Origin of the sequence: Yoonia maritima (assembly GCF_043641945.1) — a bacterium.
Taxonomy (GTDB): Bacteria; Pseudomonadota; Alphaproteobacteria; order Rhodobacterales; family Rhodobacteraceae; genus Yoonia; species Yoonia maritima_B.
Window position 1 is genome coordinate 280,735 of record NZ_JBHZRX010000001.1, and the last position, 113,236, is coordinate 393,970.

Annotated in this window: 115 protein-coding genes, 1 tRNA gene and 1 pseudogene (2 of these 117 running past the window's edge); 39 read left to right on the forward strand and 78 right to left on the reverse strand. The window is 54.3% G+C overall.

What is annotated here, in order from left to right; translation table 11 throughout:
* The 7 genes from ACHUEV_RS01515 to ACHUEV_RS01545 form a co-directional block, all read right to left on the reverse strand.
* Window positions 1-262 carry the 5' portion of a superoxide dismutase gene (locus tag ACHUEV_RS01515; RefSeq protein WP_394177300.1) on the reverse strand. It extends 338 nt beyond the left edge of the window, so only the first 262 of its 600 coding nucleotides appear in the window; its start codon is at window positions 260-262; the stop codon falls past the left edge of the window.
* A 285-nt stretch (window positions 263-547) separates the two neighbouring features.
* Window positions 548-1,348 (reverse strand): CPBP family glutamic-type intramembrane protease, encoded by an 801-nt coding sequence (locus ACHUEV_RS01520; RefSeq protein WP_394177301.1) that lies wholly within the window; start codon window positions 1,346-1,348, stop codon window positions 548-550.
* A 78-nt stretch (window positions 1,349-1,426) separates the two neighbouring features.
* Entirely contained in the window at window positions 1,427-1,993 is a 567-nt protein-coding gene (locus tag ACHUEV_RS01525; RefSeq protein WP_394177302.1) for a sarcosine oxidase subunit gamma, read from the reverse strand.
* Window positions 1,986-5,000 carry a sarcosine oxidase subunit alpha family protein gene (locus tag ACHUEV_RS01530; protein WP_394177303.1) on the reverse strand — a complete coding sequence of 1,005 codons (3,015 nt, stop codon included), beginning with the start codon at window positions 4,998-5,000 and terminating at the stop codon, window positions 1,986-1,988. Before ACHUEV_RS01530 ends, ACHUEV_RS01525 begins: the two co-directional genes overlap by 8 nt.
* Window positions 4,997-5,326, reverse strand: coding sequence for a sarcosine oxidase subunit delta (locus tag ACHUEV_RS01535; protein ID WP_394177304.1), 330 nt, complete (start codon window positions 5,324-5,326; stop codon window positions 4,997-4,999). The genes ACHUEV_RS01530 and ACHUEV_RS01535 overlap by 4 nt, the downstream gene beginning before the upstream one ends.
* Before the next feature lie 102 nt (window positions 5,327-5,428).
* Window positions 5,429-5,641: a hypothetical protein gene (locus ACHUEV_RS01540; RefSeq protein ID WP_394177305.1), complete on the reverse strand. Its 213-nt coding sequence runs from the start codon at window positions 5,639-5,641 to the stop codon at window positions 5,429-5,431.
* A 187-nt stretch (window positions 5,642-5,828) separates the two neighbouring features.
* The gene (locus ACHUEV_RS01545; RefSeq protein WP_394177306.1) at window positions 5,829-7,073 is read right to left on the reverse strand and encodes a sarcosine oxidase subunit beta family protein; all 1,245 of its coding nucleotides are present in this window, start codon (window positions 7,071-7,073) and stop codon (window positions 5,829-5,831) included.
* Window positions 7,074-7,277: 204 nt separating this feature from the next.
* Here ACHUEV_RS01545 and ccmI point away from each other — a divergent pair, with 204 nt between their 5' ends.
* From ccmI to ACHUEV_RS01560, 3 genes are read left to right on the forward strand one after another with little or no spacing between them, the layout of a single operon-like run.
* Window positions 7,278-8,474 carry a c-type cytochrome biogenesis protein CcmI gene (gene ccmI, locus ACHUEV_RS01550; protein WP_394177307.1) on the forward strand — a complete coding sequence of 399 codons (1,197 nt, stop codon included), beginning with the start codon at window positions 7,278-7,280 and terminating at the stop codon, window positions 8,472-8,474.
* Entirely contained in the window at window positions 8,471-8,947 is a 477-nt protein-coding gene (ruvX, locus tag ACHUEV_RS01555; protein WP_394177309.1) for a Holliday junction resolvase RuvX, read from the forward strand. The genes ccmI and ruvX overlap by 4 nt, the downstream gene beginning before the upstream one ends.
* Window positions 8,944-9,192 carry a DUF1289 domain-containing protein gene (locus ACHUEV_RS01560; RefSeq protein ID WP_394177311.1) on the forward strand — a complete coding sequence of 83 codons (249 nt, stop codon included), beginning with the start codon at window positions 8,944-8,946 and terminating at the stop codon, window positions 9,190-9,192. The genes ruvX and ACHUEV_RS01560 overlap by 4 nt, the downstream gene beginning before the upstream one ends.
* A 5-nt stretch (window positions 9,193-9,197) precedes the next feature.
* Here the strand turns inward: ACHUEV_RS01560 and ACHUEV_RS01565 are convergent, their stop codons facing one another.
* The 3 genes from ACHUEV_RS01565 to ACHUEV_RS01575 form a co-directional block, all read right to left on the reverse strand.
* Complete coding sequence (locus tag ACHUEV_RS01565) at window positions 9,198-10,271, reverse strand: ABC transporter ATP-binding protein (protein WP_394177312.1); 1,074 nt, start codon at window positions 10,269-10,271, stop codon at window positions 9,198-9,200.
* A 72-nt stretch (window positions 10,272-10,343) separates the two neighbouring features.
* Window positions 10,344-11,462: a hypothetical protein gene (locus ACHUEV_RS01570; protein WP_394177313.1), complete on the reverse strand. Its 1,119-nt coding sequence runs from the start codon at window positions 11,460-11,462 to the stop codon at window positions 10,344-10,346.
* Window positions 11,462-12,241 (reverse strand): SDR family oxidoreductase, encoded by a 780-nt coding sequence (locus ACHUEV_RS01575; protein ID WP_394177314.1) that lies wholly within the window; start codon window positions 12,239-12,241, stop codon window positions 11,462-11,464. Before ACHUEV_RS01575 ends, ACHUEV_RS01570 begins: the two co-directional genes overlap by 1 nt.
* A 93-nt stretch (window positions 12,242-12,334) precedes the next feature.
* Between ACHUEV_RS01575 and ACHUEV_RS01580 the strand changes: the two genes are divergently transcribed.
* Window positions 12,335-13,297: a Hint domain-containing protein gene (locus ACHUEV_RS01580; protein ID WP_394177315.1), complete on the forward strand. Its 963-nt coding sequence runs from the start codon at window positions 12,335-12,337 to the stop codon at window positions 13,295-13,297.
* Between the two features lie 58 nt (window positions 13,298-13,355).
* Here the strand turns inward: ACHUEV_RS01580 and ACHUEV_RS01585 are convergent, their stop codons facing one another.
* Window positions 13,356-13,952 (reverse strand): hypothetical protein, encoded by a 597-nt coding sequence (locus ACHUEV_RS01585; RefSeq protein WP_394177316.1) that lies wholly within the window; start codon window positions 13,950-13,952, stop codon window positions 13,356-13,358.
* Between the two features lie 87 nt (window positions 13,953-14,039).
* On the opposite strand from ACHUEV_RS01585, the gene ACHUEV_RS01590 reads away from it, so the two are divergent.
* From ACHUEV_RS01590 to ACHUEV_RS01600, 3 genes are all read left to right on the forward strand, one after another.
* Window positions 14,040-15,635 (forward strand): peptide chain release factor 3, encoded by a 1,596-nt coding sequence (locus ACHUEV_RS01590; protein WP_394177317.1) that lies wholly within the window; start codon window positions 14,040-14,042, stop codon window positions 15,633-15,635.
* Between the two features lie 137 nt (window positions 15,636-15,772).
* Window positions 15,773-16,204, forward strand: coding sequence for a hypothetical protein (locus tag ACHUEV_RS01595; protein WP_394177318.1), 432 nt, complete (start codon window positions 15,773-15,775; stop codon window positions 16,202-16,204).
* Window positions 16,205-16,369: 165 nt separating this feature from the next.
* Window positions 16,370-17,818 (forward strand): DEAD/DEAH box helicase, encoded by a 1,449-nt coding sequence (locus ACHUEV_RS01600; RefSeq protein ID WP_394177319.1) that lies wholly within the window; start codon window positions 16,370-16,372, stop codon window positions 17,816-17,818.
* A 371-nt stretch (window positions 17,819-18,189) separates the two neighbouring features.
* On the opposite strand, the gene ACHUEV_RS01605 is transcribed toward ACHUEV_RS01600, so the two are convergent.
* The 30 genes from ACHUEV_RS01605 to ACHUEV_RS01750 form a co-directional block, all read right to left on the reverse strand.
* Window positions 18,190-19,854, reverse strand: a complete 1,665-nt coding sequence (locus ACHUEV_RS01605; protein ID WP_394177320.1) for a ribonuclease J — start codon at window positions 19,852-19,854, stop codon at window positions 18,190-18,192.
* Window positions 19,851-20,624, reverse strand: a complete 774-nt coding sequence (locus ACHUEV_RS01610) for a type III pantothenate kinase (protein ID WP_394177321.1) — start codon at window positions 20,622-20,624, stop codon at window positions 19,851-19,853. Before ACHUEV_RS01610 ends, ACHUEV_RS01605 begins: the two co-directional genes overlap by 4 nt.
* Window positions 20,625-20,638: 14 nt before the next feature.
* On the reverse strand, window positions 20,639-21,397 hold the full coding sequence (locus ACHUEV_RS01615; RefSeq protein WP_394177322.1) for a biotin--[acetyl-CoA-carboxylase] ligase: 759 nt from the start codon (window positions 21,395-21,397) through the stop codon (window positions 20,639-20,641).
* A complete protein-coding gene (gene nuoN / locus ACHUEV_RS01620; RefSeq protein ID WP_394177323.1) occupies window positions 21,387-22,823 on the reverse strand; it encodes an NADH-quinone oxidoreductase subunit NuoN in 1,437 nt (478 codons plus the stop codon). The genes ACHUEV_RS01615 and nuoN overlap by 11 nt, the downstream gene beginning before the upstream one ends.
* A gap of 12 nt (window positions 22,824-22,835) precedes the next feature.
* The gene (locus ACHUEV_RS01625) at window positions 22,836-24,377 is read right to left on the reverse strand and encodes an NADH-quinone oxidoreductase subunit M (RefSeq protein ID WP_394177324.1); all 1,542 of its coding nucleotides are present in this window, start codon (window positions 24,375-24,377) and stop codon (window positions 22,836-22,838) included.
* A complete protein-coding gene (gene nuoL, locus ACHUEV_RS01630; RefSeq protein WP_394177325.1) occupies window positions 24,377-26,491 on the reverse strand; it encodes an NADH-quinone oxidoreductase subunit L in 2,115 nt (704 codons plus the stop codon). The genes ACHUEV_RS01625 and nuoL overlap by 1 nt, the downstream gene beginning before the upstream one ends.
* 5 nt (window positions 26,492-26,496) lie before the next feature.
* Window positions 26,497-26,802, reverse strand: a complete 306-nt coding sequence (gene nuoK, locus ACHUEV_RS01635; RefSeq protein ID WP_106353662.1) for an NADH-quinone oxidoreductase subunit NuoK — start codon at window positions 26,800-26,802, stop codon at window positions 26,497-26,499.
* Window positions 26,799-27,404 carry an NADH-quinone oxidoreductase subunit J gene (locus tag ACHUEV_RS01640; RefSeq protein ID WP_394177326.1) on the reverse strand — a complete coding sequence of 202 codons (606 nt, stop codon included), beginning with the start codon at window positions 27,402-27,404 and terminating at the stop codon, window positions 26,799-26,801. Before ACHUEV_RS01640 ends, nuoK begins: the two co-directional genes overlap by 4 nt.
* The gene (locus tag ACHUEV_RS01645; protein ID WP_394177327.1) at window positions 27,401-27,799 is read right to left on the reverse strand and encodes a carboxymuconolactone decarboxylase family protein; all 399 of its coding nucleotides are present in this window, start codon (window positions 27,797-27,799) and stop codon (window positions 27,401-27,403) included. The genes ACHUEV_RS01640 and ACHUEV_RS01645 overlap by 4 nt, the downstream gene beginning before the upstream one ends.
* Complete coding sequence (locus ACHUEV_RS01650) at window positions 27,796-28,215, reverse strand: DUF4259 domain-containing protein (protein WP_394177328.1); 420 nt, start codon at window positions 28,213-28,215, stop codon at window positions 27,796-27,798. The genes ACHUEV_RS01645 and ACHUEV_RS01650 overlap by 4 nt, the downstream gene beginning before the upstream one ends.
* Before the next feature lie 12 nt (window positions 28,216-28,227).
* Window positions 28,228-28,722, reverse strand: a complete 495-nt coding sequence (nuoI, locus tag ACHUEV_RS01655; protein ID WP_394177329.1) for an NADH-quinone oxidoreductase subunit NuoI — start codon at window positions 28,720-28,722, stop codon at window positions 28,228-28,230.
* A gap of 1 nt (window position 28,723) precedes the next feature.
* Window positions 28,724-29,764 carry an NADH-quinone oxidoreductase subunit NuoH gene (gene nuoH, locus ACHUEV_RS01660; RefSeq protein WP_394177330.1) on the reverse strand — a complete coding sequence of 347 codons (1,041 nt, stop codon included), beginning with the start codon at window positions 29,762-29,764 and terminating at the stop codon, window positions 28,724-28,726.
* 110 nt (window positions 29,765-29,874) lie between these two features.
* A complete protein-coding gene (gene nuoG / locus ACHUEV_RS01665; protein ID WP_394177331.1) occupies window positions 29,875-31,890 on the reverse strand; it encodes an NADH-quinone oxidoreductase subunit NuoG in 2,016 nt (671 codons plus the stop codon).
* A gap of 140 nt (window positions 31,891-32,030) precedes the next feature.
* On the reverse strand, window positions 32,031-32,438 hold the full coding sequence (locus tag ACHUEV_RS01670; RefSeq protein ID WP_394177332.1) for a DUF5333 domain-containing protein: 408 nt from the start codon (window positions 32,436-32,438) through the stop codon (window positions 32,031-32,033).
* A 145-nt stretch (window positions 32,439-32,583) separates the two neighbouring features.
* Window positions 32,584-32,817, reverse strand: a complete 234-nt coding sequence (locus tag ACHUEV_RS01675; protein ID WP_394177333.1) for a hypothetical protein — start codon at window positions 32,815-32,817, stop codon at window positions 32,584-32,586.
* A gap of 6 nt (window positions 32,818-32,823) precedes the next feature.
* Window positions 32,824-33,216 carry a hypothetical protein gene (locus ACHUEV_RS01680; protein ID WP_394177334.1) on the reverse strand — a complete coding sequence of 131 codons (393 nt, stop codon included), beginning with the start codon at window positions 33,214-33,216 and terminating at the stop codon, window positions 32,824-32,826.
* 14 nt (window positions 33,217-33,230) lie between these two features.
* Entirely contained in the window at window positions 33,231-34,517 is a 1,287-nt protein-coding gene (gene nuoF, locus ACHUEV_RS01685) for an NADH-quinone oxidoreductase subunit NuoF (protein ID WP_394177335.1), read from the reverse strand.
* The gene (locus tag ACHUEV_RS01690) at window positions 34,517-34,747 is read right to left on the reverse strand and encodes a DUF5337 domain-containing protein (RefSeq protein WP_394177336.1); all 231 of its coding nucleotides are present in this window, start codon (window positions 34,745-34,747) and stop codon (window positions 34,517-34,519) included. Before ACHUEV_RS01690 ends, nuoF begins: the two co-directional genes overlap by 1 nt.
* Window positions 34,748-34,798: 51 nt before the next feature.
* A complete protein-coding gene (locus tag ACHUEV_RS01695) occupies window positions 34,799-35,485 on the reverse strand; it encodes an NADH:ubiquinone oxidoreductase (RefSeq protein WP_394177337.1) in 687 nt (228 codons plus the stop codon).
* Window positions 35,486-35,674: 189 nt separating this feature from the next.
* Window positions 35,675-36,814, reverse strand: a complete 1,140-nt coding sequence (locus ACHUEV_RS01700; RefSeq protein WP_394177338.1) for an NADH-quinone oxidoreductase subunit E — start codon at window positions 36,812-36,814, stop codon at window positions 35,675-35,677.
* A 139-nt stretch (window positions 36,815-36,953) separates the two neighbouring features.
* A complete protein-coding gene (locus tag ACHUEV_RS01705) occupies window positions 36,954-37,289 on the reverse strand; it encodes a hypothetical protein (RefSeq protein WP_394177339.1) in 336 nt (111 codons plus the stop codon).
* Window positions 37,290-37,322: 33 nt separating this feature from the next.
* Window positions 37,323-37,481: a hypothetical protein gene (locus tag ACHUEV_RS01710; RefSeq protein ID WP_394177340.1), complete on the reverse strand. Its 159-nt coding sequence runs from the start codon at window positions 37,479-37,481 to the stop codon at window positions 37,323-37,325.
* Complete coding sequence (locus ACHUEV_RS01715) at window positions 37,481-38,719, reverse strand: NADH-quinone oxidoreductase subunit D (RefSeq protein ID WP_394177341.1); 1,239 nt, start codon at window positions 38,717-38,719, stop codon at window positions 37,481-37,483. The genes ACHUEV_RS01710 and ACHUEV_RS01715 overlap by 1 nt, the downstream gene beginning before the upstream one ends.
* A complete protein-coding gene (locus tag ACHUEV_RS01720) occupies window positions 38,716-39,612 on the reverse strand; it encodes a sulfotransferase (protein ID WP_394177342.1) in 897 nt (298 codons plus the stop codon). Before ACHUEV_RS01720 ends, ACHUEV_RS01715 begins: the two co-directional genes overlap by 4 nt.
* A gap of 52 nt (window positions 39,613-39,664) precedes the next feature.
* Complete coding sequence (locus tag ACHUEV_RS01725; RefSeq protein WP_394177343.1) at window positions 39,665-40,267, reverse strand: NADH-quinone oxidoreductase subunit C; 603 nt, start codon at window positions 40,265-40,267, stop codon at window positions 39,665-39,667.
* 23 nt (window positions 40,268-40,290) lie between these two features.
* Window positions 40,291-40,824 carry a NuoB/complex I 20 kDa subunit family protein gene (locus ACHUEV_RS01730; RefSeq protein WP_106353629.1) on the reverse strand — a complete coding sequence of 178 codons (534 nt, stop codon included), beginning with the start codon at window positions 40,822-40,824 and terminating at the stop codon, window positions 40,291-40,293.
* 250 nt (window positions 40,825-41,074) lie between these two features.
* On the reverse strand, window positions 41,075-41,440 hold the full coding sequence (locus ACHUEV_RS01735; protein ID WP_394177344.1) for an NADH-quinone oxidoreductase subunit A: 366 nt from the start codon (window positions 41,438-41,440) through the stop codon (window positions 41,075-41,077).
* Between the two features lie 119 nt (window positions 41,441-41,559).
* Window positions 41,560-42,498 carry a hypothetical protein gene (locus tag ACHUEV_RS01740; RefSeq protein WP_394177345.1) on the reverse strand — a complete coding sequence of 313 codons (939 nt, stop codon included), beginning with the start codon at window positions 42,496-42,498 and terminating at the stop codon, window positions 41,560-41,562.
* A gap of 91 nt (window positions 42,499-42,589) precedes the next feature.
* Window positions 42,590-43,795 (reverse strand): DegT/DnrJ/EryC1/StrS family aminotransferase, encoded by a 1,206-nt coding sequence (locus ACHUEV_RS01745; protein WP_394177346.1) that lies wholly within the window; start codon window positions 43,793-43,795, stop codon window positions 42,590-42,592.
* A 38-nt stretch (window positions 43,796-43,833) separates the two neighbouring features.
* Window positions 43,834-44,496, reverse strand: a complete 663-nt coding sequence (locus ACHUEV_RS01750) for an HAD-IA family hydrolase (protein WP_394177347.1) — start codon at window positions 44,494-44,496, stop codon at window positions 43,834-43,836.
* A 127-nt stretch (window positions 44,497-44,623) separates the two neighbouring features.
* Between ACHUEV_RS01750 and glmU the strand changes: the two genes are divergently transcribed.
* From glmU to ACHUEV_RS01770, 4 genes are read left to right on the forward strand one after another with little or no spacing between them, the layout of a single operon-like run.
* Window positions 44,624-45,967: a bifunctional UDP-N-acetylglucosamine diphosphorylase/glucosamine-1-phosphate N-acetyltransferase GlmU gene (glmU, locus tag ACHUEV_RS01755; protein ID WP_394177348.1), complete on the forward strand. Its 1,344-nt coding sequence runs from the start codon at window positions 44,624-44,626 to the stop codon at window positions 45,965-45,967.
* 2 nt (window positions 45,968-45,969) lie between these two features.
* Complete coding sequence (gene glmS / locus ACHUEV_RS01760) at window positions 45,970-47,793, forward strand: glutamine--fructose-6-phosphate transaminase (isomerizing) (RefSeq protein ID WP_394177349.1); 1,824 nt, start codon at window positions 45,970-45,972, stop codon at window positions 47,791-47,793.
* Window positions 47,790-48,380, forward strand: a complete 591-nt coding sequence (locus tag ACHUEV_RS01765) for a GNAT family N-acetyltransferase (RefSeq protein WP_394177350.1) — start codon at window positions 47,790-47,792, stop codon at window positions 48,378-48,380. The genes glmS and ACHUEV_RS01765 overlap by 4 nt, the downstream gene beginning before the upstream one ends.
* Window positions 48,377-49,063, forward strand: coding sequence for a DNA alkylation repair protein (locus ACHUEV_RS01770; RefSeq protein ID WP_394177352.1), 687 nt, complete (start codon window positions 48,377-48,379; stop codon window positions 49,061-49,063). The genes ACHUEV_RS01765 and ACHUEV_RS01770 overlap by 4 nt, the downstream gene beginning before the upstream one ends.
* Before the next feature lie 17 nt (window positions 49,064-49,080).
* Here ACHUEV_RS01770 and ACHUEV_RS01775 read toward each other — a convergent pair whose 3' ends face one another.
* Entirely contained in the window at window positions 49,081-49,560 is a 480-nt protein-coding gene (locus tag ACHUEV_RS01775) for a D-galactarate dehydratase (protein WP_394177353.1), read from the reverse strand.
* 85 nt (window positions 49,561-49,645) lie between these two features.
* Here ACHUEV_RS01775 and moaA point away from each other — a divergent pair, with 85 nt between their 5' ends.
* Window positions 49,646-50,650, forward strand: a complete 1,005-nt coding sequence (gene moaA, locus ACHUEV_RS01780) for a GTP 3',8-cyclase MoaA (protein ID WP_394177354.1) — start codon at window positions 49,646-49,648, stop codon at window positions 50,648-50,650.
* Between the two features lie 73 nt (window positions 50,651-50,723).
* Here the strand turns inward: moaA and ACHUEV_RS01785 are convergent, their stop codons facing one another.
* The 4 genes from ACHUEV_RS01785 to argE all read right to left on the reverse strand — a co-directional run bounded on the left by ACHUEV_RS01785 (window position 50,724) and on the right by argE (window position 55,138).
* Window positions 50,724-51,323 carry a hypothetical protein gene (locus ACHUEV_RS01785; RefSeq protein WP_394177355.1) on the reverse strand — a complete coding sequence of 200 codons (600 nt, stop codon included), beginning with the start codon at window positions 51,321-51,323 and terminating at the stop codon, window positions 50,724-50,726.
* 87 nt (window positions 51,324-51,410) lie between these two features.
* On the reverse strand, window positions 51,411-52,574 hold the full coding sequence (locus ACHUEV_RS01790; RefSeq protein ID WP_394177356.1) for a M20 aminoacylase family protein: 1,164 nt from the start codon (window positions 52,572-52,574) through the stop codon (window positions 51,411-51,413).
* Window positions 52,575-52,634: 60 nt separating this feature from the next.
* Window positions 52,635-53,981, reverse strand: a complete 1,347-nt coding sequence (locus ACHUEV_RS01795; protein WP_394177357.1) for an NAD(P)/FAD-dependent oxidoreductase — start codon at window positions 53,979-53,981, stop codon at window positions 52,635-52,637.
* The gene (gene argE, locus ACHUEV_RS01800) at window positions 53,978-55,138 is read right to left on the reverse strand and encodes an acetylornithine deacetylase (protein WP_394177358.1); all 1,161 of its coding nucleotides are present in this window, start codon (window positions 55,136-55,138) and stop codon (window positions 53,978-53,980) included. The genes ACHUEV_RS01795 and argE overlap by 4 nt, the downstream gene beginning before the upstream one ends.
* Before the next feature lie 211 nt (window positions 55,139-55,349).
* Between argE and ACHUEV_RS01805 the strand changes: the two genes are divergently transcribed.
* The 6 genes from ACHUEV_RS01805 (at window position 55,350) to ACHUEV_RS01830 (ending at window position 62,467) form a co-directional block, all read left to right on the forward strand.
* Window positions 55,350-56,354 carry an ABC transporter ATP-binding protein gene (locus tag ACHUEV_RS01805; RefSeq protein WP_394177359.1) on the forward strand — a complete coding sequence of 335 codons (1,005 nt, stop codon included), beginning with the start codon at window positions 55,350-55,352 and terminating at the stop codon, window positions 56,352-56,354.
* Window positions 56,347-57,354, forward strand: coding sequence for an ABC transporter ATP-binding protein (locus ACHUEV_RS01810; RefSeq protein ID WP_394177360.1), 1,008 nt, complete (start codon window positions 56,347-56,349; stop codon window positions 57,352-57,354). The genes ACHUEV_RS01805 and ACHUEV_RS01810 overlap by 8 nt, the downstream gene beginning before the upstream one ends.
* 48 nt (window positions 57,355-57,402) lie before the next feature.
* The gene (locus ACHUEV_RS01815; RefSeq protein ID WP_394177361.1) at window positions 57,403-59,133 is read left to right on the forward strand and encodes a peptide ABC transporter substrate-binding protein; all 1,731 of its coding nucleotides are present in this window, start codon (window positions 57,403-57,405) and stop codon (window positions 59,131-59,133) included.
* Window positions 59,134-59,236: 103 nt separating this feature from the next.
* Entirely contained in the window at window positions 59,237-60,244 is a 1,008-nt protein-coding gene (locus ACHUEV_RS01820) for an ABC transporter permease (protein ID WP_394177362.1), read from the forward strand.
* Window positions 60,237-61,181, forward strand: a complete 945-nt coding sequence (locus ACHUEV_RS01825) for an ABC transporter permease (protein ID WP_394177363.1) — start codon at window positions 60,237-60,239, stop codon at window positions 61,179-61,181. The genes ACHUEV_RS01820 and ACHUEV_RS01825 overlap by 8 nt, the downstream gene beginning before the upstream one ends.
* Before the next feature lie 215 nt (window positions 61,182-61,396).
* Entirely contained in the window at window positions 61,397-62,467 is a 1,071-nt protein-coding gene (locus ACHUEV_RS01830; protein WP_394177684.1) for a YeeE/YedE family protein, read from the forward strand.
* A gap of 73 nt (window positions 62,468-62,540) precedes the next feature.
* Here the strand turns inward: ACHUEV_RS01830 and ACHUEV_RS01835 are convergent, their stop codons facing one another.
* The 4 genes from ACHUEV_RS01835 to ACHUEV_RS01850 all read right to left on the reverse strand — a co-directional run bounded on the left by ACHUEV_RS01835 (window position 62,541) and on the right by ACHUEV_RS01850 (window position 67,358).
* The gene (locus tag ACHUEV_RS01835) at window positions 62,541-63,599 is read right to left on the reverse strand and encodes a phospholipase D-like domain-containing protein (protein ID WP_394177364.1); all 1,059 of its coding nucleotides are present in this window, start codon (window positions 63,597-63,599) and stop codon (window positions 62,541-62,543) included.
* A 113-nt stretch (window positions 63,600-63,712) separates the two neighbouring features.
* Window positions 63,713-64,138, reverse strand: coding sequence for a GFA family protein (locus ACHUEV_RS01840; RefSeq protein WP_394177365.1), 426 nt, complete (start codon window positions 64,136-64,138; stop codon window positions 63,713-63,715).
* 202 nt (window positions 64,139-64,340) lie between these two features.
* Window positions 64,341-65,768 carry an NAD(P)(+) transhydrogenase (Re/Si-specific) subunit beta gene (locus tag ACHUEV_RS01845; protein WP_394177366.1) on the reverse strand — a complete coding sequence of 476 codons (1,428 nt, stop codon included), beginning with the start codon at window positions 65,766-65,768 and terminating at the stop codon, window positions 64,341-64,343.
* 15 nt (window positions 65,769-65,783) lie between these two features.
* Complete coding sequence (locus ACHUEV_RS01850; protein WP_394177367.1) at window positions 65,784-67,358, reverse strand: Re/Si-specific NAD(P)(+) transhydrogenase subunit alpha; 1,575 nt, start codon at window positions 67,356-67,358, stop codon at window positions 65,784-65,786.
* 359 nt (window positions 67,359-67,717) lie between these two features.
* Here ACHUEV_RS01850 and ACHUEV_RS01855 point away from each other — a divergent pair, with 359 nt between their 5' ends.
* The 3 genes from ACHUEV_RS01855 to kynU are packed head-to-tail and all read left to right on the forward strand — an operon-like array spanning window position 67,718 to window position 70,033.
* The gene (locus tag ACHUEV_RS01855) at window positions 67,718-68,482 is read left to right on the forward strand and encodes an SDR family NAD(P)-dependent oxidoreductase (RefSeq protein ID WP_394177368.1); all 765 of its coding nucleotides are present in this window, start codon (window positions 67,718-67,720) and stop codon (window positions 68,480-68,482) included.
* Window positions 68,483-68,495: 13 nt separating this feature from the next.
* On the forward strand, window positions 68,496-68,843 hold the full coding sequence (locus ACHUEV_RS01860) for a DUF1304 domain-containing protein (protein ID WP_394177369.1): 348 nt from the start codon (window positions 68,496-68,498) through the stop codon (window positions 68,841-68,843).
* Window positions 68,840-70,033 (forward strand): kynureninase, encoded by a 1,194-nt coding sequence (kynU, locus tag ACHUEV_RS01865; RefSeq protein WP_394177370.1) that lies wholly within the window; start codon window positions 68,840-68,842, stop codon window positions 70,031-70,033. The genes ACHUEV_RS01860 and kynU overlap by 4 nt, the downstream gene beginning before the upstream one ends.
* Here kynU and ACHUEV_RS01870 read toward each other — a convergent pair.
* Window positions 70,030-70,923, reverse strand: a complete 894-nt coding sequence (locus tag ACHUEV_RS01870) for a YihY/virulence factor BrkB family protein (RefSeq protein ID WP_394177371.1) — start codon at window positions 70,921-70,923, stop codon at window positions 70,030-70,032. The genes kynU and ACHUEV_RS01870 overlap by 4 nt on opposite strands.
* A gap of 171 nt (window positions 70,924-71,094) precedes the next feature.
* On the opposite strand from ACHUEV_RS01870, the gene ACHUEV_RS01875 reads away from it, so the two are divergent.
* Both ACHUEV_RS01875 and ACHUEV_RS01880 read left to right on the forward strand, forming a co-directional pair.
* Window positions 71,095-71,733, forward strand: a complete 639-nt coding sequence (locus ACHUEV_RS01875) for a nucleoside/nucleotide kinase family protein (RefSeq protein WP_394177372.1) — start codon at window positions 71,095-71,097, stop codon at window positions 71,731-71,733.
* Window positions 71,734-71,750: 17 nt separating this feature from the next.
* Window positions 71,751-73,382 (forward strand): alpha-D-glucose phosphate-specific phosphoglucomutase, encoded by a 1,632-nt coding sequence (locus tag ACHUEV_RS01880; RefSeq protein WP_394177373.1) that lies wholly within the window; start codon window positions 71,751-71,753, stop codon window positions 73,380-73,382.
* Here ACHUEV_RS01880 and ACHUEV_RS01885 read toward each other — a convergent pair.
* The 3 genes from ACHUEV_RS01885 to ACHUEV_RS01895 are packed head-to-tail and all read right to left on the reverse strand — an operon-like array spanning window position 73,375 to window position 75,931.
* Window positions 73,375-74,691, reverse strand: a complete 1,317-nt coding sequence (locus tag ACHUEV_RS01885) for a TRAP transporter large permease (RefSeq protein WP_394177374.1) — start codon at window positions 74,689-74,691, stop codon at window positions 73,375-73,377. The two genes, ACHUEV_RS01880 and ACHUEV_RS01885, sit on opposite strands and share 8 nt — an antisense overlap.
* Window positions 74,681-75,235, reverse strand: a complete 555-nt coding sequence (locus ACHUEV_RS01890; protein WP_394177375.1) for a TRAP transporter small permease — start codon at window positions 75,233-75,235, stop codon at window positions 74,681-74,683. Before ACHUEV_RS01890 ends, ACHUEV_RS01885 begins: the two co-directional genes overlap by 11 nt.
* 9 nt (window positions 75,236-75,244) lie before the next feature.
* Window positions 75,245-75,931, reverse strand: coding sequence for a fumarylacetoacetate hydrolase family protein (locus tag ACHUEV_RS01895; protein ID WP_106353569.1), 687 nt, complete (start codon window positions 75,929-75,931; stop codon window positions 75,245-75,247).
* A gap of 240 nt (window positions 75,932-76,171) precedes the next feature.
* On the opposite strand from ACHUEV_RS01895, the gene ACHUEV_RS01900 reads away from it, so the two are divergent.
* The 4 genes from ACHUEV_RS01900 to ACHUEV_RS01915 are packed head-to-tail and all read left to right on the forward strand — an operon-like array spanning window position 76,172 to window position 79,932.
* Window positions 76,172-76,681 carry a paraquat-inducible protein A gene (locus tag ACHUEV_RS01900; RefSeq protein ID WP_394177376.1) on the forward strand — a complete coding sequence of 170 codons (510 nt, stop codon included), beginning with the start codon at window positions 76,172-76,174 and terminating at the stop codon, window positions 76,679-76,681.
* Window positions 76,651-77,286: a paraquat-inducible protein A gene (locus ACHUEV_RS01905; RefSeq protein WP_394177377.1), complete on the forward strand. Its 636-nt coding sequence runs from the start codon at window positions 76,651-76,653 to the stop codon at window positions 77,284-77,286. Before ACHUEV_RS01900 ends, ACHUEV_RS01905 begins: the two co-directional genes overlap by 31 nt.
* Window positions 77,279-79,372, forward strand: a complete 2,094-nt coding sequence (locus ACHUEV_RS01910) for a PqiB family protein (RefSeq protein WP_394177378.1) — start codon at window positions 77,279-77,281, stop codon at window positions 79,370-79,372. The genes ACHUEV_RS01905 and ACHUEV_RS01910 overlap by 8 nt, the downstream gene beginning before the upstream one ends.
* A 2-nt stretch (window positions 79,373-79,374) precedes the next feature.
* Window positions 79,375-79,932, forward strand: coding sequence for a PqiC family protein (locus ACHUEV_RS01915; RefSeq protein WP_394177379.1), 558 nt, complete (start codon window positions 79,375-79,377; stop codon window positions 79,930-79,932).
* Here the strand turns inward: ACHUEV_RS01915 and ACHUEV_RS01920 are convergent.
* The 10 genes and pseudogenes from ACHUEV_RS01920 to ACHUEV_RS01965 all read right to left on the reverse strand — a co-directional run bounded on the left by ACHUEV_RS01920 (window position 79,921) and on the right by ACHUEV_RS01965 (window position 89,117).
* Window positions 79,921-81,063: a Gfo/Idh/MocA family protein gene (locus ACHUEV_RS01920; RefSeq protein ID WP_394177380.1), complete on the reverse strand. Its 1,143-nt coding sequence runs from the start codon at window positions 81,061-81,063 to the stop codon at window positions 79,921-79,923. The genes ACHUEV_RS01915 and ACHUEV_RS01920 overlap by 12 nt on opposite strands.
* A gap of 1 nt (window position 81,064) precedes the next feature.
* Window positions 81,065-82,117, reverse strand: coding sequence for a sugar phosphate isomerase/epimerase family protein (locus tag ACHUEV_RS01925; protein WP_394177381.1), 1,053 nt, complete (start codon window positions 82,115-82,117; stop codon window positions 81,065-81,067).
* Between the two features lie 93 nt (window positions 82,118-82,210).
* Window positions 82,211-82,339, reverse strand: coding sequence for a hypothetical protein (locus ACHUEV_RS01930; protein WP_394177382.1), 129 nt, complete (start codon window positions 82,337-82,339; stop codon window positions 82,211-82,213).
* A gap of 15 nt (window positions 82,340-82,354) precedes the next feature.
* Window positions 82,355-83,548, reverse strand: coding sequence for a formate dehydrogenase subunit gamma (locus tag ACHUEV_RS01935; protein WP_394177383.1), 1,194 nt, complete (start codon window positions 83,546-83,548; stop codon window positions 82,355-82,357).
* A 30-nt stretch (window positions 83,549-83,578) separates the two neighbouring features.
* Entirely contained in the window at window positions 83,579-84,172 is a 594-nt protein-coding gene (gene fdh3B / locus ACHUEV_RS01940; RefSeq protein ID WP_106353556.1) for a formate dehydrogenase FDH3 subunit beta, read from the reverse strand.
* A gap of 11 nt (window positions 84,173-84,183) precedes the next feature.
* Entirely contained in the window at window positions 84,184-87,150 is a 2,967-nt protein-coding gene (locus ACHUEV_RS01945) for a formate dehydrogenase subunit alpha (protein ID WP_394177384.1), read from the reverse strand.
* 62 nt (window positions 87,151-87,212) lie between these two features.
* Window positions 87,213-87,398 carry a twin-arginine translocation signal domain-containing protein gene (locus tag ACHUEV_RS01950; protein WP_394177385.1) on the reverse strand — a complete coding sequence of 62 codons (186 nt, stop codon included), beginning with the start codon at window positions 87,396-87,398 and terminating at the stop codon, window positions 87,213-87,215.
* A gap of 50 nt (window positions 87,399-87,448) precedes the next feature.
* Complete coding sequence (locus ACHUEV_RS01955) at window positions 87,449-88,051, reverse strand: TorD/DmsD family molecular chaperone (protein ID WP_394177685.1); 603 nt, start codon at window positions 88,049-88,051, stop codon at window positions 87,449-87,451.
* A 5-nt stretch (window positions 88,052-88,056) separates the two neighbouring features.
* Window positions 88,057-88,605, reverse strand: a pseudogene (locus ACHUEV_RS01960) (DUF3306 domain-containing protein); the annotation flags it as partial.
* On the reverse strand, window positions 88,584-89,117 hold the full coding sequence (locus tag ACHUEV_RS01965; protein ID WP_394177686.1) for a DUF3305 domain-containing protein: 534 nt from the start codon (window positions 89,115-89,117) through the stop codon (window positions 88,584-88,586). The gene ACHUEV_RS01965 and the pseudogene ACHUEV_RS01960, both read right to left, overlap by 22 nt.
* A gap of 211 nt (window positions 89,118-89,328) precedes the next feature.
* Here ACHUEV_RS01965 and ACHUEV_RS01970 point away from each other — a divergent pair, with 211 nt between their 5' ends.
* From ACHUEV_RS01970 to ACHUEV_RS01990, 5 genes are read left to right on the forward strand one after another with little or no spacing between them, the layout of a single operon-like run.
* A complete protein-coding gene (locus tag ACHUEV_RS01970; protein WP_394177386.1) occupies window positions 89,329-91,296 on the forward strand; it encodes a 4Fe-4S binding protein in 1,968 nt (655 codons plus the stop codon).
* Between the two features lie 12 nt (window positions 91,297-91,308).
* Window positions 91,309-91,503, forward strand: a complete 195-nt coding sequence (locus ACHUEV_RS01975) for a DUF6494 family protein (RefSeq protein WP_394177387.1) — start codon at window positions 91,309-91,311, stop codon at window positions 91,501-91,503.
* Window position 91,504: 1 nt separating this feature from the next.
* Window positions 91,505-92,572 (forward strand): Mrp/NBP35 family ATP-binding protein, encoded by a 1,068-nt coding sequence (locus ACHUEV_RS01980; protein ID WP_394177388.1) that lies wholly within the window; start codon window positions 91,505-91,507, stop codon window positions 92,570-92,572.
* Window positions 92,569-93,237 carry a biotin/lipoate--protein ligase family protein gene (locus tag ACHUEV_RS01985; RefSeq protein WP_394177389.1) on the forward strand — a complete coding sequence of 223 codons (669 nt, stop codon included), beginning with the start codon at window positions 92,569-92,571 and terminating at the stop codon, window positions 93,235-93,237. The genes ACHUEV_RS01980 and ACHUEV_RS01985 overlap by 4 nt, the downstream gene beginning before the upstream one ends.
* Window positions 93,234-93,734, forward strand: a complete 501-nt coding sequence (locus ACHUEV_RS01990; RefSeq protein WP_394177390.1) for a DUF6505 family protein — start codon at window positions 93,234-93,236, stop codon at window positions 93,732-93,734. The genes ACHUEV_RS01985 and ACHUEV_RS01990 overlap by 4 nt, the downstream gene beginning before the upstream one ends.
* 19 nt (window positions 93,735-93,753) lie before the next feature.
* Here ACHUEV_RS01990 and ACHUEV_RS01995 read toward each other — a convergent pair whose 3' ends face one another.
* The 7 genes from ACHUEV_RS01995 to ACHUEV_RS02025 all read right to left on the reverse strand — a co-directional run bounded on the left by ACHUEV_RS01995 (window position 93,754) and on the right by ACHUEV_RS02025 (window position 99,451).
* A complete protein-coding gene (locus tag ACHUEV_RS01995; RefSeq protein ID WP_394177391.1) occupies window positions 93,754-94,551 on the reverse strand; it encodes an ABC transporter substrate-binding protein in 798 nt (265 codons plus the stop codon).
* Window positions 94,548-95,264: an ATP-binding cassette domain-containing protein gene (locus tag ACHUEV_RS02000; protein WP_394177392.1), complete on the reverse strand. Its 717-nt coding sequence runs from the start codon at window positions 95,262-95,264 to the stop codon at window positions 94,548-94,550. The genes ACHUEV_RS01995 and ACHUEV_RS02000 overlap by 4 nt, the downstream gene beginning before the upstream one ends.
* Complete coding sequence (locus ACHUEV_RS02005) at window positions 95,258-95,962, reverse strand: ABC transporter permease (protein WP_106353530.1); 705 nt, start codon at window positions 95,960-95,962, stop codon at window positions 95,258-95,260. Before ACHUEV_RS02005 ends, ACHUEV_RS02000 begins: the two co-directional genes overlap by 7 nt.
* 66 nt (window positions 95,963-96,028) lie before the next feature.
* Window positions 96,029-96,859 carry a metal ABC transporter permease gene (locus ACHUEV_RS02010; RefSeq protein WP_394177393.1) on the reverse strand — a complete coding sequence of 277 codons (831 nt, stop codon included), beginning with the start codon at window positions 96,857-96,859 and terminating at the stop codon, window positions 96,029-96,031.
* Window positions 96,860-96,861: 2 nt separating this feature from the next.
* Window positions 96,862-97,716, reverse strand: a complete 855-nt coding sequence (locus ACHUEV_RS02015) for a metal ABC transporter permease (RefSeq protein ID WP_394177394.1) — start codon at window positions 97,714-97,716, stop codon at window positions 96,862-96,864.
* Complete coding sequence (locus tag ACHUEV_RS02020) at window positions 97,713-98,561, reverse strand: manganese/iron ABC transporter ATP-binding protein (protein ID WP_394177395.1); 849 nt, start codon at window positions 98,559-98,561, stop codon at window positions 97,713-97,715. Before ACHUEV_RS02020 ends, ACHUEV_RS02015 begins: the two co-directional genes overlap by 4 nt.
* Complete coding sequence (locus ACHUEV_RS02025; RefSeq protein WP_394177396.1) at window positions 98,558-99,451, reverse strand: metal ABC transporter substrate-binding protein; 894 nt, start codon at window positions 99,449-99,451, stop codon at window positions 98,558-98,560. Before ACHUEV_RS02025 ends, ACHUEV_RS02020 begins: the two co-directional genes overlap by 4 nt.
* Window positions 99,452-99,783: 332 nt before the next feature.
* Between ACHUEV_RS02025 and ACHUEV_RS02030 the strand changes: the two genes are divergently transcribed.
* The 5 genes from ACHUEV_RS02030 to ACHUEV_RS02050 all read left to right on the forward strand — a co-directional run bounded on the left by ACHUEV_RS02030 (window position 99,784) and on the right by ACHUEV_RS02050 (window position 104,949).
* Window positions 99,784-100,908 carry an ABC transporter ATP-binding protein gene (locus ACHUEV_RS02030; RefSeq protein ID WP_394177397.1) on the forward strand — a complete coding sequence of 375 codons (1,125 nt, stop codon included), beginning with the start codon at window positions 99,784-99,786 and terminating at the stop codon, window positions 100,906-100,908.
* Window positions 100,909-100,985: 77 nt separating this feature from the next.
* Entirely contained in the window at window positions 100,986-102,092 is a 1,107-nt protein-coding gene (locus ACHUEV_RS02035; RefSeq protein ID WP_394177398.1) for an extracellular solute-binding protein, read from the forward strand.
* A 63-nt stretch (window positions 102,093-102,155) separates the two neighbouring features.
* Window positions 102,156-102,443 (forward strand): DUF1330 domain-containing protein, encoded by a 288-nt coding sequence (locus tag ACHUEV_RS02040; RefSeq protein ID WP_106353520.1) that lies wholly within the window; start codon window positions 102,156-102,158, stop codon window positions 102,441-102,443.
* Between the two features lie 3 nt (window positions 102,444-102,446).
* A complete protein-coding gene (locus ACHUEV_RS02045) occupies window positions 102,447-104,060 on the forward strand; it encodes an ABC transporter permease (protein ID WP_394177399.1) in 1,614 nt (537 codons plus the stop codon).
* Window positions 104,061-104,064: 4 nt separating this feature from the next.
* Window positions 104,065-104,949, forward strand: coding sequence for an ABC transporter permease (locus tag ACHUEV_RS02050; protein ID WP_243394326.1), 885 nt, complete (start codon window positions 104,065-104,067; stop codon window positions 104,947-104,949).
* 69 nt (window positions 104,950-105,018) lie between these two features.
* Here ACHUEV_RS02050 and ACHUEV_RS02055 read toward each other — a convergent pair whose 3' ends face one another.
* The 7 genes from ACHUEV_RS02055 to ACHUEV_RS02085 all read right to left on the reverse strand — a co-directional run bounded on the left by ACHUEV_RS02055 (window position 105,019) and on the right by ACHUEV_RS02085 (window position 111,482).
* On the reverse strand, window positions 105,019-105,948 hold the full coding sequence (locus ACHUEV_RS02055; protein ID WP_394177400.1) for an AEC family transporter: 930 nt from the start codon (window positions 105,946-105,948) through the stop codon (window positions 105,019-105,021).
* 64 nt (window positions 105,949-106,012) lie between these two features.
* On the reverse strand, window positions 106,013-106,816 hold the full coding sequence (locus ACHUEV_RS02060; protein WP_394177402.1) for an MBL fold metallo-hydrolase: 804 nt from the start codon (window positions 106,814-106,816) through the stop codon (window positions 106,013-106,015).
* The gene (locus ACHUEV_RS02065) at window positions 106,813-107,601 is read right to left on the reverse strand and encodes a TatD family hydrolase (protein WP_394177403.1); all 789 of its coding nucleotides are present in this window, start codon (window positions 107,599-107,601) and stop codon (window positions 106,813-106,815) included. The genes ACHUEV_RS02060 and ACHUEV_RS02065 overlap by 4 nt, the downstream gene beginning before the upstream one ends.
* 10 nt (window positions 107,602-107,611) lie before the next feature.
* On the reverse strand, window positions 107,612-108,718 hold the full coding sequence (locus tag ACHUEV_RS02070) for a DNA polymerase III subunit delta' (protein ID WP_394177404.1): 1,107 nt from the start codon (window positions 108,716-108,718) through the stop codon (window positions 107,612-107,614).
* On the reverse strand, window positions 108,715-109,323 hold the full coding sequence (gene tmk, locus ACHUEV_RS02075) for a dTMP kinase (protein ID WP_394177405.1): 609 nt from the start codon (window positions 109,321-109,323) through the stop codon (window positions 108,715-108,717). The genes ACHUEV_RS02070 and tmk overlap by 4 nt, the downstream gene beginning before the upstream one ends.
* Window positions 109,320-110,498 carry a D-alanyl-D-alanine carboxypeptidase family protein gene (locus ACHUEV_RS02080; protein WP_394177406.1) on the reverse strand — a complete coding sequence of 393 codons (1,179 nt, stop codon included), beginning with the start codon at window positions 110,496-110,498 and terminating at the stop codon, window positions 109,320-109,322. Before ACHUEV_RS02080 ends, tmk begins: the two co-directional genes overlap by 4 nt.
* 27 nt (window positions 110,499-110,525) lie before the next feature.
* The gene (locus ACHUEV_RS02085; RefSeq protein WP_394177407.1) at window positions 110,526-111,482 is read right to left on the reverse strand and encodes an SPOR domain-containing protein; all 957 of its coding nucleotides are present in this window, start codon (window positions 111,480-111,482) and stop codon (window positions 110,526-110,528) included.
* Between the two features lie 247 nt (window positions 111,483-111,729).
* Between ACHUEV_RS02085 and ACHUEV_RS02090 the strand changes: the two genes are divergently transcribed.
* Both ACHUEV_RS02090 and ACHUEV_RS02095 read left to right on the forward strand, forming a co-directional pair.
* A tRNA-Ser gene (locus ACHUEV_RS02090) sits at window positions 111,730-111,819 on the forward strand.
* A 242-nt stretch (window positions 111,820-112,061) separates the two neighbouring features.
* On the forward strand, window positions 112,062-113,236 hold the 5' portion of the coding sequence (locus tag ACHUEV_RS02095) for a type I restriction-modification system subunit M (RefSeq protein ID WP_394177408.1). 1,129 nt of this gene lie beyond the right edge of the window; 1,175 of the gene's 2,304 nt are visible here — the first part of the coding sequence; the start codon lies at window positions 112,062-112,064; its stop codon lies beyond the right edge, outside the window.

The following is a 113,236-nucleotide window of genomic DNA, read 5'->3' on the forward strand; positions in this document are numbered from 1 at the left end:
TTTCCCAGAACTGGTTGTGGTTCCAAAGCTGTGAAATGTTGTTGAAGATACCGTTTTGCGCCACAGCCGTTGGGTTGTAGGTGCCTTTGATGATCTCTTCGAGAGACTTGCCTTCCCATTCGGTGCCAGCAATCGCAGCGTTACCGTTGGTGACATAGGCGTTGTGGTGCAGATCGTGGTGATACTCGAGCGTTTCAGCTGACATGCCTTTGGCAGCAAGCGCATCGTGAGCATATGGAAGATCAGGGAGTGTAAATGCCATTGTCTTAACTTTCTGTGTTGAGGACAGGATACAATGATACATGTCACATGGCGGCGCAACGTCAAGGGCTAGTACGCGTAGGGATACCAAATCCACATACCGCTGTTCAAAGGTGCACATAAACTGCACTGCCCCGCATCTTCGCCCGCTCAGTCCAACGTATCGTGAATGCCCTTGATTATATACACCAAGAGCGAAATATTGATCTGCTATTTTGCGTTCACGACAGGGGCATACCCGCGAATCCAGCTGCGGATGACGCCAAATCTGGTCGCTAAAAATTTCTCAATGTGTCGGCGCAACGACTGGCTGCGTCAACCATTTACGCGCGGTTAAAATCGCGAAAATCGCCAGCACTGCAAGCACTATCAGCCCCTCTGGCCGAGGCGCAAACACTAGACTATCTGCCTCGCTGATCACCGTGCCACCTATCAATGGCCACGCTAGGATGTTCGCAATGCCATGCGCGATTGCGGCCGGCCAGAAACTACTGCTGGCCGCGCGCAGCGCCGCGTAGATCGTCGTCATGCACAGCATCGCCAGAACATTAAGCGGAACAAAAATGTGGAGCGGCACATGCATATATTCGTCCTGCGCCGAAATATAGCCGATGTGCCAAAGGCCCCAAACGACTGTCGTAATCAGTATACGCAGCAAGGGACCAACGCCAAGCGCAGCAAGACGCGGATCGAGATATCCGCGCCAGCCAATCTCTTCGCATATTGCGTAAAACAATATTCCAAGGCTTGCCGCAGTGAACACAACCTGCATCTCACTCCACGCGTTTGGCAGGACAGTTACTTGCCCCGCCAAGGAACCAAGAGCAATCGCAGCAACCATCGCCAGTGGAAAGATTACAGCAGCGATCAAATAGGGCATCACCCCGCCACGCGGCACAAAACCTGCATCACCCCAACCGTCGCCAGCAAACGTGCGCAAACCAAGGGCGATGACAACCGGGGACAAAATGAAGATCAGCCCACCTAGGCCATCCCAGTTATGAAAGTTTGCACCGCCAAAGTTGCCTACTGCCAGAACCAGCAAGATATATAGGATCAGATTTCGCCAAGCGTGCCGGTGTGCCATCTGTGTCTCCACCTCTTCATGAAGACACAGTAACGCAGAGTTATATTTGCGCAAAGAATGCCTTGCGCAAGCTCTAGCCTAGCTAAAATATCGGACGGGCCCCGCTTTGGCCGATGCCTCGAGCAAACCAAATGCGTATTCGGCAACAGAGCGAAAACAGATCACCTCGAACGTATCATCGTCTCGCATCCAAAAGGCAGCCGCGACCTGCCCCAAATGCGTACGGCGGAAATCTCCGGGGGCAAAGCTATCAGGATGCAAATCGACTGGTGCGAGCTTTGCGATCACATCGCGCGCATATGCCCCTTCGACAAGGATCAGCGCTCGTGCGTCGGACACGTTTTCTGCCAGATGGTGTTTCTTTTTCAGGTTCTTTTCAATCAATTCCAATGCAGCGTCGACCTCGGCATATGGTACGAGGATCAGCATTTCATCCGGCGACATCCAGCACAGCCCTTTGTCGTCAACGCAATTCGCCTGACCGGGCATTGGGAAATCCGCGCCGGAAAGTCCGGTGCAAACGGACTTTAGTTTGCTATCGGACAGATCGCCGCGCAGCGTGATCATGCCACGCAGGCCTGCCTCCCGGATTGTGACTTCTCCTGGGGCAACTTTGCCATTCAATGCGCTGACTGCATTAGACATTCTGCTTTTCCCCTTCTTTATCGTAGAACACCGGATCGACGATTTTTGCGGCTATGGTTGTGCCGTCAACCTTGTTGAATTCAATCACCTCGCCCATGCGATCGGGGCCGTTATGGACAAGCCCCATAGCGATCCCCTTATCTAGGGTTGGTGAATAATAGGTCGATGTTACGCGGCCTTGTGTATTGCGTTGGCCGTTTTCGTTGTCGCCTTCGGCAATCGCATAAGCGCCATCAGGCAAGACAGACCCATCGACAGTTTCCAAGCCTACTAGTTTCCACCGATTTGGATCAGCCATATGGCTGCGTGTGTGTGCACGCTTGCCAATGTAGTCTTCTTTCTTTTTGGATAGCGCCCAGTTCAGGTTCAAATCCTGCGGGATCACAGTCCCGTCAGTCTCATCCCCGATCATGATAAAGCCCTTTTCAGCGCGCATGATGTGCAGCGCCTCGGTGCCGTAAGGCATCACGCCGAACTCTTCTCCGGCCTCAAGCAGTGCGTCCCAGAACGCCGCACCCTGCCCGGCAGGCACAGCGACCTCGTAAGATAATTCACCCGAGAAACTGATCCGGAAAACGCGCGCGTCAAATGCGCCGATTTTTCCGGCCTTCCACTGCATGAATGGCAGCGCCTCAGCCGACAGATCCATATCGCCACCCAGTTTACGCAAGAGCTTGCGCGCCTTGGGACCGACGACCGCGATCTGTGCGTATTGTTCGGTCACATTGGCCACATGGACCTGCATGTCCCACCATTCGCACTGCAGCCAGTCTTCCATATGGGCGTGAATGCGCTCAGCGCCGCCGGTCGTCGTGTGACATAGCCATGTGTTGTCATCCATCCGAACAACGACACCGTCATCCATCAAGAACCCGTTTTCAGAACACATCAGACCATACCGGCATTTACCGACAGGCAACGTGGACATCATGTTCGTGTACATCAGATCAAGGAATTTACCCGCATCTGGGCCTTTGACGATCAGCTTACCCAGCGTTGTTGCATCCAATAACCCGACGTTTTCACGGGCATTACGGACCTCACGGTTCACGGCGTCATGCACCGCTTCATCGCCACGCAGATAGGTATAGGGCCTGCGCCATTGGCCGACGGGTTCATTATCTGCGCCGTTTGCATTGGCCCAGTCAGAAACAGGGGTTTTCCGGATTGGCTGAAACAGCTCGTCGCGCGCAGCACCTGTAATCGCCCCCATAGAGATCGGCGTGTAAGGTGGACGGAACGTCGTCGTCCCCACATTGGGGATATCCGCATTCAACGACTTTGACAGGATCGCCAGACCGTTGATGTTGCTTAGCTTGCCCTGATCCGTCGCCATGCCCAGCGTGGTATAACGCTTTGCATGCTCGACGCTTTCAAAACCTTCTTGGGCAGCAAGCTGCACATCAGAAACCTTAACGTCGTTCTGGAAATCCAACCACGCCTTAGATCGTAGCGCGTGTTTAGCACCCTGCGGCATCAGCCAAACCGCGGAAATCGGACCTTCCTCGATGTCCTCGCCCATCGGGGCCTGACCACCGCGCTTTGCGTGACCTGCCGCCTTGGCCGCCGCGCGACCAGCGGCCCAGCCATCGGCAACCGCCTCGGCCGTGAATAGGTGGCCGTTCGCGATACCGGCAGTGTTCACAAATGGCTGCCCATCAGCACCTGTTGGCGGCTTTTCATGGTCGGGGCGGAACATCACCTGATCTGCATCCCACACGAGTTTACCGCCGCAATGTGACCACAGGTGCACGACGGGCGACCAACCACCAGACATCGCAACGCAATCACATTCAATTTCTTCAAGGATCGCGCCTTCACCAGCTTGTGCACAAAGACCAACCGATTTCACGCGCTTGCCGCCTTTGACTTTGGCAATGCCTTTGCCAAGCTCAACGCGGATACCTAGGTTGCGCGCCTCATCAATCAACGGGCCTTCCGCCTCAGCGCGGGCGTCGATGATCGCTGGGATATCTAGCCCCGCTCGCTTCAGTACAATCGCCGTACGGTAGGCGTCGTCGTTATTTGTCACAACGACGGTACGGTCGCCTAGTGACACGCCATAGTTCACAACATAGTCGCGCACGGCAGCAGCCAAGGTCACGCCGGGAATGTCATTACCCGCGAACGATAGTGGACGTTCAATCGCGCCAGTTGCTGTCACGATTTGCTTGGCGCGAATGCGCCACAAACGGTGGCGTGGACCTTCGACCTCTGGCGTGTGATCTGTAAGACGTTCATAGGCCAAGGCATAGCCATGATCATATACACCCGCCCCCATGCAGCGCAAACGTAAGTCAACATTTGACATATTTTCAAGGGTTTGAATGGCGTTATTAATCCACTCCTCTGCAGGTAAATCGTCGATCTTTGGCGTATCAACTACCGCACGGCCGCCCCAATATGCACCCTGTTCAACCAACAGAACACGAGCGCCACGCTCGCCCGCAGCAAGCGCCGCAGCAAGCCCAGCGATACCACCGCCAACGACCAATACATCGATATGCGCATGGAAATGTTCATAGGTGCTGCTATCGCGATCCTTAGGGGCTTTGCCCAAACCAGCGGACTGGCGGATGATCGGTTCATAGACATGTTTCCAAAATGCACGCGGATACATGAACATTTTGTAGTAAAACCCAGCCGGCAAAAACCGAGAGAAAGCAGTGTTGATCGCGCCGACGTCAAACTCAAGACTTGGCCAGTGGTTTTGTGAGGTCGCGGTTAGGCCGTCGAACAGCTCTGTCGTGGTGACGCGCTGGTTCGGTTCAAACTGCCCGCCTTCACCAAGGTTCACCAAGGCGTTTGGTTCTTCGGCACCAGAGGCCACAACGCCACGCGGACGGTGGTATTTAAACGAACGGCCCATCAGCATCTGGTCATTCGCCAGCAGTGCAGAGGCAAGCGTATCGCCCTCAAATCCGCGCAAGTGCTTTCCATTAAAGGTAAACGATACGGCTTTGTTATTATTAATCAAACGGCCCATTCCGGCCAGACGGGTGCTCATCTAAAAATCCCCCATGACCAGCCGGGTCGCGTCCCAGAGATCTTGTCTTTGATGTCTTGTGGTGGCTCTAGGGTTTGGGCCGGATAGGTTCCGAACACCTCTAGCGTTGATGTGCAGCGTGCTGCGTGAAACCACTTGCCGCAGCCATAGACATGACGCCAACGTTCGAAATGGACGCCCTTTGGGTTCTCGCGCATGAACAGGTAATCTTCGAATGCCTCGTCCGACGATCCCGGCCCTTCACGTTTCAGGTGCGCTTGGCCGCCTGCGTGTAGATCAGTTTCATCGGCATCAACGCCGCAATAGGGACAATGCAAGATCAGCATAGCGAAGCCTCGGTATTTAGGGTCGGACGCAGAACCCACGAGCAAAAGGCGAACGCATCGCTGCGCCCGCCTTTCACGACTTGGGAAGAAGTATGAGAGTAGTTAAAAGGTGCCTGCTCCTGAAGAGACAGGCGTGCCGTCAAGCGTAGACACAGTGATGGGGTAGATCGGCGCAGGACCGTGGGGAGCGGCCTGAGCAGAGGCTTGGCCCATCGCAAAAATGACGGCAAGCATCGCAGCAAATGCGACACCAACCCCGAAGAAGAATGAGAACCCACCCCGGTTACGTTGAGGCTTTTTCGTGAAATCAAGCATGTCGCATCTCCTTGCTGTGATGCGTTCACTTTGCCGATCCCTGACAGCAATGGAAGATAAGCGAAATTCCCCGCAAGGATTTGGCTATTCACAGCCGAATACGCAACCTCAGGTAGGCCAAAACCCGCCGCGTGGTTTTTGAATGCCATACGAATGCCGTGTTTGGAATTAGCCAGAACATGTTGCATTAGTGCGCAACCCCGGCTGCAACACTTTCATCAATGAACTTGCCTTCGCGGAAGCGGAACATGCTGAATTCGTCGGTGAGCGGAGATTGCCCTTTGGCCATCAGCTCGGCCATGGCCCATCCTGAACCGGGGATTGCTTTGAACCCGCCCGTACCCCAACCGCAGTTCACGAAGATGCCGTCGACCGGGGTTTTGGATAGGATCGGCGAACGGTCACCCGTAACATCCACTATCCCACCCCACTGGCGCAGCATCTTAAGCCGCGAGATCATTGGGAACGTCTCGACCAAAGCGCGCACGGTTTCTTCGATATGGTGGAACGACCCGCGCTGGGTGTAGTTGTTATAACCGTCAGTACCGCCGCCAATGACCATCTCACCTTTGTCGGACTGGGACATATAGCCGTGGACGGTGTTCGCCATCACAACGACATCCATGCAGGGTTTGATCGGCTCTGACACCAGCGCCTGAAGCGCGACAGATTCGATCGGCAGTCTGAAACCGGCTTTTTGCGCAAGCACGCTGGCGTGTCCGGCGACAACCATACCCAGTTTATCGCAATCAATCGGTCCCTTGCTGGTATCGACACCAACAACTTTGCCGTTTTCTTGGCGAACGCCGGTTACTTCGCATTGCTGGATGACATCCATGCCCATGTCTGAACAGGCTCGTGCATATCCCCATGCAACAGCATCATGGCGGGCCGTGCCGCCCCGTTCCTGATAGAGGCCGCCCAGAACGGGGTAACGTGGGCCATCGATATTCATGATCGGGCATAGTTCTTTGACACGCTGGGGACCGATCCACTCGGTCTTAACGCCCTGCAACGCATTCGCCTGCGCTGTGCGCTGATAGCCACGAATTTCATGCTGGGTTTGCGCCAGCATGATCACACCACGCGGGCTGAACATGACATTATAGTTCAAGTCCTGCGACATCGTCTCATACAGGCTGCGCGCCTTTTCATAGATCGCAGCAGATGGGTCTTGAAGGTAGTTCGACCGAATAATCGTTGTATTCCGACCGGTATTCCCTCCACCAAGCCAGCCCTTTTCCAAGATTGCAACATTCGTGATGCCAAAGTTCTTACCAAGGTAATAGGCCGTCGCCAGACCGTGGCCGCCAGCCCCAACGATAATTACATCGTATTTCTTCTTGGGTTCACGCTTGGCCCAGGCCCGGTCCCAACCGGTGTGCTGGCGCATAGCTTCGCGGGCGATGGCAAAGGCGGAATAACGTTTCATGCGATCATCGATTCCCTAGTTTGGTCGGATCTTTGGCTTGCATCCTATCTGGACGCTTCGCGGTGCCAAGAGGATACTGTGTGCGGCGTCTGGCTGACATTTTACGACATAGGACATTTACACAAGAATGCCACGACGTCGCAGCCCCCTTTCCAGCACGGGACGCGACAGGTATGTCATCATGACTCTGAAGGGTGGATACGAATGTTATTTTGGCTAATTTGTGCGATTTTGACCTTGGGCGTGGCAGGTATATTGGCCGCGCCAATGATGCGTACGCCATCGGCAAATGTCGAAAATCCCGATGTCGCAGTTTACAAAGCGCAACTTAGCGAAATCGCCCGCGACCTTGAACGCGGTGTTTTACCTGCGGATGAGGCCGAGCGCGCCCGCGCCGAAGTCGCGCGCCGCTTGCTGGCCGCAAGCAAGGCCGAACCCCCGGCGTATAAGACGAACAAAACGAATCCACTTCTGACTTACGGCATCGTGGCATTGATGGGGTTGATGGCGTTTGGTGTGTACTGGAACCTTGGCGCGCCGGGCTATGACGATCTACCGCTAGATGCACGCCTTGCCGCAAGCAAGGAAATGCGGGCCAACCGGCCCTCGCAGGCAGAGCTAGAAGCCGGGGCACCAGTGGCTCCGCCCGTTGACGCCCCCCAAGAATACCTTGATGCCATTGCCAAACTGCGGGTCATCGCCCCTGCCCGCCCCGATGATCCAGAGGCATGGTCACGTCTTGCATTTCACGAGGCCGAGTTGCGCAACTTTGCCGCCGCCGCACGTGCCCAAGAACACCTGATCGGCATCCTTGCTGACGCTGCAACAACCGAAGACCAACAGCGCCTTGTCGACCTGCAGGTCGCAGCGGCCAATGGCCTGATCTCGCCCGAGGCGGAGAAAACGATCCGCCAGATTTTGGGTAAGGACGAACAGAACATCGCGGCGCGATACTATCTTGGTGCACTGTACAACCAAACAGACCGCCCCGATTTCGCATATCGACTATGGCGCGACATTGCTGAAAACGGCGACCCGCAGAATTTCCACGTCGCATCGGCACGATCACAAATCGAAGATGCGGCATTCCGCGCAGGCATCGACTATACGCTACCAGAAGTTCGCGGCCCATCAGCAGCCGATATTGAAAACGCCCAAGACATGTCACAAGCCGACCGTGACGCAATGATCGGCGGCATGGTCGCCGGCCTGTCCGAGCGTTTGGCAAACGAAGGCGGACCACCGTCAGATTGGGCGCGCCTGATCACGGCTTATGGTGTATTGGGCGACCAAGACGCTGCGCGCGGCATCTGGGTCGAGGCGCAAGAGGTCTTTGGCGCAAACGCGGCAGCGATGGAAGTGCTGCGCAATGCAGCCGAACAAGCAGGAATACTTGAATGATTTGCGAAACCCCACAAGAATTCGCCGCCGCTATCCCCGATTTCGGGGCCATCGCGGGGCTCGACTTGGGGACCGTCACGATTGGCGTCGCCGTGTCAGACCTGATGCGCGGCGTCGCCACCCCGCTTGAAACGATCAAGCGTAAAAAATTTGGCGTCGACGCGGCAAAACTACTTGAGATCACAACAGCACGCGAGATCAACGGGCTCGTACTAGGGCTTCCGATGAACATGGACGGGTCCGAAGGGCCACGCTGTCAGGCGACACGCGCATTTGCCCGCAACCTTGAACGGCTAACCGATTTGCCCATCACATTCTGGGATGAGCGCCTATCCACCGTAGCCGCCGAACGCGCCCTGCTAGAGGCTGACACATCACGCAAACGTCGCGGCGAAGTCATTGATCACGTGGCCGCAGGTTATATCTTGCAAGGTATGCTTGACCGACTTGGCCACCTAAGGACCGCATCGTGACCAAACCAGACAACACAGACCACATCTGGGCACGCGATGAAATCGAAAGCCCTTGCATCAAGATATGCGTCATTCACCCCGAAAGCAGACTGTGCACCGGATGCTTGCGCAGCATGGATGAGATCGGTGCATGGTCAAGCATGACAGATGATGCACGGCGCACAGTGATGAGCGAGCTACCGGATCGGGCGGGTAGAGTTACCAAGCGGCGCGGCGGACGCGCGGCAAGGATCAATCAGTCCTAACGAAATTAAGTCTGTGGAAACACAAAGCACCGATCGCGCCGGATCATCAGCCACAGTGGCGTTCCGGGTTTCGGCAAGAAAACCGACGGGACTGTCGCCTTCAAAATCGACCCATCATAATCCATCCGGAATTCAACTAAGCTTGACGCACCAACGAACCGCGCGCGTTCAACAACACCGCGTGCAGCAGTGCCATCTACAGATGTCGGATTGGGTCCGACACCCCCACGGTCAAAGTCGATTTTTAAATGCTGTGGGCGGATCACGATATCAACGACCGTGCCGTCCGGCACGCCGGGCGCAAGGAATTCGCCGAAGGGAGTATCGGTCAATGCCCCCTGAACTTCGCCTTTGATCACATTGATATCACTAAAAAAAGCTGCCGCCTTTAAATCTACAGGAGAGTTGTAGATGTTGTAAGGCGCACCTTGCTGCACGATCTGACCATCACGCATCAAGGCGATTTCATCCGCCATGCGCATCGCTTCTCCCGGCTCATGCGTGACCAGCAGGACTGCGGTGCCTTCGTCCTTGAGAACTTCCAAAGTTTCATCACGGATATCATCACGTAGACGATCATCGAGGCCCGAAAATGGCTCATCCATTAGCATGATCCGCGGTCGCGGGGCCAACGCGCGCGCAAGCGCAACACGTTGCTGTTCACCACCCGAAAGCTGGTGCGGATAGTCGTCGATATAGCGCGCCATCCCGACTTTGGACAAAAGCTCTTGAACGCGCTGCCCTGCTTCGCGTCCCTTTTTCAGACCGAAGGCGACGTTCTGACCAACCGTGAGGTGTGGGAACAGCGCGAAGTCTTGGAACATCAATCCAATCGAACGGCCTTCGGGCGGAACCCGATATACGGTGTCGCACACGAGCTGACCATCGACATGGATCGTGCCGCTGTCTTGCATTTCGACACCCGCGATGATGCGAAGCGTCGTTGATTTGCCGCAACCAGATGGCCCCAATAGGCAGGTCACCTGCCCCGGCATGACCGTAAGGCTCACATCATCCACAACCTGACGACCACCAAAACGTTTGACGATATTCTTAATCTCTAGACGGGGGACTGACATAAAGGGGGATTTATCCCTGACTGAAACATTTTGGTTTCCAGCACCTAGCAAGCAACGCGTGCCAGAGCAAGCTTAGCGCAAATCAAAATCAAGGCTTTGCAGTATACGCCCGTTCACTTGGCAATGGATGCGGTGTGCGCCCGGATACAACCGAAACGTGGTCGCATCGCCTTTGAACTTGTGCTTCTTGCTGATCGCAACGGCCTTACCGGCCTTGGCATTTAGCTGCTTGAGCTTAAACACCTTTGGTGCCGTCTTGCCGTTCGATTTCACAAAGTCGATCACATAATCAATGATTAACGGGGCATCCTCGGCTGCCGTGAGTTCCAGTGATATTTCGACGGTGTCATCAATCTGAACGTTCTCAGGCAGGATACCAAACGCGGTAACATTCATTGGCGCATCAGGTCGATACCCCAAATGCAGCATAGCATCTGGATCACCGGCCTTAATTAGCCCACGTAACGCATGTTTGCGCATCCAATCCAGCTCTGCCTCGGCCTGTCCGCCAGCATCTTGCCACGCAGCAAGCCGTTCGATGACAGCCCCACCGTCCTTTTTCGTGATGTCGTTCAGATGATTAGCAACTGACCGCGTCACAAACCGGGTTTGGTCTGAATATAACTGATCCAATAACGGCAAGGTTTGATCCTGCGTCAGCCCAATCCCCTTCCCCCATGGCAGCTTGGGCCGGGTGCCTTCGGACACTAAGCGCCGCACGTGGTAGCTATCGTGCCTTAACCAGTCCTGCATTCGCTCTAGAGTCGCACCCTCGTGGTTGTTCAAAAACGCGCGAATTGAGAATTCCATCGAAAATCGCTGGGTGAGCTGCTCTAGCAAGTCGAGGCTGAGACTGTGGTGAGCTGCAATCCCATACGTTTCAACGTACACACCCAATGGCGCGTAAATGAAATGCCCAAAGTCACCGTCAGTTTTCGTTGGGTCCAATGCGGGCGGCAATGCCGAAATAATCGCATCAGCCGCAGCCTCAAAATCATTGGGAAGATATCCTGCCAGAACGTCGGCAATGAGGTTGATCCGCTCTTTTAGCTCAAGCGGCCCCATCTGCGCCAACACATCGGCCACAAAGGGGGCGGCATCAAAGACGCCCGCCTTTTGAAAGTGATCGCCTAACAGTCCAACAGTGTCCGCATTGAACAGCTGGTCTTTTAGGCTGAACCCCTGTGCCATCAGATCGTCGCGTTAATCGCGCCGCCATCAACAACAAGGTTCTGACCCACAATAAAGCCAGAATGCTGCGAACACAGGAACGCACAGGCTGCGCCGAATTCTGCAGCAGTGCCATAACGGCGGGCTGGGATCGTTGCTTCGCGCTGCGCCTTGGCAGATGCCATGTCGATGCCTTGCGCCTTAGCCACGCCTGAGTCGAGGCTGGCGGCACGATCCGTGGCGTGAATGCCGGGTAACAAGTTGTTGATATTCACACCATGTTGCGCGACCTGACGCGATGTACCTGCGACATAACCGGTCAAACCGGCACGGGCCGAATTTGAAAGACCCAATTGTGGGATTGGTGCTTTGACGGATCCAGATGTGATGTTCACAACACGTCCCCAGCCACGATTAATCATGCCGGGCATCAGCGCTTTCATCAGGGCAATCGGCGCAAGCATATTCGCGTCCAATGCCGCAATGAAATCATCGCGATCCCAGTCAGACCACACGCCCGGAGGCGGACCACCAGCGTTATTTACCAAAATATCGACTTCACCTGCGGCAGCGAGCAATGCAGAACGCCCCTCTTCGGTGGAAACATCGGCAGCGACAGTCGTGACGGAGACGCCGTATTTGCTGCGGATATCAGCCGCTGTCGCCTCAAGCGCTTCTGCGCCGCGTGCGTTCAGTACCAGATCAACGCCTGCTTCTGCGAGCGCCTCGGCACAGCCGCGCCCCAGTCCTTTTGACGAAGCGCAGACAAGCGCGCGTTTACCTTTGATGCCAAGATCCATGTGTTCCCTCCGAGTAAGATATCCTAACGTACTACCACCGCTCCCCAATAGGGTCTATTCCATTCGCGCCCCACAGGGTGTAGCTAGGAAAACATGAGCGACCATATACTTAGTGTTGATGTTTACATGGCCGAAGATTTCACGGCCACTGATGGTGTGCGCATCGGTGACACACTTTCGTTTGCTGATGATTTGGTCATGGACGATCTTTACCAACTGCACGCTTCAGCCCGCAGCCGTGACCTTGAACTAAGCGATGACGGCGAAGCACTGCGACGGACTAATGGCGCGCATAACTTAGTCCACATCGATAGCTGCCTTACTCTAATCGCCCCTGATGGCGGCACGCATGAGGCGCTGATTCTTGTTGAGGTCGCGAACGACATTGCAGAGGCGATCTATGTCCTGCCTCTTGGTGATTTTGCACCAGCCACAGATTACCGATTGATCGGCATTGAACGCCACGCGGCGACAACGCAATTCGCCCAAGCCGCAGGCGGATCATTCGCGCGAGGTACTTTGATCACGATGGGCAACGGCACCATGCGCCCAATCGAGGAACTGGTTGCAGGCGATCAAGTACTCACCCGTGATAGCGGCAAGCAACCTATCAAGATGATCGGCCAGTGTACGCTGCGTGCGACGGGCCGATTTGCCCCTGTCGTGATCACCAAAGGCGCACTGCACAACGAAAACGATCTTGTCTTGCGACCAGACCACCGCCTATTGGTCTATCAGCGTCAAGACTATCTTGGTGCGGGTCGTGCCGAAGTTTTGATCAAAGCCCGCCATCTGATCGACAATGCCACAGTGGCACGCCGCAAAGGCGGGTTCGTGGACTACTTTCAGCTGGTTTTTGATGAGCATTACATCATCTTCGCAGAAGGTATCGCAGCCGAATCCCATCTGGTGGATCAGCGCAGCCGCGGCGCGTTCGCGCAAGGTGGTGGGCTGCAAAACCATGCGCCGCGCAATCACCAAAACTACGAAATTCAGGGAAATCTGGTTCCAAAAGCAAATGCCGCAAACCTGCTGCGCCGTGCATCGACGGGATAATGCCCTTTGGTTTTCGGCACCGAAACAGGCCATCACGACATCTACTCAATGACAGAGGTTAGGTTCCGACCTCCCCTACGATGATCACCGTCGCGTCGATGACTTCGCCATTGTAGACGACCGCAGATTCTAAATCCGCAGCGGAAATCGCGGCCAATGGGTTCCCCAAGAAGCCCCCCATCATTGTTCCGTCAAAAACTAGTTCATCTGCGCCATGGGCCAGCACACCAGCGTACCCGAGCCATAGCCCTTCGTTGAATGCCCCACTATCGATGGCAATCACCCCGCTATAGTCGACCACACTGCCCGTTGCGTCCGTGCCAAAAAAGCGATCCATCGTACCGTCGACAGAATTATCACTAAAATCAATCGACACCGTTGTATCGCCGTACAACACCAGATCCTGGCCCGGACGTTCAACGCGGATCGTGGCGAACCCGCCGAACACTGCAGTTCCGGTGTCTGGTACTGCCGCAACTGGCGTTGGCGTCATCCCGTCCGGATCACCCAGCACACGCAAGTTCAGCACCGCATAATCGTCAAGACGCGCAAGGCGCTCATCAACGGGGCTAACGGGGTCTTCGCCTCCTCCACCGCCGCCGCAGGCGGAGAGCAGGACCAAAGCGCAGATTATCAAAAGCTTAGAGGCACTCATGGCTGCACTTCTAAAATGCAATCCCAAAGCAATCGTTAAGCGCTGTGTGGATTGCCCTTTGTTCTGCAAACGCATAAAGCATCTGCCATGACAAATCGCCCTGAACTGCCCGCAGAAATTGCCCGCCGCCGCACCTTTGCGATCATCTCGCACCCGGATGCTGGTAAGACGACCTTGACCGAAAAATTCCTTTTGTATGGTGGCGCCATTCAAATGGCGGGTCAGGTGCGCGCAAAAGGCGAAGCACGACGGACCCGGTCCGACTTTATGCAGATGGAAAAGGACCGCGGGATTTCGGTTTCGGCATCAGCGATGTCGTTTGATTTCGGCAAGTACCGGTTCAACCTTGTTGACACGCCCGGTCACTCTGACTTCTCAGAAGATACCTATCGGACACTGACGGCGGTCGATGCTGCGGTCATGGTGATCGATGGCGCCAAAGGTGTTGAGAGCCAAACGCAAAAACTGTTCGAAGTTTGCCGTTTGCGCGACCTGCCGATCTTGACCTTTTGTAACAAAATGGACCGCGAAAGCCGCGATACATTCGAGATTATTGACGAAATCCAAGAAAACCTTGCGATTGATGTCACACCTGCGTCTTGGCCAATTGGTGTCGGTCGTGAATTCATCGGATGCTATGATATTTTGCGTGACAAGCTCGAACTGATGGACCGCGCGGATCGGAACAAGATTGCCGAAAGCATCCAGATCAGCGGATTGGACGACCCCAAATTGGCGGAACACGTCCCTGCGCACCTGCTTGAAAAGTTCCTCGAAGAAATCGAGATGGCCAAGGAATTACTGCCAACACTTGATCCAGAGGCGTTGCTGAACGGTTCAATGACACCTATCTGGTTTGGGTCTGCGATGAACTCTTTCGGAGTTAAGGAATTGATGGACGGCTTGGCCACCTACGGCCCAGAACCGCAAATTCAATCCGCGCAGCCGCGCAACATCGCCCCCGAAGAAACCAAAGTCACAGGATTCGTGTTCAAAGTTCAAGCGAACATGGACCCAAAACACCGGGACCGCGTTGCTTTTGTTCGTCTCGCATCTGGCCACTTTGAACGCGGCATGAAGCTGACGCATGTGCGCACCAAAAAGCAGATGGCGATCAGCAACCCTGTCCTGTTCCTTGCCGCTGACCGTGAATTGGCCGAGGAAGCGTGGGCTGGTGATATTATCGGTATTCCGAACCACGGACAGCTACGCATTGGTGACACATTGACCGAAGGTGAAGAAATTCGCGTATCGGGCATTCCTTCATTCGCGCCTGAACTTCTTCAGTCGTGCCGTGCTGGCGACCCGATGAAAGCCAAGCACCTAGAAAAGGCGCTGATGCAATTTGCAGAAGAAGGCGCGGCAAAAGTGTTCAAACCAACCTTTGGGTCTGGTTTCATCGTTGGGGTTGTTGGTGCGCTTCAGTTCGAAGTCCTCGCTAGCCGGATCGAGATGGAATACGGGCTACCAGTTCGCTTTGAGCAATCGCAATTCACCTCCGCGCGTTGGGTGTCGGGCAAGAAAGATGCCGTCGATAAATTCGCCAACGCAAACAAGCAGCACATCGCGACAGACAACGACGGGGACACAGTGTTCCTCACACGTCTGCAATGGGACATCGACCGCGTTGGGCGCGACTACCCCGATGTTGAACTGACCGCGACCAAAGAGATGATGGTATAAATTCTGTGCGCGCCAAATACGGCGCGCACAGAATAGTGACTTGGCGAAAGATTGCCCCACTGCCATAGTCGCATTCAGTTATTCCATTTTCATAGTAACGCGTTAAGCTAATCCAACGTATTCAGCATGAGCCTAATATGAAAAACGTAAGCACCACTGCCCTCACCGTTGCACTTTCTACGGTAACAACTGCCGTTTGGGCCGATGACTGGGATCTATTGCGCGGCATCACGGTTGATGAGGTCGTCACTGACACATCCTATACCGTGACTAAGACATTCCCGTCAGAGATCAAAGATGGCCGGGAAGGCATGGTTTTGACCGGCTACGTCATGCCGATCACGCCGGGTTCTGAGATAAGCGAGCTTATTCTTGTATCTGACATGGGTTTCTGCCCGTTCTGCGGTGACCCAAGCCATGGTGCGAGCGTGCAAGTTTCTTTAGAAACACCGATCCCAGCGCTTGAGGAAGGCACACGCATTACCCTGCGCGGGGATATGAAGCCCGTGCTTGATCCTCAAACATGGAACGCCGCTGTTCTAGAAAACGCAGTCATCGTAAAATCCTGAAACCGAGCGACCGCGCCCCTTAGGCCCGCAATCTGGGCCATCGCTTGACCCTTAGCCTTATTTTAGGTATCCGCCTCCTTGACGATATTGATCGTCGACGCCGGGGCGCTCGGAAAATCGCGTCCTCTCACATATGCGGATCGAACCCGCACACTTAGGACGCACATGACGAAATTCTCAGACTTGAACCTTGACGCCAAGGTTCTGAAAGCTGTCGCCGAAACTGGCTACGAAACACCGACCCCTATTCAGGCGGGTGCTATTCCTCCTGCTCTTGAAGGGCGCGATGTTCTGGGGATCGCGCAAACCGGCACCGGGAAAACCGCAAGCTTCACACTTCCGATGATCACCCTTCTGGGCCGTGGGCGCGCACGAGCACGTATGCCCCGCTCGCTGGTGTTGGCACCCACACGGGAACTGGCAGCGCAAGTTGCAGAAAACTTTGACGCCTACGCGAAATACACCAAACTGACCAAGGCCCTGCTGATCGGCGGCACGTCATTCAAAGACCAAGACAAGCTGATCGACAAAGGTGTGGACGTCCTAATCGCGACCCCCGGTCGCCTGCTTGACCATCTAGAGCGCGGCAAATTGATCCTGACTGATGTAAAAATCATGGTCGTGGACGAGGCTGACCGTATGCTCGACATGGGTTTCATCCCTGATATCGAAGAAATCTTTAAACGCACGCCGTTTACCCGCCAGACACTGTTCTTCTCGGCCACCATGGCGCCTGAAATCGAACGGATCACCAACACGTTCCTGTCGAACCCTGCTAAGGTCGAAGTGGCCCGCGCCGCGACGACAAATACGAACATCAAACAGGGTGTTGTGGTGTTCAAAGGGTCTGACAAACGTAAAGGGCCGTCCGAAAAACGCGCCCTTCTGCGTGCCCTGATCGACGAAGAAGGCGATAGCTGCACCAACGCGATTATCTTCTGCAACCGCAAGTCGGACGTCGATATCGTTGCAAAATCACTGAACAAATACGGTTATGAGGCCGCGCCGATCCACGGTGACTTGGATCAGGCCCACCGGACACGCACGCTCGAAGCGTTCCGTGACAACAAGCTGCGGTTCCTTGTGGCATCAGATGTTGCGGCGCGAGGCCTCGATATTCCTGCCGTGACGCATGTATTCAACTTTGATGTGCCTAGCCACGCCGAAGACTATGTTCACCGCATTGGCCGTACGGGCCGTGCTGGGCGTACTGGCACCGCGATCATGATTTGCGTGTCACGCGATGAAAAGAACCTCGCGGCTGTCGAAGACCTCGTCAAAGAAGAAATTCCACGTCTGAATATCCCGACAAAGGCGGCCCCTGCCCCTGCAACTGCCCCAGAGGCAGGCGAAGACGGCGAAAAGCCAAAACGCGTACGCCGATCACGCAGCCGCAAATCGGATACAAAGAGCGAAGACGCAAAGCCCGAAGTAAAAGCCGACGCACCGAAACCCGAAGAAAAGCCTCAGCGCGAACAAAAGCCACGCGAAGAGCGCCCTCGCAGTAACCGCGGCCGCAACCAACCGCGTGACAATGGTCCCGCGATCGTAGGTATGGGCGACGATACACCAGCGTTTATCGCACTCAGCTTTGAGGAACGAGCGAAGGGTTGATACCCCTCCCCGAGCGCCTTCTACTCAATATTCCAGATGCGTCGGATTGGTCGAGTGTCGACACCGATCTGTCGACGCTTCTGACCAATCAACTTAGAAATGAAGTTGGGTAGCCTCAATTACTAGCGCAGCATCTAGACCAACTAGTTGTTGTCGCAAAAATGGATTGCACTGACGAAGTGATCGTTGCCCGTGAAAGCTTAGAGGGTCTATTCTTCCGAGTACAATTAACTTGGCCTGAACATAACCATCAAAATTCCGCTTGGCCCATTACGACTAAGATAGAATCTGCATTATTGCATGAACTATTTACGACCACGCGCTGACCGATGATCGCAGGGTGGGCTCTAGAACCCACCCATTTCACGAACTCAGCCCAACCGCGATACAATCACCGTCACTTCTGGCTTTTTGCCGATCTCGCCTTGGGCGGAGCGACGTGCGATTGTTCTTAGCTCTTTTTCCAGCTTCACTTCGTCACGCAGGGTTTTGGCGTTTGCACGGTTGATAAATTGGCTCAGGTCTTCTTCGACGACTTCGACCAAGGCGGCGTTGTTGCGGCCTGTTTCGGCAAGGCCCGAGATTTCGACCCATGGATCGCCCAGTGGCTCGTCGTTTTCGTCGATGATGAGCGTCACAATCATGTGGCCGTTCAACGCCATGCGGATGCGGTCGCGCACGATGCCATCCATTGCGCCTATCTGCACTGTGCCATCGAGATATGTCCGACCTGTATCGATATATTCAGCGACCTTAGGTGCGTTGCCTGACAGGTCGATCATCATACCGTTGACGGCGACAATGCCTGTTAGCCCAGCTGCATTACCAACCTTCACATGTTCACGCAGATGGCGGTGTTCGCCATGCATTGGGATCAGGATTTGAGGCTTAACGATCTGGTGCATGGTTTCCAGATCAGGGCGGTTCGCGTGGCCCGACACGTGGTATTTGCCACCCGCATCGTCGATCACATCAACGCCCAGTTCAGACAGCTGGTTCATGATACGGATTACACCGCGTTCATTCCCGGGAATAGTCTTGGATGAGAACAGGAAGGTATCCCCTTCCTTTAGCTTCAAGCCCAGATATGACCCTTGGGCAAGCTGCGCGGATGCGGCACGGCGTTCGCCTTGGGATCCGGTCACCAACAGCATCACGTTCTCACGCGGCATGTTCAGCGCGTCTTCGGGAGATACGACTGGCGGGAAGCCTTTCAGGATGCCCACTTCGGTGGCAGCTTCTACCATGCGGCGCATCGCACGGCCAAGCAGCACGACAGAGCGGCCGCCTTTTTGCGCGGCGATTGCCAGCGTTTTCAAACGTGCGATATTCGAAGCGAAGGTTGTCGCAACGACCATCCCTGTCGCCTCTTTCATCATGTCAGCGATTGCATCACCGATTGTGGCCTCGGACCGCCCGGGTGCATTAGAAAAGATGTTCGTACTATCGCAGACAAGTGCCTTAACGCCATCCTTGGATACTTCCTCCCAAAGTGCTGCGTTCCACGGGTCGCCTACCACTGGGGTTTCGTCGATTTTAAAATCACCCGAATGCAGCACGCGGCCATCTGGCGTATCAATCAACAAACCAGCGCTTTCTGGAATAGAGTGGCTGATTGGCAGGTAAGACACTTTGAACGGCCCGCAATTGATCACCTGCGGGTAAATATCCACGACGTTCACAACGCTATCTGGCAGACCGTGTTCGCCCAACTTGCGGCGGGCAATATTCGCGGTGAATGGGCGTGCATAGACTGGTGCGCCCAGATCTTCCCAATAATGACCGATCGCACCGACGTGGTCTTCGTGTGCGTGTGTGATGAAGATACCTTCGATCTGTGCCTTACGCTCTTTGAGCCACGCAATGTCGGGCAGGATGAGGTCTACGCCCGGTGTCCCGTCCATGTCAGGGAATGTAACGCCCAAGTCGACCACGATCAGCCGTTCCTTACCCGGTGCGCCATATCCGTAGACATAAGCGTTCATGCCGATCTCGCCGGCGCCCCCAAGAGGCAGGTAAATCAGGCGGTCGGTCATGTGTTATCCTTGTTGTATTTGTGGATGACGGTCAGGCCGTGCATCGTCAGGTCGTCTTCGAACGCGTCGAACAGGTTTTCGGCCTGTTGGAACAAGGGCGCAAGCCCCCCGGTCGAGATGACCTGCATCGGGACGCCACGTTCTGCTTTGATCCGCGCACATATCTCGCGGACTAGGCCGATGTAACCCCAAAAGACCCCAGATTGCATACAGGCAACAGTATTTGTACCCACAACGCTTTGAGGTTTCGAAATGTCGACATGTGGCAAGGCAGCCGCCGCATTGTGCAGTGCCTCAAGGCTCAGGTTCACGCCCGGTGCGATGACACCGCCAACATAGGCCCCGTCAGTGTCGACGACATCAAAGGTGGTCGCGGTGCCGAAATCGACGACGATCAGGTTGCCACCGTGGCGATCAAATGCGCCAGCGGCGTTAACAACGCGGTCGGGTCCAACTTGCGTGCCTTCATCAACGCGTGGTGGTTGGGGCAGCAGGCAATCAGGTTTGCCGACGACAAGCGGTCTGCAATTGAAATAGCGATCCGACAACACGCGCAAGTTAAACACCACGCGCGGCACAGTCGAGCTGATGATCACCTCGTTGATGGCCACGTCGATCTTTTGGAATTCCATCAGCGTGGACAGCCAGACATAGTATTGATCCGCAGTACGCTGCCACTCGGTGCTGGTACGCCAAGTCGCAATAAACGATTTGCCGTCCCAGATCGAAAACACGGTATTGGTGTTGCCGCAATCAATTGCCAAAAGCATGAGGCGTCCCCTTATCAGAAATAGACATCGGCGGCGGGAATAACCCGCGGCCCTTGCGCTGTTTGCAAAACAAGATTGCCATCCAGATCAACCGTCTCAAACAAGCCGGTGATCTCTTCCCTGCCCGTGCGAGCGGTGATGACTTCTCCTAGGCGGGCGGCCTTGGATAACCAGTCGTCGCGGATGCGTGCAAAGCCGATCGTCCGCAGTTTCTCTTCTTGCGTGGCGTAGGCATCAGCAAGAACAGATAGAAAATTTTTTGGGTCTACATCCCAGCCACCAGCGGCACGTAGGCTCGTTGGGGCAAAGGCCGCGTCTGTCACGCCGTCCGGTGTATGGGCCAGATTCACGCCGATCCCAATCGACAGCCAGTCAACAACTCCACCCTGCCCGCTACTTTCGAGCAAAATGCCAGCGACTTTTCCGCCCGAAAGCAGCACATCATTAGGCCACTTCAGCGCAAGTTTTTCTGGTTGGACATAAATCGCGAGCGCCGCTTGAAGTGCGTTCGCGGCAAGGAAAGACCGCTTTGCCGCGTCGGCCGGGCTACAGTCCGGTTTAAAAACCAAAGTCGCGTTTAAGTTTCCGGTGGGAACGATCCACGGACGCCCGCGCCGACCGCGTGCAGCGGTTTGGGTGCGGGCCATAATCCAAGTGGGTTGTTCTAAAGTTGGCGCGAGGCGCGCAGCCTCGGCCATTGTGCTATCCACACTATCGTGGATCACACGCCCATAGCCCGCGGGCCAATGCGCGTGCGTTCCGTCAGTGGACAAGCGCTGCTGCCGCGCTTGCGGCCATTGGTTCGATTCCGAAAAGGTTCACGACGCCAACCAGCATGATCAGTGCAGAGGCCATCAGGAATGTCCAAAGAACTGGGTTCATCTTACCGTCAAGCGCGTCAGTCTCTTCGCCGAAGTACATGTAGTAAACGATGCGCAGATAGTAGAACGCACCGATCACGGATGCGATCACGCCAGCCACAGCCAACCAGCCAAGGCCCGCGTCATATGCTGCACGCAACACATAGAACTTACCGAAGAAGCCAACCATTGGCGGCACGCCAGCAAGGCTGAACATCAGCACCAACATTGCAAGCGCGCGTAACGGCTGACGCTTTGAATACATCTTAAGGCTTTCAATCGACGTAACCGGGCGACCATCACGTTCCATCCCAAGGATAAACGCGAATGTACCAACGTTCATGGTGACGTAGATCGCCATGTAGATCAGCATCGCCTGCACACCCAGCGCAGTACCAGCAGCCAGGCCCATCAAAGCAAAGCCCATATGCGCAATAGAAGAATAAGCCATCAGACGTTTGATGTCTTTTTGACCGATCGCTGCAATCGCGCCAAGGAACATGGACACAACAGCCAAGAACGCCACGATCTGCTGCCATTCGCTAACGATATCGCCGAACGCGTCATGCACAACGCGCGCAAACAATGCCATCGCAGCAACCTTTGGGGCCGTCGCGAAGAACGCAGTTACAGGCGTTGGCGAGCCTTCGTAAACATCTGGGGTCCACATGTGAAATGGTGCTGCAGATACTTTGAACGCGAAACCAGCCAGCAAGAAGACGATCCCGAACAACAGACCTAGTGATGGGTGATGTGCAGTTGCTTCGATGATGCCGCTGAATAGTGTGGTACCTGCGAAACCGTAGGTCAGCGATGCGCCGTATAGCAGTAGACCAGATGAAAGCGCACCCAGAACAAAGTACTTCAGCCCTGCTTCGGTTGATTTCACGCTATCACGGCGTAGCGATGCCACGACGTAGAGTGAAAGCGATTGCAGCTCTAGCCCCATGTAAAGCGCCATCAGGTCACCAGCTGACACCATGACCATCATCCCGACCACAGCAAGTGCAACCAGAATTGGGTACTCAAAACGCAGCAGACCACGGCGTTTCATATAGGCTTCGGACATCACGAGTACCGCTGCAGCGGACAGCAGGATTGTGACCTTCGCGAAACGCGCAAAAGCGTCGTCGTTGAACATGCCGTCAAAGGCTGTTTGAGTGCCCTGCCCGTTCATGCCGATCCAAAGGGCCAGCAAAACGAACAAACCAGAGGTCGTCCAAGTCAGCAGTGACGCCATCTTGTCTTTGGTTGTGTATACAGCGCCAAGAAGGGCCAGCATGGCATAAACTGCCAGCAGGATTTCAGGCATGACGATTTGGATATCTGCGGAAATCATGTCATCCGTTCCTTAATGCGACGCAACTTGGCCGACGGTTTCAAACCCCGCCACAGCCGTTTCGTAATTTTCAACCAGCGCAGCAACGCTTGGCCCGATGATGTCCAGAACCAGAGCAGGGTAAACACCCAGCAGCAGGGTCATGACAACCAGTGGGACAAAGATCACCTTTTCACGCTTGGTCATGTCAGAGATTGTCTTCAGGCTTTCCTTGATCAGGTCACCCATCACAACGCGGCGGTACAGCCACAGCGCATAAGCCGCCGAGAAGATAACACCAGTTGTCGCGATAGCAGCAACCCAAGTGTTCACTTGGAAGATACCAACCAGAACCAAGAATTCGCCGATAAAGCCAGATGTGCCGGGCAGACCAACGTTTGCCATCGTGAAGAACATAAAGATCAGCGCGTATGCAGGCATCCGGTTAACCAGACCACCGTAAGCGTCGATTTCACGTGTATGCATACGGTCATAGATCACACCAACACAAAGGAACAACGCGCCAGAGATAAAGCCGTGGCTGATCATCTGGAAAATCGCACCGTCGATACCCTGTTGGTTCACAGCAAAGATGCCCATCGTTACGTAACCCATGTGGGCTACCGATGAATAGGCGATCAGCTTTTTCATGTCTTCTTGGACAAGTGCGACCAGCGACGTGTAGACGATCGCGATTGCGGACAGCCATAGAACCAGCGGCCCCATCACCTCGGACCCGATTGGGAACATTGGCAGACTGAAGCGTAAGAAGCCGTAACCACCCATCTTCAAAAGGATTGCCGCCAGCACGACCGAACCAGCAGTCGGCGCCTGAACGTGCGCATCTGGCAACCATGTGTGCACAGGCCACATTGGCATTTTCACAGCAAAGCTTGCAAAGAACGCGAGCCATAGCAGAGTCTGCATACCACCAACGATCTGCACGCCAAGGATGCTGAAGTTTTCAGACCCGAACGTGAATGTCATCAGTGTCGGAATATCTGTGGTGCCCGCTTGCGAGAACATCGCAACCATCGCAACCAGCATCAGCACTGAGCCAAGGAAGGTATATAGGAAGAACTTGAAAGATGCATAGATCCGGTTCTTGCCCCCCCAGATGCCGATGATCAGGAACATCGGGATCAGGCCGGCCTCGAAGAACAGGTAGAACAGTACCAGATCAAGCGCCATGAACACGCCCAACATCAAAGTTTCCAAGATCAAGAAAGCGATCATGTATTCTTTGACGCGCGTTGTGACGTTCCAGCAGGACGCAATAACAAGAGGCATTAGGAATGTGGTCAACATCACGAACAGAATGCTGATACCATCAACACCCATCTTGTACTGCAAGCCAGCAAGCCAAGACCGTGTCTCGACCATTTGGAAGCCGGTGTCGTCAGGGTTGAAGTTCGACAAGATGAACAGCGACGTCAGGAACGTAACCAATGTGGTCACCATGGCGACCCATTTGGCGTTCCGCTGGGCGGCAGCGTCATCACCGCGCAGGAAAAGCGCAAGGATGACAGCACCCAATAGCGGGATAAACGTGGTCAGCGATAGAATGTTGCCCATTAGTTTGCCCCCCCGGTCATCGTGACCCAGGTCAGCAGCACCGCAATCCCTATGACCATTGCCAGCGCATAAGTGAACACATAGCCAGACTGCGCACGTCCTGCGAGCTTTGTGAAGAATGGAATGATGCCCATTGCCAAACCGTTAATCCCACCGTCGATTAGTTTCGTATCGCCCTGCTTCCACAGGAACCGCCCGATCGCCATTGCTGGACGAACGAAGATAAAGTCGTACAGCTCATCAAAGTACCATTTGTTGAGCAAGAAGTTGTAAAGCGGCGCCTGCTGCTTGGCCAATTTAGCCGGCAGATCGGGGCGACGAATGTACATCAGATAAGCCAAAGCCAAGCCAAGGATCATCGCAACGAATGGCGATACCTTCACCCATTTCGGTGCGTGGTGTGCATCATCCATGACGTGATTGTCAGGCGCCATATGGATCGCGCCCTGCCCCGGTACAGCCGCAGTGGCGTGGCCTTCGTCGGCAGCATGATCATCCTCTGCTGCATCATGTGACGCGGTTTCAGCATATGCAGGTGCAATCAGGCTAAAGCCTGTTGCGTGATCCTCTTCGTGGGTTTCTTCGTGAGCGATCCCAAAGAAGACTTCGACTTTGTGGTGATCCCCAAAGAACGAATTGTACCAAAGCATCCCCGAGAAGATCGCACCAAGGCTAAGCACGCCAAGCGGGATCAACATAACAGTTGGGCTTTCATGCGCGTGGTCATGCGTATGCTTGTCACCACGCGGTTCGCCGTAGAACGTCATGAACATCAGGCGCCAGCTGTAGAAGCTTGTCATGAATGCAGCGATCACCAACATCCAGAAAGCATAACCACCAGAAGTACCTGCGTATGCGCTTTCGATCACGGCGTCTTTGGACAAGAAACCTGCGAAACCGAAATGCGTCAGCGGAATACCGACACCCGTGATCGCCAGCGTTCCGATCATCATCGCCCAGAACGTATAGGGCAGCTTTTTGCGTAGCCCGCCATAGTTTCGCATATCTTGTTCGTGATGCATGCCGTGGATCACGGAACCAGCACCAAGGAACAACATTGCCTTAAAAAACGCGTGTGTCAGCAGGTGGAACATCGCGACCGAATAAACACCAACGCCAGCTGCCACAAACATATAGCCAAGCTGCGAACAGGTTGAATATGCAATGACGCGTTTGATGTCGTTCTGCACCAGACCAACAGTCGCAGCAAAGAATGCTGTCGTCGCACCAAGGAACACGATGAAGTTCGTCGTTTCCGGCGCATATTCCATCAGCGGTGACATACGGCAAACAAGGAAGACACCCGCAGTAACCATGGTCGCTGCGTGGATCAGCGCCGACACTGGTGTCGGACCTTCCATCGCGTCGGGCAACCAAGTGTGCAAGATCAGTTGCGCAGACTTACCCATCGCACCGATGAACAGAAGCATCGCAATCAGGTTCGTTGCGGACCAGTCTCTCCAAAGGAAATGCAGGTTTTGTTCCGCTAGGTGCGGCACAGCAGCAAAGATGTCATCAAAGCGGATGCTATCCGTCATCATATACAGTGCAAAGATACCCAGCGCGAAACCAAAGTCACCGACACGGTTCACAACAAACGCTTTGATCGCAGCAGCACCAGCAGATGGTTTTTTGTAGTAGAAACCGATCAGCAAGTATGACGCAACGCCCACACCTTCCCAGCCAAAGAACATCTGAACAAGGTTGTCAGAAGTCACCAGCATCAACATCGCAAAGGTAAAGAACGACAGATACGCAAAGAAGCGGGCCTTGTAGTGCTGGCCTTCGCTGAAATGCTCATCATGCGCCATGTAGCCGAATGAATAGAGGTGCACCAACGCAGAAACAGTCGTGATCACGATCAACATGATCGCGGTCAGACGGTCCATACGGATCGACCAATCAGTCGACAGCGTGCCGCTTTCGATCCAACGCAGGATGTGGATTGTCTCGGTCGTGCCATCAAACGACAGGAATACGATCCACGACAGGAACGCCGCAAGGAATAGCAAGCCTGTGGTAATCCACTGCGCGGCGGTTTCGCCGATCAGCTTCCAACCAAAGCCGCCAATAATCGCGCCCACTAACGGGGCAAAGAGGATGGTGGTTTCCATTTGCGTTAGCCCTTCATCACGTTGACGTCTTCAACGTCGATGGTTCCGCGGTTACGGAAGAAACATACAAGAATTGCCAGACCAATCGCGGCCTCGGCGGCGGCAACAGTCAGAACGAAAAGCGTAAAGACCTGACCAACCAGATCATTCAGATAGCTAGAGAACGCGACAAAGTTGATGTTCACCGCCAGCAGCATCAATTCAATGCTCATCAGCAGGATGATCACGTTCTTTCGGTTCAGGAAAAGACCAAAGATGCCGATGACAAACAGGGCCGCAGCCACCGCGAGATAATGTTCAAGTCCAATCATAGCCCCTGCCCCGGTTTTACGTCTTTGAGTTCCATTGCCTTCGCTGGATCACGGTGCATTTGCGCGATCACGTTTTGGCGCTTGATGTCCACGCGGTGACGAAGTGTCAGGACAATCGCCCCGATCATCGCAACCAGCAGGATCAAACCAGCCAATTGGAAGAGCATGATGTATTTGTCGTAAATCAGCATCCCGAGGGCCGCAGTGTTATTCGCGTCACCCTGCGGTGCCGCAACGCGCTCGGTAACACCGTCAGAAAAGCCCCAGACGCCGAATGCCAGCGCCAGCTGCATGATGATCACGATCCCAATCAACAAAGCGAGCGGCATGTATTTCGCCATCTCTGCCTTTAGTTCGGCAAAGTCGACGTCCAACATCATGACAACAAACAAGAAAAGAACAGCGACCGCGCCGACGTAAACGATGATCAACAGCATCGCCACGAACTCTGCACCAAGCGTGACGAACAGCCCCGCAGATGACAGGAATGCAAGGATCAACCAAAGCACAGAGTGCACTGGGTTCCGGCTAATGACTGTAAACAACCCACCCACGACCGTGGTGATCGCAAACAGATAGAATGTGAACGCGAAAACACTCATGCGGTTTCGTCCTTTTCCAACACTTCGTTGGCCAATTGCATGGCCTTATTCATTGCAGGTACACCGCCAAACATACCCATCTGGGCGATCGTTTCAGCGATTTCCTGTTTCGTGGCGCCCGCTTCGGTCAGATGCCTAACGGTCAACCGGATTTGTGCCTCGGCCTGCGCGCCCAGTACGGTCAACCCAGCAAGGGTCAACAACAAACGCGTTTTGGCATCAAGCCCATCAGGGTTGACGCCTTTGCCAAAGAACATCTCCATCGTTTCTTTGGGCATCGTCGGCCAAAGGTTTTCAAAGCCCTTGGGCGTGAACGCTTCCAAGTCGACATTCATCGACTTGGCCCAGTCCTGGCCCATCTTCATCATGGCTTCAAAGGGGTTTTGATCACTCATGCGGCGTCTAACCTCGCGCGCAATGCGTTAACTTGGCTAAGCCATTCATCCAATTCGCCAGCTTCTTGCCACAAGTCAAAAAGTTCAGAGGCTTCTGCATCAGATGTCACGGCTTCGACTGCTTCGCTTGTGCGGGCTTGTACATTGTCCACGTCCAGCAAAGCGTCTTTGTGATTTTCGACAGGCTCTTCGAGCTGATCAGACAGATCCTCATCCATCGCACCAAGTGCGGCAGCAACGACTTCGGCCAAGGCAATGATCCCAGAGCCGATATCACCGTCGATATAACCGCTCGCGATGGCATCAGAGCATGCATCAAGAATATCTGTCGCAGCAGACGCGCCAAATTCACTAAAGTCGGTCAGCCAATCTTGGCTGCCGTCATTGTCCAGTGATCCTACGCCCCAAGCGCCCATCGTTCTGTCCCCTTACCGATACGGCGCGTCGAGTTCGAGATTGCGCGCAATCTCGGCTTCCCAACGGTCACCGTTTTCCAGCAGCTTTGCTTTATCATAATAAAGCTCTTCGCGGGTTTCGGTGCTGAATTCAAAATTCGGACCTTCGACAATCGCATCAACTGGGCAAGCTTCTTGGCAGAAACCGCAGTAGATGCATTTGGTCATGTCGATGTCATAACGTGTCGTACGGCGTGAACCGTCATCACGAGGTTCCGCATCAATGGTGATCGCCTGCGCAGGGCAAACCGCCTCGCAGAGTTTACAAGCGATACAACGCTCTTCACCGTTTGGATAACGACGCAAAGCGTGCTCACCACGAAAACGAGGGCTCAATGGCCCCTTTTCATGCGGGTAGTTCAACGTCGCCTTGGGCGAGAAGAAATACTTCAAACCCAGTTTAAAACCGACATAGAAATCCTGAAGCAGGAAATATTTCGCAGCGCGGGTGTAATCCATTTGGCTCATATCAGCCTCCCATTGTCCAGCGGGCCCAGAAGCCGCCGAGCACTTCGTATTTTGCAAGGAATGACACCAGAACCACCCAAGCGAGTGACATTGGCAGGAATACTTTCCAGCCGATCCGCATCAGTTGGTCATAGCGGTAGCGCGGTGTGATCGCCTTTACCATCGAGAACATAAAGAAGCAGAGCGCCATTTTGAGGACCATCCAAAGGATGCCATCGGGCAGGAACGGCAGTGGTGACAGCCAACCGCCAAAGAACAGCAATGAAATCAGCGCACACATCAGCACCACAGCCATCAGTTCACCGATCATGAACAAGAGGAATGGTGTGGATGAATACTCAACCTGATAACCCGCAACCAATTCTGATTCCGCTTCGGGAAGGTCAAATGGCGGGCGGTTGGTTTCGGCCAAGGCCGAGATGAAGAAGAGGAACAGCATTGGGAAGTGCGCAACCCAGTACCAGCTGAACAATCCGCCCTTCCCGTCTTGGGCCGCAACGATGTCGCCAAAGTTCATAGAACCGGTCGAGATAATCACACCGATGATGATCAGGCCAAGTGAGACTTCGTAAGAAATCATCTGCGCGGCAGACCGCAATGAGCCAAGGAATGGGTATTTCGAGTTGGACGCCCAACCACCCATAATCACGCCGTAAACCTCGAGCGAGGAGACAGCGAAGACGAACAGGATCGCAACGTTAATATCAGACAGAACCCAACCGTCGTTAAACGGAATGACCGACCAAGCAACCACGGCGAGGACAAATGAAATCATCGGCGCGAGGAAAAAGACGAACTTGTCTGCACCCGCAGGCACGACGATTTCTTTGACGATATACTTCAAGAAATCGGCAAATGATTGCAGCAAACCGAATGCACCAACGACGTTTGGCCCTTTGCGCATCTGAACCGCAGCCCAGATCTTGCGGTCGCCGTACATCAAAAACGCCAGCGCCAGCAGCAGGGGGATCAGAACCAGCAAACACTGCGCCAAGATCACAAGAACGATCCCAAGGTTGGTATTGGTGAAGAACTCGACCATCTTTATTCCCTCACACCGTTTTGGGCGGTGCTCATTTTGATGCAGCGCGTATTTATGTCACGCCGCAGGTGCCAGCCCAAGGGGCCGAAATTCATGGGGCAAGCCCCGTCTTACTCCGCCGCCATCGCAGGATTATTCCGTGTTTTGGCATTCGCACTCAGTTCAGCCATCAGGCTAGACGCGCGTGCGATTGGGTTTGTCAGGTAGAAATCCGTGATTGCGTACTTGAAATCCGCCTTGCCCGGTTTTTTGACCGGGATCGGTTTCCATTCATTTTCCGTGACTTCGTCAATCTGACCCAAATGCGGATGCGCCGCGACGATCGCCTGACGCAACTGCGCCAAACTATCAAACGGCAGGGTCGCCCCTAATTCTGCGGACAGCGCCCGCAAGATTGCCCAGTTTTCTTTTGCCTCACCCGGAGGGAAGCTGGCGCGCAGCGCAAGCTGCGGACGGCCTTCGGTGTTTACAAACAATCCGTTTTCTTCGGTGTATGCAGCGCCCGGCAGAATGATGTCGGCGCGGTGCGCACCACGATCACCATGCGAGCCCTGATAGATCACGAATGCACCGGGGGCGATATCAACCTCGTCCGCGCCAAGGTTATAAACAACTTCTGCGTCTGAAACGGCGTCCATGCCACCTTCGGCAACGGCACCAACATCAAGCGCTCCAACACGTGACGCTGCTGTGTGCAGCACCATGAATTTTGCGCCCGCTTTGCCGGCTGCTTTCATGGCTTGACCAAGAACGGCCTCGCCATCGACTTCGTTCAATGCGCCCTGCCCGATGATGACAACACCGCGAACGCCTTGCTTGTCCGAATGGTCCATCGCTGCCAATTTTTCCAACGCAGCGCGATCAGTTCCCAATTCTTCGACATCATAAGTAAGGTCAGTGGCTTCGCCGATACGGGCAACTTTTGCGCCTTTTGACCAAGCCTTGCGAATACGTGCGTTCAGCACTGGTGCCTCAAGACGAGGATCAGTGCCAATCAGCAGAATCATTTCTGCATCATCAATGTCTTCGATTGCCGCAGTACCAACATAGGCAGAGCGGTTATCAGCAGGCAGTTTCACACCATTAATACGGCTTTCAACAACACCACCCTGCCCTTCGATCAATTGTTTCAAAGCAAAGGTCGCTTCGACAGGTGCTAGGTCGCCAACAAGACCAGCTAGCTTCTTGCCCTTCATCGCCGCGGCGACAGCAGTTAATGCCTCACTCCAACCTGCTTTGCGCAGTTTGCCGTTTTCACGAATATAAGGTGTGTCCAAACGCTGGCGACGCAGGCCATCCCAAACGAAACGGGTTTTATCGGAAATCCACTCTTCATTCACGCCATCATGGTTACGCGGCATGATACGCATCACTTCGCGGCCTTTGGTGTCAACGCGGATGTTAGAACCAAGCGCGTCCATGACGTCGATCGATTCGGTTTTTGTCAGTTCCCATGGGCGCGCCGTAAATGCGTATGGTTTCGACACCAGTGCACCAACTGGACACAAATCGATGATGTTGCCCTGCAAATTCGAATCAAGCGTTTCACCAAGATAGCTTGTGATTTCAGCATCTTCGCCACGGCCCGTCTGGCCCATCTGAGAAATGCCAGCAACCTCTGTCGTGAAACGTACGCAGCGCGTGCATGAAATGCAGCGCGTCATGTGTGTTTCAACTAGCGGACCAAGATCCAGATCGTCAGTCGCACGCTTTGGCTCGCGGAATCGGCTAAAGTCTACGCCGTATGCCATGGCCTGATCCTGCAGATCACATTCACCGCCTTGGTCACAGATCGGACAATCAAGTGGGTGGTTGATCAGCAAAAACTCCATCACGCCTTCGCGGGCCTTTTTGACCATGGGCGAGTTGGTTTTCACAACTGGCGGCTGGCCTTCTGGGCCGGGGCGCAAATCGCGCACCTGCATTGCACAAGACGCAGCAGGCTTTGGTGGGCCGCCGACGACCTCAACCAAACACATGCGGCAGTTACCCGCGATCGATAGACGTTCGTGATAACAAAAACGCGGGATCTCGATCCCGACTTGTTCACAGGCCTGAATCAGGGTCATCGCCCCGTCAACTTCGACCTCAGTTCCATCAATGACGACTTTGCGTAGATCAGACATGGCGTGCCTTTATATTCCCGTTCGCGCCTTCCTCAACGACATGAGGTGGGACCGCGTTGGACGCGTTCTAGCGCGACCGGGAACATGATGCCAGTCAGTTTGGCAAAAAAGACGCCAAATTTCACGTCAAATTCGGCGTGTTAGCGTAACAACCAACCAACGCGCGTATTTGCAGCGATTTGCGCATGCCCAACAGCGCAATAAGTTGTAGGATCACCATCTACGACGCCAAGATGAGCAAGTTGTTGCCGCGCGATACCTTCAAGACGGTTTTTTTCTGCACGATCATCGACGTAGGCGTCGATCTGAGCGTCCGAATACCCCAATTCATTCGCACGACGCTTGAGCGATTGAAGGTAATTGATCCCGCGCCAAGTTCGTGCACCGATCTCATCGCACTTACGAGAAATCTCATACGCCATCCCGACGTAAATAATGCCGTCACGCACTTCGGCGACATCTTTCAACGGCGGCTGCGCAGAGGCAGGCACCGCGACACCCGCAGCAGCAAGGATAATTGCGGCAAGCAGCGGTAAAGTATTTTTCATGTCGTCTCTCCTTCGAAGTACCGACAATACGCGTGTATTGCTGCACATCAAATTGCGTTTGCGATGACGTTATTCAATATCACGGCGTTGATATCGGTGACTTTCGGCCGAACAATCCCCGTTGCAGTGGCTATATAGTAGTACGTTAGCGTCGCCGATGTCGCGTAGGCGCCACGCCTGCAAACGCTTTGCGTAGAAAGGCGATTGTTAAGATCACGCCAACGAAAGCCAGCCCAGCGGCGGCGGCATATGCCCAGATCGGCGCGACTTCGGCGCGTACAGCGACAACCGTAAACCATGTGGGCAAACCGCAAACTGCGGATGTGACAAGGGCCGCGCAAAAGCTGGCGGCCCCATCAAGAAAATTACGAAAAGCCATTGTCGCTTAGACCGGCACCAAAAGCGCGCTTAGCGCTGTGCCTTCTAGTGTTTCAGCATCCGCAGCCGCGCATAAATCCGCGCCAGTCAGTTCAACACCGTGTTTTGCAACAAAGCTCCGTTCGCTGACGCCTGTTTCAGTTTCAATCGCTACGCGCATTGGAATGGCCGACAGCGAACCGCGCCCAACTTCGTTGCGCTTTTCGTTTAGCTCGGCATCCAAGATCGCATCATAACGATAGCGGCCGCAGTTACGTGCAACATCATTAGCGACCTTGAGTGTCGCGTAATACAAAGGCGTTGGTAGATTATACAGTTTTTGTACAGCCGCATCTTCGAACGAACGCGCAGCGCCCGATCCAGTTGCACAAGCAGCTAGTGATAAAGCTGCTCCAAACATTACTCCGCGCATGATCATTCTGCAGCAATCCCCGCAATACGTTTATGTTTGATCCGGTCCTCAATTTCGTCCCGGAAGTTCCGGATAAGAGCCTGAATTGGCCATGCAGCCGCATCACCAAGCGCACAAATTGTGTGGCCCTCAACCTGTTTGGTCACATCAAAAAGCATATCGATTTCTTCAACCGACGCATCACCTTTTACCAAACGCTCCATAACGCGCATCATCCAGCCGGTGCCTTCGCGACACGGCGTGCACTGACCACAGCTTTCGTGCTTGTAGAATTTTGACAAACGCCAGATCGCTTTGATCATGTCAGTCGACTGATCCATCACAATCACGGCTGCAGTCCCCAATGAGGACCCCTTTTCTTTCAAACCATCAAAGTCCATAATCGCGTCACGCATATTTTCGCCGCGTACGTTTGGAACTGATGAACCGCCAGGAATAACTGCTTTCAGGTTATCCCAGCCGCCTTTGATACCACCGCAGTGCTTTTCGATCAGTTCTTCGAACGAAATACCCATTTCTTCTTCGACAACACATGGGTTGTTCACGTGACCTGAGATCGCGAAAAGCTTTGTGCCTGCGTTATTCGCGCGGCCAATGCCAGAGAACCAGCTACCACCACGACGCAGAATCGTTGGAACCACAGCGATTGATTCGACGTTGTTCACAGTCGTTGGGCAGCCATAAAGACCAGCACCCGCTGGGAATGGCGGCTTCATCCGCGGCATACCCTTTTTGCCTTCAAGGCTTTCAAGCAGCGCAGTTTCTTCACCACAGATATAGGCGCCTGCCCCGTGGGTCAGGTAAATGTCGAAATCCCAACCGGATTTCGCAGCGTTCTTACCAACCAGACCAGCAGCATATGCTTCGTCAATGGCGGCTTGCAGCGCTTCGCGTTCGCGAATGTATTCGCCACGGATATAGATATAGCAGGCATGCGCGTTCATCGCGAAAGATGCGATCAAGCAACCTTCGACCAGCGTGTGCGGATCGTGGCGCATGATTTCGCGGTCTTTACATGTACCTGGCTCAGATTCGTCGGCGTTGACGACAAGATAAGACGGGCGACCGTCGCTTTCTTTGGGCATGAACGACCATTTCAAACCAGTCGGGAAGCCAGCTCCGCCACGACCACGCAGACCTGAGGCCTTCATCTCGTCAACGATCCAGTCGCGACCTTTTTTGATAATGGCGGCTGTACCATCCCAATGACCACGTGCTTGTGCGCCTGCCAAGGTACGGTCATGCATACCATAAAGGTTGGTGAAAATACGGTCTTCGTCTTTGAGCATCAGCTTTCGCCCTTGTCGTTCTGGCGAGCCCGCCAGAGTTGAAATGTCTGCCACAGCGCAAAGCCGAAACCAGCGAGCGCTGCAAGGTCAAATAACGCGCGTGTCCGATTGGACCAACCGAAATGTGACCCCGCCCATGTAGCCAAAATCCATAAAGCACCAGTTCCGGCAAGAATCAACGCTGTGCGTTGTCCGGCCTTCGCCTGTTTTACATCTTGTTTTTGGCTCATGTGTGAAACGGCGCCTTGCGACGCCGCCTTTCGTTTTCTTTACCTGACTGCTTACCCAGCCGCCAGTGTCTTGGCTTGTTCTACCCATTTGTCACGGGTTGCACGACCCTTAAAGCCCTGCAAATTTTCATCGACCCATTTTTGTTCGGCCGGACCCCATGATGCGACCTGATCAAAATGGTAGATTCCCATGCCGTTCAGCATTGTTTCGAGCTTTGGACCAACGCCCTTAATCAGCTTAAGATCATCGGCCCCACCTTCGCGTGCCGTAGTCAATGCAGCGGGTTTTCCAGCGTCGACCGCTTCAGCCGCAACCGGAGCTGGCTCTTCGGCGGGCTTAACCGCAGCAGGCTTTGGTTTCGCCACTGGCTCTGGCGCGGGGGCTGGCTCAACAACTGGCTCTGGCGCGACTGGCGGTTCTGGAGCAGCTGGTGGCTTTGGCGCGGCAACGGGTTCAACTTCTGCGACTGGTTCAGCAACAGGCGCTGGTTCGCTTGCCGCAGCAGAAGAAGGTTTCGGGGAAGTAACAGCAGACGCTGGCGGCTCAGCTGGTTTCAAATATGCATCGGCCCAGCCGAACATCAGAACCAATAGAACAATCGCCGCAACGATCAGACCAATCAAAAGTGCACCAAAAAAGCCAAGCTTGCTAATAATAAGCAACAGCAGAGCCAAGACGCCGCCAAAACAGGCCGCAATCGCAATCATACGCGTGGTAATAGGTTTTGCTTCGTTCATCTTTTCAGTCTCCCTAGGACGGCAGTCTGCCGACATTGTCCCGTTTTCGTCAAAGCACGGCCAATTCGGCTGTCCCGAACCGCGCTTCCCAGAACAATTACCTGTCGGGCTGAAAAAACCTAAACATTTTCTCGCAAATGCCAGAAAATCAAACGATTAGGCCGCATATGCGACCCAATCGCCGCGTTCTTATCCTTTTGCAGCCAGTTCCGTGGCTTGCGCGATCCAACCGTCCCGGACGATACGACCTTTGAATTTGAGACGGTTATCGACCCATGCGATCTCGGAATCGGTCCATTTGGAGATCTGATCAAAGTGCCAGAACCCGAGTTCGTTCAACACGCCCTCAAGCTTTGGACCAACACCTTTGATCAGCTTCAGATCATCAGCGCCCGCTTTGCGGGGGGCTGACATGGTGCGTGGCTTCTTTTCGGCAACTTCAGTTGTCGCGGCTTGTACCTCTGGCTTGGCTTTCGACGTCGCGACAGCCTCTTGCTTGGTGATGCCTGTTTTATCGACAGGCTTCTTAGCTGCAGGTTTTGGAGCCTTAGCTTTCGCAGGAGCTTCTGCCTTCGCAGGCGCCGCAGGTTTTGCGGGTGCTTTTGCTGGCGTTGCTTTTTCGTCTTTTACCCACGGCGTAAGAAGCGGCACTTCAGTTCCGTCGATACGCTTTACGGTATCGCCGATATCAACTGCGGCCTGAACGCTGGCGTTGTACTTAGTTTTGCCACTGTCATAACCGCGCAGCGATGTCAGGCCTTTCAAAGGCTCTGCTGCGAAACGACCATTTTGCGGACCGGGTACTGGCACCTGCCCTGCTGCAAGCTCGTCGATGATCTCGCTCAGGCGTGCTGCGGTCAGGTCTTCGTAATAATCTTTGCCGATCTGAGCCATCGGCGCGTTTGCACAGGAACCAAGGCATTCGACCTCTTCCCACGAGAACTTACCGTCGGCTGAAAGCGTATGCGCCTTATCCGCGATCTTATCTTTACAGACGCCGATCAGATCCTCGGCGCCACAGATCATGCATGACAATGTGCCACAAACCTGAATGTGCGCGATTGAGCCCACGGGCTGCAATTGGAACATGAAGTAGAACGACGCAACCTCAAGCACACGGATATATGCCATATCCAGCATCTCGGCGATGTATTCGATTGCCGGACGTGTCAGCCAGCCTTCTTGCTCTTGAGCGCGCCACAAAAGCGGGATCACAGCCGAGGCCTGACGACCTTCGGGGAATTTCTTCGTCTGCGCTTCAGCCCATTTTTGGTTATCAGGCGTAAATGCAAACGTGGCAGGTTGGTCGTGGTAAAGGCGGCGTAGCATTAGTTTATCCCAGTCATTACGGCGGCTGAAGTGATCAGCGCAAACAAGGTGGTGGAAGCGATCCCACCAAGATTAAGACCACCTAACAGAAGCAGCAGGCCCGGCAAGCCGAAATAATTCGGCTTTGGGCCAGCATCCATCAGGGGCAGTTGGCGGAAATGATCTCAAACGACCGCTGATCAGCAGCCACTTGCCCACGTCCTTCGTCTTTCAGTTCTTTCATAATACGACCCAAGTCTTCGACCGACAGTGTCGCATCAGCAAGAATAATCGCAGAGTTGCTTTCGTCGACAACACACCCGTTCTGCTCAACCGTCGTCACAAAGCGTTCCTTTGCAGACAGCGGGTTCACGATAACAGGAGCAGCGACGGGCGCGGGCTCTGGAGTAGGTGCAGGTGTAGGGCGGAAATCGGGCATCGGGCCGGCACAGGCCGAGAGTACAACAAACGAAAGACCGATCAGTTTACGCTTCATGTCTTCAATTCCTTCCAATATCCGCCGAGCGGTTCAAAGTAGGCCACGCAGAAACGTCGCCAAAAGCACAGCGACTGCACCAGCAATCGCAGATTTCGCAAAACGACCACGACCACGCGCGACAAGCCCACCAGCGATGCCGGCAACGGCACCAAGAACCAGCAACCAAATGTCAAGCGTAATCGAACCCATTAGCGGTCGATCTCACCGAACACGACGTCCATCGTACCGATAATCGCAGCAACGTCGGCAAGCTGGTGACCACCAGCAACGTGGTCCATCGCCTGCAAGTGCAAGAAGCCGGGCGCGCGCAGTTTTGCGCGGTATGGTTTATTTGATCCATCAGCTACCAGATAGACGCCAAACTCACCTTTAGGTGCCTCGACCGCGGCGTAAACTTCGCCTGCTGGTACGTGGAAACCTTCGGTATACAGCTTGAAGTGATGGATCAGTGATTCCATTGATGTCTTCATCTCGCCACGTGTAGGCGGTGTCATCTTACCACGCGCCATCACGTCACCCTTTTCGTGGCGCAGCTTTTCACAGGCCTGACGAATGATTGATGTCGACTGACGCATTTCTTCCATGCGGCACAGGTAACGGTCATAGCAGTCACCGTTTTTGCCAACAGGAATTTGGAATTCGAATTCGTCATAGCATTCATATGGCTGCGCACGGCGCAAATCCCACGCAAGGCCGGAACCACGCACCATTACACCAGAGAAGCCCCACTCTTGGATGTCTTCCTCAGTGACGATGCCTATGTCAGCGTTACGCTGTTTGAAAATCCGATTTTCAGTCAGCAGGCCGTCAATGTCAGCCAGAACCTTCGGGAACTCAACTGCCCAAGTATCAATATCCTCGATCAGTTGATCAGGCAGATCCTGGTGAACACCGCCCGGACGGAAGTATGCAGCGTGCAAACGGGCACCACAGGCGCGCTCGTAAAACACCATCAGCTTTTCACGCTCTTCAAAGCCCCAGAGAGGTGGGGTCAGCGCGCCAACGTCCATCGCTTGGGTCGTAACGTTCAGCAGGTGGTTCAATACCCGGCCAATTTCAGAATAAAGCACGCGGATCAGCGACGCGCGACGCGGTACTTCGGTACCTGTCAGCTTTTCAATCGCAAGACACCAAGCATGTTCCTGGTTCATTGGGGCCACATAATCCAACCGGTCGAAATACGGCAGGTTCTGTAAGTAAGTGCGGCTTTCCATCAGCTTTTCGGTACCACGGTGCAGCAGACCGATGTGTGGGTCACAACGTTCAACAATCTCGCCGTCTAGTTCAAGAACCAAACGCAAAACACCGTGAGCCGCAGGGTGTTGCGGACCAAAGTTAATGTTGAAATTACGAATCTGCTGCTCGTCAGTTGCAGCGTCTGTTGATCCGTCGTCGTAGGTATTCACACGGATATCACCATCCATCATGATACAGCCCTCGCTAAATTGTCTTGCCACCTTTGTGGCAGTGGACCCAAGTTTTGGGCCACCCATTCGTATTGTTCTTTTAAGAACTGCACAGCACGCGCTGCCAGCCCTTCATCCATAGCGGCCGCAGGGCCTGCATGGACTTTGGTTTTTGTATTCGCCGCTTTGTGGTCAATGCCGATAAACGCGCAAAGGGACTTAACACCTTCATCGCTGATCAGCTGCTCACTAAACGTCGTTAGCAGTTTTGCCGATGGCACCGCTGTTTGCAGTTTTGTCACTGCATCGCGGTAATCGCTACGTGCAACCATGCCTTTGTCGCTATCCCCCGCAATCACGGATGCCAGTCTGTCATTCGCTTTCGCCCGCAGATCTTTCTGACCGCTTTCGCGAGATACGATCATGCGAACGTTGCTCCAAAGGCGATCCAGCGGATCACGCATAATATAGATAAAGCGTGTCTCAGGACGCAAATCGGTCATCCGCTTTAGCATTGGTACGTCAAGCAAACCGTAAGCCGGGGTCACATCAGCCACTACGGGTACAGGACCCGCATTGCGCGAAAGCCACTCCCAATAGGCTGCATCCCCTGCCCGGTCACCCGCAAGAACGCTGATCAGATCATTCATCTCATCGCGCTGACGCAGCAGGTTCTGCGCGCGATCAAAATCGCCGTCGACTTCACACTTGGCTGCTTTCATCTCCAGTCCGGCTGCCCGCAATTTGAATGCAGCAATCTGGCTTTTGCGGCGCTTGTCGGGAAAAGTATCCCAGTAATGCGCCTCTTTCACAGCAGTGACGTGACAGGATTGGTGGTCATGAAGATAGCGGTACAACCAAGACGTCCCCGCCTTTGTCGCACCAGCGCAATAAACAAGCGAAGCAGAGGTCACGCGTGGCACCTCGCTTCAACTTGAAATATGTGAGCCAAAAGTGGCATCCGCGTTACGCTTCTTTCTTTTCGTCGCCGGGCAGGATGTACTGCGCACCTTCCCAAGGAGACATGAAGTCAAACTGACGGTATTCTTGGACCAGCTTCACTGGCTCATAAACAACCCGCTTTTGAACTTCATCATAGCGTACTTCGGTATAACCCGTTGTCGGGAAATCCTTGCGCAGCGGATATCCGCGGAAACCATAGTCTGTCAGGATGCGACGCAAATCTGGGTGCCCTGAAAACAAAATGCCGAACATGTCAAAGATTTCACGTTCAAACCAGTTAGCACTGGGGTGAACCGACAAAATTGACGGCATCATTTCATCTTCGCGAATCTGAACCCGCAAACGAATGCGCTGGTTCTGATACATGCTGAGGAAATGGTAGACGACATCAAACCGTTTATCGCGGCTTGGATAATCGACAGCCGTGATATCGACCAATGATGAAAACTTGCAAGCCTGATCGGTTTTTAGGAACTCGACCAATGTCACAAGAGACGTTGGCGCGACAGTGACGGTCAGCTCATCATGGGTAACTTCCCACGATTGGACGCAGTCATTACGCTTGGCTTCCAAAAGAGCGCCGAGTTCATTGAGTGCTTCGGTCATTTTATATCCTTTCAGCACGCGCCTTAGCGCACGATCGTCCCGGTCCGGCGAATTTTGCGTTGCAGCTGCAAAATACCATAAAGCAGTGCCTCGGCGGTTGGCGGGCAACCCGGCACATAGACATCAACAGGCACAATGCGATCACAACCACGTACGACTGAATAGCTATAGTGATAATAGCCGCCGCCATTTGCGCATGACCCCATTGAGATCACATAACGTGGCTCGGGCATCTGGTCGTAAACCTTGCGCAGCGCAGGCGCCATTTTATTGGTCAGCGTACCAGCAACAATCATCAGGTCAGATTGACGTGGAGAAGCACGAGGTGCAGTGCCAAACCGCTCAAGATCGTAGCGTGGCATAGATGTGTGCATCATCTCAACGGCACAACAGGCAAGACCAAAGGTCATCCAGTGCAGTGATCCGGTGCGCGCCCAATTAATCATATCTGCGGTGCTGGTCACAAGGAAACCCTTGTCCTGCAGTTCGCGATTAAGGGTCTGGGTGGCAGCTTCCTTGTCGGCGCCCGCATCGTTCGGGCCGGTGGCGATCCCCATAAGTGCGTCTTTCCTTATCAGTTCCCATGCAGACCAAGGGCCTACCTTTTGCAACTCAGGAACTACGCTTGGTCCCCCCTAAGGTCAAGACTGCACAGCCCTCCGTAGGCGATCAATAAGTCCGGTTTTCAATGAATGGCGCTGAATCTAGCGGATAATGGGTTTTGGGGCGCGATTGATCCGGTCCTGCAACGAAAAATGCCGGTTGCGTTTGCAACCGGCATTTCAAAATTTCATCGTGTCCGGCGGGTTATTCCCACTCAAGCGCGCCTTTTTTCCACTCATAGGCAAATCCGGCGGTCAAAACGCCCAAGAAGACCATCATCGACCAGAAGCCCACCATGCTGATATCTTTAAAAGCAACGGCCCATGGAAACAGGAACGCGACCTCAAGATCGAAGATGATGAATAGGATCGAAACGAGGTAGAAGCGTACATCGAATTTCATACGCGCATCGTCAAAAGCGTTAAACCCACATTCATAAGCAGAAACTTTTTCAGGATCTGGATTGCGCACAGCGACAATCGCAGCGGCAAGAATCAGGATCAGACCAAGGGCAATCGCCAGCCCCAGAAAAATCATGATCGGCAGATATTCAACAAGCATTTCCTGCATGACGGGTCCCTTTTGGCACGGCACACGGAACTGCGCACCTTAATATAGCTGTCTGCTGCATACCCCTGCCCCCACAAAGGGTCAACAAGCGGCAACACGAAATCAAAGGCACGTAATGCCTAGAATTTGTCGAGCGCTGGCTGACGCGGATGCAAAATGATCCCAGCAAGTGAAAGCAGCGACACAGCATGGGCCAACCCGTTTGCACAGCTTGGTGTGCTTTGCATTAGTTCGGCCACTTCGACCAAATTATCTGTCTGCTGATCCATGAGCCAAAACATTGCATGCATTCCCAAGGTGAAATCACCGGGCATTTCAGTGATCTCGACCCGGCAGCCGTCGCCTTCGGGGATGTACTTGTATGATGTGACCGTGACGTCACCGCCAGCAAGCACAAGCATGACTTCGTGGTTTTCAGAATCGGACTGAAGCACTTTAGCGTCGATTTTCACGACCATCGGGCGCGTTGGATCATCTGGATCAGCTTCATGTTGCGATACCACTGCAACATCAAAGAATCCCTTATCATCCACCGGACCAGCCATCACCCGGCCACGGCGCGTATCAGGTCGTAGACCAAATTGCCGGCTCGCCACCGATGGGGCGAAAGGCACGTGGATGTCTGTCGTCAGACGCATGTGAACAGATGGCCCGATATAAACCAACGTTTCGATCAAAAAATGAGTGATCAAGGTCAAAACGACGATCAATAAAACGGCCAAAAAGATCAGCAAGACCAATGCCGCCCCACGGTAGGGAATCGGAGCGATATCTGACAATACCTCTAGCAGTGGAAGCACGACCATGAAGCAGGCCGTGGACACCGCCAAGCTAAGCGTTTCGACGGGAACATTTGGAAACAACACGACATGCGTCGTCACGACAAATCCTATAATTGCCAAAATGCGCAGCGCCCGCATTGGCGGTAAGATAGTTGGATCGATCACTGAAACGACCGCAAGCAGCAGTCCAGACATGACAATTGCGGCAACGATCAAGCGTCGTAGCCGCGAAATCCGATAGATCGCTTGTGCAAATGTCGGCCAGCTGAAAGGCATTTTGCTCCCCTTTCGCTCCCAGTAATTCGCAATTCGGTCAGAACTGCGACAGAATTCCGGCTTTTCAAGCTAAGGCGGCGGAATCACGCCATTAACTCGGTGCAGACTGCGCCTGAAAAACCGCACCTACTTCGGCGCGAATGATCCGCGTGATTAACGCGCAATCATCAAGGCTAAAGGTTAAGGGCAGCCGCATATCGACGATACCCGCCAGAATACGATCTGACGCGGGCATTGGATTGCTTGGCGCATATTTCCAGCTGTCATAGCGCGATGTGAAACCAGCCGGCTCCGCAGCGCCGAACCACTTAAGTTCGACCCCGCGTTGTGCGCATCGACTGATGACTTCCTTCACAGCCTCCGCCGTCCAATCCAGCAAAAGAAACTGAAATGAAGACGCGACAAACTGTTCATTCACCGGGCGCTTGATCAGTCGCAAGCCGGGTGTTTCCATTAAACCCGCCTCAACTGCGTCATACCGCGCATTCCATTTTTTTGCCTGCTCAGAGAGGTTTCGAAGTTGCGGGCGCAAAATGGCCGCTCTCAAATTATCCATACGCCCCGAAATATTCGGCGTGTCATATTTGATTTGCGCGAATACCTCAGGCGCTGGTGCGGCGCGATGGCGATCAAAAAGCATATAGCTCCCTGATAGCATAATCGCCCGCGCCATGCTGTCCGCGTCGTTAGAGATAAGCAGCCCACCTTCGCCCGAATTAATGTGTTTATAGGTTTGGGTCGAATAGCAGCCAAAGCGCCCCCATCGGCCGCTTGGTACACCATTCCAAGACGCCCCCATCGTATGAGCGCAATCTTCAATCACAACAACACCAGCTGCGTCACATAGCGCCATTAAGCGCTCCATATCGCAAATGTGGCCGCGCATGTGGCTCAGCAACAGGACCTTGGCCTGAGAAAGCTTCTCTGCCAGATCATCTAAATCGATCACAAGGTCATCAGTTACGCCGACGAACACCGGCACCCCGCCCACCGCGGCGATGGCGCCGGGAACCGGGGCAAGGGTGAAGGTATTCGTTAGAACATTGTCACCATGACCAACACCGCAAGCACGCAGTGCAGTCGCCAGTGCATAACCGCCCGATGCCACCGCAAGGCAGTATCTCGCGCTGACGCAGTCAGCGAATTCTTCCTCCAACAGCGCGACCTCTGCGACTTCGCCAGCCACAGTATTATAGCGGTGCAAACGACCGTGTTGCATAACGGCATTTGCCGCAGCGATCCCTTCGTCTGGGATCGGCTCTTGCTGGGTAAAACTACCATTAAAAACTTCAGTCATAACGCGACCTTGTGGGGCAAAACCCGTTCCGTCAATAGCTAGCCGATCAAACGCGCAACGACCCCGTGCAATTCGTCGAAATGATCAATAGTCGCCTCAGGCTCTAGCGCACGCACATCGTCTGAACCCGGTCCAAATGTCACCAGCACCGACGGCACCCCCGCATTCCGGGAGGTATCACGATCGGTTGCCGTATCTCCAACCAGCAACGACTGACGCGGGTCCCCGCCTGCACGGCGTACCGCCTCAAGGTGATGCTCTGGGTCTGGCTTGCGAACCGGCAAAGTATCCGCGCCGATCAGCGAGGCAAACGCATCGCGTACGCCAAGGCTTTGCATCAAGGTTTCAGCAAGCCCTTCGGGTTTGTTTGTCGCGATACCGACGGCATAACCCGCTGATTTAAGCTGCTCTACAGAATCCATCGCCCCGGGATACAGTACAGTATGACTGTTAATGTCCTGCGCATAGGCCTCTAACAAGTTTGGATACTGACGATCAATTTCATCATGACCAAACCCATCAACGCGCGAAAACCCAAGGGTCAGCATCGCGCGCCCACCGCGCAACGCTGTACCGGCGTCCTGCTTTGCATCTAATAGATCACCCAACCCCAAACTGCGAAAGCAACTATTGGCGGCAGAAATCAAATCACCGCTGGTATCCGCCAACGTGCCATCAAGATCAAAAATAACAGTGCGCATGCTGGGGTCCTTTGCAATTGTATCCCCACCATCTGTAACGCCGTGTAAACTGATGTGAAGCCCTTCCCCCTTGTGCAAATGAAAAACCCAAGTAGAAGACAGACCAAACCACAACCCTGAGGTAGTAATGACGACCGCATTAATTATTCTTGGCGCAGGAATGGGCACTCGGATGAACTCCGATCTACCCAAAGTGCTGCACCAGATCGCCGGCGCACCTATGCTTGTGCACGCTATGAAAGCCGGAGCGGCGCTTAACCCAGAACACACCGTTGTCGTCGCAGGGCACGGTGCCGCTGCTGTTGAAAAAGCAGCGAAAGCCTATGACCCCGACGCCGTGATCGCGCTACAATCCGAACAACTTGGCACTGGTCACGCTGTGGCGCAGGCACGTGATGCGCTGGCTGGTTTCGATGGTGACGCGATTGTTCTTTACGGCGACACACCGTTCATCAGTCCTGAAACACTCGCAGCAATGACCGCCGCCCGCCTAACGCATGATATCGTTGTTTTAGGCTTTGAGGCCGCTGATCCCGGCCGTTATGGTCGTCTTATTGTCAAAGAAGACCAACTTGATAAAATCGTCGAATTCAGAGACGCGACAGATGATGAACGCAAGGTAACGCTCTGTAATAGCGGCGTTATAGCTGCCAATGCAAATATGCTTTTCGACCTCATTGACGCAGTCGGAAACGATAATGCATCAGGCGAATACTACCTGACTGACATCATCGGTATTGCGCGTCGACGCGGATCGTCGGCTACCGTTGTGCGCTGCGACGAATCCGAAACCCTTGGGGTCAACTCACGACGTGAATTGTCGCGTGCAGAGGCGCTTTACCAAGCCCGTGTTCGCGCTATTGCGCAAGAAGATGGCGTCACGCTGACTGCGCCCGAAACTGTGTTCTTTGCCCACGACACCGTCATTGGCCGTGACACAATCATTGAACCAAACGTGGTCTTCGGCCCCGGCGTGACCATCGAATCCGGAGCAACGATCCGCGCCTTTTCCCACCTTGAAGGTTGCCACGTGTCACGTGGCTCCGTTGTGGGCCCCTATGCCCGCTTGCGTCCCGGTGCGGAGCTGTCTGAGAACGTAAAGGTCGGCAATTTCGTCGAAATCAAAAACGCCGAAATCCTCGAAGGCGCCAAGGTGAACCACCTTTCATATATCGGCGATGCAACTGTTGGCGCACGTGCAAACATTGGTGCGGGTACAATTACCTGTAATTATGACGGGTTCTTTAAGCACAAAACAACCATCGGGCCTGATGCATTTATCGGATCAAACACGATGTTGGTCGCGCCTGTGACTGTCGGCGCTGAAGCGATGACCGCGTCCGGCTCTGTCATTACACGCGATGTTCCTGCTGGCGATCTGGCATTAGGCCGCGCCCGTCAAGACAACAAACCCGGACTTGCGGTGCGCCTGTTCGACAAACTGCGTGCTCTAAAGGCAAAAGGAAAATAACCATGTGTGGCATTGTAGGTGTACTGGGAAATCACGAGGCCGCGCCAATCTTGGTCGAGGCCCTAAAGCGGCTTGAATATCGTGGCTACGACAGTGCCGGGATCGCGACCGTCAACGATCTTCGACTTGATCGCCGCCGTGCTGTTGGCAAGCTTGTAAACCTGTCCGACCTATTGGTTCACGAACCTCTGGCCGGAAAATCAGGCATCGGCCACACGCGTTGGGCCACCCATGGTGTTCCGAACGTTGGCAACGCTCACCCGCATCGCGCGGGCGGCGTCGCAGTTGTTCACAACGGCATCGTTGAAAATTTTCGTGAACTGCGTGAGTTCCTCGCGACCGAAGGCATCGGATTTGAAACAGACACGGATACCGAAACCGTCGCCCTGCTCGCTCAGTATTACCGAGACAAAGGTTTCTCCCCCGTCGACGCGGCCGCGCAGACAATTGCACGACTTGAAGGTGCATATGCCCTGTGTTTCTTGTTCGATGGCGAAGACGACCTGCTGATTGCTGCCCGCAAAGGTTCGCCGCTCGCGATCGGTTATGGCGAAGGAGAGATGTTCGTTGGGTCGGACGCCATTGCACTGGCCCCAATGACAGATCGGATTAGTTACCTCGAAGAAGGTGACTGGGCGGTGATCACCCGGACATCAGTCGAAATTCGTGACCGCGAAGGCAACATTGCCAATCGCCAGATCAAAACGATCCAGATCGACACCGCGCAGGTCGACAAAAGCGGCTATAAACACTTTATGGCCAAAGAAATCGCCGAGCAGCCAACAGTGCTGCAAGGTGCGCTCGCCCATTATATTAATGCTGATGCAACTGCCGTGACGCTGCCCGAACCGGGTTTGGACTTCACGCAGGTTGAACGCATGACGATGGTCGCATGTGGCACCGCTTTTTACGCCTGCTTGGTTGCGAAATACTGGTTCGAACAGATCGCGGGCATCCCAGTTGAGGTCGATGTTGCCTCAGAATTTCGCTACCGTGAGCCACCAGTCACACCGGGTACGGTTGCGCTATTCGTCAGCCAATCCGGTGAAACCGCCGATACGCTGGCCGCCCTTCGCTACATGGAAGGGAAAGCTGCAAAAATCGTATCTGTGGTGAACGTACCCGAAAGCTCTATTGCGCGTGAAAGCGACCTGCCCTTGCCAATTCTGGCGGGCACCGAAATCGGCGTTGCTTCGACCAAAGCATTCACATGTCAGCTCACGACACTCGCGATCCTAGCCTTGAACGCGGCACACGCACGTGGCCGGATCACGGATGCGGAACTTGCTGAAAAGCTGGGTAACTTGCGCGGCATGCCGGGCATCGTAAACCTTGCACTTGGCATCGAAGACAAGACCAAAGCCGTGGCAGCAGAACTGTCAGAGGCACGCGACATCCTATTCTTGGGACGTGGCGCGATGTATCCACTCGCGCATGAAGGTGCGCTAAAGTTGAAAGAAATTAGCTACATACACGCTGAAGCCTACGCATCAGGCGAGCTCAAGCACGGGCCAATCGCATTGGTTGACCAACATGTTCCGGTGATTGTCATGGCGCCACGTGACGCATTGTTCGACAAGACAATTTCAAACATGCAAGAAGTCATGGCGCGCGGCGGCAAGGTTCTTTTGATCACAGATCAAAAAGGCGCAGCCGAAGCTGGCGACGGTGTATGGGATACAATCATCATGCCCGAGATCGATCCCTTCCTCGCGCCGATCCTTTACGCGGTTCCTGCGCAGTTGCTGGCCTATTACACAGCTATTGCTAAGGGCACGGATGTTGACCAGCCCCGCAACCTTGCCAAATCTGTGACCGTAGAATGATCAATGTTCGCCCTGTGACCTTGACTGACAGTGCTGTCACGCTTGTTCCACTGGAACAAGCGCACGCGACAGACTTAAGTGCAGCAGCGGCAGAGGGCGAACTTTGGAAGACGTGGTGCACTGCTGTGCCCCATCCTGATTTGGTCGCCGACGAAATCAAGCGGCGGTTAGACATGCAGGCAAACGGGAACATGCTTCCCTTTGCTGTACTGACTACGGATGGCAAAGCGGTCGGTATGACGACCTATATGAACATCGAGGCAGCGCATAAGCGCCTCGAAATCGGCAGCACATGGTATCGTAAATCCGTCCAACGCGGTCCGCTAAACTCGCAAGCCAAACGGTTATTGCTCGGGCATGCGTTTGACGATCTGGGATGCAACGTCGTAGAATTTCGCACCCATTTTATGAACCACCAAAGTCGGGCGGCGATCGAACGACTTGGGGCAAAGCTTGATGGGGTTTTGCGGTCACATCAAATCACAGCAGATGGATCGCTTCGCGATACCTGCGTTTACTCTATACTTGCGCATGAATGGCCTGCCGTTCGCGCCAACCTCACATGGAAGCTGAGCACGTCAAAATGACAACAACAAAACAAGCCATTGCAGCACTACGCGAAGCGGGCGATCCGGCCAAAGCAGCTGAAATGCATAAGTATCATAAGGTTGATCGTCCCTATCTTGGTATTGCTAATCCGGCAATCGACGCGCTGGTCAAGGAATGGCGCGCCGAAGACGACCTTGACGCGCGCCTGACGCTCGCGCGTGGTCTATGGAAAAGCAACATTCATGAAGGCCGCATTGCAGCTGCCAAGCTGCTGTCGCAGGCGCGCATTCGCCCCGATGACCAGGCCGCGTGGGAATTGATCGCGTCTTGGGTCCCTGATTTCGATGCTTGGGCGATTGCAGATCACGTCAGCATCGCAGGGCAAAAACGGCTTGTGGCCGACCCCACCCGTTTGGATCAGGTCGCTGAGTGGACAACATCAGATCATATGTGGACACGGCGTGCAGCGCTTGTGATGACCTTGCCATGGACAAAACAGAACAACCCCAAGTCAGCCGATCTTGCAATTCGTGACCGAGTCTTAGGATGGGCAGCTGGGTATGTGACTGATCACGATTGGTTTATTCAAAAAGCTATCGGCTGGTGGCTGCGCGAATTGTCGAAGCACGACGCTGATCGTGTGCGTGCATTCTTGGAACGCCATAGCGCAGATATGAAACCCTTTGCCGTCAAAGAGGCGCAGCGCAAACTGACCTCGTAGGGTGGGTCTTAACCCAACTACTGTTTGAAAACTTCCAATTCTGGCAGGCTAGTCAGCGGCGCTTCGATCAATCGCATCGCAGCAAGGCTGATCTGGCTGCCTGATCCTGCGACACCACCGGATGGGCGCAGCTCTACATTCACAGACTTGCCATTATATACGACACGACCGGGGCTAAGTTCAGTCACCAGCGGTGTTTTAAGCCAAATACCTGGGTCCGCCGGGGACCCTAGCGATGCAATCGTCACGCCCAAGCGTGTCTCAACGGCCGCAACTTGCGTAACCGCTGCTTCGCGTTCTTCTACAGTTGTGGTGTCAAATTCAGCCACAGTCGTCGCATTGGCAGGCGGTGGCGGCGCAGGCGTTTCATCCAATGTCGGCGTTGGTTCATCAACCACAGTTTCAGTCGGCACAGGCGTTGGACCAAACACCCCTTGGAACGATGGGGTCGTGCAGCCAGCCAAGGCAATAAGCGGGAGGATCAGTTTTGCATTCATATCGCAAACTTAATCACGGCGCGGATCAGACACAACACCGCTCAGCATGCTTGCGCAGATCAACGCGCAGCCTTACGCTACCCTAATGAGCCAGCCATTGATCGATCCATTCGCCCGCGCCATTGAATACCTTCGCGTATCAGTCACTGATCGTTGCGACTTTCGGTGCGTTTACTGCATGTCCGAAAACATGACCTTTCTGCCAAAGAAAGAACTACTAACGCTCGAAGAACTTGATCGCATGTGTTCGGCCTTTATTCGGCTTGGCGTCAGAAAACTGCGGATCACTGGTGGTGAACCATTGGTCCGTCGCGACATTATGACGTTTTTCCGCAGCATGTCCCGGCACCTTGATAGTGGCGCATTGAAAGAACTGACCGTCACGACAAACGGCAGCCAGCTCGAACGCTTTGCTGAAGATCTATACGCGGCCGGGGTCCGCCGGATTAACGTGTCGTTGGATACGCTCAACGAACAAAAGTTCGCAGATATCACGCGCTGGGGCCGCCTGCCCCAAGTGATCCGCGGCATTGACGCCGCCCAAAAAGCTGGCCTGCGGGTGAAGATCAATACTGTTGCGCTTAAGGGATTTAACGAAGACGAATTGTTCACACTCACTGATTGGTGTGCATCCCGCGATATGGACCTGACCTTTATCGAGGTCATGCCAATGGGCGACATCGGCAACGAAGACCGTTTTGGTCAATACTGGTCGCTCAAGGACCTGCGTGCGCAACTTGCTACCCGCTCTGACCTCACCGAGCTGACCGAAAAAACCGGCGGGCCGGCACGTTACATGCGGATGGAAAGCACAGGCCAGAAGATTGGCTTTATCACCCCCCTGTCCCACAATTTCTGCGAAAGCTGCAACCGCGTGCGCGTGACCTGCACAGGCGAGATTTATACCTGTCTGGGTCAAGAAGGGCATTCAGACCTACGCGGTCCGCTACGCGCCTCCGAAGCTGACGCCGAGCTCGACGACGCCATTCGCGCGGCAATCGCACTAAAGCCCAAAGGGCACGATTTCGACTATTCCCGCCAACAGGTCGACGGGCAAGTCAGCCGCCACATGTCACACACAGGAGGCTGATAGGGTCTTATACTTAGCGAAAAACTGACTGATTGTTACGAAAACAAGCTATACAAAGGGCGTATACACGGGGCTAGAATGGGGACGATTGACCCATCTTGCAGGCCTGCTCCCAAGAAACGGTTAATTTCCCTGATGAAGTGTTCTTAAACTCACTACGGTCAATCATACGACTGGAGCTCATTAAACTTTCAAATCCGTCAAAAGATGTTTGATTAGGGCTAAACGCAAGCTTTACCACAAGCAATTTACTAAAATTTCCACTTAACTTTACTTCGACCCTGTTACGCTTTGAACGGGGACCAATCGTCTTAATTTCGATGTGATCATTTCCCAACCGTCCATCTGAACCCTGCGCATCGGGCTTTCGGTTTAGGCGAACTCCCCATACGACCGCACCGAAAAGTTCACCAATGGCACCGTAAATGTTTAGGTGTTTCCCTGTTGCCGAGTAATATTCTTTTGCCGCCTTGAACAGTCGGATCTCAGATAGGTCTGCATTCGGGAATTGGCGTGTAACCCTATCTTCCCATTCCAAAACAGGCAGCCTCGCTACGTGTGGTTCATCTGGATCGAATTCTCCGAAATCGTCCCATCTGATCCAATCACCGTCACCTAAATAAAGGTAATCGTCATGATTTTGGCCCTGCATCTCATCTAGCTCCAAGATCATGGTGTTCCCCCACTTATGGATGGAGGAACGCTAACACGGTTCTCGGAGACATGTCAGCACTCCAAAGTTGACTTGCGCGCGGACAAGTTACGCGGCGGGCATACGTTTCTCAACGATTTCGGCCCACCAGCTACAGCCAGCCGGGATAGCATCGTCGTTGAAATTGTAATGCGGATTGTGCACGTCGGCGGAATCGCCGTTTCCAACAAGGATATACGCGCCCGGACGTTCTTCGAGCATGAATGCGAAATCTTCGCCGCCCATGACCAATGGGGCGTCTTCACAGGCTCCGGACACTGATTTCGCCACATCTGCAGCAAATTCAGTCTGTTCTTCATGGTTCACCATGCATGGGTAGCCACGATAATATGTCACCTCAGCAGTCGCGCCAAATGTCGCCGCTGTCCCTTCGCAGATGGCTTTCAGACGTGTTTCCGCTTGATCACGCATCTCTTTCGACATCGTACGCACGGTTCCTTTTAGTTGGACTCGCTGCGCAATGACGTTGAACGCTTTGGACGAAGATTCGATTGATGTGACAGAGACAACGACCTGATCAACTGGGTCGGCATTGCGGCTGGCGATTGTTTGTAGCGCCGTCACGACATGGGCGGCAACAACGACAGAATCCACGGTCTGATGCGGCTTGGCTGCGTGTCCGCCCAGCCCTTCGATAGTGATGTCGAATTGGTCGGTGGCAGCGAAAAACGCGCCGGGGCGGATGGCGAATGATCCGACTTCGTGGCCCGGCCAGTTGTGCATGCCGTAGACCTCTTGGATATTCCAGCGGTCCATCATGCCATCTTCGCACATCTCGCGACCGCCACCGCCACCTTCTTCGGCTGGCTGGAAAATCACAACAACGGTCCCGTCAAAGTTCCGCGTTTCTGCCAGATATTTAGCGGCCCCCAGCAGCATTGCTGTGTGGCCGTCATGACCACAGGCGTGCATTGCGCCGTCAGTCTTTGATTTGTACTCAAGCCCGGTTTGTTCGTGGATTGGCAATGCGTCCATATCCGCACGCAGACCAATCACCTTGCCAGAGCTATCTGTCTTACCTTTAATCACGCCAACGACGCCGGTCCGCCCGATGCCAGTCACGATCTCATCGCATCCGAATTCCTTAAGCTTGTCGGCAACCATCGCGGAAGTCCGGTGCGTTTCGAACAAGATTTCAGGGTTCTCATGCAAGTCTCGTCGCCATGCGGTGATTTCTGGTAGCAGTTCTGCGAAACGGTTTTTGACGGGCATTGGGGTCTCTCCAGTAGGTAAGGCGTGATCGTGTCGTGTTTGTTCACAGGTCACAAGGGGTCAAAGGTTTGGGCCAAGTGTCAGCTTGGATCCATCGTGAAAGCGGGAAAGCCGGAAGCGGCTAATATCGTGGGTTGGTGTTTCTCCGGTCACAAGCTGCGCCGTGACGCGACCAAATCCGGGGCCAATGCCAAAGCCATGGCCACACATGCCGGTCGCGATGGTCAGCCCGGGAATATCAGTAGCGTTGTCAACGACAGGTACCAAATCTGGCATCGTGTCGATCATCCCCGCCCAAGCGGTCGTGATCTCAACCTTGCCAAGATGTGGGTAGGTATCGGCAAACGCCTTTGCCATGCCGTGTACCTTCTTCATGTTTGGCGCAGGGTTCAGCACGCGCATTTTCTCGAACGGGCTGATTTCATCAGCGGACCAACGCCGCGAAGTTCCCCACGCATCCGGGTAATCCTTTGGCGCTACCGCCTTTAGACGCGTACCCATTGGGTCTTGCATCAATTGCGCCGTAAAACTGCCAAAGGCGCGAAACGCGTCTGGCCCGACATAGAGTTCATGAAATCCTGACGCGGCTAGAGTATAGCCACCGTCCTGCCTGCGCCGAAACGCGAGGCGATTATCGACTGCGGCACCGTCGTGCAAATTCTCGATTGGGGCAGTTGCAGCAACCGTTGCGCGCACAGACAATTGCGGAATTTTTACGCCGTGTCGCCGTAAAAATAGCGACGACCACGCCCCGCCCGCGACCACAACAGATGAAGCAGCAATGCTGCCCATTTCTGTCACAACGCCAGACACGCGACCTGCTGCGGTTTCGATCATACGCGCAGCGCAGCCTTCGATTATCGTAACGCCATCTCGTGCGGCGGCTCGGGCCAGTGCCGGAACAGCAATCCATGGTTCGGCGCGCATGTCGCCGGGTGTCCATAGCGCGCCCGCCCACGGCGTGACTGAACCTTCGAATTGGGCGGCCGTTTCTTTTGCACCTAAAACGACGGTATCTAGCCCATGTTCTTTGGCGATCGGCAGCCAATCGGCGTATCGCGCCAAGTCTTTCTCGGTCGCAGCAAGGTAGGTCACTCCGCTTTGGCGCAGGCCAATGTCTTCGCCGATTTCATCTGCCATCTGCCGCCACATTTGTGCGGCATCCAGCATAATCGGAACCTCGGCGGCATCCCTACCCTGTGCACGGACCCAGCCCCAGTTACGCGATGATTGCTCGGCCGCGATTCGGCCTTTTTCAAGCAAGACAACTTTCGTTCCGCGCTTTGCCAGTTCCCATGCGGACATCACGCCAAGAATACCACCGCCGATGACGACAACATCGGCCTGCGCAGGTAGCGGACCGGGGTAAGAAATTGGGTCGGCGACGGAAATCGGAAAGGGCTTCACTGCGACAGTCTTTCAACTAGTGCGGTCATAAAGGCCTCGCCTTGTTGGAACTGTTCAGTGCTGATGTATTCGTTTGCCTGATGCGCCTGTTCGATATTACCCGGGCCGCAGACCACCACAGAATAGCCGCGCGCCTGAAAATGACCTGCTTCAGTGCCATAGCTAACAACATCGCTTCCATTCGCCCCAGTCAACTGTCGCGCAAGCGTTTCGGCGCTGCCGTCGGTTTCTGGTGCAAGTCCGGGTAATTCGAAAAACTGTTCAGCGGTGATTCCTGCGTCGGGATGCACGGCCTTCATCTCGGCCCTCAGTTCGGCGACCTTTTCGAGGAAACGCGCACGCCACAAAGTGATGCTTTCGCCGGGCACAACGCGGAATGTCACGTCAAAGGTGCAGTCCTTAGCGGTGATATTATGGGCAGTCCCACCATTGATCGTGCCAACATGCAACGTTGTGTAGGGAGGCACGAAATCTTTGTCGATGTCGGCAACAGGTTTTGCAGCGTTTTCTGCGTTCACCTGATTCGCCCAATCAATTAATTTGGCAGCCATCATGATCGCACTGACACCCGTATGAAGCAGCGATGAATGCACCTCGAATCCATGAAAATGCATGTGATAGCCGATACCGCCTTTGTGGCCTGTTACGACCTTCATCATCGACGGTTCGCCAACAATTACGGTGTCCGCACGCGGCATTCCTTTGCTGATCATATGTTCGATCATTGGCGGCGCACCGGTGCAGCCGATCTCTTCATCATAACTTAGTGCGATTTGTAACGGGCGTTTCAACTCGCGCTGGCTGGCAAGTGTCACCGCCCACAACGCGAGCGCGTCAAACCCTTTCATGTCACACGTTCCGCGACCATATAATTTACCCTGACGTTCCGTCACTGTGAACGGGTCGCTATCCCATTTTTGGCCTTCAATCGGAACAACATCGGTGTGTCCGGACAGCACAACACCGCCATCAATTTGCGGTCCTACGTGCGCATAAAGTGCTGCTTTATCGCCGTCTTCATTCATCACGCGTTGCGATTTCACACCTATTTCTTCTAGGTATTTTTCAACAAATTCAATAAGTTCTAAATTGCTTTGTGTGCTAACCGTTGGAAAAGAAACCAAACGATCCATTATTGCTCGTGCAGTGAGCGTCATGCGTTTTCCTTCTTGTGCTGCAATTGCCGCCACTTGTATGAGCATCTGTTCAAAGTGGTGGCAAACGCAGTCTTGCGTGGATGACGACGAGGTGCAAACTTGAAACGTCTTGCGGCCCCTAAAATAAATGTTACCGTTTGGTAAAAATCCACAATGCCTAAAAAACAGTGGATGTGCTAATAATTAATCCGAACCACGTGGGAGGTTCTATATGCCCGATGGGGCTTTGCCTGTTCTGGATGTCCGGGACCTCAAAACTGTATTCAAAACTCGATCCGGCGAAGTGCACGCCGTAAATGACGTGAGCTTTTCACTGCGTCCCGGCGAACTGCTGGGCGTCGTCGGCGAAAGCGGGTCGGGAAAATCTGTCACGATGATGTCGTTGCTTGGGCTACTGCCCTCTCCGCCTGCGGAGGTACGCCATGGCTCGGTGATGTTTGACGACAAGAATCTGTTGGACGTCGATGCCGAAACGCTGCGCGCCGTGCGCGGTGGTAAAATCGGATTCGTTTTCCAGGATCCAATGACCTCGCTAAACCCTGTGTTCACAGTCGGTGTCCAAGTCATGGAACCGCTGCGCAAACACATGGGAATGAATAAAAAGCAAGCAGCAGCGCGTGCGCAAGAATTGCTGGAGCTTGTCGGTATACCGGATGCGAAACGCCGCTTGGGTGACTATCCGCACCAGTTTTCTGGCGGGATGCGCCAGCGCGTCATGATCGCGATTGCATTGGCGTGTGACCCGCAGGTTCTGATCGCGGATGAACCAACGACAGCGCTGGACGTGACCATTCAGGCGCAAATTCTTGAACTGATGAAAGAGCTGCGCACTAAGCTGGGCATGGCCGTTATTTGGATCACCCATGACCTTGGCGTGATTGCGGGAATCGCTGATCGCGTGATGGTGATGTACGGTGGTCAGGTGGTTGAACATGCCCCGGTGGCGAATTTGTTCAATGACCCACAACACCCCTACACACGGGCGCTGTTGAAAACGATCCCTACGATCCACGGAGAACGCGCAGCGCGACTAACCGTAATCGAAGGCCAGCCGCCAATTATCAAAGCCGCTCCATCGTCGTGCCCATTCCGTGATCGTTGCGATGTCGCATTCGATCGCTGCGCGAACGAAAACCCGCCCCGTTATGATCTGGGAGCGGGCCACGATGCCGCTTGTTTCTATAATGCCCGTACCGGAGCACCCCGCGATGCTTGATTCCCCGCAAACGCCACTGGTCAGCGTACGTGATCTAAAGATGCACTTTCCAATTCACGCTGGCCTGTTGCGCCGTCGTGTCGGCGAAGTAAAAGCCGTCGATGGCGTTAGCTTTGACGTCATGGAAGGCGAAACACTTGGTCTGGTTGGTGAATCCGGCTGCGGCAAATCCACATGTGGCCGCGCTGTTCTGCGTCTTTATGATATTACCTCGGGTGAGATCACGATTGATGGCACCGAGATCGGTGACAAATCACAAAGCAAGCTACGCAAAATGCGCCCTACAATGCAGATGGTGTTCCAAGATCCGCAAGCATCTTTAAACCCACGCATGACAGTAGAGGCGATCATCAAAGAACCTCTGGACGAGCACACCAACCTTACCGAGGCTGAAAAGCGCGAAAAGGTCGGTGAACTGATGGATGCCGTCGGGCTGAACCGCCAGTTTGCCAAACGCTATCCGCAAGCATTTTCCGGCGGGCAGCGTCAACGTATTGGGATCGCACGTGCACTTGCACTGAACCCCAAATTTATCGTTTGTGATGAACCTATTGCCGCCCTTGACGTGTCTATTCAGGCGCAAGTGGTTAACCTACTTGAAGATCTGCAAGAACGGCTTGGCCTGACATATCTGTTTATCAGTCACGATCTATCAATGGTGCGCCATATCGCGACACGCGTGGCCGTGATGTACCTTGGCAAAATCGTCGAGCTCGCTCCGCGAGAGGCGCTTTATGCTGAACCGTTGCACCCTTACACCCAAGCACTGCTATCGGCTGTACCCGAGCCGGACCCAAGCCTTGCGCAGAAAAACGAACGGATTGTTTTGCAAGGCGACGTGCCATCGCCTGCGAACCCACCCGAAGGCTGCAATTTCTGCACGCGTTGCCCATCAGTGATGGACATCTGCAAAACAGTTGAACCCGAGTATTTTGAGGTCGCACCTGGCCGGTTCACGGCGTGCCACCTCTACCAGAATAACAACGACACTGCCGAATAAACGGCAGGTCCCGAGGTCAAACAAGAGCACCAACAAGGAGAAGATAAAATGAAACTCAAGACAGCTCTGCTTAGTGCTGTTGCGACAGTCGCCCTTGCGCCAATGGCATTTGCCGATGCGCATGAAGGCGAACGCGGTCGTGACGGTCAGCTCAACATCATTTATTGGCAAGCGCCATCCATCCTGAACCCATATCTTTCGGGCGGGACAAAAGATATTGAATCTGCAAGCCTGATCCTCGAACCACTTGCGCGCTACGACCAGACTGGTGCCAAAGTGGCATATCTGGCCGAAGAAATCCCAACCGTTGGTAACGGTGGCGTTTCCGAAGACCTGACATCCATCACATGGAAGCTAAAAGAAGGCCTGCTTTGGTCTGACGGCACGCCTGTGACTTCTGCTGACGTCGTGTTCACTGCACAATACTGCATGGACCCAGAGGGCGGCTGTGCACAGCTTTCAAAGTTCGAAGGCGTTGATACAGTTGAAGCCATCGACGATCTGACTGTTAAGGTCACATTCACAGGCCCACAGCCAAACCCATATGGCCCATTCATGGGCGGTCAGTCACCTATCATCCAAGCGGCACAGTTTGCTGATTGCCTTGGTGCCAAAGCGCCGGAGTGTACAGATGCCAACTTTGGCCCAATTGGTACTGGTCCATTTGTCGTCACTGAATTCCGTACAAACGACGTGATCCAGCTAGTCGCTAACGACAACTACCGTGACCCGGGCAAACCAGCCTTTGCAACAGTGACTTTCAAAGGTGGCGGCGACGCGACTGCGGCTGGTCGTGCTGTTCTAGAAACAGGCGAGTTTGACTACGCTTGGAACCTGCAGCTGGCACCCGATGTCATCGCGTCCATGGCCGAAGCTGGTGTTGGTACACCTGTGTCTGCATTCGGCACGTTGGTTGAGCGTCTGGAAATGAACCTGACCGATCCATCCCCATCGCTGGAAGAAGGCGTGCGTTCAACTGCTGATGCACCGCACCCATTCCTGAGCGACGAAGCTGTGCGCCGCGCGCTTTCCATGGCAATCGATCGCGACCTTCTGGTTGAAGTTGGCTATGGTCAGGCTGGTCGCCCGACATGTAACCTTGTTCCCGGTCCAGAAATCTATGCTTCTACCGAAAACACAGGTTGCTTGGTTCAAGACATCGAAGGTGCAAAAGCACTTCTTGATGGCGCTGGCTGGGTAGATAGCAACGGCGACGGCGTCCGTGAAAAAGACGGTGTTGAGCTGCGCATTCTTTACCAGACTTCGACCAACGCAGTCCGTCAGGATTTCCAAGCGTTGATCAAAGAATGGTGGGGCGAGATCGGTGTTGAAACCGAACTGCGCAACATCGACGCATCCGTCTTCTTTGGTGGTGACCCAGGTTCGCCTGACACATTCCAGCGTTTCTATGCAGACGTTGAAATGTACGCCAACAACTTTGATGGCACAGACCCACAGGCATACCTATCAATGTATTCTTGTGACAAAGCTCCACGTCCAGACACACAGTGGCAGGGTGAAAACATCAACCGTTTCTGTGATCCTGCGTATGACGCATTGGTCGCAGAATTGGGTGCCACAGCCGATCAGGCAGAGCGTAGCCGTATCGCGATTGAAATGAACGACATGCTGACCAAAGACACGATGACAATCGTGCCGCTGGTTGATCGTGGTCGCGTATCTGCGCACGCAAACAGCCTTGCTGGTGTTGTTCTAAACACATGGGACACTGAGCTATGGAACGTAGCTGATTGGTACCGTGTCGGCGACAACCGCTAAGACATCGTAGGGTGGGTTTTAACCCACCTACCTTTTACGACACAGCAGGGCGGAATTCTTTCGCCCTGCTTCCTTTCCAAAGTTCTGACCTGAGGCGTTGCCCGTGCTGATCTATACCATTCGCAGATTGCTCATCTCGATCCCGACGCTTTTGTTCATTGCTTTCGTGATCTTCATGCTGCTTGAACTCGCCCCCGGCGATCCAATGGCGCAAATGCCATTGACCATCCCACCAGAAGTCAAAGAAAAAATGCGCCTCGCGCTTGGCCTGGGAGAACCATGGTGGGTGCGCTTCCCGCTTTGGCTCAAGCAGTTCTTTATTGTTGAACCACAATACTGGATCGACAATGCCTTTGGGACCAACTTTGCCGATGGCGCACAGCGGATCATCAGCTTTCAATCCCGCAGCCCCGTCTTTGACGTGATTGCAGAACGTATGCCCCAGACTCTTTGGGTCGTTGGCATGTCCTATGTGGTCGGCGTTCTTATCGCGCTGCCAATTGGGATCATCAGTGCATACCGCCAGTATTCAGTGTTCGATCAGGCTGGAACGTTCGTCTCGATGATTGGCTTTTCCGTTCCGCCCTTCTTTTCCGGTGTCTTGCTGATCGTGATCTTCTCGGTCCAGCTAAAGTGGTTGCCATCAATCTACGACACGACCCATGTGGTGAATGACTGGGATAGCTTTGTCTTCCAACTTCGCCAAATGGTAATGCCGGTGATGGTTCTTGCACTGCAAACTACGGCACAGGTCAGCCGTTACATGCGTGCGTCTATGCTAGACAACTTGGGCCAAGATTACGTCCGCACAGCCCGCGCCAAAGGCATGTCAGAAAGCGTCGTGGTTCTTAAGCACGTGCTGCGGAATTCGATGATCCCGGTCATTACAGTGATCGCGCTTGGTATCCCGTCGATCTTTGGCGGAGCCATCATCACCGAGCAAATCTTTAAGGTGAACGGCCTTGGGCAGCTGCTGATCATCGCGCTGCAAGGCTCTGACATTCCGATGGTGATGACCATCACATTCCTGCTGGCGGTACTGATCGTCATGATGAACCTGATCGCCGATGTTCTCTACGGCATTCTTGACCCGAGGATCCGCTATGACTGATGCAACCATGAACGCCGTCGAAAAGCCACGCAATCAGTGGTGGGATGTTTGGGCCCAGTTCAAAACGCACAAAGGTGCGGTTGCTGGCCTGTGCTTTCTGGTCTTCATTTCACTGTTTGTGACGATCGGCCCAGTCTTGTGGGACGTCGATCCGGGCAAACTGAATATCCGCAACAAAGACGTGCGCCCGATTTACATGTGGCTGTTTGACAGCGACGCAAAGATCGCTTGGTCGAACCCGATGGGCACCGATAACCTTGGTCGCGATATCATGGCGAACATCATGCAGGGCGGGCGTATCTCGCTTGCTGTTGGGTGGACGGCGATGATCTTGTCAGTTTTCCTTGGGACGCTGATTGGCGTTCTTGCAGGATACTTCAAGCGCCTAGACGGTCTGTTGATGCGCTTTACCGACCTTGTTCTTGCACTGCCATTGCTGCCGCTTTTGCTAGTAATGATGCTGCTATTCCGCGACCCTCTGCGTGCTGCATTTGGTCCAGAGAATGGGATCTTCATTCTGATCGTGACAGGCATCGGGATTACATCTTGGATGCAAACCGCGCGGATCGTCCGTGGTGATGTCATGGCTCTGAAAGAGCGTGAGTTCGTACTTGCCGCTCGTTCCATCGGGACCCCTGCCCGCCGCATGATTACGCGCCACCTATTGCCCAACGTGATGTCCCCTATTCTCGTCTCGGCTACTCTTGGCCTCGCCACTGCGATCATCACTGAAAGCGCGCTGTCCTTCCTTGGTCTTGGCTTTCCTTCAGATTTCCCAACATGGGGCAAAATCCTGTTTGATAGCGTCGACCGGATGACAGCCTTCCCTGAACGAGTCATCTGGCCTGGCCTTGCAATTTCACTGACTGTATTGGCGGTGAACTACATCGGTGACGGCCTGCGCGATGCGCTAGACCCACGTATTCGCGGTCATTAACGCGGAGCGCAGAAAAGAACAAAAAACATGACAGAGCGGGCAGATCATTAACATTGATCCCCTCCTGGCCCGCTCTGTCCGAACATATTTCCAAGACGTCGGCTCGACCGGAAAAGCGTTCTTAGAAACAGCGGCATCATCAAAACAAAATAACTTGATTCATGAATATGACCCTATCAGATGAGGCTTCTATTTCGTCTAACTGAGGTCTCATGATGTTCGAAACATTCGGGTTTGAAGAAACCACCGCCCGCCAGGCTGCCGTCTGGCTTGGCTTGCTACTTGGCTTGGCTTTTGGTGGGCTGGCTGAGGCTTCTCGGTTCTGTATCCGCCGCGCTCTTGTTGGCCCCAAAGAAGAACGTCGTCCTGCGATGGGCGTGTGGCTAGCGGCCCTAGCGGCCGCTGTGATTGGCACCACGCTAGTGACCGCAACGGGTTTGATCAGCTTTGACGATCATCGTTTCATGGCATCCGAGCTACCTGCCCTCGCAATTATTGTCGGCGGCTTGGCGTTTGGCGCTGGCATGGTTTTGACCCGCGGCTGTGTCTCTCGGCTGACTGTGTTGACGGGTTCTGGCAATCTGCGTGCATTGACTGTGCTGCTGGTCTTCGCCTTCGTCGCACACGCAACGTTGAAAGGCGTGCTTGCGCCCGTTCGCAGCGCGTTGGGAAGTGTCACTGTGCCTTTGGGTGAAACTGTATCATTAGCTGATCTTCCCGGCGGTGCCCTGCTCTGGGCCGCTATCATCGCGGTGACCGCTTTTGGCTTTGCTGCGCGTTCCGGCGCGCGCCCTGTTCACCTTGGGCTTGGCGTATTGATCGGGCTCTTGGTGCCCGCGGCATGGGCTGGGACAGGCTTTGTCCTTTATGACGAGTTCGACCCAATCGCGATGGAAAGCCTCTCCTTCACATTACCGTCGGCAGAAGCTCTCTTTTGGGGGATTGCGTCCTCATCCATATCCCCAAGCTTCGGCGTCGGTCTTCTGGGGGGAGTACTGGCAGGTGCTTTGGCGTTGTCGCTGATCTCTGGCAGGTTCCAGTGGCAAAGCTTTGAAAGCCCCCGCCAGACCGGCCGCTACCTAGCAGGCGCTGCACTGATGGGTGTTGGTGGTGTCCTCGCCGGAGGCTGCACTGTCGGCGCAGGCCTTGCCGGGGTACCCACCCTCTCATTCGCGGCGATCCTTGCACTTGTGTCAATCGCTGCAGGTGGCCTGCTAATGGATCGTTTGCTGCGTGCTCCTTCGCACGTCGCATCTGCGCCCCAAACGGTCCAACCAGCACAGTAATTGCCAACCACATATGTGATTAATGCGCCTCAGCCTACACGCTGGGGCGCATTTCTACTCAGGTACAAAATCGTTAGACCGGGATCGGCTCGGATTGATGTTGAATGATGCGCTCAATCTCTGTGCGTGCGTATGTTCCAAGCGCCAACTGCGCATCACGGTCCGCGCCATCAGGCAGATCAAGATCACCTAGGACGATGATATTCTCATCATTCACAAGGTTCGCGGGGCCGGTGTAGTTGTAGCTACCCACAATTGTCAGCCCATCATCCATGACCATCAGCTTATGATGAATCTTGCGAACGCCAGTTCCCGTACGGTTCTGGTGCAAGGTCACGCCCCCTTCGGTTAGCGTGTCCTTCGATGCCCACTTCTGGTTAGCTTGTCGGCGGTCGAGCACACCGTTCACGGCAATACCCTTTTGCCGAGCGTTCACCAAGGCATCGTCAATCCCAGACGACTGCGCAAACGTGAAAACCGCGAAATCAATCCGGTCTGCCGCTTTGATCATCTGCTTTATGAACTCCATCTCTGGCATGTGATCTGGCGCAAACAGCGGCTTAATACGAATGCCACCCACGACATGCCCTTCAAGCGGTTTACGCGGCATCAATAGGCTGCGCGCGCCAAATGTACCCTGGCGAAGCTGTTTAAATTCGCGACCATATTCGCGCGCGACCTCGACGTCATGGATCACGCAAATATGGTTCAGGTTTTTAGTCACGCCCGTTGTAGTGAAATTGGTCGATCCTGTCAGCACCGACGCCCGGTCGCGGATCATGAATTTCTGATGGAAAATGGCTGGGTTATAATCCGCTTTGGCGTCCACACCCGCCCGCAAAATACGCATCAGCAATTCACGGTTTACCTCTTGCGCACCAAGGCTATCGGGATCAGGTGCGTTTTTCTCGCGCAGGTAATCCTGTTCCATAATTGCACGCACACGAACACCACGACGCGACGCAGTGATCAAGGCGTCTGCGATGGGACGATGGTCTAGCTCTTGCACGCAGACCAATAGCTCAGACTGCGCGGCACCAATAAAATCGATAATCGGCGTCTCAAGGCTATCTGGCCCACCGACGGTATCGGGGCCCATGTAAAGGGTGATCGGGCCAACGGTAATGGGCATTCTCGGTCTCCATGCCTGCGGCTTTTGTCATATCGTGACCCGTAATGGGGCCATGCGGCAAGCAAGAATTGTCAGCCTGTTAGCGACGCCAAGAGAGCATTCGTGCGGAAAAGCTACTCAGGCGGAGGAGCATATGCGGCAAAAACTTCAGCGCCTGTCATCGCGTCTGTCTTATCCGCCAATGTATAGAACGGCGGTTTGCTATCGATGAATACCTGCATAGAAAGCTGCAAACCTGACTGATCATCAAAAAGTCCGGCCGCTATTTGAAATTCGCTACTATCGATAATGTGGTAGAATAGATTTGATCCGCATTTGTTACAGAATCCACGTTCCGCCCATTTTGATGAGCGTATCCTCGAAATGTTTTCCTCACCTTCGAATTCTACATTGCCACAGGTCACTTCAAAGAATGGCCCGGACGACCAGCGACGGCACATATCGCAATGACAGGTTGTCACCTTGGGTTCATTCGCTGCGCCGACGACTTTATCTGCCCCGCACATGCATTTTCCGGACAACTTCATTTTCGTTGACATAACGCCGCCTGCTCTCTGTTGCCCCAAGCTTTCATACCCAAAACACTATCATGGATTGTCTAAGATTAGGTTGTTTTGGGTCATTTAGAGTTTGCCGGTGTCGGACTACCAATAACCTTGTATTTCCTGCGCCCGCGAAAACGAAAAAGCCCCGCCAAATAAATGGCGAGGCCTGCGTAGGGTGGATTTTAATCCACCTAACTTAATCGATTTTTGGCAACAACTCGTCCAAAGACTTCTTCGCATCGCCATAGAACATCCGCGTGTTGTCTTTAAAGAACAGCGGGTTTTCGATGCCGGAATAGCCAGTACCTTGACCACGTTTGGATACAAACACCTGTTTCGCTTTCCAGCATTCTAGAACAGGCATCCCTGCGATTGGGCTGTTTGGATCGTCTTGCGCCGCTGGGTTCACGATGTCATTGGAGCCGATCACGATGGCGACGTCCGTACCAGGGAAGTCTTCGTTGATCTCGTCCATTTCCATCACGATGTCATATGGCACTTTGGCTTCGGCCAGCAGCACGTTCATGTGGCCCGGCAGACGCCCCGCCACAGGGTGAATGGCAAAGCGCACGTTTTTTCCCTTGGCGCGTAGCTTGCGCACCAGTTCAGACACGCTTTGCTGCGCCTGCGCAACCGCCATACCATAGCCGGGGATGATGATGATGCTGTCAGCTTCGTTCAGCGCAGTTGCAACACCGTCTGCATCGATCGCAACCTGCTCGCCTTCGACTTCCATCTGCGGCCCAGCAGTACCGCCGAAGCCACCAAGGATCACGGAAACAAAGCTGCGGTTCATCGCCTTACACATGATGTAGGACAGGATCGCACCAGAAGAACCAACCAGCGCGCCCACAACAATCAGCAGATCGTTGCCAAGGCTGAAACCAATCGCGGCAGCCGCCCAGCCAGAGTAGCTGTTCAGCATGGAAACAACGACAGGCATATCCGCGCCACCAATTCCCATGATCAGGTGATAACCGATGAACAGCGCCATCAACGTCATCACGAACAGAGGCAGGAACGCACCAGCATTGAAGTACCAGATCAGCGCGATCACTGAGATGATCGCAGCACCCGCGTTCAGCATGTGACCGCCGGGCAGTTTCGTCGCGGCAGAGTTCACTTTGCCAGCCAGCTTGCCATAAGCAATGACCGAACCTGTGAACGTGACCGCACCGATAAAGATGCCAAGGAACAGCTCAACGCGCAGGATGTTGATCTCAACCGCTGACTTATGTGCGATAAGGTCAGCGAATGTGCCCAGATCATCGCCGTAAATGCCGCTTTGTACATTCCCGATTTCAAAGTGGGCGATAAAGCCGACAAACACTGCGGCCAAACCAACGAGGCTGTGCATCGCTGCGACCAGCTCTGGCATTTGGGTCATCTGAACCTTTGTGGCCAGCATGTAACCGATGGCACCACCGCCAGCGATCAGTACTAGCGACAAGAACCATAGACCAGAACCCGGTCCGATTAGAGTTGCGACAACCGCAAGCGCCATGCCTGCAATGCCATACCAAACAGCGCGTTTTGCGCTTTCTTGCCCCGAAAGCCCCCCAAGTGAGAGGATAAAGAGGACTGCTGCGACCACATAGGCCGCTGTTGTAAATCCGAAATCCATTTGTCCCTTACTCCCTTACGACTTCTGGAACATGGCGAGCATGCGCCGTGTCACGAGGAAACCACCAAAGATGTTGATACCAGTCATAAAGACCGACAGTGCCGCCAGGATGATCACAAGGGCTGACCCTGATCCGATCTGCATAAGCGCACCAAGAATGATGATTGATGAAATCGCGTTCGTCACCGCCATCAGCGGTGTATGAAGCGAGTGCGAGACATTCCAAATGACTTGGAAGCCGACGAATACTGACAACACAAAGACGATAAAGTGCTGCATAAAGCTGGCCGGAGCGACAAGGCCGACGCCAAGCAACAGCGCCGCGCCAACGGCTAGTAGGGTCACTTGGTTTTTGGTTTGCGCTTTAAAGTCAGCAACTTCCTTGGCGCGCTTCTCCTCAGCTGTTAGCTCTCTTGGAGCTTCCTTTTTCGGAGCAGCAGCAATCGCTGCCACTTTGGGCGGTGGCGGTGGGAACGTAATTTCGCCCTTATGGGTCGCAGTCGCCCCTCGGATCACATCGTCTTCCATGTTGTGATTTGGCACACCATCTTTTTCGGGTGTCAGATCCGTCATCATGTGGCGAATGTTCGTAGCGTATAATGTTGAAGCCTGCGCTGCCATCCGGCTTGGGAAATCTGTGTAGCCGATGATTGTCACACCGTTTTCGGTGACGATCTTTTCATCTTTTACGGTCAGCTTACAGTTACCACCGCGTTCGGCCGCAAGGTCCACAATAACCGAACCCGGCTTCATGCTTTCGACCATGTCTTTGGTCCACAGCTCTGGCGCGTCGCGGCCTGGGATTAGGGCTGTTGTGATAACGATGTCCATTTCTGGCGCGATTTCACGGAACTTGGCCAGTTGGGCCGCCGCAAATTCAGGGCTGGAAACAGCGGCATAACCGCCTGTCGCGGAGCCGTCTTGCTGTTCTTCTTCAAAGTCGAGGAACACAAATTCAGCGCCCATCGATTCAACTTGCTCAGCCACTTCTGGGCGTACGTCGAATGCATAGGTGATCGCACCAAGACTGGTTGACGTACCAATCGCAGCAAGACCGGCAACGCCTGCCCCCACGACCAATACCTTTGCTGGTGGAACCTTGCCCGCAGCGGTAATCTGCCCGGTAAAGAACCGTCCAAAGTTGTTACCAGCCTCGATCACGGCGCGGTAACCCGCGATGTTTGCCATCGACGAAAGCGCATCCATCTTTTGGGCGCGGCTGATGCGCGGAACCATGTCCATTGCGATAACGCTTGCGCCTTTTTTATTGGCGGCGTCCATCAGCTCAGCGTTCTGCGCTGGATAGAAGAAGGAAATCAGCGTCTGGCCATCGCGCAACCGCTTTACTTCGGTGTCTGATGGTGGGCGAACCTTGGCGACGATATCAGCCGCCTTGAACAGCGCAGCACCCGTTTTTACGACCTCAACGCCAGCATCGGCATAAGCTTGGTCCGAAAAACCAGCAGCCGTGCCCGCGCCGGTTTCGATCAAGCATTCATAGCCCAGCTTTTGCAAATCTTTGGCCGAGGCCGGGGTCATCGCGACCCTATTCTCGCCTTCAAACGTCTCTTTTGGTGTGCCGATTTTCACAGACAATCCCCCATTAATCAGTCAGCAATCCGCGATTTGTTATATGGCAGACTAGCATATTACAACTCCCAAACCCCTGTTTTCCTTATGTCATACGCTAACAGCCCATACGGACAGTGCGCTTCTCGTACAAAACGCGCAAAATTTGCGCGAAACTTTTGGTATGATTCACCCCTCATCAGGACAATAAAACATCTCGAAAACAGGACTACAAACAGTCTTCTAACTAAACGTAACGACACAACGACAATCAACACAAAACAGATTGCCCCATTCCGCCCTTATCACACTGACTTGGGCGATTGGGCTTGTCCATTGTTCAGCGCAAGATACCATGCATTTCAAAAGGGGGATTTGCGATGGAACACCAAGGGAAACATGCACTTGTGACCGGGGGCGGCACGGGCATCGGCGCAGCAATTGCGGTGGCACTGGCCAATGCTGGCGCAGATGTGACAATTACGGGCCGCCGCGTCGAAAAGCTGGCGGAACTGGCACAGGCACATCCACGCCTACACACGCTTGAAATGGATGTATCGAACGAGGCATCGGTTCGTGATGGTATCGCGCAGGCAGCCAAAGAACGTGGCCCGATCCAAATTTGCGTTGCAAATGCGGGCATCGCCACTGCCGGGTCATTCGCGAAAACCAGCCTGTCAGATTGGCGCAAGATGATGACCACAAATCTGGACGGTGTGTTTCTGACCCTACAGGCGGCTCTTGAAACATTGACCGACGACACGCCGGGCCGGATGATTGCTGTCAGCTCAATCGCTGGGGTGCGCGGATTGAAAAACGCGGTTCCCTACACCACGAGCAAGCATGGGGTCATTGGCCTGATCCATGGGCTTTCTGAGGAATACATGGGCCGCCCCATCACGTTCAATGCGCTCTGCCCCGGCTATGTGGACACCGATATCGTGCGTAATCAGATCACAGGCATGCAAACCCGTTTTGGTATGACCGAAGATGATGCAACCGCACGAATGGCCGCAGGCAACCGTCACAACAAACTGCTGGGTGTCGATGAAATCGCATCAGCCGCGCTGTGGCTTTGCAGCGATGGAGCACGCAGCGTGAATGGCCAAACGATTGAAATCGCGGGCGGTCAAACCTGCCCTTAATGAGGAAAAGCAAATGCTTTCAACAATTCTTGCGCTGATCGTTGCTGCGATCCATGTTTACATCACTGTTCTAGAAATGCTGCTGTGGGACAAACCGCGCGGTCGGCGCGTCTTTGGCACGACCGAAGAATTCGCGACCCAGACAAAATCGCTCGCGCTGAACCAAGGTTTGTATAACGGGTTTCTCGCAGCGGGCGTCATTGTTGGCCTGCTGTTGGGAAATACCCAACTGGTCGCATTCATCGTAACTTGTGTGCTTGTTGCAGGGGTTGTTGGCTACCTAAGCGGCATTAATTCTGCACTATACTTCCAATCTATCCTTGCGGCACTTGCGCTATTCGCGATGTTGGTCGGCCTATGACAGATTTTAGCATCACGAAGGCACAGTTCGACCTGCCAGAAGGTATGATCTATCTCGACGGCAATTCGCTTGGCCCCCTCCCCAAGGCTGCCAAATCACGGGTTGCCCAGACAATGAGCGACGAATGGGGAGAAATGCTAATCACCGGCTGGAACAAGGCCGGCTGGATGGCGCAACCGACCAAGTTAGGTGATCGTATCGGTCGGTTGATTGGCGCGCCAACAGGGCATGTGGTGCTCGGCGATACGTTGTCTATCAAGCTTTACCAAGCGCTCGCTGCGGCGGTTGATTTGGTCCCGGAACGCAAAGTCATTCTGACTGACAGCGGCAACTTTCCGTCTGATATCTACATGGCTGACGGGTTGATAAAGGCACTTGGTCGCGGGCATGAGCTTCGGGTCATTGCCCCCGAGGACATTGAGAACGCGATCAACGACGAAGTCGCGGTATTGATGCTAACCCAAGTCGACTACCGCAGCGGGCGGATGCACGATATGGCCAATCTGACTGCAAAGGCGCACTCGGTCGGGGCTGTCACCGTTTGGGATTTGGCCCATTCAGCGGGCGCATTGCCTGTCGATGTTAAGGGATGCAACGCCGACTTTGCGGTTGGATGTACTTACAAATACCTCAACGGCGGACCGGGGGCACCGGCGTTCATCTACGTGGCACCTCAGCATGTCGAAAACTGTCAGCCCGCGCTGTCGGGATGGTTGGGACACGAAGCCCCTTTTGCCTTTGACCTCGATTATCGCCCCGGCACTGGAATCGAACGCATGCGTGTTGGTACGCCCCCGGTCATTCAAATGGCCGCGTTGAGTGCTGCGTTGGATATCTGGGACACCGTCGACATGGGCGAACTGCGTGCCGCTTCGATCGAACTCAGCGAACGCTTCATCAAAGGCGTCGAGGCCACCTGCCCTATGCTAACCCTTGCAAGCCCGCGTGACCCCGAACAGCGCGGCAGTCAGGTGTCGTTCGCGTTTGATCAGGGCTATGCGGCGATGCAGGCCTGTATTGCCCGTGGCGTTGTCGGCGATTTTCGTGCGCCAAACATCATGCGGTTTGGATTTACGCCACTATTCATCGACGCGGATGATGTTGATCAGGCAATCAGCATCATCGCGGACGTCATGCAAAACGAACTCTGGCGTGATCCGGCCTACCAGACGCGGTCCGCCGTCACCTAGTTTTCGTCTAAGAATGACGTGTCGCCCTTAGACGGTGGCACGTCATAGCCGTGGACCTCGACGTTTAGCGCGGCACCAAGCAAGATCAGATAGGCTGTCACATACAGCCACAACAATAAACCGATCACCGCACCGATTGATCCATAGACTTCGTTATAGCTCGCGAAATTGGTCAGATAGTACGAAAGCCCAAACGACGCCCCGACCCACAGAATGACCACAGCAAATGCGCCTACCGTCATCCAACGGCCACGCGGTCCAATACGAGCAGGGCCAAAGCGATAAAGCAGGCTCAGGCCCAGCATAAGAACGCCAAGCGCAATCAACCAGCGCACGCCTTCAACAATCCAAACCGTTGATCCGGCGATTGGCAAAAACGCTAGAATGATCGGTAAGATAACGACCACAGTTAGTGCCACAATAGCGAGCGACACCAACGCAATTGTAAGGGCAAAGGCGATCAACACTTGCAGTACGCCGTTCCGCTGACGCTGTCCGGCAATGGCGTTCAAACCACCGATCAACGCACCAACACCAGCACGGCAAGACCACAATGCCAGACCGATAGAAACGGCGGTCGCCCAACCCAGCTTTTCCGGAGGGGCGAGAACCAGCCGATTGACCTGTGAGGAAAGTAGTCGATAGGCATCAGGTGGAATGATCTCGTCCATCATGACCATTAATTCAGAAATCACGACCGGATCAGCTAGCAGGCCAAAGATAGCAATCACGGCAGCGATTCCTGGGAAAATCCCGAATATCCCAAAGAATGCGACACCCGCTGCAATCAGTCCAAGGTGCTTTTCGCCCGCAGTCTGCCAAACAGAGTAGAGAACACGCCAGACGTGCTTGAGCACAGAAATCACATTTGAACCTGTCGTCACCGTCATTCTTTCCTCAACCTTGGCCGCAAAACTGACCATCGCGCCCTTTATCACGGCGTTTCGGATGCGCCAATCGGCGACCATTAGCACACAAGCGAAAAAGCAGTCGCCAGTCAGCCCATCTCACGATAGGCTGAATTCAAAACAGGGCAAAGCCCGAACACAGGCTAAAGATCATTGGATAACCTTACACTTCATATCAATACGTTGGCCGAGCATCTTTTGCTGCAGGATGCCCCTCGGCAGATCGTTGCAATCACGGGCGCCCCGGCAAGCGGCAAAACCACCCTGGCCGAGGAATTGGCACGCAGGTTGAACGCGCAACGGCGAAAATCCGTGGTTGTGCCTATGGATGGCTTTCACCTTGATAACGCTATTCTTGAAGAAAAAGGCTTGGTCCAGCGCAAAGGCGCACCTGAGACATTTGATGCAAGCGGGTTTATCCGACTTATCCGTGCCCTTAAGGCTGGCGACGATGTTTATGCGCCGAAATTTGACCGTACGCGTGATATATCAATCGCGGGAGCTGTGCTTGTTCCCGCTGACACGCAGTTTGTGATCGTCGAGGGTAATTACCTCATGTTTGACGAGGCCCCATGGACAGAGCTAGCCTCGCTTTGGGATGTCACCGCGCGCCTTGAAGTCCCGATGCCTGAATTGCGCGCGCGATTGATCCATCGCTGGCTGAGCCTCAGTTATTCGCGTGCTGTTGCAACCCGTCGTGCCGAAGGCAACGATATCCCCAATGCTCAACGCGTGGCTGATCACGCATTAACGTGCGACTTCACCTTTGATGGACAACCTCAGTCCGACTAAACCAAATAGGCTTGATCATGACATTACAGACCGTTTCTACCCAGCCCATCGAAGGACAAAAAGCTGGCACATCTGGCTTGCGCAAACAGACCCGTACATTCATGGGCCCGCATTTCCTTGAAAACTACGTGCAAGCCATCCTGAACGGCATTGGCGGCGCAACTGGGAAGACCTTTGTTGTTGGCGGCGACGGTCGCTATTTCAATGACCGCGCTATTCAAGTCATTTTACGGATGGCTGCAGCAAACGGCGCAACACATGTCATCGTTGGGCAGAACGGCATCCTTTCGACCCCGGCGGCATCGCATCTGATCCGCAAGATGAAAACCGACGGCGGGTTTATCCTATCGGCAAGCCATAACCCCGGCGGCATCGACGCGGATTTTGGGCTAAAGTTCAACATGGCCAACGGCGGCCCAGCCACCGAGGCCGTGACCCAAGCGATTTTTGAACAGACAACGACCCTGACAGAATATCGTATCCTTGACGCCCATGATGTCGACCTTGCCAAAATTGGCGAGACCACACTTGGTGACATGAAAGTGTCCGTCATTGATTCCGTGTCAGACTACGCCGCAATGATGAGCGAACTATTTGATTTTGAAGCAATCCGTGCGCTGTTTGCAGGTGGATTTCGTATGGCATTTGACGCGATGCATGCGGTGACCGGCCCCTATGCGACCGCGATCCTTGAAGGGACACTTGGTGCGCCTAAGGGGACCGTGCTGAATGGTGTTCCCTCGCCCGACTTTGGCGGTGGCCACCCCGACCCAAACCCAATTTGGGCCCATCAATTGATGGACATTATGACTGGGCACGACGCACCCGACTTTGGCGCGGCCAGCGATGGCGACGGCGACCGCAACATGATTGTGGGTCGCGGAGCCTATGTCACCCCTTCCGACAGTCTTGCGCTGATTGCGGCGCATGCGCATCTTGCGCCCGGATATAAAGCGGGGCTTTCCGGCGTCGCGCGGTCTATGCCGACCTCTGGTGCCGTTGACCGGGTTGCCAAGGCCAAGGGCATCCCATGTTTTGAAACGCCAACCGGGTGGAAATTCTTTGGCACGTTGCTGGACGCAGGCAAAGCAAACCTATGCGGCGAAGAAAGCGCTGGTACCGGCTCTGACCATATTCGTGAAAAGGACGGGCTTTGGGCAGTGCTGATGTGGCTGAACATTATTGCGGCCAGCGGGCACTCTGTCGCTGTTTTGATGGATAATCACTGGACGACCTACGGGCGCAACTATTATTCCCGCCACGATTACGAGGCCGTCGAAAGCGACGCAGCCAACGGTCTGATGGATCACTTGCGCAGCCAACTTGGCAGCCTGCCGGGCCATCACGTCGCGGGGCTTACGGTGACCGAGGCAGACGAATTCGCATATCGTGATCCGGTTGACGATAGCTACACCAGCGGTCAGGGCATTCGCGTAATGTTTTCGGGTGGTTCGCGCGTTGTCTTTCGCCTGTCTGGCACAGGTACCCAAGGTGCAACAATCCGTGTCTATCTTGAACGGGTCGAGACATCGCCGAACCAGCTGCACCTGACGCCTGAGGAAGCACTTGCGGATGTCATCGCCGCCGCCGAAGAACTGGCCGAAATCAAGACACGCACCGGACGCGACACACCCGACGTGATCACCTAATCCAGACCAGCGTTATCGCGGGGAAAAGCAACAGTATTGCGACCCGCGCGATGTCAGACGCGACAAAGAACATCACGGCGCGATAGGTCGCCGTGATGGGCGTTTCTTTGTCCATACTGTTGATAATAAATAGGTTCATCCCCACGGGTGGCGTGATTAACCCAACCTCGACGACGATCAAAACGATGATGCCAAACCAGATTGCCAGTTCTTCGGTAGTCATGCCGAAGTCGAGTGAACTGATTACTGGCCATAGGATCGGCACCGTCAACAGGATCATTGAAAGGCTGTCCATTAGACAGCCCAAGATAAGATAAAACACCAAGATCAGGATCATCACGACCCATGGGCTAAAGCCTTGGCTTGTTACCCAACCAGACAATTCTTGTGGCACATGGGTCAGCGCAAGAAACCCGTTATAAAACGCAGCACCTAAGACAATGAAAAAGATCATCCCCGTGCCTGTCGCCGTCTCAAGAATACTATCGCGCAGAACCTTCCAGTTCAGGCGACCCGAAAGTAAGGCGATCAGCCCCGTTCCAGCGGCACCAACTGCGGCCCCTTCTGTTGGAGTGAACCAACCTTGATAAATGCCCCCTACAACTAAACCGAAAACCAGCAGCACAGGCCAAACCGCCATCAATGCCTTGAACCGTTCGCCAAATGGCATGCTTGGGTGTGTTCCGGCCTCATCCGGGTGAAGGCGAACATAAATCGCAATGGTCAGCATGTAGCCAACAGCGGCCAAGATACCGGGAATTATCGCTGCGGCAAAAAGCTTTGCGATGTTTTGATCTGTCAGCATCGCATAGATCACAAGGATCACGGACGGTGGGATCAGTATGCCCAATGTTCCGCCCGCCGCGAGCGTCGCCGTCGAAAATCCACCGGAATAACCGTACTTGCGTAGCTCTGGCAGGGCGACCCTGCTCATGGTGGCGGCCGTGGCCAACGACGACCCGCAAATCGCGCCAAAGCCAGCACAGGCCCCAACAGCGGCCATCGCCATACCGCCCTTGCGGTGGCCCAGCCAGCTTTGGGCTGCGCGAAACAGCGCCTGCGACATGCCAGAAAGCGTGGCGAACTGCCCCATCAATAAAAACATCGGAATGATCGACAGGTTATAGTTTGAAAACGTGGAATAGACCTCTGACTTGAGGCGCGCCATGAACACCGTCGTGCCGTCTGTCACAAAATATAGCCCACCGATCCCGCAGATCAGCATCGCCAAGCCAATCGGCGCACGCGCAAAGATAAGCAAAAGCAAAACTGGGAACGACAAATACCCAAGGGCAAGATCACTGAGCATCGTATTCTTTCCCCATGATCTGCATTGCAGCGGAATACAGGCTGATCGCGCTGGCAACCAATGCCGCCCCAAAACAGGCCGCATAGGCCCACCATACGGGGAATTGGATCAGATAAGTCGTGTCGCCATATCTGTGTTTATCTTGAAGCGCTTCAAACAACCGCCACGTAATCAGCAAGACGATCACTGCCATCACGATGCTCCAGAATGCATCAATCCGATGCTGGGTCTTCGCGCTAAAACCGCCCGTAAAGATATCAACACGCGCATGGGCGCCAGATAGTTGCGTGATCGGCAAAAATGCAAAGATCGCAAAGGCAGTGCCTGCCTCTACCAATTCAAAATCACCCAAGATTGGGCCAAGCCCGATGTCCAGTAGCCAAGCCCCCAAAGCACCTAGATATCCGGTGTTGGCGAGGTCAGCAGCTTCGCGGCCAGCGACGCTGATACAGACGGCAACGATGACCACACATAAGACAAGCCCGCCAAGAAGCGCCATTAAGCGCGCAGTTTTTTGAATAATAAAGTGTAGCAATATCTGCACCCTAGCGGCCTAGGTTATTGTTGTCTCGACTGGTGTAAGGTCACCAATTGTGCCGCGCAAAACATCGCCCGGGGTCACTGCACCAACACCTGCCGGCGTGCCGGTCATGACCAAATCACCAGGCTGCAAGGTATAAAGGGTCGAAAGGTCCGCGATGATTTCTGGCACTGACCAGACCATGTCGGCCAGCGTTGCCTCTTGGCGTGTTTCACCGTTTACCGTTAACTGGATGGCTTGATCTTTTAATGGACCAACGTCGGCCGCGACTGTGATCGGCGCAATAATCGCAGCGTTCTCGAAATCCTTGCCAGTGTCCCACGGGCGGCGTTTGTCTTTGGCTGCGGCCTGCAAGTCGCGGCGCGTCATATCCAGCCCACAGGCATAGCCGAACACCACATCCATCGCTTTGTCAGCCGTGACATTCTTTGCCTGCGCGCCAATCGCGACAACGAGCTCCATTTCATGATGCAAATCATGCGTGCGCGGCGGGTACGGCATGTCGTTGCCAGACAGCAGCAACGAATGAGCAGATTTATTGAAGTAGAACGGTGCCTCGCGGTCTACTGAATGGCCCATCTCAGCAGCATGGGCCGCATAATTGCGGCCGACACAGAAAATACGATGCACAGGAAAGCCATCATTACCGACAATTGGAATGATCGGCGTCGCTGCCGCCGCAAATACAGTCTGAGCCATTTTTAAATTTCTCACTTTGTTGCGTTGTCGTAGTGTGGGGCCTACCCTATCTGTAAGACATGCGATAACTTCGCCACCCACAAGGGGCAAGCCCCTGATATAAATAGGACGTCGCCCGCTTTGTCGCACCAACTGCCACCTTTGGACGATCTTGTTGCATGCCATCAGTGTGACACGCTGCATGTAGCGCAAGATTTGCCTGATCATACCCGCGCATACTGCCAGCGCTGCGGAACGATCATGATGACGTCACAGCCCGCGGCGATGGCACGCATTATCAGCCTTGCGCTGACAGCGTTTGTTATGATGATCGCTGCGGTGAGCTTTCCTTTTTTAACACTTGATGCCAAGGGGTTACACAACGCAACTTCAGTTGTAGATGCCGTGCTCGCGTTTAACGAAGGCTATGCGATCCCGCTAGCCGTCGCTGTCGCGTTCTTTATTGTGGTTATTCCGCTCATTCGGCTTGGCGCGCTGATCTATGCCCTTGGTCCTTTAGTACGGGAACAGCCGCCACGTGCGGGCGCGAAACGCGCGTTTGGCCTTGCGGAACGCTTGCGGCCATGGAGCATGGCTGAAATCTTTATTGTTGGTGTCACAGTCGCGCTGATTAAGGTTGCTGGCCTAGCAGCGGTTACTGTTGGCCCGGCATTCTGGGCATTTGCTGGGGTTGTGATTATCACGGTCCTAAAAGATCAAATGATTTGTAGGTATTCGATTTGGGAAGCTCTGGAACATCCAACGGCCTAATATCCGCCCGCGAGGCTGGATTGGTGGCCTGCCAGCGTTGCGGGCAAGTGCACGCCCAAGGTGTGCGTTACTGCAAGCGATGTGACGGGCCACTGCAAAGCCGTGACACCGAAAGTCTGCAAAAGGTCTGGGCGTGGCTGGTTGCAGGCGTCATCGCCTATATTCCAGCGAACCTTTACCCAATGCTCCTGACCAACACATTGGTCGAACACAGCGAAAGCACGATCATCGGCGGGGTTGTTGATCTGATCCACCATGGATCTGTGGGCATTGCGATCATCGTATTCGTGGCATCCGTAGTGATCCCTGTCGGAAAATTCATCGCGGTAATCTACTTGGCCCTAAGTGTGCAACAGCAATCAAGCAGTAACCAACACGGCCGCCACCATGCATATGAAATGGTCGAATTCATTGGTAGATGGTCAATGATTGATGTCTTTGTCGTTGCAATCCTATCGGCACTCGTGCAACTCGATACAATCGCAACGATTAACCCTGGCATTGCTGCCGTCAGCTTTGCTTTATCAGTTATTTTTACGATGCTAGCCGCACAGAGCTTTGACTCTCGGTTAATATGGGATGCCGACAGGACACAGAATGAGTGAACCAAATTCGACAGGACCAGCGCCACTTGATGTGCGCCCAGTGAAACAGCGCATCTGGCGACGGCTTTCCTTGGTGTGGATTGTGCCGATCTTGGCCCTCAGTGTGTCATTATTTGCGGCGTGGCAAAACTATAATGATCGCGGCACGCTGATCACGATCAGCTTTGAAAACGCGGCCGGTGTCACCGCTGGTGAAACGCGGATCAAATATCGCGATGTTACCGTCGGCGAAGTCGAAAAAGTCGAATTCGCACCGGGCCTTGGCGACGTATTGGTTCACGCCCGGGTCGACAAAAATATCGCCCCCTATCTGGATGACGATGCAGAATTCTGGGTTGTGCGTCCTGACGTATCGGTGCGCGGGATCACCGGGCTCGAGACTGTGCTGTCTGGCGTATACATCGAAGGCAACTGGGACACAGAAGCAGACGTTGCCCAAGAAGAATTCGTCGGTCTGGAAAATGCCGTTCTCACACTGGCAGGTCAGCGAGGGACGCGCGTCACTTTGCGCGCGATTGATGGCAGCTCTGTCTCTGCTGGCGCGCCGGTGCTGCACAAAGGCATCGAAGTCGGTTATCTTGAAACACCCGAACTGAACCATGACGGCACAGAAGTCATTGTCACGGCCTTTATCCAAAGCCCCTATGATCGGCGCCTCACAACCAGCACACGGTTCTGGGATACATCAGGGTTTTCAGTGTCGTTCGGCACTGGTGGCGTGTCGCTTGATGTAAGCTCTCTTGCGTCGCTTATCGAAGGTGGCGTGGCATTTGATACGGTTGTATCAGGCGGCGCGCCCGTTGAAGACGGTCACATGTTCTCGATCTTTGATGACGAACAGACAGCACGTGATAGCCTGTTCACCGATCCTGACGCCGAAGTGCTTAAGGTAGCCGTTCTATTTGAAGAGTCGGTTAGTGGACTGACAATCGGATCCGAAGTGCGTTTCCAAGGTATTCGCGTCGGTGAAGTCAGCGAAATCAGCGCGATCGTTGTCGGTGAAGGTGACACTGCGCAAGTTCGGTTGCAGACGGTTCTAGAAATTGAACCAGCGCGTTTGGGCCTGCCCGATGGATCAACCACCGAGGATGCAATTTCACTATTGTCCGATTTCGTTGCGCGCGGGCTGCGTGCGCGCATGGTCACTGGTAACATTCTATCCGGCACATTGATGATCCAGCTGGTCGAAATCGAAAACGCGCTTCCTGCGATCATGACCCTCACCGAAGGTCCCTACCCGGTTATCCCAACAACTGAATCCCAGATTTCAGATGTTGCCGCGACTGCCGAAGGCGTGTTGGCGCGTATCAACGCGCTTCCCGTCGAGGACCTGATGGATGGTGCCATTGACCTGATGGACAGCATCGAACGGTTAGCCAACGACGAAAACACGCGTTTGGCGCCTGAATCTCTTGTCGCGTTGTTAGATGAAAGCCGTGCATTGATCGCAAACGACGATCTACAAAGCGTGCCAAAGGACCTGCGCGAAGTTATCGCAGAACTTGACGCGATTGTTAGCCGCGCGACCGAGCTTGACCTTGTTGGTGACATCGACGGCGCAATCGCAAGTGCGACCCAAGCCGCAACGAACATCGAAGAAGCAACGCGCAACCTGCCAGAGATCTCGGCACAGATCGAAGCGCTGACAGCAAAGGCCAACGCGCTTGAATTAGATGCATTGGTCGCCTCGGCGAATAGCACGCTTGATTCAATCGACGCATTGATTGCAAGCGACGACACGATGGATCTGCCCGGCGCGCTTAACGGCTCTTTGGAAGAAATGCGCCTGTTCTTGGCTGAGGTCCGCGAAGGTGGTGCGATTGAAAACGTGAATGCTGCACTGGCCTCTGCAAACGAAGCGGCCCAAGCGATTGAAGAAGCGGTCGCTGGTCTGCCAAACCTGTCTGCACGCGCAAACAGCCTTGTGTCAGAAACTCAAGCCGTCATCGCAAGCTATGGCGAACGCTCACGCTTTAGCGCTGAAACAATGGCGACCATGCGCGACATCCAATCTGCTGCGGATTCATTGACAGCGCTGGCGCGTACGATCCAACGTAACCCGAGTTCACTGCTAACAGGACGTTAACGATGTTGAAAAAGATCACCTTTCTAGCTCTTACCGCAATGGCGGCCTGTTCTGCACCGGCCGATCGGCTTGCGCTAACCGCGGCACCTTCTGCGTTGGAACTACGTCCATTGGTGCGCAGCGCCATGGTCCGTACCGTATCCTTGCCAACCTACGCCGCAGCCGAAGAGTTGGCGGTTGAAGGCCCAAGTGGTTTGATCAGCAGTAACGAAAGCGTCCTATGGGCGGATGATCCGCAACGCGCTGTGACGCTTACGATCGCGGACACGGTTGGTGACATCCTCAACACCGATGTCGGCCCCGATCCTTGGCCGTTTGTTGGCCTGCCCGATGTTGCGATTGATGTTCGCGTTACCCAAATGCTGGCGGGTTCAGACGGTGTGTTCCGCCTGTCTGGCCAGTTCTTTGTTGGGGGCGATGGGATCGATTTTCCAAACAGCGCGCATCGCTTTGCGATCAGTCAGCCGATGGCGGATCAAGAGCTGTCGAGCATCGCCAACGCACAGGCGGCGGCGCTGCTCGTTCTTTCCGAAGACATCGCACGTAAGCTAGCCCGCTAGTTTCACCCAAGCTGCATCGCGTTTGGACGACCGGACGCAAGCATCAACGAACTGCATACCAAGCAGGCCGTCTTCGATGGTCGGATAAAGCACGTCTGCGCTGACTTGTTTACCATCCCTGTGGGCCTCTATGGCTTCGGCAGCTTCGTTATAGATGGTCGCAAACCCTTCTAGATACCCTTCGGGGTGTCCAGCAGGAATACGGGTCACACGTGCCGCAGCATCGTCAGTCCCGGCGCCACCACGGGTTAACAGGCGTTTGGGTTCACCAAACGGCGTATACCAAAGCTGTGTTGGGTTTTCCTGGTGCCAGTCAATCCCGCCCTTGTCGCCATAGATACGCAAGCGCAGACCGTTTTCGTTACCGGGGGCAACTTGGGAACACCACAGCGTACCACGCGCACCGCCTTCATAGCGCATCATCACATGGGCGTTGTCATCCAATGCACGCCCTGGAACGAAGGACTGCAAATCCGCACTTAGGCTTTCAAGCGTCAGCCCACTCACAAAGCTTGCGAGATTGAACGCATGGGTTCCAATATCACCGGTTGATCCACCAAGCCCCGACCGTTCTGGGTCTGTGCGCCACGCGGCCTGTTTGCTGTCGTCCTGTTGGGTCAGCCAGTCCTGCACATATTCCACCTGCACAAGGCGAATATTACCAAGATCGCCATTGGCCACCATCTCACGCGCTTGGCGTATCATGGGATAACCAGTGTAGTTGTGGGTTAGGACAAACAGCGCATCACTGTCGTTCGCCGCCTTCACGAGCTTTTTGGCATCCGCCATCGTCGCAGTCAGCGGCTTGTCACAGATCACGTGAATTCCCCGCTTTAGGAATTCGCGGGCAGCGGCATAGTGCACGTGATTGGGCGTCACAATGGCCACCGCCTCGATCCCGTCTTTCAGGCGCGCCTCGCGGATCGCCATCGCTTTGAAATCGTCATAGGTGCGATCAGGCGACAGCCCCAGTGCAGCACCAGAGGCTTGCGCCTTTTCGGGCGTGGATGACAATGCACCCGCCACCAAATCAAAGCGGCCATCAATGCGCGCCGCAATCCGGTGTACGCCACCAATAAAGGCGTCATTCCCGCCACCAACCATACCAAGTCTAATTGGCCTATGTGTCATGTTATATCCCCAGCATCTTACGGTTAGTGGCATCATCAACATCGCCACCGGCAAAGTCATCGAACGCACGCTCTGTCACACGGATGATATGATCTTTGACGAATTGCGCACCTTCACGGGCACCATCTTCTGGGTGTTTCAGACAGCATTCCCATTCGACGACGGCCCAGCCGCTGAAATCATTTGCAGCCATCTTGGAAAAGATCGCTGCAAAATCGACCTGACCATCACCTAGGCTGCGAAACCGCCCCGCCCGATCGACCCAAGACTGATAGCCACCGTAAACGCCCTGACGGCCCGTTGGGTTGAACTCTGCATCTTTGACGTGGAACATTTTGATCCGGTCTTTGTAGATGTCGATATTGTCCAGATAGTCCAAGCACTGCAGCACATAGTGCGACGGATCATACAGCATGTTGCAACGCGCGTGACCATCTAGGCGTTCTAGGAACATCTCAAATGTTACGCCGTCATGCAGGTCTTCGCCCGGATGTATTTCATAGCAGACATCAACACCGCATTCGTCGGCATGGTCCAAGATTGGACGCCAGCGCGCGGCGAGTTCATCAAAAGCTGCTTCGACCAAACCAGCTGGGCGTTGCGGCCATGGATAGATATAGGGCCAAGCCAGCGCGCCGGAAAACGTCGCCATCTCAGAAATGCCCATATGCTTTGATGCGGTCAGAGCCATCTTGACCTGATCAACGGCCCAAGCCTGACGCGCCTTTGGGTCGCCTTGGACCTCTGGCGCAGCAAATCCGTCAAAGGCAGTGTCATAAGCCGGGTTCACTGCAACCAACTGACCCTGCAGGTGTGTTGACAGTTCTGTCACCTCGACACCGTTCGCGGCGGCCTGACCTTTGAATTCATCGCAATAATCTTTGGATGACGCGGCCTTGGCCAAATCAATAAAACGTCCATCCCAACTGGGAACTTGCACGCCCTTATAGCCGCAGTCAGCAGCCCATTTCGTGATCCCATCCCAAGTATTAAATGGCGCTTCATCACCCGCGAACTGCGCTAAAAACAGTCCTGGTCCCTTAATCGTTTTCATCGAAATCCTCCCTCGTTTCGAGAAAACTATATCGATTTAGGCGATAGGTGCTAGTCCCCAATTTTGATCAAATTTTAGGTGAGATTTGGCTAATTAATCAGATAATCGCACGGTCGCGCTGACTGTTCGATCTGCAGCGCCAAAACCTACGGCGTGCAGCCCGAAATAGGAAATAACGGAAATCAAAGCGACCGCACAAAAGGCAAAAAGCATCGTTTTCATTTGATCGCCCCGTCTCTATTCCGCTGGTGTGGTTTGGCTTTGGGCCTCTTTGGCCTTTACCTCATCTACCCACAGGCTGTGGTGTTCGCGCGCCCATTGTTCCTCGACCTCGCCGGTGCCCATCGCGTCAAACGCGCCTTCCATGCCGACGGAACCAATGTAGATATGTGCAAGGATAATCGCCATCAGCACGAAACCCACAATCGCATGCCAAAGCTGGGCGTATTGCATTTCTTCTTGGGGAGATAGGTCAGTCGGCAGCGTTCCAAAACCCAATAGCTGCGACACCCCGAAATCATTCATATGGGCGAATGTCTTGGCAAACATCGGCAGTTCGAACGGAAACAGCAGTGACAGGCCAGAAATAGAGATTGATCCTCCAAGTAGAATAACCGACCAGAAGATCACCTTTTGACCCGCATTGAATTTCTTTGCAGGTGGATGCACCCCTTTTTTGAACAGACCGCCACCGACAGCGACCCACTTTAGGTCGTGGCGGTTGGGGATGTTCTCAAGCACCCACATGAAGAACACCATCGTCAGGCCGATCATGAACGCCCATGAAACGTTGTTGTGAATCCATTTGGACGCCACGGCGATCAGCGCAAAGCTATCGTGCCCAAACGTGGGAATGACAAACTTACGCCCAAACAGCGAAATCAGACCAGTGAGCGCGAGCAAGATAAACGACCCGCCCATGAGCCAGTGCCCGAACCGTTCGATTGCTTTGAAACGGGTTATCGTCCGCCCTGTCTTTTCGCCGTCAATCCGAATGCGACCTCTGATCAGGTAGAACAACAGGAGCAGGCCAAGCGTCCCGAGCAGCAGATAACCACCGTAGGTTAACAGCGGACCTTGTCGAAAGTTCAGCCACCACATGCCGCCGTCTTGGACCAGCGTGGTTGATGCCGGTCCTCGTGCCTGTGTCGTCACATCAGCAGAACCATAGCGCAGGGCACGCCACAGATCCGGATCAGACTGGCCGCCTAATGTCCCCAACTGTTGGGTAATATCTGCGGCCGAATCTGGATCGCCTAAATTATCGCTACGAAAGCTCTCATCGACCTCCATAGCGGATTGCCGTGCGAGGATATCTTCGAGCGTCTGCGCCCCGCCCGTCGCGCTTCTGTCAGGCACAGGTACATCCTGTGCCTGCGCGCCAAACGCCAACAAACAAATCACAAGACCTGCGACAAATGCCCGGATCATAGATGAGCCCCCTCGCCCTATGTGAACGGCTTAACCGCCCTTTTGATCATAGGCTGTGCCCCAGCCCCATGCGCCCGATCCAAACCCGCGCGCCACAACGCGTTCACGGTAGATGCTGGAGACCGTGTCACCATCGCCCGCCAGTAGCGCCTTTGTTGAACACATCTCGGCGCAGATCGGCAGTTTACCTTCGGCGATCCGGTTGCGTCCGTATTTGGCAAATTCTGCGGTGCTGTGGTTTTCTTCGGGGCCGCCGGAACAGAAGGTACATTTGTCCATCTTGCCCCGTGATCCAAAGTTACCCGCTTGCGGATACTGCGGCGCACCGAATGGGCATGCATAAAAGCAGTAGCCACAACCGATGCACAGGTCTTTGGAGTGCAGCACGATCCCGTCTTCGCTTTGGTAAAAGCAATCGACTGGGCAAACGGCCATGCAAGGAGCGTCCGAACAATGCATACAAGCAACCGAGATTGACCTTTCCCCCGGTTTGCCGTCGTTGATCGTGACCACCTTGCGGCGATTGATGCCCCAAGGGACTTCGTGTTCGTTTTTACATGCGGTGACGCAGGCGTTGCATTCAATGCAGCGTTCGGCGTCGCAGAGGAATTTTGCTCTTGCCATCTTACTTCTCCTTACGCTGTCCAGATTTTGCAGAGGGTCGCTTTAGTCTCTTGCATCTGGGTCACTGAATCATAGCCATAGGTCTGTGCGGTGTTGGTGCTTTCACCCAAGACGTAAGGGTCCGCACCGTCGGGGTATTTGCCCCGCAGGTCTTCGCCCTCAAAATGGCCACCAAAGTGGAACGGCATAAAGGCAACGCCAGCCCCGACCCGTTCGGTCACCATGGCCATTACTTTGACCTTGCCGCCTTCTGGGCCTTCGACCCAAACTTGAGTGCCATCACGAACACCAAGATTGTTAGCGTCGCGCGGGTTGATCTCGACGAACATGTCTTGCTGAAGCTCGGCCAACCAAGGGTTTGACCGGGTTTCATCCCCGCCACCTTCATATTCAACCAATCGACCCGAAGTCAGAATGATTGGGTATTCCTCCGAAAAGTCGTTCTTTTGGATCGACGCGTAAAGCGTTGGTAGACGGTAGAATTTCCGGTCCTCATAGGTCGGATAATCTGCCACCAAATCCCGACGGTTCGAATAAAGCGGTTCGCGGTGGATCGGTACGGGATCTGGGAATGTCCAGACGACTGCACGCGCCTTGGCGTTCCCAAATGGCGCGCATTCGTGTTTAATCGCAACGCGCTGGATGCCGCCAGAAAGGTCAGTCTTCCAGTTAATCCCAGAAACACGCCCATCATAGTCAGATGGGAACGGCGACATGCCTGCCTCGCCGACTTCTTCATCGGCACCGTCATCAGACTGCCCCACATCAGAAGACATGCCTTCAACGCCTGCAATATGACCGATGACACGTTTTTCAGCGTCGGTTAGATCGCTGTCCCAGCCCAGATCAATAAGCATCTGATAGGTGAATTCTGGGTAACCATCGGTGATCTCCGACCCTGCAGAATAGACGCCTTCGGCCAAAAGGTTGTCGCCATCACGTTCCACACCGAAACGGGCGCGGAAGGTCAGACCGCCTTTGGACACTGGTTTGCTCATGTCATACAGGTTTGGCGTGCCTGGGTGGTTCATCTCGGGTGTACCCCAACATGGCCACGGCATACCGTAATAGTCCCCATCAGCCGGACCACCAATCGCCTGCAACGTCGTTTTGTCGAACGTATGCTGGTTCGCCATATGAAGCTTAATGCGTTCTGGGCTTTGCCCAGTATAACCAACCGTCCACATACCGTTGTTGAATTCGCGGGTGATGCTTTCGATATTCGGCGTTTCGTCGCCTTCCATCTCGATGTTGCGGAAGAATTTATCTGCCCAACCGAATTTGTTCGCGAACTTCGCCATGATCACGTGATCTGGCAGGCTTTCGAACAGTGGCTCAACGACCTTGTCACGCCACTGTAACGACCGGTTTGATGCGGTTACTGATCCGCGTGTTTCAAACTGTGTACATGCCGGAAGCAGGTAGACCCCGTCTGTACGGTCGTGCAGAACCGCGGAAACGGTCGGATATGGGTCCACGACGACAAGCATATCAAGCTCTTCCATCGCGGTTTTCATTTCCTTCATCCGGGTCTGCGAATTGGGCGCATGCCCCCAAAGAACCATGGCCCGTACTTTGTTCGGTTGATCCATGTTTTCAGGGTCTTCCAAGACGCCATCAATCCAGCGCGAAACAGGAATACCGGTGGATTCCATCATGTCCTTGGATTCGAACTGCCCTTGTAGCCAATCATAGTCTTCGTTCCAGACACGTGCCCAATGCTTCCATGATCCTTCGGCAAGGCCGTAGTATCCGGGCAATGTGTGCGACAGTACCCCAAGGTCAGTCGCGCCCTGCACGTTGTCATGGCCACGGAAGATGTTTGTGCCACCACCCGAAGTACCCATGTTACCCAGCGCAAGCTGCAACACGCAGTATGCGCGGGTATTGTTGTTGCCTGTGGTGTGCTGTGTGCCACCCATGCACCAAACGACGGTGCCGGGGCGGTTGTTCGCAAGCGTAAATGCGACGCGGCGCAGCTGTTCACCGGGAACGCCAGTTACACGCTCTACCTCGTCTGGTGTCCAACGCGCGACTTCTTCGCGGATCTGATCCATCCCCCAAACGCGGGTGCGGATGAATTCAGTATCTTCCCAGCTATTTTCAAAGATGTGCCACAGGATACCCCAAACAAGCGGAACATCCGAACCTGGACGGAAGCGCACAAATTCGTCGGCATGTGCCGCAGTCCGGGTAAAGCGCGGATCACACACGATCAAAGGCGCATTGTTTTGCTCTTTGGCTTTCAGAATATGCTGTAGCGAAACAGGGTGCGCCTCGGCCGGGTTACCACCGATGATAAAGATCGCCTTTGACTGATGCATATCGTTGTAGCTGTTGGTCATGGCGCCATAGCCCCATGTGTTCGCCACACCAGCAACGGTGGTCGAGTGACAAATACGCGCCTGATGGTCCACGTTATTCGTGCCCCAATAGGCCGCAAATTTGCGGAATAGATAGGCTTGTTCGTTATTGTGCTTAGCTGAACCCAGCCAATAAACGCTGTCTGGGCCGCTTTCTTCGCGGATATTCATCATACCATCGCCAATTTCGTCGATGGCCTGTTCCCAGCTAATGCGAACCCATTCGCCGTTTTCACGTTTCATCGGATAGCGCAGGCGACGTTCACCATGGGCGTGTTCCCGAACGGCCGCCCCTTTGGCGCAATGCGCACCAAGGTTGAACGGGCTGTCCCAAGCGGGTTCTTGTCCAACCCAAACACCGTTATCGACTTCGGCTAAGACCGTGCAGCCGACGGAACAGTGGGTACAAACTGATTTAATGGTTTCAACGGCACCGGCCATCGCCTCTTGCGCGTTTGCTGCGGTGACTGTGCCACCAGTGGCGGCGATGGCGGTTAGGCCACCGATGGTCAGGCCAGATCCGCGCAAAAATGTACGGCGATCAATGGCCCCTTTGGTGCTGGTCGATTGAATTCCAGCGCGGCGTGCAGCGCCTGTCGTCTTCTTTCTTAACATGTCTTGTCTCCCTTGCTGGCGCCGTCAATGCGGGCTTGCTCGGTTATTAAATTAGACACCCATTAAAAACGGGCGCTCTCGAAATATGCGCGGGTATGGGCGGTGTCCTGCATCTTGTCCGAGGTCGGATCAACCGGCTGTGCCGCAGCTTCGGCTCCCGACACCGCCACTGCTGCTGCCGCTGGTGCGGCCACCCCAAGTTTGAGAAAATCGCGGCGGCTGCTGCCGTCCTCTTTGCTCTTTGCCATCAGATACACTCCCCTTACTTATTGCGGCCAAGCCGCCGATAATACGCGGACTACTCCGCAATCATTCGAAACGCTTCGCGTTCGATCCCCATAAATTCTCGTCCAACTGCGCCCACTGATGCGTAAAGAACAGAGTTCTTTGCCGCCTCGAGGTCGCTATAAAAATGCCCAGCCCACGGGCCGACATGTTTGTTAAAAAATGTCTTTTGCGCGGTTAGGTCAGCGACGCCGCCAGCAAAGCGGCCAACGATTAGACCGCCCATCATTTCCATTAAGGATGCGATGTTATCCTCTGGTTCGTATACGTTTTCTGCCCGCGCTATTCCACGTGCAGACATATCGGCGCGTAGCACTGCGAGTGGTTTTTCGTTCAAGAAACCCGTCAAATAGTAGCTGGCGAATGGTAATAGTTCACCGCGCCCGAGGCCGATGAATAATGCGTTGAATTCGCGTGTGACCGCTTTGGGCTTTGAAACCCGCGCAACCTGCGCCAATTGCGCAATTGCTTGGCCAAGCGCCGTATCGTCACCCGAAAGCGACGCGCATTGCGCTAGCAACATTTCATCTGGTGGCCCCGCCAAAAGCAACCCAAGGAAATTGTACAGGTCCGCACGCATGCGATCCTCTGGATGTACTTGGGCGATGTCAGCCATTGCAGTCACGATGCCACCTCCTGCTGATATTCAAAGCGCATGCGACGGCGCGGTGCGGGGGCTTCGTCTAATTCGGTTTCAATTTCGGCGTAGGCCGTAACCGTCGCGTCAATCTGAATTGGCTCTTCTTCTGGTTCTTCATCTTTGTCTTCGGCCACGGCCTCTGTCGGTGCGGTCAGTTTTTCAAGATGCGTCAGCATGCCCTTGCCCACCTGATAGGCTGTTTGCATGTGCTCGACGACTTTGGCGCTATCGGTAAAGTCTTCGCCATAATCGACTAGGCCATCGACATTCGCCAAGACCGGGTTCAGCCGCCACAAACGACGCAGCGCCCGGCGGCGCAGGTGGTCTGGAACAGCTTTCGCCATAAATCCTTTGATGTCATCACCCGCAATCAGCGTATCAGGATCAGGCAGATCAAACGCAGCGAGGACCTCGGCATCGGTCATTTCTGGCTCTGCGACCGCAACCTCTGTCTCCGCCTCTGTTTCGGCAGCGACTTTTGCTTTGCGACGTGACCAGAAATCTTGTGTCATGCGACCGTCCCCTTGCGGACCGGGGCGCGGTAAACGTCGGTAAGCTGCGCAATCCTTGCATCGCCTACGCCATCTTCGGCGCCATCAACGCGCTTGCGATCGCGGCGACGCTTTACGAATACTTCTTCTTCAAAATAAGCCTGCGCAAAATCACGAACCCAAGCAACTAAGCCAGCAGGCATTGGAACTTTCTCTACAATGTCTTCACCATTGTCAGCGTAATCCTGTGCCTCGTAGGGTGATGCAGTCACCAATGTCACATGGAATGGGCGCGCTGCATCATCAGTGCCACGCATGACCACATAAATCGCAGGTTCCATATCTGAGATGCCGGTTAGGTAAGCTTCGCTTTCGGCGCCATGTAATTCCAGCTGCACCGTCTGTGCATGAAATTCAGCAACGTCACCTTCCTCGCGTAGAATTACCCAGTCAGCAGGCCCTGCACCGGGCAGAACCGCTACCGCGCGCCACGCCCATTTCGCCCAGCGCGTTGCACCCGGGGTGCGACGCACGACAATGCCCATTGGCATGGACTGATACTGTTGTGGGTTGCGTATCAAAGCTGCCTCTTCCAGAATCTAACAACATGCTGCACCAAAACTGATTTCAAAAAAAGCATTATTATCACGCGGTTACGCCGCAGCGCAGCATCGCAAGTCCCCATTTTTGGGGTTTGATTGCGGGACCAGCAATGGCTAAGCTCACCCTACTACGGTGACGTAGAGCGGGGAGAGACAGCCAATGACAAGCCAGCCAACCCACGGCAAGCGACTGATTTTATGCGATTGTTCTGGGACACAGCAGATCGACCCAGAGGCGATCTCGGCCTCGACGGGCCTATCATGTTCGAAGGTCCACACCGCGCTTTGCACCCACGAAATCGCGATCGCGAAGGAGGCAATTTGTAGCGGTGATGTGATAATTGCCTGCGGGCAAGAAACTGAACGCTTCCAAGAACTTGCCCATGACCACAATGTCAGCACGCCTGATTTCGTTGACATACGTGACCGTGCTGGATGGACGGCCGACAAAACCGCTCCCACACCAAAGATGTCCGCCCTTATCGCCGAAGGCCTATTACCGCAGTCAGAACCAAAGGTACGCGATATCACGTCGGAAGGGACTTGCCTGATTATCGGTACAGGCCCCGTTGCAATAGGTGCCGCCACCCAACTGGCAGAGATCTTAAGCGTGACGCTGCTTTTGACTGCAGCGGATGACGCCCCAATGAGTGGCAGTTTTGATACAGTAAAAGGCCAAGTCACTCGTGCGGTCGGTAGCTTGGCACATTTTGAAATCCATTTCGACGCCCTGCAAGAGGTCGATCCAACAGGGCGCGGCGCACAGCTATTCACCGCCCCTCAAGATGGTGCGCAATCACACTGCGATATTATCCTTGATCTAAGTGGCAACAGCCCGCTGTTCCCGGCACATGAAAAACGTGACGGTTATCTTCGTGCTGATCCGAAACACGTGCCATCCGTGGCGAAGGCTGTGTTTGATGCTGCACAAATGGTCGGGACATTCGAAAAACCGCTTTATGTCAAACTAGAAGAAAGCCTTTGCGCCCATTCACGTGCCGAACAGGCCGCCTGTTCTAACTGTCTAAACGCCTGCCCAACTGGGGCAATCACATCCGCAGGTGACCATGTGGCGATTGACCCGCTGATTTGCGCAGGCTGCGGTGCCTGTTCTTCCTTATGCCCGTCAGGCGCTATCACCTATGACGCCCCACCCGTCGACGATACCTTCCGACGGCTTGAAACGCTCGCTCGGACATACCGTAATGCAGGTGGTCAGAACCCCCGCCTGTTGGTTCACGATGATGAACACGGCGCTGAGATGATACAGCTTTCCTCTCGATTTGGTCGCGGTCTGCCGAGTGATGTAATCCCGTTCGCAGTCTTTGCGCTCGCTGGCTTTGGTCATGCCGAGATGCTCGCCGCCTTTGGCGCAGGATTTGCAGACGTCCACGTTCTGCTTTCACCCAAATCCGACCGAGACACGATTATACAAGAGGCAGCACTAGCCGCAGCGCTTAGCAGTCGCCCGGTGCCCCTTCTTGATGTCACAGATCCCGATGCGATGTCAGATGCATTATACGACGCGACACCAAGTATCGCAGTGGAAACCCCGATCCTGCCGATTGGTACACGCCGTCGGGTGACACGCACAGCAACTAAGGCACTGAACCCGAAAGGTATCATCGCGCTGCCTGAAACCGCGCCCTATGGCGCTGTTCTGGTTGATACCGACGCATGTACGCTGTGCCTGTCATGTGTTTCGCTTTGTCCGTCGGGTGCATTGGCTGACAACCCCGATATGCCACAGCTTCGGTTCCAAGAAGATGCCTGCCTGCAGTGCGGGCTTTGCAGCAATATCTGCCCGGAAAAAGCAATCACACTTGAACCGCGCTTCAACACGACTGACACGGCATTGACCCAAGTCGTATTGAACGAAGAAGAACCTTTCGCCTGTATCGAATGCGGCAGCCTATTTGGCGTTAAATCCACAATCGAGATGATTACTGAAAAACTGGCTGGCAAACATGCAATGTTTGGCAATCCTGACGCCGCCAAGATGATTCAAATGTGCGACAACTGTCGTATTCAGGCTCAGTATCATTCTACCGACAACCCATTCACCGGCGCAGAACGCCCACGCGTTCGCACGACAGACGACTACCTGTCCAAGCGCCGCGATCATTAATAAGGAAAACCCATGAGCGACGATTTCAACATGTCCATGCGCAAGTTTCTAAAACAGGTGGGGGTCACGTCCCAACAAGCAATCGAAGAAGCAATGCGTGGCGCGGACACTGCCGGAAAATCATTTGAAGCCAAGGTCGTACTGACCATTGGCGACCTAGATCTTCAACATGTCGTAACAGGCACCATCACGGGGCAGGACGACTAAAGTGACAATTACCCGTGACGCGGTTATCGCGACCCTAAAGACGATCAAAGACCCCATTACTGGCGACGATATCATGGCAGCGGGCCTCGTGCGGGCACTATCCGTGGATGACGGCAACGTGCGCTTCGTGTTCGAAGTTGCCCCATCGCTTGTACAGCAATTGGAACCCGTGCGCGCCTCAGCAGAGGCAGCACTGAAGGCCATGCCCGGCATCGGGTCGGTCTCCGCCATCATGACGGCGCATAACACGCCAGCTGCCCCACCCGATCTGAAACCAAACCGTCAGTCGGAACCAACAGGCCCACAAAAGGTACCCGGCATTGATCGGATCGTTGCGATTGCGTCTGGCAAAGGTGGCGTTGGGAAATCAACCGTATCTGCCAACCTTGCCTGTGCGCTCGCAGCCGAAGGGCGACGCGTTGGGTTGCTGGATGCAGATGTCTACGGACCATCGCAACCACGGATGCTTGGCGTTTCTGGGCGCCCTGCCTCTCCTGATGGCAAGACAATCCTGCCGATGCGCAACCACGGCGTCACGATGATGTCGATAGGACTGATGCAAAACGAAGATCAGGCCGTTGTCTGGCGCGGTCCTATGCTAATGGGCGCGTTGCAGCAGATGATGAACCAAGTCCAATGGGGTGCGCTTGATATCCTGATCGTGGACCTGCCCCCCGGGACCGGCGATGTCCAAATGACGCTGGCGCAGAAATTCGACCTGTCTGGCGCGATTGTCGTGTCCACCCCACAAGACATCGCGCTACTGGACGCCCGCAAAGGGATCGACATGTTCAAACAACTGCACACGCCCATCATCGGCATGATCGAAAACATGAGCACTCACATCTGTTCGAACTGTGGCCACGAAGAACACACCTTTGGTCACGGTGGCGTCGCGCAAGAGGCCGCCAAACTGGACGTGCCCCTGCTGGCAGAGCTACCACTGCACTTAGATATCCGCCTTGCTGCGGACGGTGGTGCGCCGATCGTGGTGTCAAAGCCTGACAGTTCTTCAGCGCAAGCATTTCGCGCCGTCGCACGAAAGCTGATCGAAAGCGGAGATGCATGACCGGGCCCGTATTCCCTCCACTATTTACGGGACAGGCAACCGTCGATGACCCGATGCGAGTCGCCGTCGACATGGCGCGACAGGGCTGCGACGCAGGCACAATCGTGTACAATCTATCTGGCCGCGATCTACGCGCCGCAATCATCTTTGCCCCAGAAGTTCCGCTTGCACAGGCAATGGCGATGCTTCCGGTTTGCGGCATCGGCTTTCAAAACGCGCTAGGGTCCGTGGCCCCGCCCGAGGTTGCCGTGCACCTCAAGTGGGACGGCACAATCATGGTCAATGGGGCGGCATGCGGCGCATTGACGGCGCACAGCGCAACAGGCGCGCAAAATCAATTGCCAGATTGGCTAACTATCGGACTGACCGTGCCGCTGTGGCCCGAGAATGACGCGCCGGGCGAAACGCCTGATATCACTGCACTATATGCAGAAGGCTGTTCTGACATCACCCCAGTTGATCTACTTGAAGGCTGGGCGCGGCATACGCTTGTCTGGATCAACCGCTGGCTGGATGAAGGCACGCGCCCGATTCACGCTGAATTCACCGGGCTATGGCAGAAAAACGCAGGCGAATTGGGCCTTGATCCCGATATGGGACTACTATCGAAATCAGACGATGTCATGATCCTGATGCCACTCACCACATTACTGGAGCCCGTATGACCGACCGCTTCCTTGCCCGTGCGATCCATTTCGACGAAAGCGATCAGATGATCTTTCATACCCCTGCGCGCACCGGCGAATGGTGCATTTCAGGCGGTTTTGAGTTCTCAAACTGGTCCGAAGGCGACCTATCCGGCAAAGCGCGGCAGGCATTTTCCAACGGATGGTTGGGACTTGAGACATTCGGGCGCGTCACGGTCATAGCGATCACAAAGGTCGAAGACCAAGAGTTAGATGCGCTCACACAGGCGCTCGCCGCCCATTTCATCAGCCACTATGGCGCACCGAACATTGAGGCCGCACTGGGCGTGGCAATCGAAGAGATCAGCCAGATGTGCGATCTTTGCGCGGACCAGCCACCCAACACGCTCCTGATGGTCAGTCGTGAATTAACAGAGGCTGGCGTCAAAGAAAGCTACCGAATGGTTGAACCGCAATCTGCCGGGCTGGATCAGTTTGCGGTTCATGGTTCGTTGGATGAACCAGATCAAATTTAGTTAAATTTGATCGCGTCACTTAAAACGCGGGCTGCGCGTTGAACGTGAACAAGGTTTCACCATTGATTGTATATTCGTTGATCAATGTTGCGGCACGTGCTGACGTGAGCCACCCTTCCAATTCCATCGCCAGCTCATTCTTCACATGCGGATGCAGTTCCGGGTTCACTGGGATATAGGCATATTGGTTAAACAGCACTGGGTCGCCAGAAAACAAGAGTGCCAAATCAGCCTTGTTACCAAAGTTCAGCCAGCTTGCCCGATCCGCAAGGATATAGGCATTCATGCCAGCCGCCGTGTTCAGCGATGCTCCCATCCCTGCCCCAACGGGACGATACCAATCACCCCCACGTGACACGCCCGCGGCATCCCACAAAGATAGCTCTTTTTTGTGGGTGCCACTATCGTCGCCACGACTTACGAATGGTCCCTCTATCTGCGCAATGCGGGTCAGCGCATCGACCGCAGTGGTGGCTTCGGCAATTGCAGCAGGGTCTGCGTCAGGCCCGACAAAGACAAAGTCGTTGTACATAATTTCGCGGCGATGGGTGCCATAACCACCTTCAATAAACGCTTCCTCTGAGGCGCGCGAATGCACAAGGATCGCATCAACGTCACCAGCTTCGCCAAGACGCAGCGCCTGCCCGGTCCCCACGACCAAAAGCTGTACATCAATTCCGGTGTCTTCTTTGATCGCAGGCAACAAAATTTCGGACAAACCAGAATTATGAAACGAAGTCGTCACCGCCATCTTCAAATCTTCGGCGGCAGACGCAGTACCAGTTAATGCCATCACACATGCAAGTACGCGGATCATTCTACAATATCTCCCTGAAGTAGCGCCGCAGCTTGCGGCGTTTTCGGCCCCGCGAAAAAATCCTGAGCGGGGCTGTTTTCGATGATATGCCCATGCATGAGAAACACAACATCTGTCGCCAGCCGTTTGGCTTGGCCAATGTCATGCGTCGCCATGATGATGCGCGTACCGGCGTCGCAGGCGTCTAGCAGGATCGTTTCAATCTCTCGCATGGCACGCCCATCTAGATTAGCACAGGGTTCATCTAGAAAAATGATATCAGGGTCCAATATCAGCGCCCGCGCCAATGCGAGCTTCTGCTTTTCTCCGCCAGACAATTGCGGTGCTTGTTGGTCAAGCGCACCGCCTAATCCAACACGACCAGCCCATGCCTCTGCCTTTTCTCGGGCCGTTGTTTTATTGGTCCCGCGCAGGGTTAGTGGATAGATCAGATTATCCCTCACGCTGCGCCGCAACATGATCGGCGTTTGAAAGACGAAGGCTTGTCGTAAGCGTGCTTCGGTCAATGGAACCTGCCACGTAACTTCGCCTTGTGACAGCCGCTCCAACCCGTGAAGCGTGCGCAAGAATGTCGTTTTACCTGCGCCATTCGGCCCCATCACAATGGTAAACCCAGTTTGTGAAACCCTCAGATCAACCGGCCCCAACAGCGTCTTACCGCGACGTTTCACCAACGCCTGTGACACCTCGAGTGGAAGGATTGGGGTCACCATTTCCCCTCACTCTCTGTCTGGCCGATCGCGTGAATTGCGATATTCACCGCGACTGCCAAAGCGATCAAGACAAAGCCCAAGCCCAGCGCCAAGGCGAAATCGCCTTTTCCTGTCTCAAGTGCGATGGCCGTGGTCAGCACGCGCGTCGCATGGTCAATGTTACCGCCGACAATCATGATCGCGCCAACCTCGCCTATCGCACGACCAAAACCAGCCAGCGCGGCCGTCATTAGTGCCCGTCTGCCATCCCAAATCAGTGTGGCAATCCGCTGGCGTTTAGTGGTGGAAAACGAGATCAGGAGGTCATGATATTCGGCCCAGATGTCGCGAACCGACTGATGGGCGATAGACGCAATAAGCGGTGTGATAATAATGACCTGCGCGATAATCATCGCGGTGGGCGTGAACAACAGGCCAAACACTCCAAACGGGCCGGAACGCGACAAAAGCAGATAAACGATCAAGCCGACCACAACGGGCGGCAGGCCCATCAATGCATTCAGTACAGCAATTGTCGCGCGCCTGTGCCTGAACCGTCTGATTGCCAACCAAGCCCCAAAGGGAAGCGCAATCAGCGATGCGATCACTGTCGCCGTAACTGTAACTTGCAAAGACCGTAGCGTGATTTCAACAAGATCAGGATCAAGGGTCACAACCAGCCAAAAGCCAGCGACCAATCCTTCCCAGATATCCCCCATATGTCTTGCCTACTCACCTGCCCCTGAGGGCAGGCTTTCATGCAACGCGCTTGGGATCAATAAAAATCAAACAACGGCAGCGGCTTGGCGCGTCTTGCGCCCCGCCCGGATAAACGCTGCAATGAAGATTGCTGTCAGAACAAGGATAACCGTTGGTGCCGGTGCGCTGTCGATAAAGAAGCTAATGTAGACGCCTGCAATTCCGGAAAACAGTGTCACGGCCACGGCAATGGGCAGCATAAATTCGAACCGCTTTGTTAACAAAAAAGCAATTGCGCCGGGTGCAATCAGCAGACCAATCGCCAGAATGATCCCAACAGCCGAAAGCGTTGCAACAATAGTAAGCGAAATCAGCGAAAGCAGCCCATAATGCAACCATCCAACCCGCAGCCCAACGGCTTGTGCCTGTACCGGATCAAAAGCGTGAAGCAGGAAATCGCGTCGTTTCGCCAAAATCACGGCAGCAACAAAGCCGGCGATAATCCCTGCGGTCCACAGGTCTACCGTGCCAACGCCAAGCATGTTTCCAAATAGAATGTGATCCAAATGCACGTCGGTCGAGATCTTCGTGTACAGCACGATCCCAAATCCAAACATCCCGGAAAACACGATCCCCATCACCGTGTCTTGTTTCACCCGACTGTTTTCCGACAGAAAACCCGTGCCCACGGCACAGACCATCCCGGCCACAAATGCCCCGATAATCAACGGAATATTCAGCAGATATGCAATCACCACACCAGGTAGCACCGCATGGCTGATTGCATCGCCCATTAATGACCACCCTTTCAGGACAAGATAGCAAGACAGCAGGCTTGTTGGCACCGCGATGATCGCCATCATCAAGAAAGCTTTGTTCATGAACGCGAACTGAAAAGGAAATAGCAGCGCTTCCATCACTATCCTCTCAATGCTTCGGCGGCACGACGACGTGCAGCAAGGTAGCCATGCTTGGGCGCGAGCATAAAGACCGCCAGGAAAATCACTGTTTGAAGTGTTACGATAATCCCGCCAGTCGCCCCATCAAGAAAATAGCTAAGATAGGCCCCGACAAAGCTGGTTCCTGCGCCGATGGCGACACTAAGCATCAGCAGACGCGGAAAACGGTCGGTCAACAAATAGGCCGTTGCGCCCGGTGTGACGACCATCGCGATCACAAGGAATGCACCAACAGTTTGCAACGCCGCGACACATGACGCCGACAGCAATGTAAAGAACACCACCCGCAACAGATCTACGCGCAGCCCAATAGACCGCGCATGAGTTTCGTCGAAAAACGTGACCATCAGATCTTTCCACTTTGCCAACAGGATCGCCAGCGTCACGAAACCAATAATCGCAAGTTGCAGCGTGTCGGATGGCGTAATGGCAAGAATATTGCCCATCGTGATTGTCTCAACGCTCACTGATGTGGGCGATAACGAAACCATGAACAGGCCAAGCCCAAAAAACGACGTAAAGATGATCCCGATAATGGTATCTTCTTTTAGTCCCGACCTTTGGTTCAGGAATAGCATTGCACCGGCGGCCAGACCGCCAGCAGCGAAAGCACCCAACGCGAACGGAAGCCCCAGCATATAGGCCCCTGCGACGCCCGGAACGATCGAATGCGACAGCGCGTCACCGATCAAAGACCACCCCTTAAGCATCAGATATGCAGACAAAAACGCACATACCCCGCCGACCAAAGCACTGACCCACATGGCGTTAAACATGTAGCTGTAACCAAAGGGCTGAAGCAGCGTTTCGATCATATGCTGTCGCCTTCGTCATGGCCATAGACAACAAACGGGCGTTCATCGTCGGTGATCACGCGGATCTGCCGGGCGTCGTCATCGTCGTGCAGGTCAGAGCCACCGATCACAAAATGACGCAGGACCCCACCGAAAGCCAATTCTAGGTTTTCACGGGTAAATGTCGTTTCGGTTGGCCCATAAGCCAGCACCGTTTCCTTGACCAATACTGTCCGATCGCAAAACTCTGGGACCGAACCAAGGTTGTGAGTGGAAACGAGCATCACACGCCCTTCGTCACGCATATCGCGCAACAGCTGAACAATCGCCTCTTCAGTTTGAACATCAACACCAGTGAAGGGTTCATCGAGCAAGATGACTTGACCTTCCTGTGCCAAAGCGCGGGCAAGGAATACGCGTTTGCGTTGCCCGCCAGACAATTCACCGATCTGACGATGGCGGAATTCTTCCATCCCGACACGCGCCAACGCCGAAGTCACCGCATCGCGGTCGGACTGCTTGGGCGTACGAAAGAACCCCATGTGGCCATATCGCCCCATCATCACGACGTCTTCGACCAATACCGGAAAAGACCAATCGACCTCTTCTGACTGCGGGACATAGGCGACAATGTTTTGCCGCAGGGCTTCTTTCACCGGCATGCCAAGAACGCTGATGCTGCCGCCAGCTGCAGGAACAAACCCCATGATCGCCTTGAAAAGCGTGGATTTACCTGCCCCGTTGACGCCCACCAATGCGGTGATGGTTCCAGACGGAATTTCAAAGCTGGCGTGTCGCAGCGCAGTGTGACCGTTACGATAAGTAACAGTCACATCGTCTGCGATAATGCCTGGCTTGTTTGTCATTCAGTTAATCCCGCGGCTATGGTTTCTGACGTCACACGTAGCAGGTCAATATATGACGGTACCGGGCCATCTTCTTCGGTAAGGCTATCGACATAAAGCACCCCACCATAGTTGGCCCCGGTTTCGCGTGCGACCTGCTGCGCAGGCGACTGTGATACAGTGCTTTCGCAAAATACAGCCTGAATATCGTTATCACGCACCGTGTCGATCACGCGACGCACCTGTTGCGGCGTGCCTTGGCTGTCGGCGTTGATCGGCCACAGGTATAGTTCATGCATTTCGAAATCACGGGCCAGATAGCTAAACGCGCCTTCACAGGTAACTAGCCAGCGGCGATCTTCAGGCACAGCCATGATGGCCGCGCGCAGCGGATCAATGGCCGCCGCGATTTCGGCCTTATACGCCTCCGCGTTAACGGCATAGACATCTGCGTTATCAGGATCATGCGCGACAAAAGCGTCGCGAATATTATCAACGTAGACCAAGGCGCTTTCCATGCTCATCCACGCGTGTGGGTTTGGCTTACCTTCATATTCACCGGCGGTGATGCTTATTGGTTCAATACCATCAGATAGCGTGACACTTGGGACATCGCCCAAATTCGCAAGAAACTGTTCGAACCACAGTTCGAGGTTCAACCCGTTCCACAAGATTAGATCAGCATCATGCGCACGGATGATATCGCGCGGTGTTGGTTGGTACCCGTGGATTTCCGCACCCGGTTTTGTGATGCTTTCAACGATAGCGGCGTCCCCTGCTACATTGCGAGCCATGTCCGCAATAACAGTAAACGTTGTGACCGCCTTGAACTTATCGCCGTCAGCGAATGCGGCACTGCCCGATAACAGAACCGACAGCCCAAGAAGTGTGCGTTTTAACAGATGACGCATAGAAAATGCTCCGAAATATGCTTTCTCAAAGATGCATATGAGAATTATTCGCAACTGTAAACACGTCAAATGGGCACGACTGCCGTTTTAGCGCCTAGTTTTGCCGCAAATGAACAGTGACAAAGCATCCCAAACCGTGCCTCATGATAAAATCAGCGCAACCACGACACGAAATCGAACGAACCGCAAAGGACAAAACGCCCGGAAATGACGATTCCTATATCAAATTTCCCTAAATATTAGCCACTTAAGCACTCAAATAGCCTGAAACGAAAAATCTCGGCCTTTCGCGTTGCAAAACATTGTGAGGACAGATTTAGTTAGAGGCGAAAATGCCAATCCTCGGGGGAACTGGTTTGTCAGCAGCCAAGAGCGACAGTGCGTTCGTAGAATTTGAACGCGTACAGAAGAGTTATGATGGTGAAAATCTGGTCGTCAAAGACCTGAACCTATCAATGCCTAAGGGCGAATTTCTTACAATGCTTGGGCCGTCAGGGTCCGGGAAAACCACCTGCCTTATGATGCTTGCTGGTTTTGAGACGGCCACGCACGGAGAAATCCGGCTTGATGGCGTTTCAATCAATAATATTCCACCACACAAACGCGGCATTGGCATGGTTTTCCAAAACTATGCGCTTTTCCCGCATATGACTGTGGCCGAAAACCTGTCCTTCCCATTGGAAGTACGCAAAATCGGCAAGTCGGACCGCGAAGAAAAAGTCATGCGCGCACTTGGTATGGTGCAGATGCAAGATTTCGCAGGGCGCCGCCCTGCCCAGCTTTCGGGTGGTCAACAACAGCGTATCGCCCTTGCGCGTGCACTGGTCTTTGAACCAGAGCTGGTTTTGATGGATGAACCACTTGGGGCGCTTGATAAACAGCTGCGGGAAACGCTGCAGTTTGAAATCACGAACCTTGCGCATGAGCTGGGCATTACCGTGGTTTACGTGACCCACGACCAAACCGAAGCCCTGACAATGTCCGACCGCGTTGCCGTATTCGACGACGGCCGCATTCAGCAGCTTGCCCCACCAGATGAGCTTTATGAAGCGCCGCAAAACAGCTTTGTTGCGCAATTCATTGGCGAGAATAACACCCTAGAAGGCGTCGTTCAGGAAATCCGTGGCGATAGCTGCATTGTTAAGCTCGACAGCGGCGATGTCATTGACGCTAAACCGGTAAACGTGAGCAACGTCGGTGACCGGACCAAGGTTTCGATCCGCCCAGAACGTGTTGAGTTCGACAAATCCCGCCTAAGCCCAGATGCGCATACGCTAAAAGCTGAAGTGCTGGAATTCATCTATATGGGTGACATCTTCCGGACGCGTCTTCGTGTGGCAGGCACCGATGACTTTATTATCAAGACACGCAACGCCCCCGATCAGGTCCGCCTGACACCGGGCAGCCAGATCGAAATTGGCTGGCTTGCAGATGATTGCCGCGCGCTAGACGCATAGCGGCTGAGACAGGGCAGGCCTTCACCCGGAGGGCCGGCTCGAACGAACTAAACCGGGTATAATAACGGGAGACTACAATGACTTTGACCAAAGCACTCATGGCCACTTCGGCTCTGACGCTGGCGGGTTCAACTGCCTTTGCAGAAAGCCACATGGCCGACGAAATGACTATCGTCAGCTGGGGCGGTGCATACTCTGCATCGCAACAAGCCGCGTATCACGACCCCTATATGGAAATGACTGGCGTCACGATCGTCAACGATGAAAGCTCGAACGAAGCGGTCGCAAAACTACGCGCGATGAACGAAGCTGGCAACGTGACATGGGACGTTGTTGACGTTGTTGCATCTGACGCGATCCGCTTGTGCGACGAAGGCCTTGCGCTGGAAATCGACGCGGACGAACAGCTTGCACCCGGCGATGACGGCTCATCTGCTTCCGATGACTTTGGCGATCTGATCGTATCTGATTGCTTCATCCCGCAGATCGTTTACTCGACAACTGCTGGCTACCGCACAGACCTTGTTGGTGATACTGCGCCAACGTCTATCTGTGCGTTCTTCGATCTTGAAGCATACCCAGGCATGCGTTCGCTTGAAAAGCGTCCAATCAACAACATGGAATGGGCTTTGCTTTGTGACGGCGTTGCAAAAGAAGACGTCTATGACGTTCTGGAAACAGAAGAAGGCCAAGCGCAAGCGTTCGCGAAGCTCGACACAATCAAAGACAGCGTTGTTTGGTGGTCTGCTGGTGCGGATACCCCACAGCTGTTGGCTGATGGCGAAGTCGTCATGGGCACAACATACAACGGCCGTCTGTTCAGCCTGATCGTTGAACAAGAGCAGCCAGTTGCCATGCTTTGGGACGCGCAAGTGTTTGACCTTGACGGTTGGATCATTCCAACTGGCCTAAGCCCAGAGCGTGAAGCACGCGCGCTGGACTACGTCCGCTTTGCAACAGACACACAGCGTCTTGCTGACCAAGCGAAATACATCTCATACGGTCCAGCACGTGCATCTTCTGCACCGCTTGTTGGTCAGCACGCAACACTGGGTATCGACATGGCACCACACATGCCAACAGATCCAGCGAACGCGACAAACACCTTCCTGTACAACTACGAATGGTGGGCTGATTACCGCGACGATCTGGATGCAAAATTCCAAAGCTGGCTTGCTCAATAAGCCTTAATAATTACGCAAGGTGGGGGAACCTGCCTTGCGTATTTTCATCTACGGGAATTCAAGATGCCAAAAGGCTATATCATCGGTCATATCACCGTGAACGATCCTGATGCCTATCAGGAGTATATCGTCAAAGATACGCCCATGATCGAAGCTTACGGCGGCACACCCATTGTCCGCGGCGGACAGTCCGAAACGCCCGAAGGGGCCGACTTTGATCGCCACGTGATTTTTGAGTTTCCAGACTTTGATAGCGCCAAAGCGCTATATTATTCCAAAGAATACCAAGAGGTCGCGCGTATCCGCCGCGAAAACGCAACCAGTATGATCATCTTGGTCGAAGGGGTCTAAACCATGGCAGAGCAAGTCCTTGCCGCAGACGGCACACCACTTAAGGCAAGCCTAAACCGCGCATTACGCCGCCAAAAGATGCGCGCGCTGTTGTTAATCGCGCCCCTGCTTTTGTTCATTATGCTAACGTTCATTATCCCGATCGGACAAATGTTGTTCCGCTCGGTCGAGAACCAGATCGTTGGCGATACAATTCCACGTACGGTCGAGGCGCTTGATAGCTGGGACCACGACGCTGATGCCGTCCCCCCTGCCCCTGTCTTCGATGCGCTTGCCCAAGATTTGATGGTCGCAGTCGAGCTGAAAGAGCACACGCGCCTTGGTAGCCGCCTGAACTATGAAATGTCCGGTATCTCGTCCCTGTTCCGTAAATCGGGCCGCAAGGTTGACGACATCGGCGAAGTTTACACCGACCAGTTCGTGGCGCTTGATCCAGCGTGGGAAGAACCCGCAACATGGGTCGGCCTACTTGCTGATCCGAAATGGATTGCCGCACGTGAGGCATGGGATGGCACAGGCGATGAGCCCGCCTTCATCATGTCGCGCGCCGCTAAGACCGTTCTACCGCAGACTGCCAGCATTTATGCGGACTTTGCGCGTGTGATCCAAACCGAAGACAACGATAGCCCCGCCGAGGAAGAGCCGTGGCATGTTGTCTACTTGGCGCTTTATAACGACCTAACCACGAGTCCATCGTTAGAGGTCACAGGACCGCTATCCGGCCTCGTTAGCTCTGCCGCTGCGGCAGTCCCTAGCTTTGAGACCGAAGACGTAGCTGCTACCTTTGAAAGCTTTGACGATGACTGGAAAAACCCAGAGGTCTGGGAGACCATCTTTACCTACAGCCCGGCCTACACAAACGGCTATTTCCTGAACGCTGTTGATCTTCAGAAAACAAACGAAGGCGTCGCATGGCAGCCAGAGAACGAGCAGATCTATCTGACCCTCTTCTGGCGTACGATGCTGATGTCTATGACGATTACGATCAGCTGTATCCTGCTTGGCTATCCGGTCGCTTGGATGCTCGCGAACCTACCAGCGCGCAAAGCAAACATGCTGATGATTCTTGTGCTATTGCCATTCTGGACATCGCTTCTTGTTCGGACATCCGCATGGAAAGTCCTGCTGCAAAACCAAGGTGTTATCAATGACCTGCTGGTCTGGGTGGGATTTGTCGCCGACGACAACCGTCTGGCTTTGATCAACAACGCGACAGGCACGATCATCGCGATGACACATATCCTGCTGCCATTCATGATCTTGCCGCTGTATTCCGTGATGCAGACAATCCCTGTGACCTATCTGCGGGCTGCGAAATCACTGGGTGCTACAAACTGGACAGCCTTTTGGCGCGTCTACTTTCCGCAATCCGTGCCGGGTATCGGCGCTGGTTCGATCCTCGTGTTTATCCTGTCGATTGGTTACTACATCACGCCTGAAATCGTGGGTGGTACCAAGGGTGTCTTTATCTCGAACCGGATCGCATACCACATCTCTAGCTCGCTTAACTGGGGTTTGGCTGCGGCACTTGGCGCAATCTTGTTGGCAATCGTTCTGGCGCTTTACTGGGCCTATGACCGGATCGTCGGCATCGACAACGTGAAACTAGGGGGCTGATCTGATGAGCTTGCCAATCTACGCAACCACCGGTCAGAAGATCTGGTATTATTCTTTCCGCGTTATCGTGGGGCTGATCCTGTTCTTCTTGATCGCCCCGATTATCATCATCATCCCGCTGTCGTTTAACGCAGAGAACTTCTTTACGTTCACGCCAAAGATGCTCGCGTTGGACCCAGAGGGATATTCGCTGAAACACTACCGTGATTTCTTTACGAACCCTGACTGGATCAGACCTCTCAAAAACTCTCTGATCATTGCGCCGTTCGCGACGATCATCTCGGTTTCACTGGGCACTTTGGCCGCTATAGGTCTGTCGCAATCGCACGTGCCCTTCCGCCGTGGGATCATGGCGATCCTGATTTCACCGATGATCGTTCCATTGATTATCTCGGCGACAGGTATGTTCTTTTTCTACAGCCAGATGGGCCTTTGGATGGAGCAAACCTTTGGTATCTCCAAATCCCTGTCCGGTTATATCAAGGTCATCTTGGCACATGCTGCACTGGGCATCCCTTTTGTCATCATCACTGTGACTGCGACGCTAGTGGGATTTGACCAGTCACTGACACGTGCAGCCGCAAACATGGGTGCAACGCCTACTGTGACGTTCTTTCGGGTGCAAATGCCACTGATCCTGCCCGGTGTGATCTCAGGCGGCTTGTTCGCCTTCATCACGTCATTTGACGAGGTCGTCGTGGTCCTGTTTGTGGGTGCCGCTGCACAGAAAACACTGCCATGGCAGATGTTCACAGGCTTACGCGAACAAATCAGCCCGACGATCCTAGCGGTTGCGACTGTCTTGGTCGGCATTTCGATCTTGCTGCTGGCAACTGTAGAACTGCTGCGCCGCCGGTCTGAGCGCCTGCGCGGTATGTCACCAAGCTAACAATTCTAGTTTCTGAACACAAAAGGCGGGCCAATCACGGCCCGCCTTTTTCGTTTCTGATCGTCCGTTTCAGGGAAGAACGTGTAACCAACCCCAGACAGTAATGATCGATAACCCCGTACCCATCAGAACCGCAGAGGCCGCAACGCGACGCGCCCGACCATACATGTTGGCAAAGACGTAAGCATTCACACCGGGCGCCATCGCGCTGGTCAGGATCGCAGACCGTGTGGCAGACGTGCTAAGGTCATTCATCCCGCCAAGAACCCACACGATTGCAGGGTGTAGCAAAAGCGAAATCGACACCACGAACAAAATCGCCCGCATGTCGCCTTCGGGGCGATAGCGATAAAGCACACCGCCCAACCCAAACAGCGCCGCAGGCAACGCGGCGCGCGCGATCAAGTCGACTGCATCGGTAAGAACGCCAGGAACCGGGATGCCGCCAAGGTTCACGACAAACCCAAGGCTGATACCAATAATGAGTGCGTTGCTGAACATCGCGGTCAGCACCTTGCGCGGCAGCGCAGCGACGCTGCCGCCCCAATTGCGCACGATCTCCATCGCGGTAATGCCAACCCCGTAACAAAACGGCGAATGGATCGCGATGATGGCATAGTTGGATTCCAGCGCGTCGGGGCCATAAGCACGTTCCGTAATCGGCAGTCCCAACAACAAAGAGTTTGAGAACAAGCCGCAAAACCCGAAAGCAACGCAATCTTCCCAGTCACGTTTGAAAAACACGCGCGCGCCAACAAAACTAGCGGCGAACCCGACCAAGGCCCCCGTGTAAAATGAAAACAGCAACGCTACATCGAAGTTTTGCTGCAAATCCAACGTCGAAATCGCACGGAACAAAAGGCACGGGATCGCAAAGCCTTGGGTGAATTTCATCAATCCATCGACAACGCTATCGTCAAAATAACCTTTCCAAACTGCAAGGTATCCAAACCCAATCACAAAAAAGACGGGCAAAATCACATCAATAAGCGCGGTCATCAGTAGCCATTCCTTTAGATACGGCTGCGCCGCAAATCTTTCCTTAACCCTTCCTTGTTAAAGGTTAGGTAACGTCGAACGTCAGGGTCATACCATCATAGGCAGGCACGACATGCGCGGGCGTTTCAGCCGCCACCGTCGCGTAATCTAAATCGTTATGCATATTCGTCAGAACTGCCTGTTTTGGCTGCGCTTTTGCGACCCAATTCAGCGTTTGTTCAAGATGTGAATGCGAAGGATGCGGCGAACGGCGCAGCGCATCAATAATCCAGCAGTCTAGGTTTTGGAGTTGATCCCATGCAGCTTCGGATATCCCGGAAACGTCGGGGATATAGGCCACGTCATTCATCCTGAAACCAAGCGCGTCTATCTCACCATGACTGACTGTAAAGGGCGACAGCGTAATCGCGCCCCCTGCCCCGGTAACAGTCACATCATGGGCAATTTCATTTAGCTCGCAAATCGGCGGATAAGATGACCCTGCTGGGGTTTCAAAGATATACCCAAAACGTTTGCGTAAACCCAAAGCCGTTTCCGCGTCAGCCCAGACAGGAAGCATCTTACGTGTGTTGAACACGATCATCCGTAGGTCGTCGATCCCGTGCACATGGTCAGCGTGGCCATGTGTGTAAACCACAGCATCCAATGTCCCGACATCGGCATCCAACAGTTGGTCGCGCAGATCAGGTGACGTGTCGATCAAGACCCGCGTTTCGCCCTGCCCGTTTGATCGGGTCAGTAGAATAGAACAACGACGGCGACGGTTCTTTGGATTGGTCGGATCACAGTCTCCCCACAGCCCACCAAGCCTTGGCACTCCACCAGAGGAACCACAGCCCAAAATGGTAACCGTGAGGGTATCTGTCATTGCGCGGCTTTCCAGAACAGCCGATCAAAGTTCTCGGTCGTTTGGCGGGCAAAGTCGGCGTAGTCCATGCCAAATGCTTCGGCCCCCACGCGCGCGGTCAGCGCCGAGTAAGCTGGCTCATTGCGTTTGCCACGGTGCGGCGGTGGCGCAAGGTACGGGCTGTCCGTTTCGACCAATATCCGATCAATCGGCGCGCTCACGAAAATATCGCGCAGTTCTTTGCTTTTCGGGAACGCAGCGATGCCTGACATCGACAAATAGAACCCAAGGTCCAGTGCAGCCTTGCCAAGCTCGGCAGAGCTAGAAAAGCAATGCATCACGCAAGTGTACGCACCATTCGCATATTCCTCGGACAGTATCCGAGCCATATCATCGTCAGCGGCGCGCGCGTGGATAATCAGTGGCAGCTTTGTTTCGCGTGCCGCAGCGATATGCACCCGCAAGCTTTCCTGTTGGATATCCTTGGTTTCGGCAGTGTAGTGGTAATCTAAACCGGTCTCACCAATACCAACGAACTTAGGGTGCTTTGCAAAACTGATCAGTTGATCAGCCGAAACCAATGGTTCCTCGCCAGCACGCATCGGGTGAATACCAGCCGCATAGTAGACAGGTGAATATGTCTCGGCGATGGCGCGGACGGTGGGTTCTGCATCAAGCCGCGTACAAATTGTCACCATCCGTTCTACGCCCGCATCTAATGCGCGCTGGATGACATCAGGCAGTTCGCCTTCGAAATCCGGGAAATCTAGGTGGCAGTGGCTATCGACGATTGTTGGTTGGCTCATGGCGCGGCTTTCAGGCTGCAGCGACGCCTAGCGCCGTCTCTTCTATCTTGAAAATGATATCAAGGATCAGCGCAGCAGGGTCAAGGTTCACCGCACGCCCATACCGAGATCTGTTCGACAAATCTTGTTGAAGCTGCGCCCACTTGCGGGCCATCCGATCATCCGGGGATATCCGTGTCAGCAAACGGGCCTCGCCCATTGCGCCTTGGGCCTTCGGTTCCCCCATCAGCCCTGCCCGCGCGGCACGCGACAAGAACAGATCAATTAAATCTAGCGTCATACCAAAGCGCACATCGGCCGCACGCCCCGTGCAGCTATCCGCAAGTTTGAGCGCCGCTGGCCGGTCGATACGTGGCATTCCTTCAAAAAGTTTGACCAGTTCGCCGTACAATTGCAGGCCATCGTGGTTCAATAGCCGGATCGCATCGCCTGCCGAACCGCCAGCCAAGGCGGCAAGACTTTCAGCATTGTCAGCCGCGTGACCAGATTGTTCTAGCGCTTGCTGCAAATCAGATGCGTTCAAAGAACTGCAGCGTAACTCCCGGCACCGAGACCGGATCGTCGGCAATAGCCGTGACGGCTGATGCGCGATCAGCATAATCACCGTGTTCGCGGGCGGCTCTTCCAGTTCTTTCAGGATCGCGTTGGCAGCGTTCCGGTTCAATTCATCCGCCGCATCGACAATCACAACACGTCGCCCACCATCCGCTGATGACATCTGAAAAAATGTTTTAAGCGTGCGCACAGCATCGACAGTGATTTCACTGCGCAGTTTTTTTGTCTTTTCATCCCAAGGACGACGGATCACCGATAGGCGCGGATGCGCGCCAGAATGGACGAGCCGCGCATCTGGATGCTCTGGATCGACATAAAGACTCGGATTACCGAATAGCCCGACGCCTTCGTCAGCCAACAAAAACGTCGCAATCTTCCACGCAAGCGTGGCCTTACCAACACCGCGCGGACCCGTGATCAACCAACCAGAATGCATCCGTCCGGATTGAAACGCGTCTAGAAAATCAGCTTCGGCTTTTGCCTGACCAAACAGCAGGGCTGTTTCGCGCGGATGGGGTGCGCCCTCGATCCGGTCGGGTTCAGGGAGGGTATCGTCAGTCATAGATGGGCCGCGATTTCACTGGCAATTTGTTCAGGCGTCCGATTACCATCAACCAGCACACAGCGATTGGGATGGGCATGTGCCAGCGCCAAAAAGCCGTGGCGCAGCGTTTCTTGAAAACCCAAACCGAAGTCTTCGAACCGGTCTTCACCAGATTTACGCGCTAGTCCGCGCTCAAGCGCCGTAGCTGGGTCCATGTCGATAATAAAGGTCAGATCAGGTTCGCGCCCGATCATCAGTTCATGCAGGCTGTCGACCATCGTACGAAGATCGCCACGTGTCGCGCCCTGATAAACGCGGGTGCTATCGGCAAAGCGGTCACAGATAACCGTCTTTCCAGCGGCCAAAGCCGGTTGGATGGTTTTTTCCAGATGATCACGGCGGGCTGCCGTGAATAGCAAAATTTCGGTCTCGGCAGACCAACGATCCGGGTCACCCGTTAAGACAAGCTGCCGGATTTCCTCGGCACCGGGGCTACCGCCCGGTTCGCGCGTTAAGATAACATCATGCCCCTGCGCCCGCAGATGATCTGCGAACAACCGTGACTGCGTGGATTTTCCGGAACCGTCGATGCCTTCAAACGTAATGAACTTGGGCGTGGTCATGCCTCTTCGGGTGCCTCTGATGATTGCGGGCCGAATTTGGTCCACAGCACCGTTGCAGCCGTCCGCAACCGCGTCGCAAAGCCGCCTTCTGGCACATCGGCCTCTGCGATAAGCGGCACGCGTTTTTCGGGCAGACCATCAAGGTTGATCACAAGCTCTGCCAACTGGTCGCCTGCTGCGATTGGCGCTTGGATTGGACCGTTGTAGACCACTTCTGCTTCAACGTTACCTTGGTTAAGAACCGGCACCAACAGCGATAGGTTTTCGGCAACCGTTAGACCAACAGTCGGCGCTGCGCCCATCCATACATCCGCAGTAGCAATGCGGCTTCCTGCATCAACGACATCCTTTTGCGCGAACTGACGATAAGCCCAGTTCACTAGACGCTCGGCTTCTTCTGCACGCGCTTGTTCGGATGAGAGCCCCGTCAAAACAAAGATAATGCGACGATCGCCCTGCTTGGCAGAGCCAACAAGCCCATACCCTGCCTCGCTCGTGTGGCCCGTTTTCAGACCATCCGCACCAATCCCAAGAGACAGCACAGGGTTACGGTTGCGGGAATTTGAAGGCACACGGCCATCAAACGCGAATTCACGTTCTGCGAACAAAGGATAGTACGTCGGAAAATCCTTAATCAAACGGTCCGCAAGAATGCCCAAATCTTCGACCGACATTCGGTGACCGGCTGCGGGCCATCCGTTTGAGTTTGCAAAGGTCGAATTCTCCATCCCCATTTGCTGTGCGCGCTGTGTCATCATTCGGGCGAAACCAGCCTCTGACCCATCAGGGGACAGCGCCTCGGCCAGAACGGCGCTTGCGTCATTGCCAGATAGAATAATCACGCCACGCAACAGATCTTCGACGGTGACCCGATCAGTCGTGTCCAAGAACATCGACGACCCGGTATATGCGGCCGCATGCGAAGACACGGGCAATTCTTCGTCAATCGTCAGACGCCCATCTGCGATTGCCTCAAACGCCATATAGACAGTCATGAGCTTGGACATCGACGCAGGTGGCAGCGGTACGTCTTCTTCTTTTGCCAGCAAGACAGTGCCCGTTGTCTGGTCAAAGACATAGGCCGCGCGTGCCGACGTATCAAAGGTTTGGGCGAAACTTGTCGTTGCGCCAAAGCACAGCGCGATCACAGTCAGGCGTAGTTTGGAATAGATCATCTGATCAATGCTCCGAATTTTTGTGCACTACTCGGCGGGAAGAACAAACGCGTCAACAAAACCAATCGATTTCAACTGGGCAAGCGTCGCATCATCCGACACAGGTCCAGCCACTACGCGCCAAACGGTCCGACCGCCAGCATCTTGTGGCTCAACCGAGGCACGAATGCCCGCGTTGCGAATTTTCTGCGCGGCGTCATTTGCGTTACGCTCAACACTAAAGACCCCGATTTGGGCCAGTGGTGCGGTAGCGTCACCCGTTGCCGCAACAACTGCGGGCACTGCCTCTGCCGCTTTTTCAGCACCGCCGCCCTGCCCGGCCTCAACGGCTGCGATAGCAGCAGCCGCGCCAGCGATTGGATCAATAGATGGCGCATCAGGAAGATCAACCTTCACAGCAGCGTTTCCTGCAGCCTTTACAGGTTCAGCATCCAATGGTGTTTCCGCAACATTCACAGGTGCCGCGAGGCTGGCCACAACTGGGTTTTCTTCTGGTGTTTCGGCTGGCTCTTGCGGAACTTCGATTTCTTCACGGCGCAAGGCAACGACGCTCAACTCTGTTGGTGCCCCTGCCAATAGGCCCAAGGCCTCGGCCGCGTCAGAGGACACCTGCAACAGCGGGCCTGGGTTTTCGCGTTCACGACGGAAAAGCGCACCAACGATTGATTTTCCGTTCTCTGGATTACGAATGATCACGCGCTCAGGGTCGGCAACATCAGGATGCGCAACCCAAACACCACCTAGCGATGGGCGACCATCCCACAGGCCACGGTCATTGACCTCAAAGATATCCGGGCGCTCAACGTCTGTTTCTGTCTGCACCAATTGCGTGGTGCGTTTCGCCGGAGCCTCAGAAGATGCGCTATCGTCGCCTGATGGAAACGCAAATTCTCCGTTCTCATCACATGCAGTTAGTCCCACCGCTGCGACAACCGCCAATACAAACGGCTTACGGCTACCAATAATATTTTTTTTGCCCGTCATTCTTCGCCCCCATGTTGCGCCCCATAACTGCGGGGATTTCAGTTGTTTACCAACTGCTCTTATTAATGCTCGCGCCCTGTAAAACTTGGCCATCGCACAAGACCAACCCCACAAGCGACGCCTGTTTGGTTGAACGATAACGCCCCCCCGCGCCTTATGGAAGTCTCAAGGCAAAAATGTCGGCGGATTTCCCCAATGCAAAAACCTGCTTTTCGAATCATTTCGGACCCGTTAGAGACCGCGCAACGGAGGCTTGGCAGAGTGGTCGAATGCACCGGTCTTGAAAACCGACGAGGGTGAAAGTCCTCCCAGGGTTCGAATCCCTGAGCCTCCGCCATTACCCATATATCATTGCAAAACAATGACTTACGGGCAAACATTGACCATCATTGACCAATGCTATTGACCAAGTTCCACTTCTCACCAGTCAAGCGTGTTCCCATTTACTGACTGTGATGTCATGCGTTTTAAACTGTTCATAGCGTTTCGCACTCCTATTGATTGCGTTCATCTGTACATTAAAACTTTGCCGAACTACGGTCTTAGCAATAACAATTAATTCTATTACGGGTAGCAATCGTGTCTCAATCGACAAACAACCTCGCGTCCTACATCTGGTCGCTTGCTGATCTTCTACGCGGCGACTTCAAACAGAGCCAATACGGGCGCATCATCCTACCCTTTACGCTCCTACGTCGCCTCGAATGTGTGTTCAGTGAACATAAGGCGGCGGTGCTGGCTGAAGTTGAACGGCTTGAAAGCTTAGGCCTACAAGAAGAAGCAAAAGAAAAATTTCTGTTACGCGCATCGGGACTATCGTTCTACAACACCTCGCAGATGGACCTGTCCACCTTGGGTGCCACTGGCATAAAAGACAATTTGGAAAGCTACATTCAGTGCTTTTCCAAAGACGCCCGCGAGATATTCGAACATTTCAAGTTCGGTGAATTCATCGCGCAGCTCGCCGATGCAAACCTTCTCTACAAAGCCGTGCAACAGGTCAAAGGCGCAGACCTAAGACCCGAAGTCGTCTCGAACCACGACATGGGGCTGGTGTTTGAGGAACTCATCCGCCGCTTTGCCGAGGGGTCCAATGAAACCGCTGGGGAACACTTCACACCGCGCGATATCGTTGATCTTACCACCTCGCTTGTCTTTACAGATGACGATAGCAGCCTTTCGGGCGACGGCATCATCCGCACCATTTATGACCCCACAGCGGGCACGGGTGGGTTCCTGTCTGCGGGGATGGAATATGTTCTGCAAATGAACCCCGGCGCGGTCATGCGGGCCTTTGGTCAGGAATTGAACCCCGAAAGCTATGCGATCTGTAAAGCGGACATGCTGATCAAAGGGCAAGATGTCACCAACATCAAACTGGGCAACACCCTATCGCAGGACCAACTGGTCAACGACAAGTTCGACTATATGCTCTCCAACCCGCCGTTTGGTGTGGACTGGAAAAAGATCGAAAAAGACATCAAAGACGAAAATGCGATCAAGGGCTTTGACGGGCGCTTTGGCCCCGGCCTCCCGCGTGTCTCTGATGGGTCCCTTCTGTTCCTCATGCACTTGATTTCCAAACTGCGTGACACGGACACAGGCGGCGGGCGCATTGGGATTATTCTGAACGGGTCGCCCCTGTTCACAGGCGGCGCTGGGTCAGGCGAAAGCGAAATTCGCCGCCATATCCTTGAATCTGATTTGTTAGAGGCCATCATCGCCCTGCCCACAGACATGTTCTACAATACCGG

Excerpts from the sequence above, each read along its gene's own strand:
- ACHUEV_RS01520 (WP_394177301.1), bottom strand. The coding sequence starts at position 1,348 with ATGGCACACCGGCACGCTTGGCGAAATCTGATCCTATATATCTTGCTG.
- ACHUEV_RS01525 (WP_394177302.1), bottom strand. The coding sequence starts at position 1,993 with ATGTCTAATGCAGTCAGCGCATTGAATGGCAAAGTTGCCCCAGGAGAA.
- ACHUEV_RS01530 (WP_394177303.1), bottom strand. The coding sequence starts at position 5,000 with ATGAGCACCCGTCTGGCCGGAATGGGCCGTTTGATTAATAATAACAAA.
- ACHUEV_RS01535 (WP_394177304.1), bottom strand. The coding sequence starts at position 5,326 with ATGCTGATCTTGCATTGTCCCTATTGCGGCGTTGATGCCGATGAAACT.
- ACHUEV_RS01540 (WP_394177305.1), bottom strand. The coding sequence starts at position 5,641 with ATGCTTGATTTCACGAAAAAGCCTCAACGTAACCGGGGTGGGTTCTCA.
- ACHUEV_RS01545 (WP_394177306.1), bottom strand. The coding sequence starts at position 7,073 with ATGAAACGTTATTCCGCCTTTGCCATCGCCCGCGAAGCTATGCGCCAG.
- ccmI (WP_394177307.1), top strand. The coding sequence starts at position 7,278 with ATGTTATTTTGGCTAATTTGTGCGATTTTGACCTTGGGCGTGGCAGGT.
- ruvX (WP_394177309.1), top strand. The coding sequence starts at position 8,471 with ATGATTTGCGAAACCCCACAAGAATTCGCCGCCGCTATCCCCGATTTC.
- ACHUEV_RS01565 (WP_394177312.1), bottom strand. The coding sequence starts at position 10,271 with ATGTCAGTCCCCCGTCTAGAGATTAAGAATATCGTCAAACGTTTTGGT.
- ACHUEV_RS01570 (WP_394177313.1), bottom strand. The coding sequence starts at position 11,462 with ATGGCACAGGGGTTCAGCCTAAAAGACCAGCTGTTCAATGCGGACACT.
- ACHUEV_RS01575 (WP_394177314.1), bottom strand. The coding sequence starts at position 12,241 with ATGGATCTTGGCATCAAAGGTAAACGCGCGCTTGTCTGCGCTTCGTCA.
- ACHUEV_RS01580 (WP_394177315.1), top strand. The coding sequence starts at position 12,335 with ATGAGCGACCATATACTTAGTGTTGATGTTTACATGGCCGAAGATTTC.
- ACHUEV_RS01585 (WP_394177316.1), bottom strand. The coding sequence starts at position 13,952 with ATGAGTGCCTCTAAGCTTTTGATAATCTGCGCTTTGGTCCTGCTCTCC.
- ACHUEV_RS01590 (WP_394177317.1), top strand. The coding sequence starts at position 14,040 with ATGACAAATCGCCCTGAACTGCCCGCAGAAATTGCCCGCCGCCGCACC.
- ACHUEV_RS01595 (WP_394177318.1), top strand. The coding sequence starts at position 15,773 with ATGAAAAACGTAAGCACCACTGCCCTCACCGTTGCACTTTCTACGGTA.
- ACHUEV_RS01600 (WP_394177319.1), top strand. The coding sequence starts at position 16,370 with ATGACGAAATTCTCAGACTTGAACCTTGACGCCAAGGTTCTGAAAGCT.
- ACHUEV_RS01605 (WP_394177320.1), bottom strand. The coding sequence starts at position 19,854 with ATGACCGACCGCCTGATTTACCTGCCTCTTGGGGGCGCCGGCGAGATC.
- ACHUEV_RS01610 (WP_394177321.1), bottom strand. The coding sequence starts at position 20,624 with ATGCTTTTGGCAATTGATTGCGGCAACACCAATACCGTGTTTTCGATC.
- nuoN (WP_394177323.1), bottom strand. The coding sequence starts at position 22,823 with ATGATTTCCGCAGATATCCAAATCGTCATGCCTGAAATCCTGCTGGCA.
- ACHUEV_RS01625 (WP_394177324.1), bottom strand. The coding sequence starts at position 24,377 with ATGGGCAACATTCTATCGCTGACCACGTTTATCCCGCTATTGGGTGCT.
- nuoL (WP_394177325.1), bottom strand. The coding sequence starts at position 26,491 with ATGGAAACCACCATCCTCTTTGCCCCGTTAGTGGGCGCGATTATTGGC.
- nuoK (WP_106353662.1), bottom strand. The coding sequence starts at position 26,802 with ATGATTGGACTTGAACATTATCTCGCGGTGGCTGCGGCCCTGTTTGTC.
- ACHUEV_RS01640 (WP_394177326.1), bottom strand. The coding sequence starts at position 27,404 with ATGAGTGTTTTCGCGTTCACATTCTATCTGTTTGCGATCACCACGGTC.
- ACHUEV_RS01645 (WP_394177327.1), bottom strand. The coding sequence starts at position 27,799 with ATGAGTGATCAAAACCCCTTTGAAGCCATGATGAAGATGGGCCAGGAC.
- ACHUEV_RS01650 (WP_394177328.1), bottom strand. The coding sequence starts at position 28,215 with ATGGGCGCTTGGGGCGTAGGATCACTGGACAATGACGGCAGCCAAGAT.
- nuoI (WP_394177329.1), bottom strand. The coding sequence starts at position 28,722 with ATGAGCCAAATGGATTACACCCGCGCTGCGAAATATTTCCTGCTTCAG.
- nuoH (WP_394177330.1), bottom strand. The coding sequence starts at position 29,764 with ATGGTCGAGTTCTTCACCAATACCAACCTTGGGATCGTTCTTGTGATC.
- nuoG (WP_394177331.1), bottom strand. The coding sequence starts at position 31,890 with ATGTCTGATCTACGCAAAGTCGTCATTGATGGAACTGAGGTCGAAGTT.
- ACHUEV_RS01670 (WP_394177332.1), bottom strand. The coding sequence starts at position 32,438 with ATGAAAAATACTTTACCGCTGCTTGCCGCAATTATCCTTGCTGCTGCG.
- ACHUEV_RS01675 (WP_394177333.1), bottom strand. The coding sequence starts at position 32,817 with ATGGCTTTTCGTAATTTTCTTGATGGGGCCGCCAGCTTTTGCGCGGCC.
- ACHUEV_RS01680 (WP_394177334.1), bottom strand. The coding sequence starts at position 33,216 with ATGTTTGGAGCAGCTTTATCACTAGCTGCTTGTGCAACTGGATCGGGC.
- nuoF (WP_394177335.1), bottom strand. The coding sequence starts at position 34,517 with ATGCTCAAAGACGAAGACCGTATTTTCACCAACCTTTATGGTATGCAT.
- ACHUEV_RS01690 (WP_394177336.1), bottom strand. The coding sequence starts at position 34,747 with ATGAGCCAAAAACAAGATGTAAAACAGGCGAAGGCCGGACAACGCACA.
- ACHUEV_RS01695 (WP_394177337.1), bottom strand. The coding sequence starts at position 35,485 with ATGAACGAAGCAAAACCTATTACCACGCGTATGATTGCGATTGCGGCC.
- ACHUEV_RS01700 (WP_394177338.1), bottom strand. The coding sequence starts at position 36,814 with ATGCTACGCCGCCTTTACCACGACCAACCTGCCACGTTTGCATTTACG.
- ACHUEV_RS01705 (WP_394177339.1), bottom strand. The coding sequence starts at position 37,289 with ATGAAGCGTAAACTGATCGGTCTTTCGTTTGTTGTACTCTCGGCCTGT.
- ACHUEV_RS01710 (WP_394177340.1), bottom strand. The coding sequence starts at position 37,481 with ATGGGTTCGATTACGCTTGACATTTGGTTGCTGGTTCTTGGTGCCGTT.
- ACHUEV_RS01715 (WP_394177341.1), bottom strand. The coding sequence starts at position 38,719 with ATGATGGATGGTGATATCCGTGTGAATACCTACGACGACGGATCAACA.
- ACHUEV_RS01725 (WP_394177343.1), bottom strand. The coding sequence starts at position 40,267 with ATGACCGAAGCACTCAATGAACTCGGCGCTCTTTTGGAAGCCAAGCGT.
- ACHUEV_RS01730 (WP_106353629.1), bottom strand. The coding sequence starts at position 40,824 with ATGGGGATCGCCACCGGCCCGAACGATGCGGGCGCCGACAAGGAAGCT.
- ACHUEV_RS01735 (WP_394177344.1), bottom strand. The coding sequence starts at position 41,440 with ATGCAGGAAATGCTTGTTGAATATCTGCCGATCATGATTTTTCTGGGG.
- ACHUEV_RS01740 (WP_394177345.1), bottom strand. The coding sequence starts at position 42,498 with ATGCCTTTCAGCTGGCCGACATTTGCACAAGCGATCTATCGGATTTCG.
- ACHUEV_RS01745 (WP_394177346.1), bottom strand. The coding sequence starts at position 43,795 with ATGACTGAAGTTTTTAATGGTAGTTTTACCCAGCAAGAGCCGATCCCA.
- ACHUEV_RS01750 (WP_394177347.1), bottom strand. The coding sequence starts at position 44,496 with ATGCGCACTGTTATTTTTGATCTTGATGGCACGTTGGCGGATACCAGC.
- glmU (WP_394177348.1), top strand. The coding sequence starts at position 44,624 with ATGACGACCGCATTAATTATTCTTGGCGCAGGAATGGGCACTCGGATG.
- glmS (WP_394177349.1), top strand. The coding sequence starts at position 45,970 with ATGTGTGGCATTGTAGGTGTACTGGGAAATCACGAGGCCGCGCCAATC.
- ACHUEV_RS01765 (WP_394177350.1), top strand. The coding sequence starts at position 47,790 with ATGATCAATGTTCGCCCTGTGACCTTGACTGACAGTGCTGTCACGCTT.
- ACHUEV_RS01770 (WP_394177352.1), top strand. The coding sequence starts at position 48,377 with ATGACAACAACAAAACAAGCCATTGCAGCACTACGCGAAGCGGGCGAT.
- ACHUEV_RS01775 (WP_394177353.1), bottom strand. The coding sequence starts at position 49,560 with ATGAATGCAAAACTGATCCTCCCGCTTATTGCCTTGGCTGGCTGCACG.
- moaA (WP_394177354.1), top strand. The coding sequence starts at position 49,646 with ATGAGCCAGCCATTGATCGATCCATTCGCCCGCGCCATTGAATACCTT.
- ACHUEV_RS01785 (WP_394177355.1), bottom strand. The coding sequence starts at position 51,323 with ATGATCTTGGAGCTAGATGAGATGCAGGGCCAAAATCATGACGATTAC.
- ACHUEV_RS01790 (WP_394177356.1), bottom strand. The coding sequence starts at position 52,574 with ATGCCCGTCAAAAACCGTTTCGCAGAACTGCTACCAGAAATCACCGCA.
- argE (WP_394177358.1), bottom strand. The coding sequence starts at position 55,138 with ATGACGCTCACTGCACGAGCAATAATGGATCGTTTGGTTTCTTTTCCA.
- ACHUEV_RS01805 (WP_394177359.1), top strand. The coding sequence starts at position 55,350 with ATGCCCGATGGGGCTTTGCCTGTTCTGGATGTCCGGGACCTCAAAACT.
- ACHUEV_RS01810 (WP_394177360.1), top strand. The coding sequence starts at position 56,347 with ATGCTTGATTCCCCGCAAACGCCACTGGTCAGCGTACGTGATCTAAAG.
- ACHUEV_RS01815 (WP_394177361.1), top strand. The coding sequence starts at position 57,403 with ATGAAACTCAAGACAGCTCTGCTTAGTGCTGTTGCGACAGTCGCCCTT.
- ACHUEV_RS01825 (WP_394177363.1), top strand. The coding sequence starts at position 60,237 with ATGACTGATGCAACCATGAACGCCGTCGAAAAGCCACGCAATCAGTGG.
- ACHUEV_RS01830 (WP_394177684.1), top strand. The coding sequence starts at position 61,397 with ATGTTCGAAACATTCGGGTTTGAAGAAACCACCGCCCGCCAGGCTGCC.
- ACHUEV_RS01835 (WP_394177364.1), bottom strand. The coding sequence starts at position 63,599 with ATGCCCATTACCGTTGGCCCGATCACCCTTTACATGGGCCCCGATACC.
- ACHUEV_RS01840 (WP_394177365.1), bottom strand. The coding sequence starts at position 64,138 with ATGTCAACGAAAATGAAGTTGTCCGGAAAATGCATGTGCGGGGCAGAT.
- ACHUEV_RS01845 (WP_394177366.1), bottom strand. The coding sequence starts at position 65,768 with ATGGATTTCGGATTTACAACAGCGGCCTATGTGGTCGCAGCAGTCCTC.
- ACHUEV_RS01855 (WP_394177368.1), top strand. The coding sequence starts at position 67,718 with ATGGAACACCAAGGGAAACATGCACTTGTGACCGGGGGCGGCACGGGC.
- ACHUEV_RS01860 (WP_394177369.1), top strand. The coding sequence starts at position 68,496 with ATGCTTTCAACAATTCTTGCGCTGATCGTTGCTGCGATCCATGTTTAC.
- kynU (WP_394177370.1), top strand. The coding sequence starts at position 68,840 with ATGACAGATTTTAGCATCACGAAGGCACAGTTCGACCTGCCAGAAGGT.
- ACHUEV_RS01870 (WP_394177371.1), bottom strand. The coding sequence starts at position 70,923 with ATGACGGTGACGACAGGTTCAAATGTGATTTCTGTGCTCAAGCACGTC.
- ACHUEV_RS01880 (WP_394177373.1), top strand. The coding sequence starts at position 71,751 with ATGACATTACAGACCGTTTCTACCCAGCCCATCGAAGGACAAAAAGCT.
- ACHUEV_RS01885 (WP_394177374.1), bottom strand. The coding sequence starts at position 74,691 with ATGCTCAGTGATCTTGCCCTTGGGTATTTGTCGTTCCCAGTTTTGCTT.
- ACHUEV_RS01895 (WP_106353569.1), bottom strand. The coding sequence starts at position 75,931 with ATGGCTCAGACTGTATTTGCGGCGGCAGCGACGCCGATCATTCCAATT.
- ACHUEV_RS01900 (WP_394177376.1), top strand. The coding sequence starts at position 76,172 with ATGATGACGTCACAGCCCGCGGCGATGGCACGCATTATCAGCCTTGCG.
- ACHUEV_RS01910 (WP_394177378.1), top strand. The coding sequence starts at position 77,279 with ATGAGTGAACCAAATTCGACAGGACCAGCGCCACTTGATGTGCGCCCA.
- ACHUEV_RS01915 (WP_394177379.1), top strand. The coding sequence starts at position 79,375 with ATGTTGAAAAAGATCACCTTTCTAGCTCTTACCGCAATGGCGGCCTGT.
- ACHUEV_RS01920 (WP_394177380.1), bottom strand. The coding sequence starts at position 81,063 with ATGACACATAGGCCAATTAGACTTGGTATGGTTGGTGGCGGGAATGAC.
- ACHUEV_RS01925 (WP_394177381.1), bottom strand. The coding sequence starts at position 82,117 with ATGAAAACGATTAAGGGACCAGGACTGTTTTTAGCGCAGTTCGCGGGT.
- ACHUEV_RS01930 (WP_394177382.1), bottom strand. The coding sequence starts at position 82,339 with ATGAAAACGATGCTTTTTGCCTTTTGTGCGGTCGCTTTGATTTCCGTT.
- ACHUEV_RS01935 (WP_394177383.1), bottom strand. The coding sequence starts at position 83,548 with ATGATCCGGGCATTTGTCGCAGGTCTTGTGATTTGTTTGTTGGCGTTT.
- fdh3B (WP_106353556.1), bottom strand. The coding sequence starts at position 84,172 with ATGGCAAGAGCAAAATTCCTCTGCGACGCCGAACGCTGCATTGAATGC.
- ACHUEV_RS01945 (WP_394177384.1), bottom strand. The coding sequence starts at position 87,150 with ATGTTAAGAAAGAAGACGACAGGCGCTGCACGCCGCGCTGGAATTCAA.
- ACHUEV_RS01950 (WP_394177385.1), bottom strand. The coding sequence starts at position 87,398 with ATGGCAAAGAGCAAAGAGGACGGCAGCAGCCGCCGCGATTTTCTCAAA.
- ACHUEV_RS01955 (WP_394177685.1), bottom strand. The coding sequence starts at position 88,051 with ATGGCTGACATCGCCCAAGTACATCCAGAGGATCGCATGCGTGCGGAC.
- ACHUEV_RS01965 (WP_394177686.1), bottom strand. The coding sequence starts at position 89,117 with ATGCCAATGGGCATTGTCGTGCGTCGCACCCCGGGTGCAACGCGCTGG.
- ACHUEV_RS01970 (WP_394177386.1), top strand. The coding sequence starts at position 89,329 with ATGACAAGCCAGCCAACCCACGGCAAGCGACTGATTTTATGCGATTGT.
- ACHUEV_RS01975 (WP_394177387.1), top strand. The coding sequence starts at position 91,309 with ATGAGCGACGATTTCAACATGTCCATGCGCAAGTTTCTAAAACAGGTG.
- ACHUEV_RS01985 (WP_394177389.1), top strand. The coding sequence starts at position 92,569 with ATGACCGGGCCCGTATTCCCTCCACTATTTACGGGACAGGCAACCGTC.
- ACHUEV_RS01990 (WP_394177390.1), top strand. The coding sequence starts at position 93,234 with ATGACCGACCGCTTCCTTGCCCGTGCGATCCATTTCGACGAAAGCGAT.
- ACHUEV_RS01995 (WP_394177391.1), bottom strand. The coding sequence starts at position 94,551 with ATGATCCGCGTACTTGCATGTGTGATGGCATTAACTGGTACTGCGTCT.
- ACHUEV_RS02000 (WP_394177392.1), bottom strand. The coding sequence starts at position 95,264 with ATGGTGACCCCAATCCTTCCACTCGAGGTGTCACAGGCGTTGGTGAAA.
- ACHUEV_RS02005 (WP_106353530.1), bottom strand. The coding sequence starts at position 95,962 with ATGGGGGATATCTGGGAAGGATTGGTCGCTGGCTTTTGGCTGGTTGTG.
- ACHUEV_RS02010 (WP_394177393.1), bottom strand. The coding sequence starts at position 96,859 with ATGGAAGCGCTGCTATTTCCTTTTCAGTTCGCGTTCATGAACAAAGCT.
- ACHUEV_RS02015 (WP_394177394.1), bottom strand. The coding sequence starts at position 97,716 with ATGATCGAAACGCTGCTTCAGCCCTTTGGTTACAGCTACATGTTTAAC.
- ACHUEV_RS02020 (WP_394177395.1), bottom strand. The coding sequence starts at position 98,561 with ATGACAAACAAGCCAGGCATTATCGCAGACGATGTGACTGTTACTTAT.
- ACHUEV_RS02025 (WP_394177396.1), bottom strand. The coding sequence starts at position 99,451 with ATGCGTCATCTGTTAAAACGCACACTTCTTGGGCTGTCGGTTCTGTTA.
- ACHUEV_RS02030 (WP_394177397.1), top strand. The coding sequence starts at position 99,784 with ATGCCAATCCTCGGGGGAACTGGTTTGTCAGCAGCCAAGAGCGACAGT.
- ACHUEV_RS02035 (WP_394177398.1), top strand. The coding sequence starts at position 100,986 with ATGACTTTGACCAAAGCACTCATGGCCACTTCGGCTCTGACGCTGGCG.
- ACHUEV_RS02040 (WP_106353520.1), top strand. The coding sequence starts at position 102,156 with ATGCCAAAAGGCTATATCATCGGTCATATCACCGTGAACGATCCTGAT.
- ACHUEV_RS02045 (WP_394177399.1), top strand. The coding sequence starts at position 102,447 with ATGGCAGAGCAAGTCCTTGCCGCAGACGGCACACCACTTAAGGCAAGC.
- ACHUEV_RS02050 (WP_243394326.1), top strand. The coding sequence starts at position 104,065 with ATGAGCTTGCCAATCTACGCAACCACCGGTCAGAAGATCTGGTATTAT.
- ACHUEV_RS02055 (WP_394177400.1), bottom strand. The coding sequence starts at position 105,948 with ATGACCGCGCTTATTGATGTGATTTTGCCCGTCTTTTTTGTGATTGGG.
- ACHUEV_RS02060 (WP_394177402.1), bottom strand. The coding sequence starts at position 106,816 with ATGACAGATACCCTCACGGTTACCATTTTGGGCTGTGGTTCCTCTGGT.
- ACHUEV_RS02065 (WP_394177403.1), bottom strand. The coding sequence starts at position 107,601 with ATGAGCCAACCAACAATCGTCGATAGCCACTGCCACCTAGATTTCCCG.
- ACHUEV_RS02070 (WP_394177404.1), bottom strand. The coding sequence starts at position 108,718 with ATGACTGACGATACCCTCCCTGAACCCGACCGGATCGAGGGCGCACCC.
- tmk (WP_394177405.1), bottom strand. The coding sequence starts at position 109,323 with ATGACCACGCCCAAGTTCATTACGTTTGAAGGCATCGACGGTTCCGGA.
- ACHUEV_RS02080 (WP_394177406.1), bottom strand. The coding sequence starts at position 110,498 with ATGATCTATTCCAAACTACGCCTGACTGTGATCGCGCTGTGCTTTGGC.
- ACHUEV_RS02085 (WP_394177407.1), bottom strand. The coding sequence starts at position 111,482 with ATGACGGGCAAAAAAAATATTATTGGTAGCCGTAAGCCGTTTGTATTG.